Below are 115343 nucleotides of genomic sequence, written 5' to 3' on the forward strand. Positions count from 1 at the left end.
CTACTTGTCCCAGATTGACCCGGTCCGTGTCAATGGCAAAGTGACGCAGGTCATCGGTCTGACCGTGGAGTCGGAAGGCCCTGACGCGAGCGTAGGAGAAGTCTGCTACATATACCCGACCAAGGGGAGCAAGCCGCTGATGGCGGAAGTTGTCGGATTCCGCGACAACAAGGTGCTTCTGATGCCGCTCGGAGAGCTGCAGGCGATAGGTCCGGGGTGTGATGTCGTGGGCACCGGGAAACCGTTGACCGTTCCGGTCGGTTCGGAACTGCTCGGGAAAGTGCTGGACGGATTGGGACAGCCGCTTGACGGCTCCTTCCTCCCGACGCGGATGTCCAGCTATTCGACCACGGCGGTTCCGTCGAACCCGCTGGCCCGGCCGCGGGTACTGGATCCGATCGGCGTCGGCGTACGGGCGATCGACGGTCTGCTGACGATCGGCAATGGTCAGCGCGTCGGCATATTCGCCGGCTCCGGGGTAGGCAAGAGCACCCTCCTCGGCATGATCGCGCGCAATACGGCGGCCGATGTGAACGTGATCGCCCTCATCGGCGAGCGCGGCCGCGAAGTGCTGGAGTTCATTGAGCGCGATCTCGGTCCGGAAGGGCTGGCGCGGTCGGTCGTTGTCGTCGCGACTTCGGATCAGCCGGCGCTGGTCCGCATCAAGGGCGCGCTGATCGCGACCACGATTGCGGAATATTTCCGGGACCGCGGCATGAACGTCATGCTCATGATGGATTCGGTGACCCGGTACGCGATGGCGATGCGGGAAGTCGGCCTGGCTATCGGGGAGCCTCCTGCGACCCGGGGATACACGCCTTCCGTCTTCGCCAGCCTGCCGAAGCTGCTGGAGCGCTCCGGAACAGGACCGTCAGGCTCGATTACGGCCTTCTATACGGTTCTCGTCGATGGAGACGACATGAATGAGCCGATTGCCGATGCCGTACGCGGGATATTGGACGGTCATATCGTCCTGAACCGGAATATCGCGAACAAAGGACATTTTCCCGCGATCGATATTCTTGCCAGTGTGAGCCGGGTGATGAAGGATATCGTGCCCCGCGAACATCAATTGGCGGCAGAGCAGCTGAAGCGGCTTCTCGCCGTGTACCGTGAATCTGAGGACTTGATTAATATCGGCGCGTATCAGCGGGGAAGCAACCCCGCGATAGATGAAGCACTTGAATTTATAGATGACATTCATGCGTTTACGAAGCAGAGAGTCGATGAAAGTGCCCCTTACAACGAGACGATTGAACGATTATTAATGCAATTTCCAGGAGGATGAGTGACCGGTGCGTGGCTTTCAATACGCTTTGCAAAAAGTGCTTGACTTGAAGACCAATGAGAAAAAGCAGGCGGAATGGATATTGTCCGAAGCAGTGGGAGATCTGATGACGAAGGAGAGCCAGCTTCAGCAGTGCACGGCAGATCTCCTGCACGCTCGCGAAGAGCTGCAGCGTCAGGTGGATGCTCGCGCATCCGCATCCAGCCTTCAGGTCTGGCAGCAATATATCGCCTATATGGAATCGCAGGTTGATCTGGCGAACGAGCGGGTCAGCGCCGCGGAAGCCAACGTTCAGAACAAGCAGGGCGAGCTGGCCGTACGGATGACCGACGAAAAAGTGTGGACGAAGGCCAGGGAAAAGGCGGAGGCGCAATTCAACCAGCAAGTGGCTGCGTGGGAACAGAACGAGTTGGACGAACTGGCAACCGTTCGCTACCATATGGCAGCCCGCTAGGAGAAATGTCAGGTGCGGCAGTTCGGTCCCGCCGCTTCAGCAGGAGGGATGAGAGTGGCAGAGATGAATCAGGAATCAGTGGAAAAGGAAAGTGGATATTCGGGCTTTGAACGGTTTTTGTTCTTTGCGACCCCAATATTGTTTACGATCATTTTATTAGCCGTGCTGCTCACGCTGTTCAATGCGAACTGGCGCAATCAGATGATAGCCTTGGCGGAAAATATCCCGATCGTAAATGAATGGATTTCTTCCGATAAGGATAAAGCCGAGGGCAAAGAACCCGGCAAAGCGAAGAAAGAGAACAAAAACATTCAAAAGGAACAGGAAGAGCAGATTGCCGAACTGAAGGCGCTGCTGGCTTCCAAGGACGCTGACCTCCGCAATCTGGCCGATGCGCGCAAGACGCTCGAGGAGCAGGTCGCGAATCTGAATAAGGAAATCAAGGACTTGCGGGCCGAACGGCGCGAAGAACAGGTTACGGAAGAGCAGTACGCGCAGCAGGTGAAGGATCTGGCGAATCTGTACGCCAAGATGATGCCGAGCAAATCGGCTCCGATTCTGGAGAACTTGGCGACAGAGGAGCTCGTGCTTGTGCTGGATGCGATGAAGCAGGAGGACCGGGCGAAGATACTGGAAAAGATGAATCCGAAGGTAGCCGCGGATGCGTCAATACGGCTCAAGGATGTGAAGCCGGCGGATAACCTGGAAGTCCGCGCTCTGCAGGCGCGCCTCAAAAAGAACGAAGCGACGAAGGAAGCGCATAATGGCCTCGATCGGACGCAGCTCAGCCAGACCTTCGCGAGCATGACGCCGAAGAGCGCGGCCAGCATTTTGCTCGAAACAGCGAAAATCAGTCCGGAAAAGGCGCTGAACGTGCTGAATTCGGTCGATGACGCAACTCGCTCCCGCTTGCTGAATGCGATGACAGAGGAGGACAAGCAAGCAACGGCCAAGCTCGTCTCGAAGCTGCTTCCAAGCAAATGATAGACTTCTACGAACGCTTGAAAGGAGGTGAAAAAAATGACAGGAACAATTATGAATATTTCGGCCGGAAGCGCAGCTCCGATGATGGGCGGCGCGCAGGCCAAGGCTGGAGCGGCCGATGGCGGCGCCGGATTTTGGACCGTGCTCTCGCAATGTATGGATACATCGGGCGAGGGAGCGGCATGGCCGGGAGGCTTGGCTTCGCTGTTCAACCTGAGCGAAGGGATGGGCAATATGCCAGCCTTGCCGGAAGAAGCAGCCGAGGTTGCTGAAGCCTTGCTTCAATCGCTGCTCGATTCGTTGCAATCGGCGGATGATGAATTGGAGAGCAATCCGGAGCTGTTCGCCGCGCTGCAGCAATGGGTGATGCAAGCCCAGCAGTGGCTGAACGAACAGCAGCCGTATGCAGAGCATTCTGATGCATCGGCACAGAGCCCGTCCGTCCTGATCGAGCAGCCGTCCACGATTACGATCGCGGTGCGCGATGTGCTCGCGCAACTGGCCGGACTGCTCGAAGGGAAGCAAGCGGATGCTCCGGTGATGACTCCGCTTGCCGGGAACGGACAAGCAGCGGCCGTGGTGTCGGCTGTCGTGCAGAGCCAGACGCAGGCGACGTCCGAACGGCAGGCGCAAGGCGCAGGCTCGGAGCTTCCCCATGCGGCAGCAAGCGCCAAGGGGGAACAGGCACAGCCCGCCGAGGCAATACGATGGATGGCGCGGCTCGCTGACATGCTGAAGCAGGAAGGCGCAGCTAACGCCCCGGCGGCTCCTGCAGCGGCCAATGCGGCACGGGCGGCAGCAGCGGCGCAAGCCCAGTCTGTGCCGCAATCGGAAATCGTGCCAACAGCAGCGGCCGGAGCGAAGCCAGTGTCAGAAACCGTGAGCGGCCCAGATCACGCCCAGCCGGAGCCGCAGCTTGGACAAGTTATGCAGGCAGGCCAATGGGCGCTGCGTCAGGAAGGGCTCAACTCGACGAAGCCGGTGCCCGTCATCTACGCGGACCGCTTCGCGGATGAGATGGCCGGCTTCATGGTGAAGCAGCTGCGATTCAGCCGGATCGGAGGGATGTCGGAAGCGAAGATTTCCCTGTATCCGGAGCATCTGGGACAGGTAGAAGTTCGACTGACGATTCAGAACGGCCAATTGACGGCCCGCTTCTTGACCGAGCATCTGATGGCGAAGGATATGCTGGAACAGCAGATGTCCATGCTTCGCGGCGCACTCCAATCCCAAGGAATTCAAGTGGAGAAGATTGAAGTATCCCAGCAATCGTCGAATGCATTGAATTCTTCCCTGTTCCAGGAGGAACGGAGACAGCAGGATACCCACCGCCAGCAATCGTCGGAACGGGGGGCGAAGCAGGGCAAGCGGCTGACCCTTGATGAGCTTGCCGGGACTTTGGAGGCCGAAGAAGAGTTGCGGACAGCGCAGCTGCTTGGCGGGAATTCCACCTTCAGCGCAAGCGTGTAACTATCGGTAGATAACAATCAGGGAGGTACGGCCAATGGCATCAGATGCAGCAGTCGGCAGAGTCGTCACCTGGCCGAACTACAGCAAGGAGAACGTAGCGCAGGCCAGCAAGAAGGACGGTCAGACGCTAGGGAAAGATGAATTTTTGAAAATTTTGATTACGCAGCTGCAAAATCAGGATCCGATGCAGCCGATGCAGGACCGGGATTTCATCGCGCAGATGGCCCAATTCAGCTCCGTCGAGCAGTTGATGAACATCCAGACCCAGCTCGGAAGCCTGCACCAGGCGCTCGGCATGTCTTCCAGCCTTATCGGCAAAGAGATCACATGGTACAGTACGTCCGAAGATAAGGAATATCAGGTAACGGGTCAGGAAGATACGAATCCGGTACTTAGAACCGGCATCGTCGAGTCGATGATTATCCGCGACGGCGTGTCTTACGCCAAGGTCGGCAAGAATGAAGTCGAGTTGAGCACGATCGCGGAGATTCGCGAACCGGGAGAAACCCCAGACACGGAAGAGCCGGAACAACCAGGACAGCCAGAGGAGCCGGAACAGCCTGGACCGCCTGAGGAAGAGTCTCCTGGCGGAGAAGCGGAAGGCCAGTCATGAACCTCGGAGGTCCAATTGGGCATTTAGGCCCAACCGCACCGATACAGGCCGTCCAGCAGCCAGAACGGCTGAAGCAGGCCCGGCAGAGCGAGAGCAAAGCAAGCTTCCAGCAGCTCTTTCAACAGGAGCTGCAGCGGACGAACGATGTCCGCTTCAGCCATCATGCGAGAACCCGCATGACAGAGCGCGGCATGAACCTGACCCCCGAGCTCGTCGCCAAGATGAATCAGGCGATGAAGCAGGCCGAGGAGAAGGGGGCGCGGCAATCGCTCGTCATCATGAATAACCAGGCCTTCATCGTCAATGTGCCGTCCCGTACCGTCATTACGGCATTGGATGAAGCGACGCGGCAGAATCATGTTTTTACGCAGATCGACAGCGCCATTCTCCTCAATGATTGAGGCATGGCGGGTCTAGAGGCTGGACCGTAAGGGAGCCTTGGCTCATGGAACGACCGAAGTGAGCCCTTTATTTAGAGGATGTACCATTAAGACATTGGAGGTAATACGATGATTCGATCGATGTATTCCGGCGTATCCGGCATGCGCGGATTTCAGACGAAACTGGACGTCATTGGCAATAACATTGCCAACGTCAATACCGTTGGCTTCAAAGGCAGCCGCGTTATGTTCAAGGACATTATGAGCCAGACGATTGAAGGCACGACAGCCCCGAACGATAACAGCGGCGGGGTGAACGCCAAGCAGATCGGACTCGGCGTCTCCCTCGCTTCCATCGATACCGTGCATACGCCGGGAAGCGCGATGACGACGAATCGCCCGCTCGACATGCGCATCGACGGGGACGGCTTCTTCGCTGTCTCGTTAGGCGATGATCAGGAGGTTCCGTTCCTGACGCGCGCAGGCGATTTCCATCTGGATGCGAACCGGAGGCTGGTCACCGCAGACGGCTTGAGCGTACTCGATTCCGGCGGCGGGGTGATCGAGTTGGAAGAGGATATCGTCGCCTTCTCCATCTCGCAGACCGGCGAGATTATTGCGAAGCGGGATGACGGCACGACCGAAGCGACGGATATTCGGCTTGGCGTAATCAAGGTCGTCAACCCGGAAGGCCTCGAGAAAATCGGAGGCAACCTGTACCGCTTGACCCCGAACGCGGTTGAGGAGGGTGAAGCCGAGATCGTCACCGCGAACGATCCGGAGGCGGGCACCGGCGCGATTATCACAGGCCAGCTCGAAATGTCGAACGTCGACCTGACGGGCGAGTTCACGGAGATGATCGTGGCCCAGCGGGGCTTCCAGGCGAACTCGCGTATCATTACGACATCTGATGAAGTATTGCAGGAAGTCGTCAATCTGAAGCGATAATGCGGCAGTAATCCGTTCCAAGCCCTGATGCCGCGCCGGTGAACGGCCGGCATCGGGGTCTGGAATGAAGAGGCAAAGGAGGATTTGGATGATATCCGTCACGCGATTGAACGGTTCTCCCATGTGGGTGAACGCCCTTCTCATCGAGACCGTGGAAGAGACGCCGGACACGTATATAACGTTAACGACGGGGAAGAAGTTCATCGTACTGGAGAAGGGGCCGGAAGTGATAGGGCGGATTGAACAGTATGTTCGCTCCGTCGGTATCATTGCCGGAACGAAAAAGACAGAACCATCGGAGGGACAACCATGAAACGAATGATGCCGTGGATGATCACACTCCTGCTTGCGCTGACCTTGATCGCCCTGGTCGTGATTATGATGATCAATACGAATGGTAAAGGCAACGCGCCTGGAGCACAGCAAGTGCAGACTGTAAGATTATCGGCCGATGAAATCGTGGAGATGACGTCAACGATGACAGACATCAAAACGAATCTGGCGGATCGCAACTATATCGTATTGACCGGCTTCGCGTTCCAAATGGACACCAAGAAGACAAAGGAGCAGTTCGACAAGATCAAAGATGTTCGCATCAAGCCTCTCATTCTCAGAACCTTGGCTGATATGAAACCGGAAGACTTGCAAGGTATGAAGGGTCAGGATCAGCTGTGTGCCAAGTTGCTCGAACTGATTAATAAGCAATTGCCGGAAGGCAAGGTCGTTCAAGTGGACTTGACGGACTTTATACTTTCGCCGATTTGACGGCAGATTGACACACATGTTCAGCTGATTCCTGTAAGGGGGTGAAACGATTGGTAGACGTGCTATCGCAGAACGAGATTGACGCATTGCTCGCGGCGCTGTCCTCGGGGGAAATGGATGCGGAAGAGCTAAAAAAAGAGGAAACACAGCGTAAAATCCGTTCGTACGATTTCAAGCGTGCCGTTCGTTTTTCTAAAGACCACATTCGAAGTTTGACACGCATCCATGAAAATTTCGCCAGATTTTTGACGACATATTTTTCCGCGCAATTGCGTACTTTTGTGCAAATCAATGTCGTCCAGGTCGAGCAGTTGCCGTATGACGAATTCATTCGCTCGATACCGAAAATGACCATATTGAATATTTTTGAAGCCGAGCCGCTCAAAGGCCGGATGGTTCTCGAGGTCAACCCGAACGTTGCTTATGCCATGCTTGACCGCATGCTGGGCGGCGCCGGAGCTGCCCCTTCGAAGATCAACGTCCTGACCGAGATCGAGACGACGGTGATGGAGCGCATTTTCAGCCGGGCGTTCGAGAGCCTGCAGGAGGCGTGGAAGAACGTGCTCGATATCCGGCCGCGGCTGGAAGCACTCGAGACGAATCCTCAATTTATGCAAATTGTCTCCCCGAACGAGACGATTGCGCTCATTTCATTGAGCACCAAGATCGGGGACACGACGGGGATGATCAACTTATGTATCCCTCATGTCGTCATTGAGCCGATAATGCCGAAGCTGTCTGTGCATCATTGGTTCGTATCTGAGAAAAAAACGCGGGAACCGATTGAGATCGAAAAATTGCGCCAACGGGTTAGCAAAGCGAAGCTTCCGATCGCCGTTGAACTTGGCACATCACAGATTTCGGTACAGGAGTTGATGCAGTTATCAATCGGCGATGTCATCGCCTTGAACAAGCCGGTTGACAGCGGTTTGACGATTCGGGTTGGTGACCGCATGAAATATATTGGCACGCCGGGTGTAGTCAAAGATCGCGTAGCGGTACAAATCGAGCAAGTCGTGGAAGAAGGAGTGGAAGAGCATGACGAGTAAAGATTACTTGTCGCAGGAGGAAATTGACGCCCTGTTGAAAAAATCGAGCGGCGATTCGTCTGAAGGCGAAGCGGAATCCCCTTCAATCGATTCCTACTTGGATCCGATCGAAGTCGATGCCCTTGGTGAGATAGGCAATATTACGTTTGGCAGTGCGGCCACCGCGCTATCCACCCTGCTGGGCAAAAAGGTGGACATTACGACGCCCCGCATCACGCTGCTGAAGCGCGAGAATCTGGAGGAGGAGTTCCCGAAGCCGCATGTCGCTGTGCATGTGCAGTATGTCGAAGGCTTCGAAGGGGTCAATTCCCTCGTCATCAAGACATCGGATGCGCAGGTCATCGCGGATTTGATGCTTGGCGGAGACGGCACGAACCTGAGCGGCGAGCTGAATGAAATTCACGTCAGCGCCGTGCAGGAGGCAATGAACCAGATGATGGGCTCGTCCGCGACGTCCATGTCCACGATTTTTAATCGGCTGGTGAACATCTCACCGCCGGGCATCGGGATCTTGAACATGTCGGATGGACAGGGGATTGACACGCTGCCTGACGCGAATGTGCTCGTCAAAGTTTCATTCCGCCTTACGATCGGCGATTTGATTGATTCGACGATAATGCAAATCTTGACGGTGCCGTTTGCGAAGGACATGGTCCGGATTTTGATGGGAACGGCGGAATCGATGTCGACGGGAGCAGAGGCCGCGCCGGAGGCTCCTGCGGCGGAAGAGGCGCCATATGCGCCACCGGCTCAGCCTGCTGCCCAGCAGCAGCCGATGGCAGGGTATGAGCAGCCTCCGATGACGGGATATGAGCAGCAGCCGATGGCGGGGGGACAAGCGCCTCAGCAGCCGTACGGACAGCCGTACGCGCAGCCTCCGTACGGAGCTCAGCCGATGCCGGCAGCTCACCTGGATCCGCAGAGCGGAGCGGCTTCCGCATTCGGCAATGTGCCGAACCGGAACGTCAATGTCCAGCCGGTGCAATTTGCGAATTTTCAACCCGGATCCTATGTGCAACATGATGAATCCAATCTAAATTTATTGTTGGACATCCCGCTCAAAGTCACAGTAGAATTAGGGAGGACACACAAACAGATCAAGGACATTCTAGAGCTCTCTCAAGGTTCCATTATTGAGCTGGACAAGCTGGCTGGCGAACCGGTCGACATTCTGGTCAACAACAAACTCATTGCCAAGGGGGAAGTTGTCGTCATAGACGAGAATTTTGGCGTTCGTGTCACCGATATTATCAACCAGTGGGATCGAATTCAAAAACTACAATAAGATTTAGGGAGGATTCAGAACGATGGCAAACCGTATTTTGATCGTAGACGATGCAGCGTTCATGCGAATGATGATTCGCGACATTTTGACTAAGAATGGATACGATGTCGTGGGAGAAGCATCAGATGGCGCTCAGGCGATCGAAAAGTTCAAAGAACATAAACCAGACCTGATTACGATGGACATCACGATGCCGGAGATGGACGGCATTGCGGCGTTGAAGGAGATTCGCAAGCTGGACCCGAACGCCAAAGTTATCATGTGTTCAGCGATGGGCCAGCAGGCGATGGTTATCGACGCGATTCAGGCAGGGGCGAAGGACTTCATCGTCAAGCCGTTCCAGGCAGACCGCGTTATCGAAGCGATTAAGAAAACAATGGGATAAGCCATGCCTGACAACGGTCAAATTCAAACGCCCGGTGCCGGAGATTACATAGGCAGCTTATTGACCGTGCTGCTGTCGCTCGCAGTCATTATCGTACTTATCGTACTGCTTATTAAATGGTTGAACCGGAAAAACCGCATGTGGCAAATGAATCAAAGCATTCGCACGATCGGCGGCACCGGGCTCGGACCGAACAAGTCCTTGCAGATTATTGAAGTTGGCGATGCCGTCTACATCCTGGGCATCGGAGAGGATATTACCTTGATCGATAAAATATCCGATCCGGGGCAAGCGGCGCGCTTGATGGCGTCATTGGAGCGCGCGCCGTCCAAGCCCGGGACGGCATGGCCAGCCTCTTGGTCTGACCTGAAAAGCCGTGTGCGAAGGGGTTACAAGACTGCGGAGACAGACTCGGGAACGAGAGATACGGACCCGTCTTCCGTGTCTTTTCATGAAGTGTTTCATGCAAAACTTGAACAGATGCCCAAGCGCGCACAACAAGTGGAGCAGTTGTTCAAAGAAGATTCCAATGAAGATCGGTAGATGGATTGATGAATAAAAAATTGCTGCTAGCTGTGACAGCCGTCCTGTTGTTGTCCGGTCTTACCGCTCATTGGGCGTCGGCGTCGTCTGTCATTCCTGACATCGACATCAAGATTGGAGACGGCGGCGGGCAGCCGGGGACATCCTCGTTGTCCTTGCTGCTGCTGATTACCGTGCTCAGCATCGCTCCGGCCATTCTCGTCCTGATGACCTCCTTCACGCGCATCGTCGTCGTGCTGGGCTTCGTCCGGACATCGCTTGGAACGCAGCAGATGCCGCCCAACCAGGTGTTAATCGGACTTGCGCTCTTTCTTACTTTGTTTGTGATGTCCCCAACGATTGGCGAAATCAATCAGGTCGCGCTGCAGCCGTATTTGAAGGGCGAGCTGAACCAGACCCAGGCGTTGGAGCAAGCCTCGATACCTATGAAGAAATTCATGTTCTCGCATACCCGCGAGAAAGATTTGCTCTTATTTATGAAGTACACGAAGACCGAGAAGCCGAACACGTATCAAGACGTGCCGCTCACCGTGCTTGTGCCCGCATATGCTATCAGTGAGCTGAAGACCGCCTTTCAGATGGGATTTATGATATTCATTCCTTTTCTGGTCATTGACATGGTCGTAGCCAGCACGCTGATGGCGATGGGGATGATGATGCTGCCTCCGGTGATGATCTCGCTTCCTTTTAAAATACTTCTGTTCGTGCTCGTAGACGGCTGGTATCTTGTCGTGAAGTCGTTGCTGATGAGTTTCAACACCTAAGCGGGAGCGAATCTGACGAACGGGAGGAAGACAGGAAATGAGTGCTGAGTTTATTATCGGCTTGGCGGGGCAGGCGGTGTTCACCGTATTGAAGGTGGCCGCCCCGATGCTGGCCATCGCACTGATCGTCGGGCTTGCCATTAGTATTTTTCAGGCGACGACGCAGATCCAGGAGCAGACCTTGGCCTTCGTGCCCAAAATTATCGCCGTCATGGTGGCTGTGCTCGTATTCGGCCCCTGGATTTTAACGACATTGGTCGATTTTGCTTTTAGTATTTTAAATAATTTGCACCTTTACATCGGTTAGGCAGTGAAGAGATGGAAATCCTCGTTCAGGCTTTCCCTGTTTTTTTGCTCACGCTATGTCGAATTACGGCATTCTTTGTCACAGTCCCTGTCATATCTTCGCGGGGCGTGCCGAATCATTTTCGTGTCGGACTCGCATTTTTTGTGAGCGTGATCGCCTATTTGCTGTTCGGCCTCGGCAAAACCGTGCCGGCAGACGGCATGTTTATCATTTTCATTATAAGAGAAGTATTAATTGGCCTATTAATCGGATTTTTGGCCCAGCTGTTCTTCACCGCCGTGCAGACGGCCGGGTCGTTCATCGACATCCAGATCGGCTTCGGGATTGCGAATGTCATCGATCCGTTGACAGGCGCCACCTCGCCGGTAATGGGGAACTTCAAGTACATCTTTGTCGTGCTGTTGTTTCTCGGGATGAACGGCCACCATTACTTTATCGACGGAATCATGCGAAGTTTTGAGTGGCTGCCGCTGGATGAGAACACCTTCTTTGAACAGATAGCGAACGGACTCGTCTCCGAATTTTTGGTGCAGTCCTTCGTTCAGGCGTTCATCATCGCGTTCCAGATCTCGGCGCCCCTCATCGTGGCGCTGTTCCTGACCGATGTGGCGCTTGGCTTTCTGGCGCGGTCGGCACCGCAGTTCAATATCTTTGTCGTGGGCATACCGCTCAAATTGATTATCGGATTAGTAATGCTGCTACTGACCGTACCTAGTCTTATTTACGTGCTGCAGCAGTTGTTCTCCTCGCTATTCGAGGCGCTTGACCAGCTGTTACGCATGATGCAGGGGGCGGGATAATGATGACACGTACGCGCCGCGGGCAGACGATACCGTCTGCCGCCCGCGAATATCAATTGAGACACCGTCTGAATCTCCAGCTGTTCTCGCAAGAGAAGACGGAGAAGGCAACCCCGAAAAAGAGGCAGGAGTCCCGCAAGAAGGGGCAGGTTGCCAAGAGCTCGGACTTGTCTGGGGCGTCCATCCTGCTTGCATGCTTCTTCTGCCTGCTTATGTTCGGGAGCTTTTATAAGGAGAGAGTGTTCGATTTATTCGCGGATTCCTTGCAGCACCGGTTGACGATGAATGTCACGATAGGCAATGTGACGGACTATTTCAGCCAGATCTTCCTGAAAGGACTTATCGTGTTAGCCCCCGTGTTTCTTGCGGCATTTCTGATGGGCCTCATCGCGAATTACGCGCAGATCGGATTTTTGTTCACCGGCGAGCCCATGAAAATGAAACTAAGCAAAATCAACCCGATACAAGGGTTCAAACGGATTTTCTCACTTCGTTCCGTTGTGGAGTTTTTGAAATCGATATTGAAGCTGGCAGCGATTGCTGTCATCGTCTACTTGTCTTTGTGGGGGGAGCGGGATCGCATTGTCCAGATGTCGCATGTGCCCCTCAATGACATATTGAGCTATACCGCACAAATTACGCTGTCTCTCGGATTGAAGATCGGCGCCGCCTTGTTCGCGATCGCCATCATGGACTACATGTACCAACGTTATGATCATGAGAAAAGCATGCGCATGTCCAAGCAAGACATTAAGGACGAGTACAAAAAAACAGAGGGTGACCCTCTTATCAAAGGAAAAATCAAAGAACGACAACGCCGCATGGCAATGATGCGGATGATGCAGGAAGTGCCGAAGGCGGACGTTATCATTACGAACCCGACTCACTTCGCCGTCGCGCTGAAGTATGACGGTTCCGAGATGGAAGCCCCGCAAGTGATTGCGAAGGGGCAGGATTACGTTGCTCTGCGCATCAAGCAAATCGCCAAGGAGAACGGCGTACTGACCATGGAAAACAAGCCGCTCGCCCGGGCTTTATTCGAGAGGACGGAGATTGGCGAAGCCATACCAGCCGACTTGTTCCAGGCCGTGGCGGAAGTTCTGGCTTATGTATACAAATTGAAAGGCAAAGTCAATTGAGCTAACAAGTTTGGGGGAAGCAATCCGTGAAAACGCGAGATCTATTCGTCTTGGTCGGCATCATCGGCATCGTGCTCATGATGGTCCTGCCGATACCGTTATGGCTGTTGGACATCCTGCTGGTGATCAATATCTCATTGGCGCTGATGATCCTATTGATTGCCATGAATTCGAAGGAAGCTCTGGAGTTTTCGATTTTTCCGGCAATGCTGCTCATCACGACGTTATTCCGGCTTGCGCTCAACATCTCGACGACCAAGCAGATTTTGGCAAATGGGGAAGCGGGAGATGTCGTCGCCACATTCGGCCAGTGGATAACGCAGGGCAATATCGCCGTCGGTATGGTTGTATTCCTCATTCTCGTCATCGTGCAATTCATTGTCATCACGAAGGGTTCCGAGCGGGTCGCCGAAGTCGCGGCGCGATTCACGCTCGACGCGATGCCCGGGAAGCAGATGGCGATCGATGCGGATCTGAATGCCGGGCTTATCAATGAACAGCAGGCGCGCGAGCGCCGGGAGAAAATCGAGAAAGAAGCCGATTTCTACGGCGCGATGGACGGTGCCAGCAAGTTCGTCAAAGGGGACGCCATCGCCAGCATCATCATCCTGCTCATCAACCTGATCGGCGGCTTCGTCATCGGAATCGCAATGCACGGCATGGCCTTCGACGAAGCGGCATCGACTTATTCGATTCTGTCGATCGGGGACGGTCTCGTCAGCCAGATTCCGGCCTTGCTGATTTCGACCGCGGCCGGTCTCATCGTCACGCGGGCAGCTTCCAAAGGAAATCTGGCCGAGGATATGAGCACGCAGATGCTCGCTTATCCGAAGCTGCTCTACATCGTCGCCGCGACGATTGCAATGCTCGGCTTGCTGACGCCGATCGGCCTGAAGCCAACCGTGCCGTTCGCGGCCGTGCTGGCCATTGCCGGCTACCGGATGCAGAAGACGATGGACGAGCGCCAGGTTCAGGAGGAGCAGCTCGAAGAGGAGCAGCAGATCGAGGAGGTCCGCAGTCCGGAGAGCGTCATCAACCTGCTGCAGGTGGATCCGATCGAGTTCGAATTCGGCTACGGGCTTATTCCGCTCGCCGACGCCCAGCAGGGCGGCGACCTGCTGGACCGCATCATCATGATCCGCAGGCAATGTGCGCTTGAGCTCGGTCTCGTCGTTCCTGTCATCCGGATCCGGGACAATATCCAGCTGAAGCCGAACGAATATGTCATCAAAATTAAAGGCAATGCCGTTGCCCAGGGTGAACTGCTGCTCAATCATTATTTGGCGATGAACCCGGGCTATGAGGATGATTCCGTCTCCGGCATTGAGACGACGGAGCCGGCCTTCGGCCTTCCGGCCCTGTGGGTCGACGAGACGATGAAGGAACGGGCGGAGCTGGCAGGATATACCGTCGTCGATCCGCCGTCCGTCGTCGCAACGCATCTGACCGAGATCATTAAGCGGCATGCGCATGAACTGGTCGGCCGTCAGGAGACGAAGGCGCTCGTGGAGACTGTCAAGGAACAGTATCCGGCGCTGGCCGACGATCTGATACCGAATGTGCTCTCCATCGGGGAAGTGCAGAAGGTGCTGGCGAAGCTGCTGCGTGAAAAGATATCGATTCGCGATTTGGTCACCATCTTCGAGACGCTGGCCGATTACGGGACCTATACGAAGGATCCGGATGTGCTTACGGAGTATGTCCGTCAGGCGCTGGCCCGCCAGATCACCCAGCAGTACGTCACTCCGGGAGAGACGCTGCGCGTCATTACGGTAGGTCCAACACTGGAGAAGAAGATTGCGGAGAGCGTAACGCAGAACGAGCACGGATCTTATCTCGTCATGGATCCAGGCACGACGCAGCAGGTATATCAGCGGATAAGCGATCAGGTGCAGCGTCTCCTGCAATCGGGACATTCGCCGGTCCTGCTCGCGTCCCCGTCCATTCGCATGTACTTGCGGCAGCTGCTGGAGCGCGCCATGCAGGATATTCCGGTACTCTCTTACAATGAGCTTGAGCCTAGCGTAGAAATTCAAAGTGTCGGAGTGGTGAATGTATGAGAGTAAAAAAGTACATTGTGGAGACGATGCCCGAAGCGATGAGCCAAATTCGTCAAGAATTGGGGCAGGATGCGGTTATCATCAGCACGAAGGAAGTTCGTACAGGCGGCTTCCTCGGGATGTTCAGCCGCAAGGCGATCGAGGTGGTCGCGGCTGTGGACGAACAAGCGCAGCCGACCCGGCCGGCAAGCTCCGCAGCAAAGGCGGCGGCTCCCGCCGAACCTCCGGCGCGGGTCTACGTCTCGCCGACGGCGGCGCGCAGCGCCTATGGCGGCGCTCCTGCCGAGCCGCGTCCGCCCGCTCCGCAGGTGAAGGAAGCGGCTCCCGACAACACTGCGCCGCGGCCGCAGCGGCCGGGGGAGCAAGCATCTCCGGCCGGGGGAGCCGAAGAGGGGGCGCGACCGGCTCAGCGGGAGGAGACGGGATTGGCGTCCGCCGCGCCGCTGGCGTTCGCCTCCGAACTTGAGGCGGCCGTGACGCAAGCATCCCGGCGTCCGCTGCTGGACGCGGAATGGCAGATCGAGATGGCCGAGATGAAGCAGATGATGCACAAGGTGATGCAGCGCGTCTACCAGGAGAGCTGGCCGGAACCGTTCAAGGAGATGGAACGGCATCTGCTGCGGCAAGGCGTTGGCAGCGAGCTGGTGAACCGCTTCATCGAGGCGGCTGCAGAGCAATGCCCGCATCCGAAGGACGCGGAGTCTGCGGAAGCGAAGCGGCTCGTTACCGAACAGGTAAGCGAGCAGCTTCTGAATTGGCAGGGGGACGGCATTACGAAGGCTACCCGCATCGTATACTTCGTCGGTCCGACGGGGGTCGGGAAGACGACGACGATTGCCAAGCTGGCCGCGGATCAGATTTTTCACCATGGCCGCAAGGTCGGGTTTATTACCGCAGATACATATCGGATTTCGGCCGTCGAGCAGCTGCGGACGTACGCTTCGATCCTGAACGTCCCGCTAGAGGTCGTTACTTCACCTGGCGATACGGAGCGGGCGCTGAACGCGCTTGAAGCATGCGACCTCATTTTGATGGACACGGCCGGACGCAATTTTCGCAATGACATGTTCGTCAACGAATTGAACACGATGCTCAAGCCGCTTCCGTTCAGCATGACCTTCCTCGTGCTGAGTCTGACGTCGAAGACCGAGGACATGCTGGCCATCTGGGAACGGTTCGAATATCAGCGCATCGACAGTCTCATTCTGACCAAAGCGGATGAGACCGCAACATACGGAACGATATTGAATTTGGCGTCCCGGGTGAAGATTCCCTGCAGCTATTTGACGACAGGGCAGAACGTACCCGATGATATACAGCCTTTTCAAGTGAATGATGCGGTGCGATGGATAATGGGAGATTGACCTCATGATGAATGACCAAGCTCAAGCGCTACGCAGACTTGTCAGCAAGAAGCTTCAGAACGGGCCGCCTGCGCCGGCGGAGCCGGGCCAGCCGCGCTCGGCCCGCATCATTACCGTCACGAGCGGCAAAGGAGGCGTCGGCAAATCGAATGTCACTTTGAACTTCGCCTTGTCGCTGCAGCAGCTTGGCTGCCGCACGCTCGTATTCGACGCCGACATCGGAATGGCGAATATCGATGTGCTGATCGGATCGCCTTCACCCTTTAGTCTGGCCCATGTGCTGCACGGGACGAAGACGCTGCGGGACATTATCCAGATCGGCCCCGGCGGCCTTCACTATGTGCCGGGAGGCTCCGGGCTGCAGGATCTGCTCGATATGCCCGTGGAACAGATCGACAACTTCCTGACCGAGATGGATGCAATGTCGGAGCTGTATGATGTCATTCTGTTCGATACGGGAGCCGGATTGAGCAAAGAGACGCTGCGGTTCATCATGGCGGCAGACGAGACATGGATTGTGACGACACCGGAGCCGACGGCGATCGCGGATGCGTACGCCGTGCTGAAGCTGGTGTCGGGCTTAGGGCATAACTGCCCGCTCCGGCTTATCGTGAACCGTGCATCCGACTGGAAGGAAGGGACGCAGACGGCTTACCGGCTGACCTCGGTCAGCGAGCGATTCCTGAATCGGAGCTTGCCGGTTCTCGGATACATCTATGACGATCCGCATGTGATGCAGGCCGTGAAGAAGCAGGAGCCCTTCACTATCCTCTATCCGCAATGCAGGGCATCAGCGCAGATCAGGGAACTGGCGCGGGTATATACCCAGGGCATCAAGCAGACGGAAGCCGGGGGAGCACCGGGGGGAGTCAAGCAGTTCGTGCGGAAATGGCTGCGCCGCTGGTCGATCTAACTCATGCCGAACAGGCGCATGGTAGCTTCATGCTCGCCAATAACCGGTATGGCAGTTCACATGACTGCAATCCTCAATAGACATACTTTTTTGAACACCCTCGATAAGGGAGCGTGATGGAATGTGACAACCAAGAAAATACTTGTCGTAGACGATTCGGCCTTCATGCGCGCCATTATATCGGATTTGATTTCACGCGAATCGACCTTTGAGGTGGTAGACACAGCCCGGGATGGAGAAGAAGCTGTGCGCAAGGTGAAGGAGCTCCTGCCGGACGCGGTTACGCTGGACGTCGAGATGCCTGTCCAGAATGGCTTGCAGGCCCTTCAGCAAATTATGGCTCAGTCCCCGACGCCGGTCATCATGCTCTCAAGCTCGACCGAAGACGGGCGTTCCGAGACGTTGACGGCTTTGGAATTGGGTGCGATCGATTTTGTGTGCAAGCCGTCTCCAACGGGTGGAGCGGGCACGATCGAAGAAGTGGGACAGATGCTGGTCGACAAGCTTCATGCAGCCATCGCCTCCGCGGAACGCAGACGGCAGATGGAACGGCTGAAGCTTCTAATCGGTTCTGGCGACGAGAGCCCGGACCCTCGCCGGACGGCGAAGCCGGCCGCGGCGCCGCCAGCACAGGATCAGCGCTCAGCGGAGCCGGCGCGGCGCGGGCGCACGAGCGGTACGCCGCCTGCGGCGGACGGCAAGCAGGCGCGGCGAAGAGGGGAATCGCCGCCGCCTCTGCCGTCCGCGGCACCGCCCGCGGCCGCGAGAGGCAGCCGGCCGAAGCCGGTTCTGCCCGCCGAAGAGCCGGGCAGAGCTGTTGGCGGCCCATCCGTTCGCGGCGCGGGCGGCGGTTCCGCCAAGGCGGCAGATCCGGAACGGGCTGTGCGGTTCCGCCATATTGTCGCCATCGGGACCTCTACAGGCGGTCCGCGGGCGCTGAAGACGCTGCTGTCCGCGCTGCCGCATCATCTGCCGGCGCCCGTGCTCATCGTCCAGCATATGCCGCCGAACTTCACCCGTTCGCTGGCAGAACGGCTGGACAGCTACAGCGAGCTGAAGGTGAAGGAAGCCGAGGATGGAGAGGTGCTTATGAGCGGAACGGCTTATATCGCGCCGGGCGGCCTCCATATGACGGCGGTGGCCCGTCCGGACGGCACGTACGCCATTGCCTTGAACCGGACGGACCCCGTATCCGGGCACCGGCCTTCCGTGGATCGGCTGTTCGAGTCACTGCTCCCTTTGCGGCAGCTTAAGCGCCATGCCGTGCTCTTGACCGGAATGGGCAGCGACGGGGCCAAAATGATGCAGCGCCTGGCCGAGGACGGCGCAACCTCGACCTTCGCAGAAAGTGAAGAGAGCTGTGTCGTATTCGGAATGCCGCGCGCAGCGATCGAACTCGGGTGTGTATCCCAGGTCATTCCATTGCAAGACATGGCTGGCGCTATCGTAACGGCTACGTCTGGGTAGCGCGAAGCTGTACATGAGTGTGTGTTCAATAAGGCGGACCTTTTTGAACGACCTCTATATCGGAAAGGGGGGGCGAACATGGATCTGAATCAGTATTTATCCATGTTTATTGACGAAGCGAACGACCATTTGCAAGCACTGAACGAGCATATGCTGGAACTGGAGAACAGTCCTGACGATGTCGGCATCGTCCAAATTATTTTCCGTTCGGCACACACCTTGAAAGGCATGTCGGCAACGATGGGGTTTGAAGATCTCGCGTCGTTGACCCACCAGATGGAAAATGTGCTGGATATGATTCGCAACCATCAACTGAAAATGGACGAGTTCATATTCGACACGCTGTTCCGCAGTCTTGATTCGCTCGAGGCGATGGTGTCGGACATTACGCAAGGCGGCGAAGGAAAAGCAGACGTGACGCAAATACTGGCCGCCTTGAAGTCGATCGAGACGGGAGAATACCGCACCGCAACCTCGCAGGAGAAGGAGGGAGCGGGCGGCGGCGAGGAGGCATCCGGCGAGACGCTGGATGAATTCCAGCGCAGCATCCTGGAGCAATCGCTGGAATCCGGGATGAACGTATATCATCTGCGCGTCCGTCTGCGGGACGACTGCGTATTGAAGGCAGTCCGCGCCTATATGGTCTTCCAGGTGCTCGGCCAGCATGGGGAAGTGGTCAAGTCCACTCCGCCGGCTCAGGATATCGAGCAGGATAAATTCGACTCCGAGTTCACCGTATTTTTCGTCAGTACGACCGAGCAAGCCGAACTGGAACGCGAAATCAACCAGGTATCCGAGCTCGAATCCGTCACTCTCGTCTCGATGAGCGTCGAAGACGTTCGCGAATGGAACCGCAATGTAGAAGGCGTCATGAAGGCGGTTCAGGAGACGGCAGCTGCGGCAGCGGCTCCGGAAGCGGCGCCAACGAGCCCGGCCCCGGCGCAGGCGGCACCGAAGCCGGCAGCGGCCAAATCGCCGGAGGCGCCTCGCGCAGGCGCGGGGAACGGTGCCAAGCCTGTACAGAGCCGGACGATTCGCGTTGATATCGAGCGTCTTGATGTATTGATGAATCTATTGAGCGAGATGCTTATTGACCGGGTGCGGCTGGAACAAATTGCGGGCGAATTGAAGACAACGGAATTGACGGAGACGGTCGAGCATCTGGTCCGGGTCAGCTCCGACTTGCAGAACATTGTCCTGAAGATGCGCATGGTTCCGGTCGATACTGTATTCAGCCGCTTCCCGCGCATGGTGCGCGACTTGGCCAAATCGCTGGATAAGAAGATCGATTTCATCATAACCGGTGCGGAAACCGAGTTGGATCGTACCGTCATTGATGAAATCGGAGATCCGCTCGTCCACCTGCTCCGGAACGCGGTCGACCATGGTGTCGAATCGGTGGCGGAGCGCTTGGAGAAGGGCAAGCCGGAGACGGGAACGGTACATCTTCGCGCCTATCACAGCGGCAACCATGTCTTCATCGAGATCGAGGAGGACGGGCATGGCATTGACCGGGACAAGGTGTTGAACAAAGCGATCAAGAACGGGGTCGTCACCCAGGAGAAGGCCGCTTCGATGAGTGACGAGCAAGTGTATCAGCTGCTGTTCTCCTCGGGCTTCAGCACGGCGGAGAAAATATCGGACGTCTCTGGACGCGGGGTCGGGCTCGATGTCGTCAAGTCCAAGATTACGGCGCTCGGCGGTCATGTCGTCGTCGAATCGCAGTTTGGGCAAGGCACGAAGTTCATCGTCCAGCTTCCGCTTACGCTATCCATCATGTCGGCGATGCTGTTCCGGTTAGGCGATGAGAAATACGCGATTCCGCTGACCTCTATTGTAGAGACCGGTCTCGTTACGAAGGACAAAATCCGGCGCGTCCATGGCGGAATCCGCATGGTCGATTACCGGGACAGCGTCATCCCGCTGCTATCGCTCAGCGCCCTGTTCGATTGCGAAGGGTACTCTGATTTCGACGAAGACGAAGTCGAGATTATCATCATCAGCAAGGGCGATCGGCTCGCTGCGCTCGCCGTCCAGGAATTCATCGGGCAGAGCGAGATTGTGCTTAAGCCGCTCGGCAACTATTTGAAGAACATCCCGGGCATCTCGGGCGCGACCATCCTCGGCGATGGCCAGGTGGCGCTCATTGTCGATACGAATGCGTTATTGAAATAACCGCTACATATCAAGATATGAGGAGGAACGGTCATGGCAGAGGATATGAAAGTCGTGGTCTTTATGTTGGGGACGGAAGAATATGGCGTCGAAGTGGAGAAAGTGAAGACAATTGAACGGATGATGCCGATTACGCGCGTGCCGAAAACATATGATTTCATCAAAGGAGTCATTAATCTGCGCGGGGTCGTCATTCCGGTCATCGAGCTGCGCGGCCGCTTCGGCATGCCGGAGGCGGAAGCGACGGATCAGACGCGGATTATCATCGTGACGCATGGCGATCTGGAAGTCGGCTTCATCGTCGACAATGCGAGCGACGTCATGGACATCAATGAGGAGAACATTGAGCCGGCACCGGAAGTCGTGGGCGGCATTCAAGCGAAATATTTGCGCGGCGTAGCGAAAATCGGAGAAGACCGCCTTCTCATCATGCTGAATCTGGCGGAAGTGCTCAACAAAAGCGAAATTATTAAGCTTGAGCAACTAGAGGCATAGCCCAGTGCATCTGTATGAACGTCTGGGCGCCTTCAAGATGGATGTCCTGAAGGAAGTGGGAAACATCGGCGCCGGCAATGCCGCCACGGCGCTGTCCCGCTTGCTGAACCGCACCATCGATATGAAAGTGCCCCAAGTGCGCCTGATGCCGTTTGACTGCATCGCCGATGAGGTCGGCGGGCCGGAGCAGGTGGTTATCGCGATTTATTTCCGGGTTGAGGGCGATGTGCCCAGTCATCTTTTCTTCATGTTCGATCCGGAGGCGGCCAAGATGCTGCTCTCCTATCTGGCTGCGGTTCCGTTGGAAGGAGGGGAATGGTTCTCGGAGATGGAGTTGTCGGCCTTGGCGGAAATCGGAAATATTTTGGCCGGTTCGTACTTGTCCTCGCTGGCAGACTTCACCCGCATGACGATGTCTCCGACGGTACCGCAGCTAGCGATTGACATGGCGGGAGCAGTGTTGAATTACGGCATACTTCAATACGGGGAAATGGGAGACAGCGCGCTGCTCATCGACACGAAGTTTTTGGAAGGCTGCGATGAAGTGCAGGGCACCTTTTTCCTGATTCCCGATCCGGACTCTTTTTCTAAAATTTTCGCTGCCTTGGGAGTGCCTTTACATGATTGAAGAGTCCACGATAGTTAAAGTAGGTATGGCCGATTTGAATGTATGCCGCTTCGGATCCATACGCACGACCGGGCTAGGTTCCTGTGTCGGATTTACGTTGTACGACCCCGTCGCCAAGATTGCGGGCATGGCTCATATTATGCTTCCCTCCTCGGCCATAGCGCGGGAAGGTACGGTCAATATCGCCAAATATGCCGATACGGCCGTGCCCGAGCTGCTGCGGCTTATGGAAGCCGAAGGGGCCAGGCAGGGGAGACTGCAGGCCAAAATGGCGGGCGGAGCCCAGATGTTCGCTTTTGCTTCCAATAATGAAATGATGCGAATCGGTCCGCGCAATGTGGAAAGTTGCAAGCAGTTGCTGGATCAGCACGGCATTCCGTTGTTGGCGGAGGATACGGGCGGCTCATACGGGCGAACGGTTGAATTGCGCTGTGATGACGGCGTGCTCCATATTCGAAGCGTACAACAGGGAGTTAAGGAAATATGACGATGAGGGGAACGATTCGTTGGAATTTTATAGTCGGAATCGTCGGATTTGTTATCACTTTATTACTTTCTTGGAGCAGCAATCTGTGGACAACCAGTCTGATTCGCGGGGCGCTCGCATTTGCCGCCTGGTTCGCGCTTGGCTTCGCGATCCGCTTCGCGGCGGGCGTGCTGGGCGCGCCTGACGTCCAGGCTGCATTATTGGCGCCGAACGGAGAGGACAAAGGGAATCTGGTCGATATGACGACGCCGGATGAGAGCGATATGCTTCACGAGATGCTGCGCACGATGTCCGATGAGGAGAAGCCAACCGAGCGGGAAGACGATGACGGACAAGCATTTCAACCGTTAAACCCGCCCAAGCTCGTGACCAAAGAACCGCTGCCGGATGCGGGGCAATTGGCACAAGCTGTTCGTCACCTGACACAAAAGTAAGGAGGCTGACTGTCGGTGAGCGTTCAGAAAATCAAACCGTGCTCTCATTATGAGCTTTGGGAACAGTGGAAGGATAATGGGGATGTCGAGGCGAAGAAACAACTTATCGAGATTCACTTGCCCATCGTCGAATTCGTAGCGAACAAGCTCGCCGCCGGGCTGCCCCGCAACGTCAGCAAGGACGACCTATCCAGCCACGGCGTCATGGGCCTGATCGATGCGATCGAGAAGTTCGACTACCAGCGCGGCCTCCAGTTCGAGACATACGCCTCCTGGCGCGTACGGGGAGCTATTCTGGACGGTCTGCGGCAGGGTGATTGGGTGCCGCGTTCGGTGCGGGAGAAGGCGAAGAAAATCGAAGAAGCTTACCAGCAGCTTGAGCAGCGGTATTTGCGGTCCGTCTCGGACAGTGAAATGAGCGAATTTTTGAATGTGAGTGAGCAAGAATTCCAGGGGATGCTGCATGACGTGAACATTATGTCCGTCTGCTCCTTGGAGGACCCGATCCGCGAGGACGAATCCGAGACGCGCCTGTCCTTATTGGTGGATGAAAAGGCGAAAAATCCGGAAAGCAAAGTGAATGAGCACTACTTAAAGGAATCGCTTATTTATGGAATCGAGAAGCTGACTGAGAAAGAGCGGATGGTCATCTCGCTCTTCTATTACGAGGATCTGTCTCTGAGCGAGATCGCCGAAGTGATGTCGCTGTCTCCTTCTCGTATCTCCCAGCTTCATTCCAAAGCGATTTTGCGTCTCCGAACGGCATTGGAAAAGCATAAGAGCATGCTGCTGGAAGCGTAAATGACAACTAGAGGGGCACGAAGGCAAACCGATAAAACCGAAAGGGGGATTTTTCGTGAGTACGGCAGTGGCTTTGGAAGATTATGTAGAAGTTACGATTTCTGAGGACAAGCTATATGGCTATATTCAATTTGCCAAATTCGAGCCCACGTTTCAATGCACTGCGGAACAGTTGGAGACATTGCTGCATAGCAACAATGTACGCTTCGGCATTCAAACGCGGGTACTGCAGGAGATAGCTTCGAATCCGCAAGCCTTTGCGCGCGGCGCAACGATGATTGCTCATGGGAAGGCACCCGTAGACGGTGAAGACGGCTCAGTTCGTCTCCTGGTACGCACGGGCAAGCAGGAACACAAGCCGGTTGAGCAGGAGGACGGAACCGTTGATTTGAAGGAAGTCAAGCAGCTTGATAATGTAAAAAAAGGACAAATGATCGCCCAGCGCATTCCTCCAACGGATGGCATCCCCGGCATCTCCGTAACGGGTGAGCCGATCAAGTCGAAGCGAGGGCGCGACGCGAGATTCAAAATCGGGAAGAACGTCGTCGTCGATCCGGAAGAAAGAGCGATGTATTCCGCGATTGACGGCCTCGTCTCGCTCACCGACCGGGACAAGCTGAACGTCTTCCCGGTCTATGAAGTGAACGGAGATGTCGACTACCGGACAGGGAACATCGACTTTATCGGGACTATCGTCATTCGGGGCAATGTCCTGACCGGCTTCCGCGTCAAAGCGTCAGGAGATATCCGCGTGTACGGCGGCGTGGAAGGGGCACAGATCGAGGCCGACGGCTGCGTCGAGATCAGCGGAGGCATCATTGCAGGGAACAAAGGCTACGTCAGGGCGGGTACTCATGTCAAATGCACCTTCGTCCAAGAAGCGAATGTGTATGCGGCGACCGACGTGATGGTAACACAGAGCATTATGCATGCCACGATACGGGCAGGGAAGCAGGTCATCTGCCAAGGAACCAAAGGACTTATTGTCGGAGGTTTGATTCAAGCGGGAGAAAAGGTGATCGCCCGCACGATCGGCAACTCCATGTCCACCGCGACGACGATCGAGGTGGGCGTGCAGCCGGAGCTGCGGAATGAGCTGATGGAGCTCCGCCACAAATTCAAAACAAGTATGGATAATTTAGAGAAGACGGAGAAAGCGCTTCGCATTTTGGATCAGATGGCGTCTGCAGGCCAGCTCTCGGGCGACAAATTGGCGATGCGGATCAAGCTGACTTCCACCAAGAAGCAAGCCGTGGAGCAGCAATCGGACATGCGGGAGCGCATGTTCGAGATTGAGAAGATGTTGGAAGAAACCGCTTCGGCTTCGGTCGATGTGTTCAATGTGATATATGGCGGGGCCAAAATTGTTATCGGCCGCAATACGCGGTATGTAAAGGATGCGGCGAAGAGGGTCTCCTTCCGGATGCATGACGGCGACATTACGATGTCTTCTTATTTATAAGGGTTAGCGCGGGAGCGTGTAACGCGGCCGCTTCGTCATGCGTTTCGTCTCGGCTTGCTCGTGGCCGCTCATGGCTGGCGTGATGATTGGCGGATGACTAGGGTGATGACTGGCGTGATGGTTGGCGGATGATTAGCGTGATGAGGCGTGGTGACTAATGTGGTGACTAATGTGGTGACTAGCGTGATGAATGACTAGGTGACTGACTAGGTGACTGGCGTGGTGACCAGGGCCGAAATCCTGTCGATCGAGACGCCAATCCTGCATTTGTACAGCAATTTACGCCGATGAAACCGAGTTTCGAAGAAATTGCTGCTATTTTACATCTTTTTTACTCAAATTCTCTAGTTTATAATCGATACGGTGAGAATTACTGCGTTTTTGCAGGAGTCCCGGTGCACAGTCAGTGGGTTCCCCAATAAACTGCAGTTTTGCAGGATTTTTGGGCGACCGAGAGCGGCCTAGAGCGGCGTACGGCAATGTATAGCGCCACGTGGAAGCCAGGTCGGCAACGATAGCGCCACAGGGAAACGAATGGAAGCGGTGCGGCGTCGTATAGCGCCTTATGGAGGCGAATGGCAGCCGTACGGCAACATATAGCGGCATACGGGGACGTATATCACACGCCAGGCAATCCTACGGCAGAGTGTTGCTGCGTACGACAGGGCATTGCTGCGTATGACAGGGGAATGCTGCGTATGACAGGGGAATGCTGCGTACGGCAGGGCATTGCTGCGTACGGCAGCGTATAGCGGCGTCAACCAGAGGGCGTCCCAAGTCGGGGGCTTCGCAATCTTACTGTAAGTGCAAGTTCGTGTTAAGATGTGTTCCACGTCTATAGGGGAAGGCTGGGGTGATGAGATGAATGTGAAGCCGGTAGAGTTGCAAATCGCACTAACCCGAACGCAAGAGGCATCGGCAATTCATCAGCAGCAGCAGCAGCGGCCTGTTACCGAACAGCTGCTCTTGAACGAGCAAGCGGAGAAGATGACGAAAAAGCGGCGCGAGCGCAACGAGCAAGTAGAAACTGCGCAGGAGGCCCGGATCCGGGATGAAGGAAAGCGCGACCAGTCGCGTGCGGACGGCTCCGGCCACGAGCTGGATACGGCAGAGGAGGAGACGGCAGCTCCTCCAGCGGCAGCTCCCGCAGAGCACCCATACAAAGGAAAGCATATTGATTTCACGTGCTGAATCGGTAACGCTGACCGCCTTGTTGCACAAGGTGCCCGCGTTGCCTTTTTTGCCGTGTTGGCGGCCGTGACGGATGCGGGCGAGCAAGTAGCGGAGCGAGTAAAGGAAAGCCTGCATCCGCATAGGGCGCGAACAATCTGAACGCAGCTGAAAAGGAGGTGCCCGCGATGGGGCCTTGGCTCTATGTAGCGCTGCTGGGGGCGGTCCTTGTCGTGCTTGGTCTGCTCAGGCCGAGAACAGGGAACGACAGCACCGAGCTCCAGCGCAATATGGAGGAGACGCTCGAGCATTATATGCGAGAGCTGGAAACGGATAATGAAAAATTAATCAGCATGGTTGAGCGGATGAAAAATGAGGGGCAGATGACGGATGAGGCGTTGAGGAAGCGAATTGACCAGCTTGAGCAAAGATGGAGCCGAAGCGAGGAACGGAATGCGGCTTTGGAAGCGCGGGTGGCGGAGCAGCAGGCGGTCCGCTTGTGGAACACACAAGCTCCCGCGCCGCAGATGGAGGAAGCTGACCAGCCGGTCCCGCAGTATTCGATGCCGGCGGAAGCAGCTCCCCTTCCTCCGGAGGCGGACCCCATCCCCGATGCGGAAGCGGAAGCTCAAGCGGACTCCGAGGCGCCGGAGCCCCCTTCGATCCGCAGCCGGTACCCGGAGCTGTTCGCTTTGGCCGATGATCAGGTGCCGGCGGGCCGGATTGCCGAGCGGCTATCCATGCCGATAGGCGAGGTTCAGCTTATTATCCAGCTTGGAATACAGGAGGGCGGCCGTGTTTAAAGAACGTCGGTTTCTTATCGGACTTGGCGCAGGGGTGATTATCGGCAGCCTGCTGCTCCAGCTGACGCTCATCGGCGAGCGCGCAGCCGAGCCGCTGACAGAGGCGGAACTTCGCAGAGAGGCGGAACGGGCCGGTTATGAGCTAATTCCGCAAGGCGCGATGGCGGACGGAACGCCCGAAGGCGGAGGCGCCGCTCAGCCGCCAACGCCTGCAAGCGGCGGAGCGCCCTCGAAGGAGGAGGGCGCCGAGAAGAAAGCGGCCGGCGGCAGCGGCCAGGCGGCGAAGCCGGGATCATCCGCGGAGAAGAAGCAGGACCCTCCCCCTGCGGAGAAGAAGCAAGCTCCTCCCCTCACGGAGGAGAAGCAGGAGGCGAAGATCAAGGTGGCCTACGGCAGCGGCTCCCGGGATATCGCCAAGCAGTTGGCTGACGCGGGAATCGTCGAGAGCGCGGAGGAGTTCGAACGCTATGTTGCCAAGCAGAAGAAGCAAGGGAAGCTGCGCACCGGCACGTTCCTGTTCCCGGTTCCCTCCACGATGGAGGAAGCGCTTCGCATCCTGACGAGCAAGCCGAATGGCTAGCTTGCCAAAAGTGGTTGCAACCCATGGGTCATTATGGTATATTAATTGACGGTGTTAAGAACACACGCCGATCAATTTCTGCAAGGGTGCTCTGTCTCATTGTAGCAGAGTCTTGAAGGAAGATGACATCGGCGGAGGACAAATAACCATATTGGGAGGTGCAGTGAAGATGGCAGTTATCTCCATGAAGCAGCTGTTGGAAGCTGGGGTACACTTCGGTCACCAGACTCGTCGTTGGAACCCGAAAATGGACAAATATATCTTCACCGAACGTAACGGCATTTACATTATTGACTTGCAAAAGACAGTGAAAAAAGTCGAGGAAGCTTACAATTTCGTAAAATCCCTCGCGGCTGAGAATGGGACAATCCTGTTCGTCGGCACGAAGAAGCAAGCTCAAGATTCCGTCAAGGAAGAAGCAGAGCGCTGCGGAATGTACTACATCAACCAACGCTGGTTGGGCGGTACGCTCACGAACTTCCAGACGATTCAGAAGCGTATCGATCGCCTGAAGCTGCTGGAATCGATGGAGCAGGACGGCACATTCGAAGTGCTGCCTAAGAAAGAAGTTATCTTGCTCCGCAAAGAGCAAGAGCGTCTGGAGAAATTCCTGGGCGGTATCAAAAACATGAAGGGCTTGCCAAGCGCATTGTTCGTCATCGATCCTCGCAAAGAGCGCATCGCAGTGGCGGAAGCTCGCAAATTGGGCATCCCAATCGTAGGTATTGTTGACACGAACTGCGATCCGGACGAAATCGACTACGTTATCCCTGGTAACGACGATGCGATCCGCGCAGTCAAGCTGCTCACTTCGAAAATGGCTGACGCTGTTGTCGAAGCGCATCAAGGCGAAGAAACATCCGCGTAATATAGCGTCTTACATTTGGATGAACAAATAAGGGTGGTTGGCAGGTGGTTCACCTCTCACCGCCCTTTTTTTAAGCTGTACGATAGCTTGAATCCGCCCGGCACCATGCAGGGGCATATCTCATTGATGGAGGGAATTAGACATGGCAGTTAGTGCAGGTGCAGTTAAAGAATTGCGTGAAAAAACAGGCGCAGGTATGCTTGATTGCAAAAAAGCATTGGAGGAAGCAAACGGCGATCTGGAAAAAGCGGCTGAATTGCTTCGCGAGAAGGGCTTGGCGGCAGCAGCGAAAAAAGCGGGCCGCGTAGCTACGGAAGGCGTGGTTGAATCCTACATCCACGCTGGCGGACGTATCGGCGTGTTGGTCGAGATCAACTGCGAGACGGACTTCGTCGCGAAGACGGACCAATTCAAGGACTTCGCTCGCGACATCGCGATGCAAATTGCAGCGGCTTCCCCGAAATTCGTACGCCGCGAAGAAGTGCCTCAAGAAGAGATCGAGAAAGAAAAAGAAATTTTGAAGGCGCAAGCGCTGAACGAAGGCAAGCCTGAAAAAATCGTCGAAAAAATGGTCGAAGGACGCATCAGCAAATATTTCGAAGAGTTCTGCTTGATGGAGCAATCCTTCATCAAGGATCCGGACAAGACAATCGAGACACTGCTTAACGAAAAGATCGCAGCGATCGGCGAGAACATTTCGATCCGTCGCTTCGTTCGTTACGAGCTGGGCGAAGGCTTGGAGAAAAAAGAAGATAACTTTGTTGAAGAAGTAATGGCGCAAGCGAACTTGAAGTAATCCTCGCAACAGGATGCTTCCGTTCATAAGCTGCTAGCAATCAACAGACGCGCTGGAAAAGATGGAACACATAGTGTTCCTTCTTTTTTAGCACGTTGTCAAAAGTGGAGGGTAAACATTGAAAGAACCGGTTTTTAAACGCATCGTGCTAAAAGTAAGCGGGGAATCGCTGGCAGGTCAGGCAGGCTACGGGATCGAATCCGGCGTCATCAATTCCATTGCAGAACAAGTGAAGGAAGTTGTGGATCTTGGCGTTGAGGTTGCCATCGTATGCGGCGGGGGCAATATTTGGCGCGGCATCGCAGGCAGCGAAAAAGGGATTGACCGCGGCACGGCTGACTATATGGGGATGCTTGCCACGGTAATGAACGCACTTGCCTTGCAGGATGCGCTCGAGCAAATCGGCGTGCCGACACGCGTGCAGAGTTCGATTGCCATGCAGCAGATCGCTGAACCTTATATCCGGCGCCGGGCTATCCGCCACTTGGAGAAAGGGCGCGTCGTCATTTTTGCGGCAGGAACCGGGAATCCGTTCTTCTCGACGGATACGACAGCAGCTTTGCGTGCGGCAGAGATTGAAGCCGATGTCATCCTGATGGCTAAGAACAAGGTTGACGGCGTGTACTCTGCCGATCCGTTCAAAGACGAGACTGCGGAGAAATTCGAGCAATTGACTTACATGGAAGTGCTGAACCGCAATCTGGGCGTCATGGACTCGACCGCTTCTTCACTTTGCATGGATAACAACATTCCACTCATTGTGTTTGCGATGACTGAGAACGGCAATATCAAGCGAGTCGTGCTCGGTGAGAAGATTGGAACCATTGTAAAAGGGAGTGTAGACTAGTGCCACAATCGGTAAAGAAACACGCAGAAGAACGTATGGAAAAGGCAATTGCAGCTTTGAAGCGCGATTTGGCTACATTACGTGCCGGACGTGCTTCCGCAGCGCTGCTTGATCGCATTCAAGTCGAATATTACGGGGCGATGACGCCGGTCAATCAATTGGCGAACATCAGCACGCCGGATCCGCGCACGCTGGTGATCCAGCCTTGGGACAAGAGCTCGCTGGGAGAGATCGAGCGCGCGATCATGAAGTCGGATCTCGGCTTGACGCCGGTCAGTGACGGCTCTATCATCCGCCTTGCCATTCCGGCATTGACTCAGGAGCGCCGTGCGGAGCTTGTGAAGCAGACGAAGAAATTCGGCGAAGACGCGAAGGTCGCGATTCGCAACATCCGCCGCGACGCGAACGACGATATCAAGAAGCTGGAAAAAACCGATATTTCGGAAGATGAATCCCGCCGTCATCAGGAAGATATCCAGAAGACGACGGACAAATATATCGCGGAAGTCGATAAAGTATTGGCAGCAAAAGAAAAAGACATTATGGAAGTCTAATGAAGGCGCACCGCAATGTGCGACATCTTTATGCCCCTCCGCACGGTGGGGTTTATTGTCTTTTTCCGGTGCCGGTTCTTATCAACAGGTTGGAGGAGACCGAATGATTAAGCGATTCCAAGCGTGGGTGCAGCGCAGGAAGGATAGACTGGGGCCTGAACTGCTGCCGGACAATATCCCACATCATGTGGCGATCATTATGGACGGCAACGGACGTTGGGCGAAGAACCGCGGATTGCCGCGTGTCGCAGGACACCATACGGGGATGAAAGCGGTGAAACGCGCCACCATCGCTGCCAATGACATCGGAATCAAAATACTGACCCTGTACGCTTTTTCCACAGAGAACTGGGTGCGCCCGAAAGAAGAAGTGGACTTTCTGATGAAGCTTCCCCAAGAGTTTCTCGCCATTGAGCTTGATGAACTGGTAGAGAAGAACGTGCAAGTGCGCATGATGGGCTATCGGGACCGCCTTCCCAATCATACGCTTACGGCGATGGAAGAAGCCGTGGAGAAAACGAAGAATAATACGGGACTCATACTCAATTTTGCGTTGAATTACGGCGGGAAGCGGGAATTGATCGAAGGCTTCCGGGAGATTGCCCGGGACGTGGCTGCGGGCGCGGTAAGGCCGGATGATATCGACGAGGAGTTGATTCATCAGCATCTGTTGTCCAGCAGCTTGCCGGATCCGGATCTGCTGATTCGCACCAGCGGGGAACAGCGGCTCAGCAATTTCATGCTATGGCAGCTGGCCTACAGCGAGCTGTGGTTTACCGATTTGTACTGGCCCGAGTTCACGGAACGGGATTTGAAGGAAGCTGTGCTGGAGTATCAGCGCCGAACCCGGAGATATGGCGGATTACAATAAGTTGGAGGAACAGTCGTTATGAAACAGCGTATCGTTACGGGGCTTGCAGCCGGTATCGTATTCGGGGGACTGTGCGTCATGGGCGGCATGCCGTATGAGCTGCTGCTTCTCGCATTAGCCCTGATTGGCTACTACGAGTTCGCCCGCATGCATCATTCCCGGCCCTTCGATCTCACATCCATCATCGGCTATGCTACGCTGCTTGCGGTGGCTGTGCCTTGGCAGCGCTGGTCCATCTCATGGCCGGTCTCGTTCGAGACGCTTCTATGGTTCAGCATGTTCATCCTGCTATGCATGACAGTATTGACCAAAAACCGGGTGCCGATCGAGAACGCGGCCCAAATGTGGCTTGGGGCTTTCTATATCGGCATCGGATTCAAATATATGATGCTGACCCGCACTTCGATGGAGGAGGGGCTGTTCTGGACACTGCTGCTCTTCGCAGCCATCTGGTCCTCCGATATCGGAGCTTATTTCACGGGACGAGCCCTAGGGAAGCATAAGTTGTGGCCCGCCATCAGTCCGAATAAGACGGTGGAAGGGGCGCTCGGCGGGATCGCGGCATCGGTTATCGTGTCGCTCTTGTTCATACTCGCCCGGCCGGATCTTCTCGATTGGCGCACGGCGCTTGCGATCGGGGCTTTCGCGGCCGTCATCGGGCAGCTTGGCGATCTGATCCAGTCCGCCTACAAGCGAGTGCGCGGGGTGAAGGATTCAGGTACGATTCTGCCCGGACACGGCGGCATCCTGGATCGCTGTGACAGCTGGATCGTCGTCTTCCCGTTCGTTCATCTGATCGGCTTGTTGGCGCTCTAGCAAAAGGACGGGGCAGATGGACAGGCAGTCCGGGCAACGAGCGGGCGAGCACATTAAATTAGATTGTAGATGAGGTGCAGGAATGAAACGGATTGCAGTGCTTGGATCGACGGGATCCATCGGTACACAGACGCTGGACGTTGTCCGCCATCATGCGGACGAGTTCACGGTTGAGGCCTTGGCGGCAGGGCGGAATGCGGATGCCATCGTTCAGCAGGCGAAAGAATTCCGGCCTCGCAAAGTATCCGTTCAAGACCGGGAGACGGCGGAGCGGATCCGCCACGATCTTCCCGCCGGAACGGAGCTCTATTTCGGAGACGAGGGCCTGATCGAAGTCGCGGCTGCCTCGGAAGCCGATACCGTCATTACGGCGGTCGTCGGCAGCGTCGGACTGGAATCGACCCTGGCCGCGATCGCCGAAGGCAAGAGCATCGGCCTGGCGAACAAGGAGACGCTGGTATCCGCCGGACATCTGGTGACCGAGCTCGCTGCGGACAAGGGTGTGAGCATTCTGCCTGTGGACAGCGAGCATTCCGCCATCTTCCAATGCTTGAACGGAGAAACGGCCGCGGATGTGCATTCGATTACGGTAACGGCCTCCGGCGGAAGCTTCCGCAATTATTCGCGGGAGGAGCTGGAGAACGTGACGCTGGCGCAGGCGCTGAATCATCCGAATTGGTCGATGGGAGCGAAGCTGACCGTAGACTCGGCGACGATGGCGAACAAGGGCCTGGAGGTAATCGAGGCCCACTGGCTGTTCGGGATGCCGTATGACCGCATTCACGTCCTGATTCATCCGGAGAGCATCATCCATTCCTTCGTGGAATATGTGGACGGCAGCATCATCGCCCAGTTGGGCGTGCCCGACATGCGGGTTCCGATACAATACGCGCTGACGTATCCCAAGCGTCTGGACAGCCCTGCGGCCCGCCTTAATTTGGCGGAGATCGGCAAGCTTCATTTCCGGGATATGGACTTCGAACGCTTTCCGATGATGCGGTGGGCCTATGATTGCGGCCGTGCCGGCGGAACGGCGACCACCGTGTTCAACGCGGCGAACGAAGTGGCCGTGGCGCGCTTCCGGGAGGGCGAGATCAAGTTCCTCGACATTGAGCGCATCGTGTACGAGACCATTTCCGGACATGAGCGCATCGAGCATCCTTCGCTTGAAGAGATTAAGGAAGCGGATCAGCGGGCACGCGCGGAAGCACGGCAAATTTTACGGCCTTGATGGCATCAGGTGGATTCTCTTGTGCGGGATCGGAGAATAATGATAATCTATAAGAGGTTGTTCAAAACGTCCGTTCTTCGAGTTCGGTGCTGAGAGCCGGTCTTCTTGAACATACGTTATAGGACAAGACCGCGACCCGAAACGTAAAGGAGGATGCATCGCGTGCAGATGGTGCAAATTGTAATATTGACGATACTTGTCTTCTTCATCATCGTGACGATTCACGAGTGGGGACATTTTATCTTTGCAAAACGTGCGGGCATTCTTGTGAGAGAGTTCGCCATCGGGTTTGGTCCGAAAGTGTTCTCCCATACGCGCGGAGAGACCCGTTATACGCTCCGGCTGCTTCCGGTAGGCGGCTTCGTCCGGATGGCGGGGGATGATCCGGAGCTGGTGCAGCTGCAGCCCGGGCAGACGATAGCCGTTCGGCTGAAGGACAATCAAGTCGTGAAGCTGTATTTGGATCAGCTTGATATGCGCAAGCAAGTCGTCCGCGGCGAAGTGAAGGAGATCGATCTGGAGCATGCACTGAAGCTTACGATGGACGTGGAAGGGGAAGAAGTGACCTATGACGTTCATCCGCAAGCGAAAATGATCGTCAAAGGCGAGGACTCGCAAATTGCGCCTTATAATCGACAGTTCGGCAGCAAGACGGTCGGACAGCGCGCGCTCTCGATTTTCGCCGGGCCTCTGATGAACTTCGTGCTGGCGTTTATTCTGTTCGGAGCCTACATACAGATGGTCGGCATGCCGGTCGAGAACCCGTCGTATGTCAAGATCGGCGATGTGAGTCCGAATATGCCTGCGGCGGAAGCGAATTTGCAGAAGGGCGATATTATCGAAAAGGTGAACGATTTCGCCGTCGGCGGCAACCGGGACAAGATGATCGAGATCATCGAGAAATCGGAAGGCAAGCCGGTAGACATGACGATTGTCCGGGGAGATGAACGGTTCACCATCCAGCTAACGCCGGTGAAGGTGGAAGGCCAGGAAGGCGGCAAGGTCGGAATCGTGCCGGTATTCCCGACTCGCACCGCCACAATCGGAGAGACGTTCAAATATGCGGGCACGTCCATGGTCGATACGACACAGCGTATTTTCGAGGGCTTCCGCATGCTCATATTTGGCCAGTTCAGTCTGGATGATCTGGGCGGACCGGTGCGCACGTTCGAAGTCACGGGACAGTTCGCGAAGCAGGGGATTGGCCAGCTCACCCTATGGACCGCCATTCTTAGCCTGTATCTGGGCATATTCAACCTGCTGCCCATTCCGGCATTGGACGGCAGCCGTCTTATCTTTCTCGGTATTGAAGGACTTCGCGGCAAGCCCGTCGATCCGAACCGGGAGAGCATGGTGCACTTCGTCGGCTTCGCCATGCTGATGCTGCTGATGCTGGCGGTGACCTACAACGATATATTGCGATTAGTAAAAGGTTGACTATCGGCACGATCATTGTTCGCAACAACATGGGCGATGGGGTTGTGTCTTCGGGAGGATTTTAACGGTTATGTCGAAACAGAAACAGTTCGTTACGGAAATTACGCCCCAGCAGGAGGATTTTTCCCGTTGGTATATTGACGTTATCAAAAAAGCGGAGCTGATGGACTACTCGCCGGTGCGGGGGTGCATCGTCTTCCGTCCGGACGGTTATGAGATATGGGAGCATATCAAGGACGAGCTGGATCGCCGCTTCAAGGAGACGGGACACCGCAACGCGTACTTCCCGCTCTTCATTCCCGAGAGCTTTTTCCAGAAGGAAAAGGAGCATGTTGAAGGGTTCAACCCGGAGCTGCCATGGGTAACGGAAGCAGGCGGGGAGCAACTGGAAGAGAAGCTCGCGATCCGTCCGACGTCCGAGACGATGATCGGGCATATGTATGCGAAATGGATTCAATCCTATCGGGATCTGCCGGTGCTCATTAACCAATGGGCCAACGTCGTTCGGTGGGAGAAAAGAACGCTCCCGTTTTTGCGTACGAGCGAATTTCTGTGGCAGGAGGGCCATACTGCGCATGAGACCGAGGCGGAAGCACGGGAAGAGACGATGCGCATGCTTACGATCTACCGCGAATTCGTCGAAGATTACTTGGCGATCCCGGTAATCGAAGGCCAGAAGACGCCATCCGAGAAATTCGCCGGCGCGGTGGACACGTTCTCCATCGAAGCGATGATGAAGGACGGGCGCGCTGTTCAGGCCGGAACATCCCACTATTTGGGGACGAACTTCTCCGTCGCGTTCGATATTCAATTCCTGGGGCGGGAGAACGAGCTTGAATATGCACATACGACATCATGGGGCGTAAGCACCCGGCTTATCGGGTCGCTCATTATGGTGCATGGGGACGATCGGGGACTCGTCCTTCCGCCGAAGGTTGCTCCGACCCAAGTTATCATGATCCCAATCGGTCCGGCGAAGCTGCGCGATCAAGTCGTCGGCCGCGCCGACGAGCTGTTCGCAGAGCTGAAGCAGGCCGGCATCCGCGTCCGGATGGACGACCGGAGCGACATCAGCCCGGGCTGGAAGTTCAATGAGTATGAGATGCGCGGAGTTCCGGTCCGGCTTGAGATCGGACCGCGGGATATGGAGAACGGCGTGTGCGTGCTCGTGTCGCGCGTATCCGGCGAGAAGCGGATCGTGGAGCAGAGCAAGCTGGCTGAAGAAGTGAAGCGGATGCTGAACGACGTCCATCAGGAGATGTACGAGCGTGCGCGCCAGTTCCGCGACGACCATTTCTATGCGGTCGACACGATCGACGAGATGAAGGCGCTGATGGAAGAGAAGCGCGGCTTCACGCTCGCCGGCTGGTGCGGCTCGGAAGCATGCGAGAAGCATGTCAAGGACGAGACGGGCGCCACAAGCCGCAATATCCCGTTCGCGGCGCAGGAGAGCAAGAAGACCTGCCTCGTATGCGGAGAAGAGGCGAAGCACACCGTCGTCTTCGCCCGCGCGTATTAAGCAGCGATAGACCCGTTCGCCGCGGCCCTCGTCTTCCGACAGGGACCTGGAGGAACGGCCGTGCCCGGCCGAACGGGCTGCGGGATGCATGACAAGGAAGCTTCCTCCGCGGGAACATCCAACGGAACACCGGACGATGGCTCGAGTGCAGGAAGCTTTTCTTTTTCGAGAGGTAGTTCAAAAAGTCCGCTTTTGATCACGAAGTAACACAGGCAGTTCAAGATTACGAACCGATACAACCGGTTGTCATGGGGGTGGAATAATCGGCATGTCGGATAACAGAATGCGATTTGAGTTGTTAATGAAGCAGGCTGGCGTTCCTGCGGAGCTGGCGGAAGGAAGCTATCATGACGCCAGAATCGAGCGGGTCGAATGCAGCCGTTCCAATCGGGAGTGGACGATCCATATCGGCAAGGCGTCGGTAGCGCCGGCGGAGGCCTATCGTTCCTTTTGTCTCCGCGTGCAGGAGAAGCTGTCCCATATCGCCAAGATCCGAATTATTTTTCATTATGATGAAAATGTAAGCAATGCGGAGGTCGTTGAGGCCTATTGGGGTCTGTTCGTCGAATGGGTCAAGCGGGAAGTCGCATCCGTCAACGGTTGGCTGCATCGCGCCAAGGTCGATGTGGAAGGCGATCTGGTCAAGCTGACGCTGGCTGAAGCGACGACCTTGGAGCTTGCCAAGAAGAAGCAGATCGACAGTTATGCGGTTCAATTCTTCCAGACGTATTTCTCCCGCTCTCTGCGCTTCACGATGCAGAAAGGCAGCTTCGATACGGATGCGTATGAGGCCTTCCAGGCCAAGCTTGTTGAGGAAGAGCGGCAGGTCGTCCAGCAGATGATGGTGGAAGCCGAGCGCGAGGCGGCCGAAGCGGCCGCTCCCGGGGAAGCGCCGGCACGTCTCCATGTCGGCTATGATATCAAGGACGATGCGACGCCGATTATGGATATTCAGGATGAGGAGAAGCGGATCACGATTCAGGGAGCTGTCTTCGGACTGGAAATGAAGGAGCTGCGGAACGGCAGCACGCTGTTCACCTTCAATGTGACGGACTTCACCGATTCGCTCATGATGAAGATGTTCGCGAAGACGAAAGAGGATCTTGCCATGCTTAGCCTCATCGCCAACGGCAAGTGGGTGAAGGCGCGCGGACGCGTGGAGTACGATCGCTTCATGATGGTGCCCGAGCTTGTCATGATTCCGTCGGACTTGAACGAAGTGACGCCGCCTGCGGAGCGGCAGGATCCGGCAGCGGAGAAGCGGGTCGAATTCCATCTCCATTCCACGATGAGCACGATGGATGCGGTGGCGCCGATTGACGCCTACATTAAGCAGGCAGCCAAATGGGGTCATAAAGCGATTGCGGTCACGGATCACGCCAATGTGCAATGCTACCCGGAAGCGGCCAAGGCGGCCAAGAAGCATGGATTGAAAATGATCTACGGCCTGGAAGCGAACGTCATCAACGACGATCTGGAAGTGGTCATGAACGCCGAGCCCCGCAACTTGAAGGAAGCGACCTATGTCGTGTTCGATATCGAGACGACGGGTCTGTCGGTTACGAATACGAAGATGACGGAGATCGCCGGCGTCAAAATGCAGGACGGCCAGGAGATCGAACGCTATGCCACCTTCGTCAACCCGCATGAGCCGATCCCGTACCATATTCAGCAGCTGACGAATATTACGGATGAGATGGTGAAGGATGCTCCCGATATCGATCAGGTGCTGCGCGAGTTCACGGAATTCGTCGGCGATGCGATATTGGTCGCGCATAACGCGAGATTCGATATGGGCTATGTGCAGTACAATCTGAAGAAGCTGGGGATGCCCGAGATGACCAATCCGGTCATCGATACGCTGGAACTGGCCCGGCTGATCCATCCGACGCTGAAGAACCACCGCCTGAATACGCTGGCGGACAAATATAAGGTGTCGCTGGAGAACCATCACCGCGCCATTGACGACACGATTGCGCTCTTCGGGATTTTGAACGGGTTGCTGAAGGACGCTCAGGCCATCTACGGCATTGAGATGCTCGACCGCTTGAATGATTATGTCGGCCAGAATCTGAAGAACGCACGGCCGTTCCACTGCAATATTTACGCGTTGAACGGCGTCGGCAAGAAAAATTTGTATAAGCTCGTATCGATGTCGCATACCGAATATTTCAATCGCGTCGCCTGTATTCCGAAGAGCAAACTTGTGGAGATGCGGGAAGGGCTGCTGCTGATGTCGGGCTGCGAGAAGGGCGAGTTTTTCGAGACGGTGCTCAACAAGTCGATTGAAGAGGCGGAGCAGGTGGCCGAGTTCTATGACGTGCTGGAGATTCAACCGCTGACCATGTATATGCATCTGGTCGACAAAGGACTTGTCGGCTCGAAGCAGCAGATCGAGGAGGCGCTCCGCAAAGTTGTCCAGATTGGGGAAAAGCTGAATAAGCCAGTAGTCGCCACAGGCAACGCGCACTATCTCAATCCAAGAGACAAGCTGTTCCGCGACATTACGATTCACGGTATAACAGGCTTCAGCCCGCTCAAAGATATGCGCAAGCCGGATGCCCATTTCCGCACGACGACGGAAATGCTGCAGGAATTCGAGTTCCTCGGCAAAGAGACGGCCTACGATGTCGTCGTGCGCAATACGAATCAGCTCGCGGATCGGTTCGAGGATCTGGTCCTGTTCCCGGATAAGCTGTTCACCCCGATTATCGAAGGGGCAGACGAAGAGATTCGGACGACCTGCTACCGGACGGCGGAGGAAGTCTACGGCACGCCGCTGCCGGATATCGTTGTTAAGCGGCTGGAAAAGGAACTGGAGCCGATTATCAAGTACGGCTTCTCCGCCAACTACTTGATCTCCGAGCGGCTCGTCAAAAAATCAAATGAAGACGGCTATCTCGTCGGTTCGCGGGGCTCCGTCGGCTCTTCGGTCGTCGCGACCTTCCTCGGCATCTCCGAGGTTAACCCGCTGCCGCCGCATTATATATGCAAAAATTTCGAATGCAAGCACAGTGAATGGATTACGGACGGAAGCGTGCCGAGCGGCTTCGACCTTCCGGACAAGCAATGCCCGCTATGCGGGCAGATGCTGAAGGGCGAGGGCCAGGACATCCCGTTCGAGACGTTCCTCGGCTTCAAGGGGGACAAAGTTCCCGATATCGACTTGAACTTCTCCGGGGAATATCAGCCGAATGCCCATAACTTCACGAAGATCATGTTCGGTGAGAAGAGCGTATTCCGCGCGGGGACGATTGGAACGGTAGCGGAGAAGACGGCGTTCGGCTTCGCCAAAAAATATGAGGAATCGCACGGGAAGTCATGGCGGGGCGCCGAGCTGAACCGGCTGGCGTCCGGCTGCACCGGGGTGAAGCGGAGCACCGGACAGCATCCGGGCGGCATTGTCGTCGTCCCGGATTACATGGAAGTGGAGGATATTACTCCGGTCCAATTTCCGGCGGACGATACGTCGGCCGAATGGAAGACGACGCATTTCGACTATCACGCCTTCGACGCGAATCTGCTCAAGCTTGATATTCTCGGCCACGATGATCCGACGATGATGCGGATGCTCCAGGACCTGACCGGCGTCGATCCGACGACGATTCCGATGAACGACCCGAAGGTGATGAGCTTGTTCAATTCGACGGACGCGTTGGGCGTCCCGCCGGAGCAGATACGCACGCCAGTCGCCACCTACGGGATTCCGGAGATGGGAACGCGTTTCGTCCGGCAGATGCTCGTAGAAGCACAGCCTTCCTCGTTCGCGGATTTGCTGCAAATCTCGGGCTTGTCCCACGGGACAGGCGTATGGCTCGGCAATGCGCAGGAGCTGATCAAGAACGGGGTCTGCACGATCAAGACGGTCATCGGCTGCCGGGACGAGATTATGTTGTTCTTAATCTACAAGGCGGGAATGGATGCCGGCCTCGCCTTCAAAATAACCGAGAGCGTGCGGAAGGGGAAAGGGCTGACTCCGGAATGGATCGAAGAGATGAAGCGGTGCAACGTGCCGCAATGGTATATTGATTCCTGTCTCAAGATCCAGTACATGTTCCCGAAAGCCCACGCTGCAGCGTACGTTATCTCGGCGGTGCGGACCGCGTACTTCAAGCTCTACCACCCGATTGAATTCTATGCGACGTACTTCACGGTGCGTGCGGAAGATTTCGATATCGAGCTGTGCTGCCAGGGTTATGACGCGATCAACCGCAAGATCAGCGAGATCGAAGCGAAGGGATTCCAGGCGACGACGAAGGAGAAGAGTATGGTATCGATTTTGGAGATGGCGCTCGAAATGACCGCCCGCGGCTTCACGTTCAAGCCGATCGATCTGTACCGGTCCGATGCAACCCGCTTCCAGGTGGACGAAGGCGCGCTCATCCCGCCGTTCTCCGCCGTGCAGGGCATCGGGGAGAATGCGGCGCGCAATATCGCGGCTTCCCGCGAGGCGGGAGAATACCTGTCCGTGGAGGACTTCCAGAACCGCTCGAAGGCGACGAAAACGATCGTGGAGCTGCTGAGCCAGATGGGCTGCTTCCGCGGACTGCCGGAGAGCAATCAGCTGTCGTTGTTCTGACCATTCGCTTACAGAACAGACGGGCTCATTCAAGGAAGGCAGAGGATGGGATTGCCCTTGCCATTCCGTATAGGGCTATGATATAATTTTTTTGGTAATCATGTGGATAAATCCGTTGCGCAAAGAGTGGGGAAACCCACTCTTTCATATTTGCGTGCGGATTCTGAAATATACAGCAACTATTTCCAACTGTGCAGGAGGTCCTTGAATTTGAGTTCACCGAACATTAAATCGGTAGTTGAAAGCATGATCACGCCGTATTTGGAGGAGAACGGTTTCGAACTGGTCGACATTGAGTATGTCAAAGAAGGCAGCAGCTGGTTTCTGCGCATCTTTGTCGACAAAGAGGGCGGCATCGATATTGAGGACTGCGGGCGTATCAGCGAGTACGCAAGCCAGAAGCTGGATGAGACTGATCCTATTGAGGATGCTTATTTCTTGGAGGTATCGTCTCCGGGGGCGGAACGCCCGTTGAAAAAGCCGCAGGATGTGGCCAAGTCGGTTGGCAAGCATGTATTTGTCACTACATACGAGCCGATTGGCGGATTGAAGGAGTTCGAGGGAGAACTGGTGTCGTTCGATGGCGAGACGATGGTTGTCCAGGTTGGCGGCAAAGAGCGGGCCATCCCGTATAACAAAGTAGCCAGCGCGCGACTTGCGATTGTCTTTTAACAGTCAGTACCCGTTCAAAGCGTCCGGTATTCAGCACCGGCAAGACTGCTTGAACTTGCATCCTTTTTGAACTGAACAGGAATCAGGCCGTGACCGGTCGAAAGGGGGAGCTAACCAATCATGAGTATGGATTTTATTGAAGCGTTGACCGAAATTGAACGAGAAAAAGGAATTAGCAAGGATGTATTGATTGAAGCGATTGAAGCGGCTCTTATTTCCAGCTACAAGCGCAACTTCAACACCGCGCAAAATGTGCGCGTCGACGTGAACCGGGCGACGGGCGTAATCAAAGTATTTGCCCGCAAGACGGTCGTGGACGAGGTTCTCGACCCTCGTCTCGAAATCTCGCTCCACGCTGCCCGCGAGATGAACCCGAATTACCAGCTGGATGACATTTGCGAGATCGAAGTGACGCCGCGCGATTTCGGCCGGATTGCGGCCCAGACGGCGAAGCAGGTCGTCACGCAGCGCATCCGGGAGGCGGAGCGCGGCCTTATCTATAACGCATTCATCGACAAGGCGGAAGATATCGTGACCGGTATCGTGCAGCGTCAAGATATGCGCAATGTCTTCGTCGACCTGGGCAAGGTGGAAGCGGTTCTGCCGCTGAATGAACTGATGCCGAACGAGAAGTTCAAGCACGGGGATCGGGTGAAGGCATATATTACGAAGGTGGAAAATACGACAAAAGGGCCGCAAATCGTCCTGTCCCGGACACATCCGGGGCTGCTGAAGCGCCTGTTCGAGCTGGAAGTGCCTGAAATCTTCGACGGGGTCGTCGAAATCAAGTCGGTCGCGCGCGAAGCGGGGCAGCGCTCCAAAATCGCGGTCCACTCCCGGAACGAAGAGGTAGATCCGGTTGGGTCCTGCGTCGGACCGAAAGGAATGCGGGTGCAGACGATTGTGAACGAGCTGCGCGGCGAGAAAATCGATATCGTCCGCTGGTCGGATGATGTGAAGGAATATGTCGCCAATGCACTCAGCCCTTCCAAAGTCGTCGATGTCACCGTGTACGAATCCGAGAAGATGGCACGGGTTATCGTGCCGGATTATCAGTTGTCGCTCGCTATCGGCATCAAAGGCCAGAATGCGCGCCTCGCCGCCAAGCTGACCGGATGGAAAATTGATATCAAGAGCGAGTCTCAGGCTGAGCAGGAGCCTGTCCAGGACGAGGGCGGCATAGCGGAAGACACAGACAGCTTCGACAGCTTCGAAGAATAACACCGAAGGCGCGACCATCGCCATATGTTACGGTCGCAGCCTCCACCGGAAGCTCGATCGGATCGTAAGGGGGAATGAGTCATGAGAACAAGGAAGGTTCCGCTGCGCAAATGCGTCGCCTGTCAAGAAATGATGCCGAAAAAAGAATTGATCCGCGTCGTCCGGACGCCGGAAGAAGAAGTCCTCATCGATCTGACCGGCAAAAAATCGGGCCGTGGCGCTTACTTGTGCGGGAAGCTGTCCTGCTTCAAGCTGGCGCATAAATCACGGGCTTTGGACAGAGCGTTGAAGCATCAGGTGCAGCCTGAAATCTATGAGCAGCTTGCGCAAGATTTCATCAAGGTGGAAGATGAATTCAATGCGATGAAGGAAAAGGTGGACGATGATGAGTAAGCTGATGTCTCAGCTCGGCCTTGCTCAACGGGCGGGCAAGCTGGTGACGGGCGACGAGATTGTCCTCAAGGCGATTCGCGGCAGCCAGGCTCAGCTCGTCATCGTAGCGGGGGATGCATCCGAGAACACGAAGAAGAAGTTTCGGGATAAGTGCAAATCGTACAGTATTCCGTTGGCCATCGGATTTGACAGAGACAGACTGGGAGGCAGCATCGGCAAGCCGGAGCGGGTCGTGCTGGCTGTATTGGACGGCGGATTTGCGACCATGATGCGGAACGGACTGAAAACTATGTCGGAGGTGGAGTATATTGAGTAAACAAGAGAAGGACAATAAAGATAAATTGAGAGTTTACGAATATGCCAAATCGCTCAATATGAGCAGCAAGGAAATTATTACGATACTAAAGCGTTTGAACATACCAGTCAACAATCATATGAGCGTAATGGAGAATGATGCCGTGAAGAAGGTCGAACAGTTTTTCCGTGATGTAAAAGCAAATGCGCAAGCCAAACGAGAAGGAGGGCAACCTTCGAAGCCGCAAGCGCAGACGAGTCAAGCGGGAACGAAGCAGACCGAAGCGGCGAAAAAGCCGGAACAGCACAAAGATTCGAACGACAGACCGCAAGGCCAGCGCGGATCGCGCGATGGCCAGCGCCAACCGCAGCGCGGCGATCAGCAGCGTGATGGGAATCGCGGGCAAGCGGGACGCAATTCAGATCGCAATGCGCAGCGTGGCGGAGGCGGTCAACGAGATCAACAGAGACAGGGCGAGAAGCAAACGACAATGAATACGAGACCGAACCAAACCAACAACAGACCGGGCGGACAGGATTCAACACAACGCAAGCCTCAGGGCGGAACGAACAATACGAACCGTGGCGGCGGACCGGGCGGATCAGCGAACAATGCGAACCGCGGCGGCGGCCAAGGCGGCCAAGGTGGCCAAGGTGGCCAAGGACAACGGCAAGGGAAGCCCGGCAATGCGCCAGCTTCCAACCGTTCCAACCCGCCGCGCCGCTTCGAGGATTCCAACGCGAAGGACGGCAAGCGGAACAATAAGCCAGGCAACCGCCGCTTCGATGACAACAACAAGTTCGGCGGTTCCCGGGGCGGACAAGGCCGCGGCCGCAACAAAGGCCGGAACAACAATCAGCAGCAGGAGCGCCGCGAGAAAATCGATAACACACCGAAGAAAATTATCGTTCGCGGTGCGATGACGGTTGGAGAACTGGCGAAGCTGCTTCATAAGGACGCTTCCGAGGTCATCAAGAAGCTGTTGTTCCTCGGAGTCATGGCGACGATCAATCAGGAAGTCGATCTGGACACGATCCAGCTAATTGCCGATGAGTTCAAGGTCGAAGTCGATCTGAAGCTTCCGGCTATCGAGGATCCGTTCGAAGCAGAGGAAGAAATGGACGACGAGGCCGATCTGATGGAGCGTCCGCCGGTCGTTACGATTATGGGTCACGTCGACCACGGGAAGACGACGCTGCTCGATGCTATCCGCAAGACGAACGTTACTAGCGGCGAAGCGGGCGGCATTACCCAGCATATCGGTGCATACCAAGTTGAATTCAATCAGAAGAAGATTACGTTCCTGGATACCCCGGGCCACGAAGCGTTCACGCTCATGCGGGCGCGCGGCGCGCAGGTAACGGACATTACGATTATCGTCGTCGCTGCGGATGACGGCGTTATGCCGCAGACGGTAGAGGCGATCAGCCATGCGAAGGCGGCCAACGTTCCGATCATTGTCGCTGTCAACAAAATTGACAAGCCCGAGGCAAATCCGGATCGGGTGAAGCAAGAATTGACCGAGTATGAGCTCGTACCGGAGGAGTGGGGCGGAGACACGATCTTCGTCAACGTATCTGCGAAGCAGCGCATGGGTCTGGAAGAACTGCTTGAAATGATTCTGCTCGTCTCCGAGGTCAATGAATTCAAGGCAAATCCGGACAAACGCGCCCGCGGCACCGTCATTGAAGCCGAGCTCGACAAAGGACGCGGCCCGGTTGCCCGCATTCTCGTGCAGCACGGCACCTTGCGCGTCGGTGACGCGTTCGTCGCAGGCACATGCTTCGGGCGGGTGCGCGCGATGGTCAATGACAAGGGACGCCGGCTCAAGGAGGCAGGCCCGTCGACGCCGGTTGAGATTACCGGTCTGACGGACGTTCCGCAAGCGGGCGATCCGTTCATGGCGTTCGAGGAAGAGCGCAAAGCCCGCTCCATCGCCGAGAAGCGCGCGACGACGCTTCGGGAAAGCCAGTGGGGGGCGAACTCCCGCGTCACCTTGGACGATCTGTTCAAGCATATTAAAGAAGGCGAGATGAAGGAACTCAACGTCATCATCAAAGCGGACGTTCAGGGATCGGTAGAAGCACTGCGCGGATCGCTCGAGAAGATCGATGTCGAGGGCGTACGCGTGAAGATCATTCATTCCGGCGCCGGGGCAATAACCGAATCGGATATTATTCTCGCGACGGCGTCTAACGCGATTGTTGTCGGCTTCAACGTGCGTCCGGACGCGCAAGCGAAAGCGACGGCCGATCAAGAGAAGGTGGACATCCGCCTGCACCGCGTCATCTATTCCATCGTGGAAGAGATTGAACAGGCGATGAAGGGGATGCTGGATCCGGAGTACAAGGAAGTCGTCATCGGACACGCGGAAGTGCGCCATACGTTCAAGGTCGGCAAGGTCGGAACGATCGCCGGCTGTATGGTCACGCAGGGCAAGATTTCGCGTTCTGCCGATGCTCGCCTGATTCGCGACGGCATCGTCGTGTTCGACGGCAAGATCGACTCCTTGAAGCGCTTCAAGGACGATGCCAAGGAAGTGGCGCAAGGCTACGAGTGCGGAATTATGCTGGAGAAGTTCAATGATATCAAGGAAGGCGACATTATCGAGGCATTCGTCATGGAAGCCGTTGAACGATAATCGTGCGGCCTGACCTTGCCAGCATATGATGAACCAACTAATGAAATGAGGTGTATCCCATGGCAAACTTCCGATCCGGACGGGTTGGCGAACAGATGAAAAAAGAGCTGAGCCAGCTCATCCAATTGGAATTAAAAGATCCTCGAATCGGGTTTGTCACGGTGACGGGCGTCGATGTGACGAATGACCTGTCGCTGGCCAGAGTTTATCTCAGTGTGATGGGGACGGAAGAAGAAAAGGAAGATACGATCAAAGCACTGGAAAAGGCCAGCGGCTTTCTCCGCTCCGAGGTCGGCAAGCGAATCCGTCTGCGCCATACGCCGGAGCTGTCGTTCAAGATTGATGCTTCCATTGAGTACGGCAGCCGGATAGAAAAACTGCTTGGCGATATTCGCGACGATCGCGAGACGACATAAATGCAAATGAAGGACTGAACAGGCAAATCGAGCTTCCGGCTCGATTTGCCTGTCTTCACGGAGGTGCCTATGGCAGAAATGTTATCCGACCGCTACGCCGACGATATCGAGCGCGCATGCGCGTTCCTGCGATCATGCGACGATGTGCTCGTCGTGTCGCATGTGCAGCCGGACGGGGATGCGATCAGTTCTACGCTCGTCATCGGCTGGCTCTTGGACAAATGGAATAAAAAATATCGGCTGGTTAACGAAAATGGCGTGCCGAGCCGGCTGGCTGACTTGCCGATGGCCGAGCAGATCGACAGTTACCAGGATGGGGAAGGCGAGCCGGAGCAGAAATATTCGACCGTCATATGCGTGGATTGCGCTGACTATGCCCGGATCGGCAAGATAGCGAATTGGGTTGCCCCAGATGCCCGCATTTTGAATATCGATCATCATCCAACGAATGACCGCTATGGCGAGGCGGCCCTGATTCGCGACAATGCCGCGGCGACAGCGGAGATTCTATATGATCTTCTGCTGGCAGCGGGCGTCGACTTGGACGAAAAGGTCGGGACGATGCTCTATACCGGGCTGCTGACCGATACAGGCGGCTTCCGCTACAGCAGTACGACTCCGCATGTGATGAGCGTCGCCTCCGAACTGCTGAAGCTGGGGGTTCAAGGGAACGCCATCGCGGATCGGCTGCTGGAAACGATGTCGATGGCGCAGCTGAAGTTGATTCAGCGCGGATTGTCCCGGCTCACCTTTACTCCGGATCAGCGAGTCGGCTGGCTCTTCATCACGCCGGATGATATGCGGGAGACGGGAGCGGTCAATGAAGACCTGGAAGGCCTCGTTAACTATGCCCGCAATGTGGAAGGCGTCGACGTCGGGCTGCTGTTCAAGCAAATTGATGATCAGAACGTCAAGGTGAGCATGCGTTCTTCGGAACGTGTCGATGTCTCCGCGATTGCGAAATCGTTCGGAGGCGGAGGTCATGTTCGGGCTGCCGGATGCAAAGTAAGCGGCATGCTGGATGATATCATTATTCAAGTAGTGGAACGGGTGAAACAAGAATTATGACAGAGCTTCATGGTGTTCTTCCGGTATGGAAGCCGGCAGGTTGGACGTCGCACGATGTGGTGGCCAAAGTCCGCCGGCTCATTCGGGAAAAGCGGATCGGGCATACGGGCACGCTCGACCCTCAAGTCGTGGGTGTCTTGCCGTTATGCGTCGGCAGAGCGACCCGACTGGTCGAATATTTACAGGAAATGCCGAAGGAGTATGAAGCGACGCTGCGGCTTGGCGTGTCGACCGATACGGAGGATATGTCAGGCGAAGTAACGGAACACGCCGATGCATCCCATGTAACCGAAGCGATGGTCAAGGAAGCGCTGCTGTCGTTCATCGGGCCCATCGAACAGGTTCCTCCGATGTACTCCGCGGTCAAGGTGAATGGCAAGCGGCTGTACGAGCTGGCTCGCGAAGGCAAGACCGTAGAGCGCAAGCCGCGTCAAGTGACGATCCATCACATTGAGCTGATCGGAATGACGCTTGGCGGCGCTGAACCGGAGGTGCGGTTCCGCGTTCAATGCTCCAAGGGAACGTACATACGAACCCTGTGCGTCGATGTCGGACGCAAGCTGGGAGTCCCGGCGGCAATGGCGGAATTGATACGGACCCGCTCCGCCAACTTCAGAGAAGAGGATAGCTTCACCTTCGCCCAGATTGAAGAAGCGATGGCGGCCGGAACGCTGGCAGAGCTGCTGATTCCGATGGATCGCGCCGTCTCGCATTTTCCCGAGCTGCGGGTCGCTCCTGCCTTCGCGCCGCATGCGGTTCAGGGCAAGGGCATCCCGGAACGAGGGCTGAGCGTTCCGCCTTTGACGAATTGCATCTATCGGTTGTATGATGAAGAAGGAACTTTTTTCGGCTTGTATCATAAGCCGGACACGGAGCAGGTGCTGCGTCCGATCAAGGTCTTCGTGCCTTAATCGTTCCGCGCAAGGAGGGGAATCCCTTTTTGCGCTGTCCTTTGCCCTGTTTTGTGAAACAGATAACATACCGAAAATGTATGCTTGAACCGGATTTGTGGGAACAACTACCAAGATGGGAACGGCGGTTGTGTGCAACCGGAAATACGAATGCAGGGGCTCTGATTACAAATGGAAAAGATAGTGATACATGCAACAGACGGACATGCGGAATGGACGGCGTCGCGGCAGCCGCAAGTGGTAATCCTGGGTCATTTCGACGGCATACACGCCGGCCATGTGAAGGTGATTGAGCGTGGGCTGAAGTATGGGCGGGAGCATGGCCTGCCTGTCGCTCTGATGACCTTTCACCCCCATCCGAAGGCGGTATTCGGCGATGAACGGTATGCAAGATGCCTGACTCCGCCTAAGGAGAAGGAGCGAGTACTGGCCCAGCTCGGAATCGATCGCTTGTATATCATAGACTTCAATCTGAGCTTCGCCCAGCTGCAGGCCCGCAAGTTCGCGGACTGCCTGTGCAATCTCGGCGTGAAGCATGCCGTGGTCGGCTTCGATAACCGGTTCGGCCATCGCGGGGAAGGCTCGGCTGAGCTGCTGGCCGAATGGGGAGAGGGCTGCTTCACTGTCGATATTGTGTCGGCCCACAACGATGACGATGCGAAGGTGAGCAGCACCCGCATCCGCCAATGCCTTGCCGAAGGCGAGATCACGAAGGCCAATCAATTACTGGCCCGTCCCTATCTGCTGCGCGGGACGGTCATACATGGCGATGCCCGCGGCCGCACGATCGGCTTCCCGACCGCGAACGTGGACCCGGATGAACCGTATGTCATTCCGAGGAACGGCGTCTATGCCGTCAAGGTGAAGGTTGGCGGAATGTGGCATGACGGCGTGATGAACATCGGGTTGAAGCCTACCTTCAAGAGCGGGGAGACGAGACCCTCGATCGAGGCGCACCTGTTCGACTTCGATGCGGACATATACGGGGAAGAAGTGACCATTGCCGTCATGGATTTCCTGAGAGCCGAGCAGAAGTTCGACGGCATCGCGGCGCTTGTCGCCCAGATAACGGCGGACGCCGAGGAAGCCCGGCGACGGCTGGCTTCGATGGAGGGCGCGCCTGCATTGGAGAGCGTGTTCCAGGGGTAGCCATCGGCTGCTGCCGAAAACATCGAGAATCTGCGTTTACTTTTAAATCTGATAGTGATATACTAGTAACGTTGTCGTGAATAAGCGGCAATAGCCTTAGCTTGGTTGCTCGATCTCACCGACGGCAACGAGGCTCTCGGCTGAATTGATAACATATTGGGAGGTGAATAGGATGGCATTGACTCAAGAGCGCAAGCAACAGCTCATTGACATGCATAAGACGCACGAATCGGACACAGGATCTCCGGAAGTGCAGATCGCTATCCTTACTGAGAACATCGTTAATTTGACGGATCACTTGCGGACACATAAGAAAGACCATCATTCCCGCCGCGGATTGTTGAAAATGGTCGGTCAACGCCGTAAGCTTCTTGCTTACTTGAAGAAGAAGGATGTTAAACGTTACAGCGCATTGATCGAGAAGCTCGGACTGCGCCGTTAATAGCAAGGACCTCTTAGCAGCCTGGTTGTTCATCCCGCCTGACAGTGCGGCATGCAGCCGGGTTGCTTTTTAACGATGGGGCGAATTTTGCCCGCTTGCATCGATTCGATGGAGATGATATCAGGCGCAAGGCTGGACGAGCCCCGGCCCGAAGTCTGTTGATACATAATCCTACAATAATGAGTTCATGAACCACATCTAAATGATCTGCCGGAATTTTCGGGCTCATACATTCCCCTTGTTTTTTCAGGCGGGATGCAGGAGATAATGGTAGGTGTAACGAAGATAACTATGCGTAGAACTTAAGGAGGGATCCGATGAACCGCATCGAGATGGAACTTGGCGGAAGACCGCTTGTACTCGAGACGGGACGATTGGCGAAGCAGGCCAACGGCGCCGTCAAGGTTCAATACGGTGACACGGTCGTTCTTTGTACCGTGACCGCTTCGAAGGAACCAAAAGATTTAGACTTTTTTCCGCTAACCGTGAATTATGAAGAGCGTCTGTATTCCGTGGGCAAGATTCCGGGGGGATTCATCAAGCGGGAAGGACGTCCGAGCGAGAAGGCAATCCTGGCGAGCCGTCTTATTGACCGCCCGATTCGCCCGCTGTTCCCGGAAGGCTTCCGCAATGACATTCAGATTGTCGATCTCGTCATGAGCGTTGATCAAGATTGCTCGCCAGAGATGGCGGCCATGATTGGAACGTCAGCTGCGCTGTCGATCTCCGATGTGCCGTTCAACGGTCCTATCGGAGGGGTTGTCGTCGGCCGGATTGACGGTCAATTCATCATTAACCCTACCGTGGAGCAGGAAGAGAAGACCGATATTCACGTCACGGTCGCAGGCACGAAGGATGCGATCATGATGGTCGAAGCCGAAGCGAACGAAGTGCCGGAAGAAGTGATGCTGGAAGCAATCATGTTCGGACACGAAGAGATTCGCAAGATTGTCGATGTGATCGAGCGCTTCACTGAACTCGCCGGAACGGCGAAGATGGAGGTTAAGCTCCATGCCGTTGATACGGACGTTAATGCCGCGGTGCGCGCATTTGCGCAGGAGCGCCTGGTCGAAGCCATCCGCATTCCGGAGAAGCATGCGCGCCAGGATGCGATCGATGCCATCAACCAGGAAGCGGTCGAGCATTTTGAAGCGCAGTATATCGAGTCGCCTGAACGGATGGATGATGTGAAGGAGACGCTGTACGACATTGTCAAGGAAGAAGTGCGCCGCTTGATTACGCATGAGAAAGTGCGCCCGGACGGCCGCAAGGTGGATGAGATCCGCCCGATCGAGTGCGACACGAGCCTGCTGCCGCGCACGCACGGATCAGGCCTGTTCACGCGGGGTCAGACGCAGGCGCTCAGCATTTGTACGTTGGGTGCATTGGGTGATGTGCAGATTCTGGACGGCATCTCGCTGGAAGAATCGAAGCGCTTCATGCATCATTACAACTTCCCGCCTTTCTCCGTAGGGGAAGCTCGTCCATTACGGGCGCCAGGCCGCCGGGAGATTGGACATGGCGCTCTCGGAGAACGCGCGTTGTCCAAGGTCATTCCGCCGGAGTCGGATTTCCCGTACACGATTCGCCTTGTCTCCGAAGTGCTGGAATCGAACGGGTCCACATCCCAGGCGAGCATCTGCGCGAGCACGCTGGCCATGATGGATGCAGGCGTTCCGATCAAGGCGCCGGTAGCCGGTATTGCAATGGGGCTTATTAAGGATGGAGAGCACTTCTCGATTCTGTCCGACATTCAAGGCATGGAAGATCATCTCGGAGATATGGACTTCAAAGTGGCTGGGACCGCCGAAGGGGTTACCGCCATCCAGATGGATATCAAAATCGACGGCATTGACCGCAGCATCTTGACGCAAGCCTTGGCGCAAGCGCGTGAAGGGCGCATGTTCATCCTGGAGAAGATGCTTCAGGTCATCGACAAGCCGCGCGAGACGCTGTCTCCGTATGCGCCTAAGATTTTGATCATGCAGATCAATCCGGACAAAATCCGCGACGTCATCGGCGCAGGCGGCAAGGTGGTTAACAAAATCATCGATGAGACCGGCGTCAAAATCGATATCGAGCAGGATGGACGCATCTTCATTGCATCGCCGAATGAAGAGTCCAATATCCGCGCCCGCGATATGATCGAAGCGATCGTCAAAGAAGTCGTCGTCGGCGAAGTATATACCGGAACGGTGAAGCGCATTGAGAAGTTCGGCGCGTTCGTGGAGATTCTTCCTGGCAAGGAAGGGCTCGTTCATATTTCGCAAATGGCGGCGGAACGTATCGCGAAGGTGGAGGATGTCGCTTCCATCGGCGATAAGATCGAAGTCAAGGTTGTCGAGATTGATCAACAAGGCCGCATCAATCTGTCGCGCCGTGTCTTGCTTGAGCCGGTACAGCCGGAAGGGGCAGCGCCTGCAGACGGAAGCGCGCCGCCGGATCGTCCGCGCAGCGGAGGACGCCCACCGCATGGGGGATCGCGTCCAAGAGGACCGCGCCCGCCACGGCCGCAATCGTAATAAGGAAGAACAGCATAGATACAAGGAAAGAGGCAGACTGGTTTCTGGCTCTTTTTTTGCGTTCATGTTTTTTATTGGTTCGAGCCAGTCCCGTCTTCCGCCGCATAACTATGCCCGATTTGGCATAGAATCAGAAGGACAAACTGTGGAAAGGAATGGACTCAATGCGGCCAGTCACACGAAAATGGATCTTTATCATCGTTGCCTTCATAGGGGCGCTATATATCGGAACGGGAACAGAGGCAGAATCCTTCATTAAAGAGCGCAAAGCGGTGCTCGCCATTAGTGAGGCGTATCACCTGAATGAGGCGGAAGCGCTGGAGAAGCTCCCGTTGAAGGAACGGATTGCGGAGGAGGCCAAAAGCAAATATATCGCACCGATCGACGCGCGAATCGACCGGGTCTGGAAAGCCATCCCGGGGTACAACGGGCTGGAGGTCGATCGGGAGCAAACGTATGAAGCCAATAAAACGAAGCGGGCGGATGCCGGCATTACATGGGTTATGCGAGAAATTCCGCCGCGGGTGACGCTCGAACAATTGGAGCCGCAGCCGATCTATCGCGGCAATCCGAATAAGAAGATGGCCGGGCTGATGATTAATGTCGCATGGGGGAACGAGCACATCGAACCGATGTTGGCGACGCTCAAGGAAGAAAAAGTGAAGGCAACGTTTTTCCTTGATGGAAGCTGGTTGAACAAAAACCCGGACATGGCGAAGCGGATTCAGGAGGAAGGACATGAACTGGAGAATCATGCCTATTCCCATCCGAACATGAGCGAGCTGAGCGCGGGCTTGCAGGCCCAGCAAATCGAGAAAACGAAGCGTCTGCTGGAGACGACTCTCCAGGTGAAAAACAAATGGTTCGCGCCCCCATCCGGCGATTTCAACGCGCTGACGGTTCAGACCGCCCACGCGTACGGATTGAAGACCGTCATGTGGACGGTGGACACCGTCGATTGGAAAAATCCGGAACCTTCCGCCATTATTCGCAAAATCGACGCGAAGGTGGAGCCCGGCTCCCTCATCCTGATGCATCCGACGCCTTCCTCCAAGGCTGCGCTGCCAGGCATCATCCGCACGATTCGCGGCAAAGGCCTATTGCCCGGAACGGTCAGCGAGACGCTGTCCGAGAAGCGGCTCGACGTGGAGTTGGTTGAGCCGCGTTAAGTTTTTTGGTAGGATTAGAGGGGCAACAAGGATTGAACTTCGGATGAGGAGGATTGCCGGTGGAGAAAGTGCAGTTAAGTAACGGTCTGCGGGTCGTTATGGAAAAAATACCAACCTGCCGTTCCGTGTCATTCGGCATTTGGGTGAAGACTGGTTCACGCAATGAGTATGAGACGACCAACGGTATTTCTCATTTTATTGAACACATGATGTTCAAAGGTACGGAGCGGTTCGATGCCAAGGCGATCGCGGATTCGTTCGACGCAATCGGAGGGAATGTGAATGCATTTACTTCGAAGGAATATACGTGCTACTATGCGAAAGTGCTGGATGAGCATCTTCCGATAGCCGTAGATGTGCTGTCGGACATGTTTTTCCGTTCCGCCTTGCAGGCAGAAGAGCTGAGCAAGGAGAAGAACGTCATACTCGAGGAAATCGCCATGTATGAAGACACCCCCGACGATACGGTGCACGATCTCGTCACGCGTGCCGCCTATGGGGGCCATCCGCTCGCGTATCCGATTCTCGGAACGAGGGAACGTCTGGAGCCAATGGGGTCTGCCGACTTGCGCCAATACATGCAGGAGCACTATACGATTGAAAATACGGTGATCGCCGTGGCGGGCAATTTCGATGCCTCCCTATTGGAGCTGCTGGAGAAGCATTTTGGATATTTCCACAATTCCCGACCGTCTAACGAGGTGTCGGCGCCGATATTCGACGGGAGCTCGATCTTCCATCAGAAGAAGACCGAGCAGAATCATATTTGCTTGAGCTTGCCAGGCTGCTCCATGACCGATCCGCGGCTCTATGCCATGATCTTATTGAATAACGTTATCGGAGGCGGCATGAGCTCGCGCCTGTTCCAGGAGATCCGCGAGAAGCGTGGCTTGGCCTATGCGGTCTACTCCTATCATTCCTCGCATGCGGATTGCGGACTGTTCACCCTCTATGCGGGCACGGCGCCGAAGCAGACGCAAGAGGTGCTGGACATTACGCTCGAGGTGCTTGGCAATCTTGCTGCGCACGGTCTGACGCAGGATGAATTGAAGAAGGGCAAGGAGCAGTTGAAAGGAAGCTTGATTCTGGGGCTGGAGAGCACCGGCGCCCGGATGAACCGGTTGGGCAAGAACGAGTTGATGCTTGGCCGGCACTATACATTAGATGAAATTATTGCGCGGATCGATTCGATTACGATGGATGACATTACATATGTTTTATCCCGCATGCTGTCCGAGCCGTTTGCCGCGGCCATGGTTGGAGCGAACGATCGCGCAATTTCGGCTTTCAGGAGGGATTACTTTGTTACAGCAAGTCCATCAAGTTCAAATTAAAAAATTGCCCGGCAACGAAGACATTCCGTTGCCGCAGAAAATGTCCGATCTGGCGGCAGGCTTTGATCTGTATGCGGCGGTACAGGAGCCGCTGACGCTGGCTCCCGGCCACCGCGCCCTGGTGCCGGCCGGATTCGCGATGGCGATGCCGCCATATCTGGAAGCGCAGATTCGTCCACGCAGCGGACTAGCCTTCAAGCATGGCATCACTTGCCTCAATTCGCCGGGAACGATTGACGCGGATTATCGCGGCGAGGTGAAGGTGCTGCTTGTCAATCTCGGACAGCAGCATTTCACGATTGAGCGCAAGGAGCGGATTGCGCAGATGGTGCTCCAGTTCGTGCCGCAGATCGAATTGACCGAAGTGAATGAGCTGTCCGACACCGCTCGCGGCGAAGGCGGCTTCGGCCACACCGGAACGAAATAGGTTGCCAATGCAGTCACTCTTACGAAGTGGCTGCTTTTTTGATCTTTCAGTTCGGGACGAAAGACGAACGGCCGCATGCAGCCGGTCCGTCGCAGGAGAACGGCCAACCGCGTTCCTCCTTCCGGTTGCCGGTGCACCTTTTGTGGGCTCGCGAATAAGATGTTCTATACACTGCGGGGATAAGGAGTGAACGGCAAGCATGTTAACCGGAGTTCAAGTGGTGTTCATCGGCGGCGACGCCCGGCAGCTTGAGATCATTCAGAAGCTATCCGAGCTGGACGCCACCGTTATTCTAGCGGGCTATGAACAGCTCCAAAATCCGTTCCACGGCGTTCAGCGCCAGCCGTTGACACCGGAGTTGCTGAAAAAGGCGGACGCGGTCGTCCTGCCGGCGGTAGGGACGGATGACAAAGGCAAGGTTCATGCCATATTCACGTCGGAAGAGCTGATTCTGTCGGAAGAGCATGTGGCCGCCTTGCCGGAGCATGCCGTACTGTTTACCGGAATGGCGAAGCCATATTTAAGCGAGCTGTGCACGAAATACCGGCTGAAGCTGTTCGAGCTGTTCGACAGGGATGACGTGGCGATATATAATTCGATACCGACCGCCGAGGGCGCCCTCATGATGGCGATTCAGCATACGGACATTACGCTGCATGGTTCCGAGTCGGTCGTGCTCGGCATGGGACGGACCGGATTTACGATGGCGCGGACGCTGCTTGGCGTCGGAGCACGGGTGCGGATTGGGGTAAGGCGGAACGAGCACTTCGCCAGAGCGACGGAGATGGGCTTCAGCCCTTTCTATGTCAGCGATCTGGCGCGCGAAGTGTCGAACATCGACTTGCTTTTTAATACGATTCCGACTATGATAGTCACAGCGCAGGTCATTGCCCAAATACCCCATCGCGCGGTCATTATCGACCTGGCCTCGATGCCCGGAGGCGTCGACTTCCGGTTCGCCGAGAAGCGCGGAATCAAGGCGATGCTGGCCCCGGGATTGCCGGGGATCGTCGCTCCGAAGACCGCGGGACGCATCTTAGCTCAGAGCATCTCACAGCTGCTCCAGGAGTCCATGATGGAACGGGGGGGAATCGGGCAATGAATTACAAGGGAATCACGGTAGGTTATGCGCTGACGGGATCTCACTGCACGTTCGAGGAAGTGATGCCCCAGATTCAGCGGTTCGTCGATGGGGGAGCAAGGGTCATTCCAATCGCTTCGAATACGGTCATGACGACGGACACACGGTTCGGAACATCGCAAGGGTGGCAAATGCAGTTGAAAGAAATAACGGGGAATGATATTATTTCTACAATTGTGGAGGCGGAGCCGCTTGGCCCGTCCAAGCTGCTGGACGTTATGGTTATCGCTCCTTGCACGGGCAATACGACGAGCAAGCTGGCGAACGCGATGACAGACAGCCCGGTCCTGATGGCCGCCAAGGCGCAGATGCGCAATCAACGTCCGCTCGTGCTGGCTATCTCCACGAATGACGGCCTTGGATTGAATGCGGCCAATATCGCCAAGCTGTTAGTGGCGAAGAACATATACTTCGTTCCATTCGGGCAGGACAATCCGGTTCAGAAGCCGAATTCGCTGGTCGCCCGCATGGATCTCGTGCCCGAGACCTGTATTGCGGCGCTGGAGGGCAGACAGCTTCAGCCGCTGCTGGTGGAACGTTAACCAATGAACATAACTTAGTGGATCATCTGCCGAGGGACGCTACCTTGCATCCCTCGACAGATTGATATAGACGATGGCCAGAGGGGAGAAACGACATATGACGAATCAGAAGCGGTACAATGTTGCAGTAGTCGGCGCAACTGGCGCCGTAGGGGAACAGATTATCAAATTGCTGGAACAACGTCAATTTCCCATTGAGACGCTGACATTGCTGTCATCCGCGCGTTCTGCCGGAACGAAGATTGTATTTAATGGTCAGGAGATTACGGTGCAGGAAGCGAAGCCGGAGAGCTTCAAGGGGATAGATATTGCCTTGTTCAGCGCAGGCGGCGACGTGTCGAAGGCGCTTGCTCCGGAAGCGATCAAGCGGGGAACGGTATGCATTGACAACACGAACGCTTACCGCATGGATCCGAATACGCCGCTCGTCGTTCCTGAAGTGAATATAGATAAAGTGGCAGAGAATCAGGGTCTCATTGCCAATCCGAATTGCTCCACGATCCAGATGGTTGTCGCGTTGAAGCCGCTCTATGATCGGTATGGCATCTCCAAAGTCATCGTCTCGACTTATCAAGCGGTATCCGGAGCGGGAAGCCGCGCGATTGACGAGTTGGAACGCCAGACGAAGGAAGCGCTGGAGGGACGGGACGTGAATCCGGATATTCTTCCGGTGGGCTCCTTGCCGGTGAAGCACCAGATTGCCTTTAATGCGATCCCGCAAATCGATAAATTCCAAGATAACGGCTTTACACTCGAAGAAATGAAAATGATTCGGGAAACGAAGAAAATTATGGGGGATGAAGATTTACAGGTTACGGCGACATGCGTGCGCATCCCTGTCGTATATGGTCATTCCGAGTCCGTATATGTCGAATTGAAGGAAGACTTCCAGCTTGATGAAGTCAAAGATCTGCTGGCCAACGCCCCGGGCATTACTTTAGTAGATGATCCGGAAGCTCAACAGTACCCGCTGGCGACCGAATGCGCCGGGAAGCCGGACGTATTTATCGGACGGCTGCGCAGGGACTTGAACGAACCGCGCGCTCTTAATATGTGGATTGTATCCGATAACTTAATGAAAGGCGCTGCATGGAACGCGGTTCAAATTGCTGAACATATTGCGTCGGAGCGGCCATAACGGCAGGCCGCTCCTGCCTTTTTTGTCTATCGGCACGTTATCTGGCAGTCAGTCTTAGTAGTTGGAGGAAACGCTATGCGTATATTAGTACAGAAATTCGGTGGCACTTCTTTGTCTACTGCCGAAGCAAGAGAAAAAGTAGTTCAACATATACGGCGGGAGCTTGATCGAGGCTACCGCCTTGCGGTCGTCGTCTCAGCGATGGGCCGGCGGGGAGAACCCTATGCAACGGATACCCTGCTTGATTGGATGCAGGAGAACGGCAGCGCTCTGCCTCCGCGGGAAAAGGATTTATTACTGTGCTGCGGTGAAATCATCTCGGCAACGACCTTATGCGGCCTGCTCCGCCGCTATGACATCTCGGCGACGGTGATGACGGGGGCTCAGGCCGGATTCCGGACGGATCACCAGTTCGGCAATGCCCGCATATTGGACGTATGTCCCGAACGGGTCATCGAAGGCTGGAACCATGCCGATGTCGTTATCGTTACTGGCTTCCAGGGCCAGACCGATGAAGGCGATATCACGACCCTTGGCCGGGGAGGAAGCGACACGTCCGCTACGGCGCTGGGTGCGGCGCTGCATGCGGAAATTGTCGATATATATACCGATGTGAACGGCATATTGACCGCAGATCCGCGCTTGGTGGAAGATGCGAAGCCGTTATCGGTCGTAAGCTACACAGAGATGTGCAATCTGGCCCATCACGGGGCGAAAGTCATTCACCCGCGGGCCGTCGAGATTGCGATGCAGGCTCAGGTGCCTGTTCGAGTTCGCTCCACCTTCAGCGAAGAAGAGGGAACGCTCGTCACTCATCCGGAAGGCTTCCATGCGGTGGAAACGGCTTTCGTCGATCGGTTCGTGACAGGGATTGCGTACGTGAGCAACGTAACGCAAATCTCGGTGGAAGCCGAAGCGGGCATCTATGATTTGCAGCTCAAAGTCTTCAAGGCGATGGCGCAAAATCATATTAGTGTAGACTTTATTAATGTTACCCCGTCGGGCGCCGTTTATACGGTGTTCGATACCGATGCTCCTAGAGCGCGGGAGGTGCTGGAGGAGATGGGCTTCGCGCCCAAATTCCTGTCCGGCTGCGCCAAAGTGTCAGTCATCGGCGGCGGCATCAACGGTGTGCCGGGAATTATGGCAACGATAGTAGAAGCATTGACGGAGCAGGAGATACAGATACTGCAATCCGCCGATTCGAATACGACGATATGGGTTCTCGTACGGAAGGAAGATATGGTTCGGGCGCTGCGGGCGCTGCATTCCAAGTTCCATCTGGAGCGGTAATACAGGATGCCTTTCAGGCATTGATCTGAAGTTGCAAGAGGAGGAGTCTAACAGTGGAGTTCGGAAGATTGATAACCGCGATGGTGACCCCGTTCGATGCCAACGAACGGATTCATTGGCCTGAAGTGGAACGTCTGATTCATGATTTGATTGAGGTGCAGCGTAACGACAGTCTCGTCATATGCGGAACGACGGGCGAATCCCCGACCTTGACCGATGAGGAGAAGGTGGAGTTGTTCAAGTTCGCGGTGGAAAAAGCTGCCGGGAGGGCTCGGATCATTGCCGGTACAGGCAGCAACAACACGGCCCACTCGATTCATATGACGAAGCTGGCCGAGGAAGCCGGCGTCGACGGCGTTCTATTGGTCGCGCCTTACTATAACAGACCGAATCAGGAAGGGCTGTACCGTCATTTCAAGGCGATTGCCGAATCGACGAAGCTGCCGGTCATCCTGTATAACGTTCCGGGACGTACCGCTGTAAGCCTGTCTGTCGAGACTACGCTTCGCTTGGCGGAGATACCGAATATCGTCGCGACCAAGGAATGCGCTTCACTGGAGCAGATGACCCTGATCGTCGATGGCGCACCTGAAGGGTTCTACGTCTACAGCGGCGACGACACACTCACACTGCCTCTCTTGGCCATGGGGGGCCACGGCATCATTAGCGTAGCGAGCCATCTAGTCGGCGCGGAGATGAAGATGATGATCGAAGCGTATCTGAACGGGAATAACGAGGAGGCGGCCCGATTGCATCGTCGTCTGTATCCGGTCTTCAAGGGACTGTTCCATTGTCCGAATCCGGTCGCCGTGAAGTATGCGCTTCAGCTACGGGGGTATCATACCGGAGGTGTCCGTCTCCCGCTGGTAGAGCCATCCGAGAGCGAAGCAGGATTTATTCGCGAGCTGGTTACATCGCTTGATTGAGTTTCATTGTAACGAAATGAATGAACGGTTTGAAGAGCCGATGCCTTGCGGGGCATCGGTTTTTGTTTTTGGGAGACAATAGGGCTGGATAATCGCTGACTTGTGTTTTTCACTTTTGTTCATGTATAATGAGAATCAAGTGACTGGGTGCGGTATAATTTTGAAATGAAAGATGTTCATTGGTTGACGGCCAACTGAATATAGTAGGAGGTTAAGATCCACTTGTCGAAGAAAAACACCGCTGATAAATTATCTATCTTCGCATTGGGCGGCGTGGGCGAAATCGGGAAAAATATGTACGTCGTCCAATACGGAAACGATATCGTCGTCATCGATGCAGGGTTGAAGTTCCCGGAAGAAGATATGCTCGGAATTGATATTGTCATTCCGGATATTTCATATTTGACCGATAATCGTGACAAAGTAAGAGGAATCCTCATTACGCACGGACACGAAGATCACATCGGTGGTCTTCCTTATGTACTGAGGCATTTGAATGTGCCAGTGTACGGCACTCGTTTGACGCTGGGCTTGATTGAGAGCAAGCTGCGCGAAGCCAATCTGCTGGGCGAGACGAAGCGCGTGCTGATTACGGCAGATTCCGAAGTGCAGCTCGGGTCGATCCGGGCGTCGTTCTTCAAGACGAACCACTCGATACCGGATTCGGTGGGGGTATGTCTGGAGACACCGGAAGGCAATGTCGTCCATACGGGCGATTTCAAGTTCGATCATACGCCGGTTAACGAGCAATATGCCGATCTGCAGCGCATGGCTGAAATCGGCAGCAAGGGCGTGCTTGCCCTGTTGTCTGACAGCACGAATGCAGAGCGTCCAGGCTATACGCCTTCCGAGAGCAGCGTCGGTATTGTGCTGGAGGAAATTTTCCGCAGCGCTCAACAGCGCGTCGTCGTGGCGACGTTCGCTTCCAACATTCACCGGATACAGCAGGTGATTGAGGCAGCCCATGCGACGAACCGGAAGCTAACCGTGGTAGGGCGCAGCATGGTCAATGTCGTGACCATCGCTTCGGAACTCGGATATTTATATATTCCGGACGGTATGCTGATTGAACCGGATGAAGTGAACAAGATGGCGGCTGACCGGGTAGTCATTCTGTCAACCGGCTCCCAGGGCGAGCCGATGTCAGCTCTGACGCGGATGGCGCGTTCCACGCACCGCAAGGTTGATATTTTGCCAGGAGACACGGTTGTCATTGCTGCTACTCCAATTCCGGGCAATGAGAAGTATGTCGGACGAACTATCGATGAGTTATCCCGCTTAGGTGCGCATGTCATCTATAGCGGCATGAGAGCCGGGGTTCACGTATCCGGTCACGGCAGCCAGGAAGAGCTCAAGCTGATGCTCAACCTGATGCGGCCTAAATATTTCATTCCGATTCACGGCGAGTACCGGATGCTAAGACACCACGCTCAGCTTGCGGAGTCGGTCGGAATTGAGCCAGAAAATATTTTCATTACGGACATCGGAGATACCGTCGAGATTCAGAATGGCGCTGCCCGGCGCGGATCGAAGGTGCAATCGGGCTATGTTCTCATTGACGGGCTCGGTGTTGGCGATGTCGGCAATATCGTATTGCGCGATCGCAAATTGTTGTCTCAAGACGGCATTCTGGTCGTCGTTGTCACTTTGAGCAAGCAGGATGGAACGATCCTGTCCGGTCCGGATATCATTTCCCGCGGATTCGTCTATGTCCGTGAATCGGAAGGTCTTCTGGACGAGGCCAATCGCATCGTCACTTCGACGCTGCATAAGCTGATGAACGAGAATGTGAATGAGTGGGCTTCGCTCAAGACCAATGTGAAGGATGCGCTGGGCCGGTTCCTGTATGAGCAGACCCGCCGCCGTCCGATGATACTGCCTATAATTATGGAAGTATAATAAGTATGGGACGAGAATCCCAGTCACCAGTTATTCTCGTTCCGGCTTATTTCAAGGAAAGCTGGCACCCCTGTTTCGGCGGGGGCTGTCAGCTTTTTTGCATGTCCGTGAGAGGATAGGCATAACGCCGGAATGAGTTGCGCAACCTATGACGGCACCCACTAGACCAAATGGAGGGAATACAGATGCCTGATCCGAACATACATCTATATCAGCCGTCGCTTCATCAGAACGAGACGCCGCCTGACGGAACCAACCCATCCGGGGCAAATACCCCGCCCCCTGTCGAGAATATCCAGCAGTTGGGGACCGCTTCCACTCCGTCGCCGGGAGAATCGAATATTTACTGCCTGAATATTATCGGGCAGATTGAAGGACATATCGTGCTGCCGCCTCAAAATAAAACGACGAAATATGAGCATGTCATTCCGCAGTTGGTCGCCGCGGAGCAGAATGCCAAAATCGAAGGCGTTCTGATTATATTGAATACGGTGGGAGGAGACGTGGAAGCGGGGTTGGCGATTGCGGAAATGATCGCATCGATGTCGAAGCCGACCGTCACGCTCGTCTTGGGCGGAGGACATAGCATCGGCGTCCCGATCGCCGTCGCTTCCCAGATGAGTCTGATCGCGGAGACCGCCACGATGACGATTCATCCGATTCGGTTGACCGGGCTTGTCATCGGCGTGCCGCAGACGTTTGAATATTTGGATAAAATGCAGGAGCGAGTCGTAAGGTTCGTAACCTCTCATTCCCGCGTATCCGAGCATAAATTCAAGGAACTGATGTTCACGACGGGAGAACTGACCCGGGATATCGGAACGACGGTCATCGGGCACGATGCGGTACGTTACGGTCTTATCGATGAAGTGGGGGGAGTCGGAGCGGCTCTCCGTCATCTCAATCGTCTGATTGACGAGCGCAAACTCAATAATAAGACGGCGCCTGGCAACGGAGCGACGATGCAACCACCGGTTCAGCCGCCGCCATACGAGGGGGGCCAAGTCTGATGCTCCATTCGATCATTCCAATGGAAGAAATATGGAGAGGCTATGAGAAAGAGCCGCGCTTCTTCGAGATGAAGCGGAACGGGCGGACACTGCTCGTCCAAGCGGTCGATGGCAGAACGGTCCGGATCGAACGGTTGCTGAAGGAGCAAGATATTCAAGATTTCCTAGAACCCGAGTATATGCCGGGCACGATGATTTCTCTCGGATGAGACGGGATCGGGGATACGGAAGATAACAAGCACGCTTCGTGATCGGAGCGTGCTTGTGCCTGTTCTGAAGAGATATTCGCTAAACCAATGGAAGCAGATTCTTTCCTATGCTGCCTCTCTTAATCCCGATAGGAAGAACGGTTGTTCTGTGATATAATGGATCGATGGAGGTGAGCGCATTTGGCACGGAGGAAGAAAAAAAAGGCGTCCTTCAGCAAGAGTCTGAAATATGAAATCTACGGTATTTTGATGATAACCTGTTCTGTCATTGCCCTTGCAGGCGGTGCGGCATTCGGCCGCTCCTTGTCCAAGATCGCGGGCATGCTGTTGGGGAAATGGTACTTTATTATACCGCTTGTGTTCATATATATCGGACTTGCCGTCATGATCAAGCGCCAGTGGCCTTCCGGCTGGAATCCGCGGAAGACGGGATTGCTCTGCATCATGCTGGCTATGACGATGATAAGCACGGTCAACACGGTGGAGCAGCGGATACTACCCGGCGCGGAGGAGGTTCGTGCGGGCATTATTTTTCAAGACATACATAACGCATTGAAGGTTGAATTGCTGCAGTCTCCGGACACGGGCTCAGCGGGTACGATGCTCCAAAAGGATATCAGTGGCGGATATATCGGGGCGGCGCTGTATTGCGTCCTGTTCGTGCTGTTCGGCAGTCTGGGCACCAAGCTCCTTACGATCGTGCTGCTGTTCATCGGCTTCATGCTGGCGACTCAGCTGTCCTATGTCGAATTGGTACGCTTAATACGGACCCAGATTAAAAAATGGGCCGCCATTGTCAACAAGAAGCGCAAAGCGCGGCTCAATGAACGCAAAGTGGCGGAGCGCAAAACCCGAACTGCCGCCAAGGCGAAGCGTTCGCGTGAGCGAATTCCCGATCCGGTGGAAGAAGAGGAAGAGGATGAGGACGGTCCTCCGCGCCGGAAAAAGGTTCCTGTCTTCGTTCAATTGTTCGGCGGCAAGCGCCGGAGCGATATGGAGGACGAAGAATATGCGGAAGATCCGGCCGTATTTACGGCTGGCGCTCCGACCGCGATTCCGCTGCAGCAGGAGACGGAAGAACGGTCCGCTGCCGTTGACGGAGCGGAGGAAGCAGCACCGTTGTTCCGCGATTTCACCGCTCAGCAGACATCCGATGCGGCCGGCTGGGAGGACGAGGCTGATGAAGATGGCATTCATGAGACCGAGCCTGTCACTCCGCAGGGCGGCGTTCAGGCGGGCGGAGAGGAGGGGGCTGCCACCGATTCTGAATCGGCGGATGCCGGCCACGGAGCATTGCATGGGGATGAATCGGATTCGGCCGAAGCACCGCCTGTGCCGGTCAAGAAGCCGCCGAAGCCATACCGGCTTCCTTCCTTCTCGCTGCTTGCCAAGCAGCAGAGCGCAGGCAAGGGTGGCGAGCATTCTGACTTCATGCAGACGGCACGCAAGCTGGAAGCGACGCTGGAGAGCTTCGGGGTGCGCGCCAAAGTACTGGAAGTGGTGCGGGGACCAGCGGTTACACGCTACGAGATTCAGCCGGATATCGGGGTCAAGGTAAGCCGGATCGTCAGCTTGTCCGACGATATCGCCCTTGCCCTGGCGGCTAAGGATATCCGTATGGAAGCACCGATTCCGGGGAAATCGGCCATCGGCATCGAAGTGCCGAATAATGAAGTGTCGGTCGTAACGATGCGGGAAGTGATGGAGACGCCAACCTTTACCGAAGCGCCTTCCCGCTTGTCCATCGCCTTCGGCCGTGATATTTCCGGGATGCCGATCGTCGGCAATCTCGCCCGGATGCCCCATTTGCTCGTCGCGGGCGCAACCGGCTCAGGGAAGTCGGTCTGCATTAACGGCATTATTACGAGCATTTTGTACAAAGCGAAGCCGGATGAAGTCAAATTCCTCATGGTCGACCCGAAGATGGTCGAGCTGAATGTGTATAACGGCATCCCGCACTTGCTTGCTCCGGTGGTCACCGATCCGAAGCGGGCGTCGCTTGCCCTTAAAAAAATCGTTGTCGAGATGGAAAAGCGCTATGAGCTGTTCTCCAAATCCGGTACGCGCAATATTGAAGGCTACAACAAGCTGATGGCCGAGCAGCCGGATATGCTGCTGCCGTACATCGTCGTCATCGTGGACGAGCTGGCCGATCTGATGATGGTCGCCGCCAACGATGTAGAGGATGCGATCTGCCGACTCGCCCAGATGGCGCGGGCCGCCGGGATCCATCTCATCATCGCGACCCAGCGGCCATCGGTCGATGTCATCACCGGGCTTATCAAGGCGAACATTCCTTCCCGGATTGCCTTCGGCGTGTCATCGCAGGTCGATTCGCGAACGATTCTCGATTCGGCCGGCGCGGAGAAGCTGCTCGGACGGGGAGATATGCTCTTCTTGCCGGTAGGCGCTTCGAAGCCGGTTCGGGTCCAGGGCGCCTTCCTGTCCGATCAGGAGGTAGAGGCGATCGTCACGTATGTGAGCAGCCAGGGAGAAGCGGAGTACAATGAAGAGCTTGTTCCCGAGCTGGATGAGAATGGGTCGGCTTCGGACGAGCCGGTCGATGAATTGTATGACCAGGCGCTCCGGATTGTGCTGGAAGCTCAGCAAGCATCGGCCTCGCTGCTGCAGCGGCGGATGCGCATTGGTTATAATCGCGCAAGCCGGTTGATCGATTATATGCATATGCAGGGAATTATCGGGCCGCATGAAGGAAGCCGCCCGCGCGAAGTGCTCATGACGCTGGAGCAATTTGAACAGAGCAAGCTGTCCTCTTAAGACGGATGGCAACCGATAAGCATTGATGAAAAGACGCTGCGGCGTCTTTTTTTTGCAGTCAGCGGAAATCGAATAGAAGGCCTTGCCTCAACAGATGGGATACTGGTCACTCGCGGCACCGAAGAAGTGGCAAGGTGAATAGAAAATGCTTGGGTTTCTCATAATAAAGTTGCCAATCCTGTCAAATTCACAAGAGAGAGGTAGACGTTAGGCCATGAGAAAACACATGATTTGGATTACGATGTGTATGGTATTCGTCCTGTTCGGCGCTTACCAGTACAAGCATATGACGGAAAACGCGCCCACCTTCAGCGGCGCGGCGCTAACGTACGGTTTTCAGGGAAAAGACGTCACGGAGCTGCAGGGCCGCCTTAAATTCCTCGGCTTCTATTACGGCAATGTTGACGGCATCTTCGGCAGTAAGACCATGGATTCGGTGAAATGGTTCCAATCGGAGTTCGGAATAACGGTGGACGGCATTGTCGGACCGAAAACGAGAGACAAGCTCGTCAAGGCGACGAAGAATTGGAAGCCGGAGACGGCCCCGAGCGGAGGCAAGCCAAGCAATGTTAGCGGCTCCAATGCGATGGGATTGTCAGCGAACGATCTGAAGATAATGGCCAATGCGGTCTTCGGTGAAGCCCGGGGCGAGCCGTATGAAGGCCAGGTGGCGGTAGCCGCGGTTATTTTGAATCGGGTCAAATCCCCTAGCTTCCCGAATACCGTATCCGGCGTCATCTTCCAACCGGGAGCCTTCACCGCCGTAGCCGACGGACAGATCTGGCTTGAGCCGAATGAGCGGGCGCGTCAGGCGGTGCAGGATGCTATCAACGGCTGGGATCCTTCCGGAGGGTGCTTGTACTACTTCAATCCGGTGACCGCGACTTCCAAATGGATCTGGACACGGCCGCAGGTGAAGACGATTGGAAAACATATCTTCTGTATGTAATCCATGACGAAGAAGCAATGGTCTAGTGGGCCGATTGCTTCTTTTGTTCAAATATAGCAAGTACGGGATCCCATCTATACTTGGCTTGTTGTTCACCCAGAAACGCTTTCCGTCCTCGGAGGGGACGAAGGCGTTTCTGCTTGTCTCGCCGCTGGCGGCCATTTATTTTGGGACATGCTCATGCAAAACAGGTATACATCGGGAACGTATCGAATATAACATGCATGACATCAGCCGTGCATCGTACACGGAAGAAAAGGGGTAAGTACATGGAGAAGCAACCGACGTTCGAACGAGGAACGGTCAATGGGATTCGCCTTCACGTCATGCCGACGAAGCGGTTCAAGACCTATGCGATCGCCGTCTACATGGGCGCTCCGCTGCAGGAAGACACCGTGACTCCACTGGCGCTGACACCATTCGTGCTGCGGCGGGGGACGGAAGCGTTCCCGGAGACGATCCGGTTCCGCGAGAGACTGGATGAACTGTATGGAGCCGGGTTCGGCTTCGATATTTATAAGCGTGGCGATTATCAAATTGTGCAGTTCCGAATGGATGTCATTAACGACGATTTTGTGCAATCTGCCGATTCCTTGCTGGAGAAGGCTTTCGAATTTTTGGGAGGATGTATCACGGCACCGGTGACCCAAGAAGGCGTCTTTCGTTCTAAATATGTGAAGGAAGAAAAAGAAACGCTGATGCAGCGGATTGAAGCGATCGTGAATGACAAAATCCGTTATGCCGCGGAGCGCTGCATCGAAGAAATGTGCAAGGAGGAGCCGTACCGTCTTCATGCGCTTGGCAGCCGCCGCGAACTGGAGGGGATCGATGCCGCTTCGCTGTACCGCAACTATCGGCAATGGCTGGAGCACTCGGCTATCGATGTGTATGTGATCGGCGATACGAGTCTGAAGGAGGTCGAACGGCTCGTAAAGGAATCATTCCGGCTCAACCGCTCGGGCGAGACGCCTTATGCCCGTTCGATCCCGGTGCCGCGCACGGGAGAACCGAATACGGTCGTCGAGCGGCTGGAAGTAACTCAGGGCAAGCTCAATTTTGGTCTCCGTTCCACGATAACCTACGCCGACGACGCCTATCCCGCAGCTCTGCTGTTCAACGGCGTGCTTGGCGGATACCCGCATTCGAAGCTGTTTATTCATGTCAGGGAAAAGAACAGTCTCGCTTACTATGCATCGTCGCGGCTGGATGGCCATAAAGGGATTTGCGCCATTCAATCGGGCATTGAATTCCAGAATTACGAAAAAGCAAAGCAGATCATTTTGGAGCAGATCGAAGCGATGAAGGCAGGACGCATCGATGCGAAGGAGCTGCAGCAGACGAAGGCAATGATTGCCAATCAGCTGCGGGAGATCGGGGATTCGGCCTTTGAAATGATCGGGTTCGATTTCAACCGCGTGCTCTCCGGCAAGGAGCGAACGACATCGCAATTGATCGCCGCCACAGAGCAGATGGAGGCGTCAGCCATCCAAGCCGCCGCCGAGACGTTTCATGTCGACACGATTTATTTCTTGCGCAACCGGGAGGAGGTATAAGGCATGGAACAACGCCGCTATTCCCAACTACAGGAAACGCTCTATTACGAGCGAATGGACAATGGGCTGGATGTCTACGTGCTGCCGAAGCCCGGCTTCCAGAAAACGTACGCGTCCTTTTCCACCAAGTACGGCTCGATTGACAATCACTTCCGGGTAGAAGGGCAGGATGCCGTCAAGGTCCCCGACGGGATTGCTCATTTCCTGGAGCATAAAATGTTCGAAGAGCCGGAAGGCGACATCTTCGCCACCTTCGCGGAGCAGGGAGCTTCGGCGAATGCGTTCACGACATTCGATCGAACCGTCTATTTATTCTCTTCCACCAGCAATATCGAGAAAAATGTGGAAACGCTTGTCGATTTTGTGCAGCGTCCTTATTTTACGGATGAAAATGTGGAGAAGGAAAAGGGAATTATCGCCCAGGAAATCAATATGTACCGCGATAATCCAACCTGGCGCGTCTACTTCGGGCTCATCGAAGCGATGTATCAGGTCCATCCCGTTCATATCGATATCGCCGGCACGGTAGAATCGATCGGCACGATTACGAAGGATACGCTGTATACATGCTACCATACGTTCTACCACCCGACTAATATGCTGCTCTTTATCGTCGGGGGCGTCGATCCGGAGCGAATGATGGCCTTAATCCGCGAGAACCAGGCCCGCAAATCATTCGAGCCGCAGGGCAAAATCGAACGTATCTTTGACAGCGAACCCGAGACGGTGCGCGAAGCCCGCAAAGTATCGAAGCTGCCGGTCTCGCTGCCGCGCTGCTACTTCGGATGCAAGGAGCCTAAGCCGGGTCTGAACGGTCGTGCCCTGCTGGAATATGAAGTCGCGACACGGATCATGATGGATCTGCTGCTCGGCTCCAGCTCGGCCTTGAACCAGATATTATACGAGGAAGGGCTGACGACGGATTCGTTCGGGAGCGAGTTCAACTGCAGCCCGGATTACGCCTTCTCGATAATGGGAGGAGAGACGAAGGATCCGGATCGTCTGGTGGAGCGGGTACAGGAGCTGGTGGACGATACGAAGAAAACGGGATTTGAGCCGGCTTCCTTCGAGCGTATCCGCAGCAAAGCGATCGGCGCCTACTTGCGAATGCTGAATTCGCCAGAGACCATTGCGAATGAATTCACGAAGTTTAAGTTCCGGGATGCGGATTTATTTGATATACTTTCCGTATATGAATCGCTGACACTGGAACAGATTCACCAACGGCTGCAGGATCATTTCGATTGGAACCGTCTGGCGATCTCGATCGTCGAGAAGCCGGATTGATGCATGAATACACTTCGAAAGGCGTTGCTCTTCGAAGGTGAAAGAGGAAGGCGTGCCTGGCAGGCGCGCCTTCTGTTCTGATTGCCGGTCGGCGGGAACAAAGGAGTGCATGACAGATGAAAGCATTGGCAGACACCTCGGTACTCGTTACCGGAGCAAGCCGCGGCATAGGCGCCGCGATTGCGCACAGGTTCGCCTCCGTCGGAATGAAGGTTATCATCCATTACTTGAACTCGCATGAAGCCGCCAACGAAGTCGCGAGAACCTGTCTTGCATACGGCGGAGAGGCCATTACGATTCGCGCCGATCTTCGTTCGGCCGAACAGATCGACCGCATGAAATCTAAGCTGGACGAGTTGGGCTTTACGCCCGACATTTTGGTGAACAATGCGGGAACCGCCTATTACGGTCTGTTCACCGATGTGACGGAGGAGGAATGGGACGATTGCATGAACATCAATCTGAAGGGAATGTTCCTCAGCACCCAGCGCTTCGCTCCGCATATGATCTCGCAAAAGTACGGCCGCATTATTAACGTCTCCTCGGTATGGGGAATTACGGGCGCTTCGTGTGAAGTGATGTATTCAACGGCCAAAGGAGGCGTCAATGCCTTCACGAAATCATTGGCCAAGGAGCTGGCTCCGTCCGGCGTCACCGTGAATGCGGTCGCTCCAGGGGCTGTGGATACCGATATGATGAAGCATTTGGATACGTCGGAACGGAGCGCTCTGGAGGAAGATATTCCTGCAGGCCGATTAGGGACGCCGGACGAAATTGCCTCGCTGGTCTATTTCCTGGCATTGCCGGAATCCAGTTACATTACCGGACAAGTCATCAGCCCGAACGGGGGCTGGCAGACGTAACCCCTCTGCAGCCAGCTTGCTCCATGCATAATTCATGCTCTGGAGGACCATATTACGACTGTTGACGCATTATTTTAATTAGCCACAAGGAGGCGTTCTCATGTCATCTGTAATGAAAAATTTCGACACGTGGAAAAAGTTTCTCGGCGAGCGCGTCAAGCAGGCGAAAGGACTGGGAATGACCGAAGAGACCATCTCTAACCTAGCCTATGAAATCGGTTCGTTCCTGGAGGAGAAGGTCGACCCTCAAAACCAGGAAAACCGGGCGCTGAAGGAATTGTGGGAAGTCGGCACCGAGCAGGACCGTAAGGTGCTGGCGAGCTTGATGGTCAAATTGGCGGAACGCCATAGTTAAAAAGCACTGATGGATAAAGGAAGGAAGTTCTGTGAAGAGCTTTCTTTCTTTTCATCTCAAAAAAATATGATCGGGAACACATGTCATATAAGCTGACAATCTGCTATAATGGATATGTCCGCCAAGCGGTAATTTGTGACCGCTTTTTCTTATTTGTTCGGTGAAGCCAGGTGGAATTTGCGTGCCGAGTATTGTAGAATGAAAACGGCGGAACTGTAACCGCGGACGAGGTGCGTCATGGAGTACAAACAGTGGTATATGGAATATAAAATACATAAAAACCGCCCGGGATTGCTCGGAGATATCGCGTCTTTGCTCGGCATGCTGGAGGTCAACATTTTGACAATTAACGGGGTCGAGGATAAGACCAGAGGCATGCTTCTTCAGACCGATGACGACGAGAAAATCGAAGTGATGGGCAAGATGTTGAGAAAGGTAGACAACATCACGGTGTCTGCGCTCCGGCAGCCTCGGCTGGTAGATATTTTGGCCGTGCGCCATGGCCGCTATATCGAGCGGGATTCGGACGATCGGAAGACGTTCCGCTTTACCCGGGACGAACTTGGCTTGCTCGTTGACTTCCTTGGCGAAATATTCAAGCGCGACGGCCATCAGGTGATCGGCGTGCGCGGCATGCCGCGGGTCGGCAAGACGGAGTCCATCATTGCCGGAAGCGTCTGCTCCATGAAGCGCTGGTCCTTCGTCTCTTCGACGCTTCTGCGCCAGACGGTGCGGAGCCAGATGTCCGAGGACGAGATGAATGTCAACAATATCTTCATTATAGATGGCATCGTGAGCACTATTCGGTCCAATGAACGCCATGCGGCCTTGCTGCAGGAAATACTCGGTATGCCGTCGACGAAGGTCATTGAGCATCCGGATATATTTGTGAAGGAAACCCGTTACGATTATGATTTCTTTGATTATATCATTGAACTGCGGAATAGCCCCGATGAAGAGATTACATATGAATCTTTTACGGCGAATTATTATGATTTTTAAATAGGAAGAAAGCACCAACCGGAGAGATTTTGTGCAGGAGGTGAAAATGTGTCGGAATTGGGGCAGTTGTTGAAAAAGGCCAGGCTTGAGAAGGGCCTCACGCTGGATGACGTTCAAGAAGCGACCAAAATCCGCAAACGTTATCTGGAAGCGATAGAAGAGGGGGATTACAAAGTGCTGCCGGGCTCGTTCTACGTACGCGCATTCATTAAGACGTACGCAGAGACGGTGGGCTTGAATCCGGATGAGCTCCTGCAATTTTATCGCAATGATATTCCCGCTCCGGAAGTGGAGACGACGGTAGAGCCAATGATTCGGAAGAAGCGCCGTGCGATTCATTCGGACAAGTTCGGGCGTTGGGCAACGACGATACTGATGTGGTCGTTTTTGGCCTTGATCATTGTGATTGTTTATTTTTATGTGGTGAACAATAAGACACCGGACAATCAGACATCTGACAATTCGGGTATTATAAGCGACACCACGGGGGAGAAGACACCGGGCGCCGGCGCGCAGACTCCACCCCCGGGCAGCGGCAATGGGACCAAGGAGCCGGAAACGACGGTGCCGCCGGTTGAACCGGAGAAGGAACCTATCGTTGCCCGCACATCCGCGAACGGATATGAATATGCCGTCGCCTCGCCGGAAGGCGGCAAGGTAGAAGCCGAGATTGCCGCTTCAGGAAGAAGCTGGATCTCGGTGCGGGAAGGCAGCGGCCAAGGCAAGGTATTGTTCGAGGACACCGTTGATGCGGATTTCAAGCAGACTTTCGAAATCCCTGAAGCGGGATTGTATTTCCGATCCGGGAGAACGGATAATACGTCCATTACCGTGATGGGCCACACGCTGGATGACGGTAATTCCGCCAATAACCCTGCCAACGTCATCGTCAAGGTGGTCTCCTATGAAGAAGCGGAGAAGCTGGCGGCAGAGGGCGGCGGCGCTTCCGGAGGCCAATAAATAGCGACAGGTTTGAACAGAAGCCCATTCCAAGAGAGGGACGATCGGACTGCATGCTCTATCGCATAATCGCACCTGAACGGGAGAGAATAATGTTGCGGTGTACGTTGAATCTCTCCGGAAGTGAGGTGTCGAACATGGCAGTAAGTTGGATCGTCACAGGCTTGGGCGTCATCGTTAGCTTGTTGGGCTATTACTTGACTCCGAGCGCATGGGGTTACGGAATTTTGGGATTTGGGCTGGCACATATTGTGCTTGGCGTACTGGATATGTTCCGCGCGCCTTCACGCAGCCGTTACTAAATGCCGTTAGCGGCACAGGCATTCCTTCATGCTGAGCAGCGGAGGAGTGCCTTTGTGCTGTACATATTGAAGAAGAGGTTGTTCATGCACTTTATGGAAAGGGAGAGATGAACATGGCCGAGTACTCATTTGATATTGTATCGAAGATGGATATGCAGGAACTGAATAATGCCGTTCAGCAAGCGATGAAGGAGATCGGGGGGCGGTATGATTTCAAAGGAAGCAAAAGCGATATTTCGCTCGACAAAAATGAGATGGTCGTCCTGTCCGATGACGAATATAAACTGAAGAGCGTGCTCGATATTTTGCAATCGAAAATGATCAAACGGGGCTTGTCTCCTAAAAACATGCAATATGGAAAACTCGAGCCGGCATCGGGCGGTACGGTTCGTCAACGTATCCAGCTGAAGCAAGGCATCGAGCAAGATATTGCCAAAAAAATCAACATCTTGATTCGGGACTCCAAGCTAAAGGTCAAAAGTCAAATTCAAGGCGATCAGCTTCGGGTCACCGGAAAAAACAAAGACGATCTGCAGGCCGTTATGAATCTGCTGAGAGAGGCCGATATTCCATTGGATTTGCAGTTTACGAATTACCGTTAGCCCAAAAAAGGCCGGTTTTAGCTTCGTGATCAAAATCGGACCTTGGTAAAGCCCATCATCCCTGTCTGTAGGAGAGAGATGCTGGGCTTCTCCTGTTTTTTTGACGAGGAATGAACCGTGTATTATACTGATGAGATAGAAAAGGCGTTTAAATATCGTTACTTATTGCTAGAATAAATATAGATGGATAGGTTATGAGGGCAGGTACATCTATAGTCGTTCTTGAACCGTTACACGCATTCATTGCTTATTTTAAGAGCCTTTTTATACGGCCTTTATTATTGCTGCTGCAGATAGGTTGGGGGATGTATACATGACAGAACAAATCAAAATCGTAACGCTGGGCTGCGACAAAAACTTGGTGGATTCCGAGATTATGTCCGGAATTATGGATCAGTACGGGCATGAATTGGTAGAACACGCGGAGGATGCAACCGTCATTATTGTCAATACTTGCGGGTTCATCGATGCAGCGAAGGAAGAATCGGTCAATACGATTTTGGAACTGGCAGACTTGAAGGAGACCGCCCGCTTGAAGGCGCTCATCGTCTCCGGATGTCTGACGCAGCGATACAAGGAACAATTGTTGGAGGAAATGCCGGAGATCGACGGCATCGTCGGCACGGGGGACTTCCACAAAATTAACGATATCGTCGCCGAAGCGCTCCAAGGCAGGAAGCCGGTCCGCGTTGGCAACCCGGTGTTCAACTATGAACAGATCTTGCCGCGCAAAGTTGCGACGCCGCGCTACACCGCTTATGTCAAAATTGCGGAGGGCTGCGATAACAATTGCACCTTCTGCAGCATTCCGATTATGCGGGGCAAATTCCGCAGCCGCTCGATGGAATCGATTCTGGCCGAGGTGAAGCAGCTTGCGGAGCAAGGCGTCAAGGAGATCAGCTTGATCGCTCAGGACTCTACCAATTATGGCGTCGATCTGTATGATGGCTTCAAGCTGCCGGAGCTAATGAACAAAGTCAGCGAAGTGTCCGGCGTTGAGTGGGTTCGTCTTCATTATGCGTATCCGGGATTTTTCACGGAAGAGCTAATCGACATGCTCGCCTCGAATCCGAAGATCTGTAAATATGTCGATATGCCGCTGCAGCATAGCGAAGACACGATTCTCAAGCGGATGCGCCGGCCGGGCCGCCAGCGCGATTCCCGCGAGCTGGTTCGCAAAATCCGGGCGCAGATTCCGGAAGTGGCCCTCCGCACCTCGATTATCGTTGGTTTTCCGGGCGAGACGGATGAAGATTTCGAAAATTTGGCTTCCTTCGTGCGTGAGATGAAGTTCGATCGTCTCGGCGTCTTCACTTATTCGCCGGAAGAAGACACGGCGGCGACGCGGCTCCCGGATCATGTGCCGGACGAAGTGAAGGAATGGCGCGCGAATACACTGATGGAGATTCAGCGCGAAGTATCGAAGAACGTGAACGAGCGTCATATCGGCCGCACCCTGGATGTGCTGGTTGAGCGTTATGACGGCCGCAACGACGTATATATCGGACGTTCGCAGTATGATGCGCCGGAGATTGACGGTGAAGTGTTCATCTCGAACTGCAAATTAAGCATCGGGGAGATCGCCAAAGTCAAAATCACGCACGCACTCGAATTTGATTTGGCCGGGGAGGGTGTCTTGTGAATCTGGCGAACAAGATCACGTTAACTCGAATATTTCTTGTGCCGATCATGATGTTCTTCTTGCTGGTAAACTTTGATTATTTGCCGCCGATTCAGATAGAAGACTTCTATATTACGTACAACCAGATTATCGCGGCCCTTATCTTCATTATCGCGGCCAGCACCGATGGCGTGGACGGGTATATCGCCCGCAAGCGCAAAATGGTGACGAACCTGGGCAAGCTGCTTGATCCGCTGGCAGACAAGTTGCTGGTGGCCGCCGTGCTCATCTCGCTGGTCGAGATGGGCAAATGCGACGCATTGATCGCCATCGTCATCATTAGCCGCGAGTTCGCCGTCACGGGGCTTCGTCAGGTAGCTCTGCTGGAAGGAACGGTCATGGCCGCGAGCAAGTGGGGAAAATGGAAGACAGCCACCCAAATTACCGCGATCGTCGCGATGCTGCTGAACAACTTTCCGTTTGTGCTGGTGGGCATTCCGTTCGACCTGATCTCTACCTGGATCGCTGCCATTATTACGATCTATTCAGGTATTGATTATTTTGTCAAAAATAAAAGTGTGCTTCATTTCTCGTAGCCTGTCTGCAGGACAATAGGCGCTTTTTCCCGTCTGGATCAGTGTGGAAAAAGGCCTATTTTTTCTTGGATGGAGTACGGTATGATTCCAAATGCACTTATGCTGAACAGAAAAGGGATGATGTAGGATGAACACGGAAATCATTGCTGTAGGCACGGAGTTGTTGCTCGGCGAAATCGTAAACACAAATGCGCAGTTTATTTCGCAGCAATTGGCGCTGCTTGGCATTGATGTTTATTTTCAGACGGTTGTCGGAGATAATCCGCACCGGCTTCGCCATGTGCTGGAGACAGCGAGGACCCGCTCGCGGCTCATTATTTTGACAGGCGGCCTCGGGCCGACCATGGATGATATTACGAAGGATATCGTGGCCGAGTTGCTGGGACGAGGGACCTTCCTGGACGAAGCTGCAGTGGCGAAGATGGAGCACATGTTCTCCCGCCGGGGAACGCCGATGGTGGAGAGCAACAAGCGCCAGGCGATGGTTATCGAGGGCGCGACGATTTTGCCGAACGAGACGGGACTTGCGCTCGGCAACGCGCTGCTGGCCGACGGCACCGGCTTCATCCTGCTGCCGGGACCGCCGCGCGAGATGAAACCGATGTTCGAGCAGGAAGTCATCCCATGGCTGCATGGCAGCGGACTGGTGGATGAATCGGTGCTGCATACGCGGAAGCTCAAGTTCGCGGGAATCGGCGAGTCAAAGCTGGAGGATATGCTACGCGACCTGATTGAGGCGCAGGAGCATACGACGATCGCCACCTATGCGAAGGAAGGCGAAGTGCTGGTCCGTCTCGCGACGAAGACGGCGGATGAACGGCAAGCGGAGCAGCGCCTGGCTGAGACGGAGTCGGCAATTATGAGCCGTATCGGAGAGCATCTGTTCACGGCGGAGGATATCTCCTTGCCGGAGGCGCTGCTTCAACTGATGAGCGAACGGAAGCTTACGCTGTCGGCCGCCGAGAGCTGCACCGGCGGATTATTCGCCGAGATGATTACGTCCGTGCCGGGAAGCTCGGATGTGTTCCAGGGAGGCGCCGTCACGTACTCGAATGAGATGAAGGAGCGAATCCTTGGCGTCCCGCACGAGCTTCTTGAAGGAGAGCAAGCGCCTGGAGCCGTCAGCGCCGAGGCGGCGAAGGCGATGGCCGAAGGAATGCAGGACATCGCGGATACTGACTTCTCGATCGCGATTACGGGTGTCGCGGGACCAGGCCATTCCGAACGGAAGCCGGTCGGCCTCGTCTATATCGCCGTCGCCGAGAAGGGGAGAGATACACAGGTCGAGGAGCTTCGCTTGGCAGGAGACCGTTCGACGATTCGGCTGAGAACCGTGAATGCGGTCATGTACCGGCTGTGGACCCGTGTGCGGCAGCATGGATAAGCTTGACTGCTTTGGCTGAAGCCGCTACAATTGAGTTGACGGAAGAACCGTGGCAAGCGCTAGTCGCTTTTGCTGCGGTTTTTTTGCGTATAGAGAGGAGGAGGGCACTGAATATTGTTCCTTTTATGGAATTTTAAGATAAATACTGCTGCGAAAAAACGAATGTATGTTCGAAAAAAAGCTTGGCAAACGGATTGAAAGACGGTATGATAGAAGTATCAAATGGAACAAAGGAAGTGAGTATGTGTCAGATCGCCGCGCTGCACTAGAAATGGCATTGCGCCAAATCGAGAAACAATTCGGTAAAGGTTCGATCATGAAACTTGGCGAGTCCAACCATATGCAGGTTGAGATTGTGCCGAGCGGATCGTTGGCACTTGATATAGCTCTTGGAATCGGCGGATTGCCAAGAGGACGGATTATTGAAGTATATGGACCGGAATCTTCCGGTAAGACGACGGTTGCGCTTCACGCGATTGCTGAAGCGCAGAAGGTTGGCGGACAAGCTGCGTTCATCGATGCGGAGCACGCGCTCGATCCTGCATACGCGAGCAAGCTTGGCGTCAACATCGACGAGCTGCTTCTGTCCCAGCCGGATACAGGGGAGCAGGCGCTCGAGATTGCCGAGGCGCTCGTGCGCAGCGGCGCGGTAGACATTATCGTTATCGACTCCGTCGCGGCTCTCGTGCCGAAGGCGGAGATTGAAGGCGAGATGGGAGATTCCCACGTCGGTCTGCAAGCCCGGCTCATGTCCCAGGCGCTTCGCAAATTGTCCGGGGCGATCAGCAAGTCCAAGACGATCGCGATCTTCATTAACCAGTTGCGCGAGAAGGTCGGCGTCATGTTCGGCAACCCGGAGACGACGCCAGGCGGCCGCGCATTGAAGTTCTACTCGACGATCCGGCTGGATGTCCGGCGGGTCGAGACGATCAAGCAGGGCAACGACATGATCGGGAACCGGACACGCATCAAGGTCGTGAAGAACAAGGTCGCGCCTCCATTCAAGCAGGCAGACATCGATATTATGTACGGCGAAGGGATTTCCCGGGAAGGAAGCATCGTAGATATCGGCACGGAGATGGATATTATCCAGAAGAGCGGGGCCTGGTATTCGTACGAAGGCGAGCGTCTGGGTCAAGGCCGTGAGAATGCGAAGCAATTCCTGAAGGAGAATGGGGAGCTGGCTCTGACGATCGAGAACAAGGTTCGTGAAGCAAGCAATTTGTCGACGGTGGTCCGGAACCATTCCGAGCATGATGCTGAAGAGGCTGAGGACGCTCTTGAGCTGAAGCTGGAATCGTAAGTCTGTTTCTGGAACAAGCGCCTTCCTGTGGGGGCGCTTGTTTTGTCATGTCAATGGACATAGGCTGAGGGGGAACGCGAATTCATGCGCGGATACGGCGAAGGCAACGACGAATGGCTTCGTCAGACGATGGCGCGCAAACAGGAGGAGCAGACGGATGAGCAAGGAGGAACGCATCGTTACGATCATGCGGGTGGAGCAGGATCGAACCCAGCGGGGACGCTATGTCTTGCATTTCGACAGCGGCGAGTCGCTCAACGTGCATGAGGATGTCATGATCAAGTACCGCCTTCTAAAAGGAGCGGACATCGCTATCGATGCGATTGACGATATATTGCGGGCCGATGAGGGGAACAAGGCCTACGTGCAGGCGCTGCGCCATCTGCAGCGCAAGCCGAGAACGAGGATGGAGATGATCCGCCATCTGAGTCAGAAAGGCTATGAAGAAGGGATTGTGCGGGAGGCCGTCTCGCGTCTGGAAGACGAGCACCTGGTGGACGATCGGGCGTACGCCGAGCAGTGGGCCTACGAACGGACGGCGATGCATGCGAAGGGACGCCGCTTCATTGAGCAGGAGCTGAAGCAGAAGGGTGTGCAGGAGCATCATATTGCTGCCGCCCTAACCTCCATCGACCCGGAGGAGGAGCGGGACGGGGCGCAGCGCGCTGCCGCTAAGAAATGGCGTCAGTCGCAGGGCGAGCCGCATATGCGGAAGCAAAAAGTGATTGCCTTCTTGCTCCGGCGCGGCTATCCGATGGACCTGGCCCGCCGCGCTGCCGAGGAGGCGGCGCAGGAAGCCGATGCGGAGGAAGACGTCTAGGCCGAGCCTAGGGTCAAAGAAATCGCACTTCGCCGTCATTTGCTTGACAATATCTTTTCATGAATAATAAAATGAACATGTATCTTTATTATCGCGAAATCAGTTTCCACTTCCAGAAATTGATTTCTACATGATTCATTTCGCCAATATCATGATTTCCGATTGGCCGCTTTCGGGCGGCGCACGCCATCGCGCGTGCACTTCGCCGGCGCTCATGCGTCGGTCCATGATCTGAACCTGAATTTTGTAATGAAACACGTGAACAACTGAACAAATGAAACCTGTCCCAAGCAGTGCTTGGAGCAACCAACGGGGAGGTGAGGCAATGGAGATGAACATTTGGCTCGCGCTCGCTCTCGTTGTGGCCGCATTGATCTTGGGGTTTGGAATCGGGTACCTGATTCGCAAATCGCTTGCTGAAGCGAAGATAACGAGTGCCGAGCATGCCGCAGAGCAGATTATGGACAGCGCGCGCAAGGAAGCGGAGGCACTGAAGAAGGAAACGGTGCTCGAAGCAAAGGACGACATCCATAAACTGCGCACCGAAGCGGAGAAAGACATTCGCGAGCGCCGAAATGAAGTTCAACGTCTGGAAAGACGCGTTGTACAAAAAGAAGAGTCATTGGATAAAAAGCTGGAGTCGCTGGAGCGCAAAGAAGAACAAGTCGCTTCTAAAGAAAAGCGCATCGAAGAGACCCAGCAGCAGGTTGAACGGACGCTGCAGCAGCAAGTTACGGAGTTGGAACGGATCTCGAATCTGACGATGGAAGATGCGCGGAGCATCATCCTCTCCAATGTGGAGCAGGAGGTGCGGCACGAGACTGCGCAGATGATCAAGGATATCGAGCAGCAGGCACGCGAGGAGGCGGACAAGCGCTCGCGCGAGATTATTACGCTTGCTATCCAGCGCTGCGCCGCTGATCACGTAGCAGAGACGACGGTCTCTGTCGTGGCATTGCCGAACGAAGAGATGAAGGGCCGGATTATCGGCCGCGAAGGCCGGAATATCCGTGCGCTTGAGACACTGACAGGAATCGATCTGATTATCGACGATACACCGGAAGCGGTGATTCTGTCCGGATTTGATCCAATACGGCGGGAGATCGCGCGGACGGCATTGGAGAAGTTGGTCGCCGATGGGCGTATCCACCCGGCTCGAATCGAGGAAATGGTGGAGAAGTCCCGCAAGGAAGTCGACGAGCGGATCCGCGAATACGGAGAGCAAGCGACTTTCGAGGTCGGAGTGCATGGCTTGCATCCGGATCTGATCAAGATTCTGGGACGTCTGAAGTTCCGTACGAGCTACGGTCAGAATGTGCTCAAGCATTCCATGGAAGTGGCATATCTCACCGGCTTAATGGCGGGAGAGCTGGGCGAAGATGTAACCTTGGCACGTCGTGCCGGGCTGTTGCATGATATCGGAAAAGCGCTGGATCACGAGGTGGAAGGATCCCACGTCGAGATTGGCGTAGAGTTGGCGAAAAAGTATAAAGAACACCCTGTAGTCATTAACAGCATCGCATCCCATCACGGGGATTGCGAAGCGACATCGGTTATCGCAATGCTGGTGGCAGCGGCGGATGCGCTGTCTGCAGCCAGACCGGGAGCGCGTCGTGAGACGCTCGAAACCTATATCAAGCGGCTGGAGAAGCTGGAAGACATTTCCGAGTCGTTCGAAGGGGTGGAGAAATCGTACGCCATCCAGGCTGGACGCGAAGTTCGCGTCATGGTCCAGCCGGATAAGATTGACGATGCGGAAGCGTACCGACTCGCTCGGGAGATTACGAAGAAAATCGAGAGCGAGCTGGACTATCCAGGTCATATCAAGGTAACGGTAATCCGCGAGACCCGTGCGGTAGAATATGCGAAATAAGCAAAAGATATAGCGTAAGTGCGAGAAGTGGCCTCCTGGGCCACTTCTCCTGATTTAAGGAGGACCCAATCATGAAAGTCTTGTTTATCGGCGATATTGTGGGCAACACGGGGCGCAAGGCTGTGAAGCAGCTGCTGCCGGAGCTGAAGCAGAAGTATAACCCGCATATCATTATCGCCAATGCGGAAAACGCCGCCGGCGGGCGGGGCGTTACGGCCGCGATCGTGAAGGAATTCCTCGACTTGGGCGTTCATGGCTTTACGATGGGGAACCATACGTGGGACAACAAAGATATTTTCGAGTGGATTGACGAAGAGACGCGGATGGTGCGTCCCGCTAACTTTCCGGAAGGAACGCCAGGCAGGGGGCATACCGTCATCAAAGCCAACGGCAAGGAGCTTGTTATTGTCAATTTGCAGGGACGGACGTTCCTCCCGGCCATTGATTGCCCCTTCCAAAAGGCAGACGACATTTTGCGTGGGCTCGGCAAAAAGCCGCGCGCCATACTGGTCGATTTCCACGCCGAAGCGACATCGGAGAAAATTGCGATGGGCTGGCATCTCGACGGCCGCGCTTCGCTGGTCGTAGGCACGCATACGCATGTCCAGACGAATGATGACACGATACTCCATAACGGCACGGCCTATTTGACCGATGTTGGCATGGTCGGTTCCCGGGAAGGCGTGCTTGGTATGGAGCGGGAAGCGGTGCTGCGCAAGTTCAGAACGCAGCTTCCGGTAAGGTTCGTCGTCGATGAAGGCAAATGGCAGTTCCACGCGTTGGTCGTTGAGATAGACGAAGCGACCGGCAAAGCGACCAAGCTGGATAAAATCCGCATTCGCGAAGGCGAGTGGATGATGAGCTAGAGAGCGGGTGGAACGCGGTACAGACAGGCTAACCGTCACGAGATGGATTCCCCGCCGCACGGCTACGGCATGAACAGGCACGGATTATCCCGACGGCTGAACGGCTTTTGGCATGGATAGGAACGGGCAGTCCGGCTGCCGCACCGCTTTGGCGTGAACAGGAACGGCTCAGTCCGGCTGCCGCACCGCTACGGCAAGAACAGGAACGGATTAGCTGCCGCCGGGGACCTCTTTTGCACAGGATGGAAGATGACAGGAATTTTTGGCTCGCTTGTGAATAGATTGTAATAGTGGAGTCAACCATCATTCCCGAGGAGGTACCTTCCATGGAAGTATTAAAGGTGTCAGCTAAATCCAACCCGAATTCTGTCGCGGGCGCATTGGCCGGGGTGCTGCGTGAACGTGGAGCGGCTGAACTGCAAGCGATCGGAGCGGGCGCATTGAATCAGGCGATTAAAGCAGTTGCGATTGCACGAGGATTCGTCGCACCAAGCGGGGTTGATCTGATTTGCATTCCTGCGTTCACCGATATTGTCATTGACGGCGAAGACCGTACGGCAATTAAATTAATTGTCGAGCCCAGATAAAAAACGCATACATGGAAATGACCGGGGAACCTTACTCTGCCTGTTTACGACGTAAGCAGGTTTTTTGCTTTCCATGATGGGACACGCTACGGAGAAAGGATGAAGCCAAATGAACGCTCGTATTATCGATTTTCATTGCGATGTGCTGTACAAGATGCTGTATCATGGCACAGGCCGCTTCGAAAGAGAAGCGGATTTTGACGTCACGCTCCCGCGCTTGAAGCAAGGGAGAGTCGGCATGCAAGTGTTCGCGGTGTTCCTGGAGGACTCCGCACTGGCCGGACCGCCAAAGTTTGCGCAGGTGCTGCGAAGCATAGATCTGCTGCGGGAGCGCATCAACACGCTTCCTGGCATGCGTCTCATTCGCTGGCGGGAAGATCTGGAGCGCTGGCAGCAGCAGCCGGACCAGATCGGATCGCTGCTGTCGCTGGAAGGCGTAGACGCGCTGGAAGGAGATTTGGTGAATCTCCGCACGGCTTACGAGCTGGGAGTCCGCTTCATCGGACTGACCTGGAACTATGCGAACTGGGCGGTGGACGGAACGTTGGAGGAGCGCAAAGCCGGCTTTACTGCGCTGGGCCGCAGCCTAATCCGAGAATGCGATCGGCTGGGGCTCATCATCGACGTGTCGCATTTGAACCGTATGGCATTTTGGGAGCTGCTCGAGCTCACGGAGCGGCCGATTTTCGCCTCTCACTCCAATGCGGCGGCCGTACTCGATCATCCGCGCAATCTGACGGACCAGCAGATCCGGGCCATTATCGCGCGCGACGGAAGAATCGGCGTTACGTTCGTGCCGCATTTCATCCATGAAGGGGACAAGGCTTCCATTGATCATTTGCTTCGCCATATTGAGCATATCGCTGCATTGGGCGGCGAGCGGCATCTGATGTTCGGATCGGACTTCGACGGCATCGACAAGAAGGTAGAGCGATTGGAGCATGCGGGACAGTATACGAACTTATTAAATGAACTGCATAAAAGATACAGTCCGGATTTCGTAGAGCGGATCTCTTCTGTCAATGCATTATCGTTTCTTGCGACCCATCTTCCTGAGCGCGAACAATAACATGGATATTCATCTCGGTCGGGTATCATATCCATCGAATCTCGCTATCGGGGGAGAGGCAGAAATCGCTTGCTTTTTCAAGTACCCGGACATAGAATGAGAGTGACTCAACTATTTTCTAATATTTTACTTGTTATATTTTTTTGAAACTATTTATATCGCGGCAGTGAATATGGATGCGAGTCACTTTGCAAAAGGAGTGGGCGAGCTTGATTAGTCAATTATCTTGGAAAATCGGGGGTCAACAAGGAGAGGGTGTAGAAAGTACGGATCGTATTTTCTCAACGGCATTGAATCGTCTCGGCTATTATCTATACGGTTATCGTCACTTTTCTTCCCGAATCAAGGGTGGACATACGAATAATAAAATACGCATCAGCACAGCGCCAATCCGTGCAATATCGGACGACCTGGACATTCTTGTCGCCTTCGATCAAGAGACAATCGATCTGAACGCGCAAGAATTGCGGCCGGGAGGCGTTATCGTAGCCGATGCGAAATTCGCGCCAGTCGTGCCGGAAGGAATCGATGCACGGCTATTTGCTGTTCCATTCACCGCCATCGCGGACGAACTGGGCGCATCACTGATGAAAAATATGGTTGCTTCCGGCGCATCATGGGCTTTGCTCGGATTGCCGCTGGACGTGTTCAATAAGGCACTGGAAGAGGAATTCGGGCGCAAAGGGCCGGCAGTCGTAGAGAAGAACATCGAGGCATCGCGCCGCGGGGCGGAATTCATCCTGGAGCAGGCTGGCGGCCCGCTGACCGAGTTCCAGCTTGAACCGGCGGACGGGAAGCAGAAGCTCTTCATGATCGGCAACGATGCGATTGGATTGGGCGCGATCGCCGCAGGATGCCGCTTAATGGCGGCCTATCCGATTACGCCGGCATCGGAGATTATGGAATACTTAATCAAGCGGCTGCCGAAGTTCGGCGGAACGGTCATTCAGACCGAGGATGAGATTGCCGCGGTCACGATGGCCATCGGGGCCAACTACGGCGGAGTTCGGGCAATGACCGCGTCCGCGGGTCCGGGGTTGTCGCTGAAGGCGGAAGCGATCGGGCTGGCGGGAATGACGGAGACGCCGGTCGTCATCGTCAATACACAACGCGGGGGTCCGAGCACCGGCCTGCCGACGAAGCAGGAGCAGAGCGACCTGAATGCGATGATATACGGCACCCATGGCGAGATTCCGAAAATCGTCATGGCACCGAGTTCTATCGAAGAGTGCTTTTACGATACAATCGAGGCATTTAACCTCGCTGAAAAATACCAATGTCCGGTCATCGTCATGACCGATCTGCAGCTATCGCTGGGCAAGCAGTCGTGCGAGCTGCTTGATTACGGCCGCATCGTCATCGATCGCGGCAAGTTGACATCTGAGCTGCCGCCGCTAGAGCCTCATGGCCAATTCAAGCGTTATGAATGGACGGAGGACGGCATCTCCCCGCGCGTCATCCCTGGGGAGAAGGGCGGACTGCATCATGTGACCGGCGTAGAGCACAATGAGGTCGGGCGCCCATCCGAGAGTGCAGTCAACCGGAAGATGATGATGGATAAGCGGATGCGGAAGATCAAGGGCCTGCAGATTACGAACGCGATTCATGCCGATACACCGCATGAAGAACCGGAGCTGCTCTTCGTAGGCATGGGTTCTATCGGCGGAACGATAGACGAAGCACGCCGCCGACTGGAAGCAGAAGGAATTAAGACGAACCATGTCACCGTACGGCAGATCCACCCGTTCCCGGCGGAGCTGTTCAAGCCCCATGCAGAACGGGCCCGTCAAGTGGTTGTCATCGAGAACAACGCTACCGGACAATTGGCGGATCAGATTCAACTGCATGTCGGCTGCGCAGAGAAGCTGCGTCGTGTTAACAAATACGATGGCACTCCGTTCCTGCCGTCCGAATTGTATAATCATAGCAAGGAGCTGGTCTAAGAATGGCTACGTTTAAAGAATTCCGCAACAATGTGAAGCCGAATTGGTGCCCGGGCTGCGGTGATTTCTCCATACAGGCAGCCATTCAGCGCGCGGCAGCCAATGTCGGACTCGAGCCGGAGCAGTTGGCGGTCGTATCCGGCATTGGATGTTCGGGCAGAATCTCCGGTTACATTAACGCATACGGCTTCCACGGTATTCATGGACGCGCGCTGCCGATTGCGCAGGGGCTGAAGCTGGCGAACCGGGATCTGACCGTTATCGCCTCCGGGGGAGACGGCGACGGCTTCGCGATCGGGATGGGGCATACGGTCCACGCCATTCGCCGGAACGTCAATATTACGTACATCGTGATGGACAACCAGATTTACGGCTTGACGAAGGGACAGACCTCTCCGCGCAGCGCCGTCGGATTCAAGACGAAGAGCACGCCAGAGGGGGCGATCGAGTCGACCTTGTCGCCGTTGGAGATTGCACTTGCGTCAGGAGCAACATTCGTTGCACAGTCGTTCTCAAGCGATCTGAAGCAGCTGACCGCGCTAATCGAAGCCGGCATACAGCATGAAGGCTTCTCGCTCATCAACGTATTCAGCCCGTGCGTTACATTCAACAAGATCAACACGTACGACTGGTTCAAGGAGCACATCATCAATCTCGACACCATCGAGAACTATGACCCGTCGAACCGCGTGATGGCGATGACGAAGCTAATGGAGACCGGGGGCATGATAACCGGACTGATCTATCAGGATACGGCCCGCCGCTCCTACGAGAATCTCGTCCCTGGCTTCCGGGAAGAACCGCTCGCCCATCAAAATTTGCAGATAACGCCGGAACAATTTGACCAATTGGTATCGGAATTCAAATAACCAACGCCACTAAGGCATGCGTCGTGAGGCGCGTGCCTTATTTTTATTTCCCTCATTGCCCCATGCAAATAAAAATAGACCTCCGTCTTCCCTCTTATGACTTGATATCCCCATGACGCAGGGAGTTGCGATTAAAGTGACGGCGCACTAAATGTTCAGTACCGTGGTCGTGAAGGAACTGCAATCCTCTGTCTGCGCACTTATGTTCGATATCCCCATGAATCAGGAAATCACCACAAAAGTGTCATCAGACCTAATGCCCCGGATCACGGTTGTGAAGGTGCTCCAAAATCCTCCGTCTGTACTCTTGTGTCCATTATCCCCATGGAGCAGGAACTCCCTGATAAGAAGGGATAATGAGCAAAGGTCAGGTGTACGCCTGACGGGCTGCGATAATGAGCAAAAGGCCGGTTATACGCCAGACGGGATGGATAGTGAGCAAGGCCGGTATACGCCTGACGGATTGGGATATTGAGTAAAGGCTAGGTGTAAGCCTGACAGAATGGGATAATGAGCAAAAGGCGGGGGTAGAGCTTATGGGACGGGATAATAAGCAAAAGGCGGGGTGTACAACTGACGGGATGGGAGATTGGTCAAAAGGTCAAATGTATGGATTTTTGGCTCAATAGGGGCAGTGTCTATGCATCGGGCAGGCATAGGGAATTAGGTGTGTTCGCCGGAAGTTAGTCGGTATGTATGACTCGGGCTGCTGGAGTTTCAAGAAGGGGGAAAGGCGGTCAGGCGGAAATGTCGACTTTTTGCCCGGGCGGGAGTATAATATGGAGTGGTACAAGGTAGAGAGATCACAACAACGTGAGGTGGATGAGAAATGAAAACCGTACCCGTCGGCGTGTCAGGACGCCATATTCATTTAACACAGCAAGATATCGAGACTTTGTTCGGAGAGGGCTATCAACTGACTGAGTTCAAGCCGCTGTCCCAGCCGGGGCAATTCGCGGCCAATGAGACCGTCGAGGTTATCGGCCCGAAAGGCTCGTTCAAGAAAGTCCGCATTTTAGGCCCTGCGCGCCCGGCTTCTCAATTGGAAGTGTCGCGCACGGACGCATTTACGCTCGGAGTCAACCCGCCAGTTCGGGAATCGGGCAATATCGAAGGCACACCAGGCATTCAAATTAAAGGGCCTGCAGGCGAAGTAGAACTGCAGCAAGGGGTTATTGTGGCGGCTCGCCATATCCATTTCCATACTTTGGATGCCGAGAAATGGGGCATTCAAGACAAAGCAAAGCTTCGGGTTCGCGTAGGCGGAGATCGTGGCGTTATCTTTGAAAATGTGATTGCGCGCGTCCATGACAATTTCGCATTGGACATGCATATTGATACGGATGAAGCGAATGCAGCCGGCGTGAAGAACGGGGACACGGCTGAAATCGTTGATTAATAGAAGCGGGAACGTCGAATGCAGCTGCTCGGTAGGGCGGCTGCATTTTTGCTGTGTCCTTTTCGGATGCCGATGGCCTTGGGCGTAAGGTCATTCATCTATATGTGAACATCGGCAGAAGTTTTTCTTAGCTTGGCTCCGCACGCGGAATAATGCTATAATTTGTTGTAATGCTTTTTTTGGAATAGGCATCAATCATTCACCTTAAATCTATGACATTACGATATGAAGGAGTGACCGACATCATGAGCAAAAAGTCGAAGGATTACTCCAAATATTTTGATTTCTCGAACGCAAAAGTGATTTCGGAGGATGAACACAGTAAGCGCATTCGTCTCAATGGTCGCGAAATCAACATTATTTCGGAGCCTAATCATCGAGCAGAGAAGCAGCGGGGGAAGCAGGACATCATCGTCCATTATGAAGAGGCGGTTCCTGCAGAGCTGCAGCAGTTGGGTACAGGCAAGCATTATCTGATCTACACGTTCGGATGCCAGATGAACGAGCATGACTCCGAGACGATGAGCGGGCTGCTCGAACAGATGGGGTACCGGAAGACGGATGATCGCCAGATGGCGGACATCATTCTGTTAAATACATGTGCGATCCGGGAAAATGCCGAGGATAAGGTCTTCGGCGAGCTCGGCCATCTGAAGACGCTCAAGCTCGAGCGGCCGGGTCTGCTGCTTGGGGTGTGCGGCTGCATGTCTCAAGAAGAAACTGTCGTCAACCGGATTATGCAGAAGCATCCGTTCGTCGATCTTGTCTTCGGCACGCATAATATTCACCGTCTGCCTTATCTGGTCCGCGATGCCTTATTTAACAAAGAGATGGTCATTGAAGTATGGTCGAAGGAAGGCGACATCATTGAGAACCTGCCGAAGAAGCGAGAGGGGATGCGCGCCTGGGTGAACATCATGTATGGCTGCGACAAGTTCTGTACCTACTGTATCGTGCCTTATACGCGAGGCAAGGAGCGGAGCCGCCTTCCGGAGGATGTCATCGCGGAAGTGCGTGAGCTGGGGCGGCAAGGCTTCAAAGAGATTACTCTGCTCGGGCAAAATGTCAACGCCTACGGCAAAGACTTCACGGACCGGAAATATACGTTCGGCGATCTGATGGATGATATCCATAAAATCGATATCCCTCGCATTCGCTTCACGACCTCTCATCCGCGCGATTTCGATGATCGGCTCGTAGAAGTGCTGGCGAAGCGCGGCAATCTGGTGGAGCATATCCATCTGCCGGTGCAATCGGGCAGCAGCGAGGTATTGAAAAAGATGAGCCGGAAGTATGATCGCGCCCGCTTCCTCGAGCTGGCCGGCAAGATAAAGCAAGCGATCCCGGATGTCGTGCTGACGACGGACATTATCGTCGGGTTCCCGGGCGAGACTGACGAGCAGTTCGAGGAGACGATGACCTTGGTTAAGGAGGTCGGGTTCGATTCCGCCTTCACCTTCATCTACTCGCCGCGCGAGGGCACTCCTGCGGCTCAGATGGAAGATAGTGTTCCATTCGAGGTGAAGAAAGCGCGGCTCCACCGTTTGAACGAGCTGATGACGGATTTGAGCCGCAAGAGTAACGAGAAGCTGATCGGCATGACCGTCGAGGTGTTGGTGGAAGGCGTGAGCAAAAACAACGCCAACATTTTATCCGGCCGCACGCGCACGAACAAGCTGGTTCATTTTCCAGGTTCGGAAGAGCTGATCGGGCGCTTCGTTCACGTGCGCATCGACGATGCCCTGTCCTACTACATTAAGGGTGAAATGGTGACGGAGCAGGTGCAAATCAGCTCCTAGCCGGCGTGAGCTTTTGGCATGATCCGGCCCGCAGGCCTGACGCGGCATGATGCGGAAGCCCTGCAGCTTCTTTTGCAACAATACGATAATCCAGATGGGAGAGGTTCGCATTGACGCAACATTCACATGATTCTTCGTCCAAAGCTTCACCATGCAGCAGCATGCCTTCCTTCAATACTCGCGATCTGCTTGTGCGGGACGATATTATGGCGAAGGCGAAGCAACTCGCCGAGATGATTTGCACGACAGAGGAAGTCAGTCAATACCAGAAGGCGGAGAAGCTCGTCCAGAAGCATGATCGGGTACAGGAGCTTATCTCGGCCATGAAGAAGAAGCAAAAGGAAATTGTTGCCTTCGAGTCGTTCCAGAATCAGGCGATGGTGGAGAAGATCGAGAAGGAACTCGACGAGCTGCAGCAGGAGCTCGACAATATCCCGCTCGTTGTGGAATTCCAGCAAAGCCAGACCGATGTGAACTACTTGCTGCAACTCGTCATGTCCGTAATTCGGGATACAGTGGCTGAGAAGATTGATGTCGAGGCGGCAACCCCAGAAGATCCCGACTCGTGCAGCGACTAAGCAGAGCCCGAAGCGATACGATAGATACAGCTGAAGCAGGCTTCCATCCCTAATTTTCTCATGGGAAGGAAGCCTGTTCGTTTATGATCGAGAGAGGGCTTTTAGGAGAGCAGCTTGCGGAATTCTGCGGTAAGCAGCGGGACGATCTCGAACAGATCGCCGACGATGCCGTAATCCGCCACCTCGAAAATCGGGGCCCCGGGATCGGTATTAATCGCGACGATGACGCGCGATTGATTCATGCCGGCCAGATGCTGAATTGATCCGCTGATGCCGCAAGCAAAATAAACCTCCGGCGTGACAACTTTGCCGGTCTGTCCGATCTGCAGCGCATAATCGCAATATCCGGCGTCGCAGGCACCGCGGGTGGCGCCGACCGCACCGTTCAGGACGAGGGCGAGCTGCTGCAGCGGCTTGAAGCCGTCTGCGCTCTTGACGCCGCGGCCGCCGGAGACGATGATTTTCGCCTCCGTCAGATCGATGGAGCCGCTCATTTTCGTCACGACACCCCGTACGATGGACCGCAGCGTAGGCGGAGGCTCAGGAAGGAAGCGGCGTTCTGGCACGGTCATGGCCCCCGGAAGAAGCGCTCCCGATTGCCCGACGGGAGGGAAATTGTTCGGCCGAATGGTGAGAACCCAGCACTTCGCGGCTTGGGTGAACCGTTTCGTCTCGAACGCCTTACCGGCATAAATCGGCCTCTGGAAGCCAAAACCGCCCTGATACTCTTCGATAGAAGTAATGTCGGAGATTTGACTGGACTGCAAATGGGAGGCCAGCATCGGTGCCATTTCCCGGCCCATCGCTGTATGTCCGAGCAGGACGATATCCGGCTCCTCCTGATCGACAAAGGTGCGGGCGGCGGCAAAATACGTTTCTGCCTCATAATATTGATATCGATCATTGTCCGCCACAACGATCATGTGGATGCCAGGAAGAGACAACGCGTCTACGGCCTCCCCGATGGCATGCCCTATTACCAGCACGATGACGCGATCCTCAACTTTCGCCATTTGCGCGACAGCACCAAGCGCTTCCCATGTCACCTGTCTCACGTGATTGCCACGCATTTCCGCGATAACGGCATATGTGCGTCCCATGCGGACTCACTCCTTTCATTTCTTCCATTCCATGGAGACTTCATTGGACTCCTTTTTTCCTATAGTGTGGAGGTTGCTATCCATCATATGGCTCGGACGTGAAAGTTATTTGCAGTTTTTCGGCAGGCGAAGGAAGTCAGTTATTTCATTTCCAGTGGTCAACATAGGTGCGGCATTGCATTTTTTGAACCCGAAAGTCATATTCATCAAGCAGGAGATACACGAACGATATTCGGGATTTAGCGTTCATTCTCGGGGGGGCAATCGGTACGTGAAGGGGGAGAATATGCTAATTTATGTTAAATAGTTTGTTTTCCTACTGTTGTCGGCCCTGGAATGCGTTCTTCGTCCAAGTGAGCCGGGCTCGCGTCGCCTATGTTGGCCTGTTTGAGCAAGGGAGGAAAAGGCATTTTCATGGGAAAGACAGGTAGGGATATACCGGCAGGAGCGAACGATACACCGTCGTTTAGGCCGGGCGTCGCGCAAGATATGACTTCCGCAAGAAGAAGGAGAGGGTGTCATGCATGTCATAGAGAACGGCGAACGCCCCTGGCTTCGCCATTATCCTGAAGAAGTGGCACCGACTGCCGATTATCCGAAGCATAATGTGGCGCAATTCATGATTCAAGCGGCCGTTCAGTATCCGAACCGGACAGCCGTTCATTTTATGGGGGCGAACCTGACGTATCAGCAGCTGCTGGATGCAGCCTATCGCTTCGCGAACGGCCTGCACGCCCTCGGCATCAAATCCGGGGATCGAGTGGCGCTGATGCTCCCGAACTGCCCGCACATGGTCATCGCCTACTACGGGTCCCTGCTGGCCGGCGCCGTGGTCGTCATGACCAATCCGCTCTATATGGAGGGAGAACTGGTCCATCAGCTTAATGATGCCGGGGCGAAGGTTATCGTCACCCTCGATATGCTGCTGCCGCGTGTCATGAAGGTCAAGCGGAGCACCCCGCTGGCGTACATGATTTGCGGATCGCTGCGCGAATACTTGCCGTTCCCGCTGCGGCTCTTGTATCCGCTCAAGGCAAGGAAGGATGGTCATTCGCTTCATATCCCGAACCAGCCGGGCCTATTCCGCTTCAAATCATGGCTGAATAGCAATGCGCCCCAGCCGGTGCTCTGTCCCGTCGACGCGGAGATTGACATCGCAATGCTGCAATATACGGGCGGCACGACAGGCACGGCCAAAGGCGTCATGCTGACGCATTACAATCTCGTCGTCAACACGATTCAGACCGCAAATTGGTGCTACAAGGCGCGCAAGGGAGAGGAGAGCTTCCTGGCGGTACTGCCTTGCTTCCATGTGTTCGGGTTGACCGTGCTGCTCAACCAGGCGATGTATCTAGCCGGGGAGCTTGTCCTGCTGCCCCGATTCGATACGCTGCAGGTGTTGACCACGATACAGAAGAAGAAAATAACGGTTTTTCCCGGCGCGCCCACGATGTATATTGCCATCAACCACCATAAAGAGGTGCAGCGCTTCGACCTGTCCACCGTCCGGGTGTGCGTAAGCGGATCGGCGGCTTTGCCGCTGGAGGTACAGGAACGGTTCGAGGCCTTGACAGGCGGACGCTTGATCGAAGGCTACGGATTGACGGAAGCTTCGCCGGTGACGCATGCGAATCCGATCTGGGGGCTGCGTAAGACCGGGACGATCGGAATTCCGTTCCCGGATACGGACGCGAAGGTAGTCCACCCCGAGACGTTCGAGCCGCTTCCTCCCGGCGAGATTGGAGAGCTGGCGGTGAAGGGGCCGCAGGTAATGAAGGGCTACTGGAACCGGCCAGAGGATACGGCAGCCGTCCTGAAGGATGGATGGCTTTTGACCGGAGACATGGCTAAGATAGATGAAGACGGTTATTTCACGATCGTCGATCGGAAAAAAGATATGATTAACGCCAGCGGCTTCAAAGTATATCCGCGCGACGTCGAGGAAGTGTTGTTCGAGCATCCCGCCGTGAAAGAGGCTGTCGTCATCGGGGTGCCCGATCCGTACCGCGGGGAGACCGTGAAGGCGTTCATCGTCCGGGCGGAAGGGGCCGGGACGACGGCAGAGGAGCTGGAAGCGTGGTGCCGGGAGCGGCTTGCCGCCTACAAAGTTCCGCGGCTGTATGAGTTCCGCGCGGAGCTGCCGAAGACGATGGTCGGCAAAGTGCTGCGGCGCCGGCTGGCGGAAGACGAGAGGCAGCGGCAGGCCGGACAGACGGAACCGCCGGGATCCGGCCAGCGCGAATAGCGCGGCGTTCGGCAGGCGGGCCGGTTCACGGGGGGAGCCGGCCGCCGGCCCGTTCGGCGTACGCGGCCGGGCGGCGCTACCCGCATGATGGGGCTACATGCTGCATATGACAGGGCCGATTGCCGCATGATAGAGCCGCATGCTGCATGTCATGCTGCATATGAAAAGGCCGATTGCCGCATGTGCAGGGTACGGCTGGCGCAGGATGGCAGGACGATTGTTAAGCGAGAGGAGCAAGGCCGATAGGCGGAACGGGCGGGGCCGCGATGCGGCGCTGGGGGAAGCTGGAGGAACGGGCCAAGGCGACATTCTGGGGCTATCTGGGCTGCGAGCTGGTCAGCGTCGGGGAACGGGAGACGATCGTGCGGCTGCAGGCGGGAGCGCCATTTGAACATGATGGGAATCGTCAACGGCGGGGTGCTGGCCTCGCTTTTGGATAATACGATGGGCATTGCCGCCGCGGCGAACCGGCCTGATGATCAGATCGTCACGAGCAATTTTAACGTTCATTTCGTCCATCCGATGCGGGCAGGCCTGCTGGAAGTCCGGGCTCACGTTGTTCATTCCACCAACCGGATGATGACGGTATATGGGAGCGTAACCGGCGAAGCTGGCCGATTAGGAACGATTGGAACGGGTTCCTTCCGGGTCAATGGGGAATTGATGAGTTGAACATTTGACATCAATTTGTCATAATGACGTTAAGCTTATCATTACCCTTACTGGGCTGGAGAGGAGACGATTCGCGATGAAAGCGTTAGTCGTCATTGATTACACGCATGATTTTGTCATCGGCCGGCTTCCGTGCGGACAGCCGGCTATTGATATTGAACGCCGGATTGCGGAGCTGACCGAGCAATTCGCCGCCCGCGGCGAATTCGTGGCTATGGCCGTGGACGTTCACGACGAGCAGGACCCGTATCATCCGGAGACAGCGCTGTTCCCGCCGCATAATATCCGCGGGACGGAGGGCCGTGAGCTGTACGGCGCGCTGCGGGAGGTGCATGAACGCCATGCCTCTGCGATTTACTGGATGGACAAAACCCGGTACAGCTCCTTTTGCGGCACTGATCTCGACATGCGGCTGCGGGCGCGCGGGGTGAAGGAAGTCCACCTGGTTGGGGTTTGCACGGATATTTGCGTGCTGCATACGGCGATTGATGCGTATAATCTCGGTTATCGCATCGTCGTGCATGAGGATGCGGTCGCTTCATTCAATGCCGACGCGCATCGCTGGGCGCTGGAGCATGTCCGCAATACGCTGGGCGCTCAAGTCGTCAGCGGTTATTGAGGGAGCAGCGGCTTCGGCCGAGGTAAGGCAAAGGACGTCAGAAAGAAGGATGAATAAATGAATGCATCAATGGCATTGCATACCGACAAATATCAGATCAATATGATGTATGCGCATTGGAAGCATGGCACGCATAATCAGAAAACGGTGTTCGAAGCGTTTTTCCGCAAGCTGCCCTTCCATAACGGGTACGCCGTGTTTGCCGGCCTGGAGCGGATTATCGAGTATATGGAGCAGCTCCGCTTCACTGAGGAGGATATCGCGTATTTGCGCGAGCAGGAGGAAGAGTACGAGGAGGCGTTTCTGCAGGAGCTGAGCAACTTCCGCTTCACCGGCCACATCGATGCGGCGCGGGAAGGGACGCTCGTGTTCGCGAATGAACCGCTTATTCGTGTGGAAGGACGCATCTTCGAGACACAGCTGATTGAGACGGCACTACTTAATTTCATGAATTTCCAGACATTAATCGCGACGAAGGCGTCCCGGATCAAGTATGTGGCAGGCAATGACATTTTGATGGAATTCGGAACGAGACGGGCGCAGGAAGCGGATGCTGCCCTCTGGGGAGCGCGGGCCGCATACTTGGCGGGCTTCCATGCGACCTCCAACATGCTGGCAGGACGCCGCTTTGGGATTCCGACGAAGGGAACGCATGCGCATGCCTGGGTGCAGAGCTTCGAGAACGAGCAGGAGGCGTTCCAGGCATTCGCCGAGGCGCTTCCGAATCAAGTGACGCTGTTGGTAGACACCTATGATACGCTGCACAGCGGCATTCCGAACGCGATCGAGATCGGCAAGGAACTGGCGAACCGGGGCAAGAAGCTGCAGGCGATCCGCCTTGACAGCGGCGATTTGGCGTATCTGTCCATCGAAGCCCGCCGGATGCTGGATGAGGCCGGCTTGAACGAGGTTCAGATCGTCGCTTCCAACGATTTGGACGAGTACACGATCTCGGATCTGAAGCTGCAGGGCGCACGCATAGATATGTGGGGCGTCGGCACGCAGCTGATTACCGCCGCGGATCAGCCGTCTCTCGGCGGAGTGTACAAGCTGGTATCCCGCGAGGTCGAAGGAGTGATGCAGCCGACGATCAAAATCTCGGCCAATCCGGAAAAAGTGACGACGCCGGGCAAGAAGGACGTCTACCGCATCATCCATAAGAAAAAGAAAAAAGCAATCGCTGATTACATCTGCCTCACGGAAGAGGATGATATCGAGCGCCGCGCCAAAATTAAGCTGTTCGATCCGATTCATCCGTATCTGCATAAATATGTCGAGCATTACGATGCCGAGAAGCTGCTTCAACCGATATATCGGGACGGGAAGCTCGTGTATGAGCGCCCGCCGCTGGACGAAATTCGGCAATATCATTGCGAGCAGCTGCAGCTGTTCTGGCCGGAATACTTGCGCAAGACGAATCCGGAACGCTATCATGTCGACATCAGCACGAAGGCATGGCAGCTGAAGCATGATATGATCGAATCCTACGTGCAGGAGCAGGAGCAGCGGACACGCATTTTGCGGGAGAACGGGGACGACGGCGCCAACGGTCATTAATGTCTTACAGGAGGACGAAGCGGCAATAATAAGCCGATCGGAGCCTTAGCCGGACTCCTTGTATCATGAACGATTGCGGTACGCCTTGCAGTAGCCGCTTGCCGGATTGCGGTATGCTTTGTATGGCTTGCCAAATTCGGTTCGATTGGCCAATAAGGTGATGAAATTCACATGTAAAGACGGACGGCGAGTTACGGATGTCATGAATGGCATGAGAACCGATAGCGTGACAATCCTATAATTTTCGATAGCGTAACAATGTATCAGACTAGATTAACGTAACAACTTTGTGATAATCGATAGGGGAAAAGGTTTGGAGCATCGATAGCACAATGTCATGCAGCCAACAGAGGAACAAATCAGCGGACGGGATGTTCGATAGATGAGACGAGATAGTGCAGACAGCCGAACTTCTCTGGTCCGGACCGGGGAGAGAGGACGATGAGTGTGAAGGATCTGGGGCAAGGCCGCTGCAGCGAGCAGTTCACCCCGCCGCACGGATTTACGGGCGGCGTCGAGGGGCCGGCCTGCGATAAGGAAGGCAATCTGTATGCCGTAAATTACGAGCGGGAGGGCACGATCGGGAAGGTCACCCCGGAAGGGGTCAGCAGCGTCTTTGTGGAGCTCCCGGAAGGAAGCATTGCGAACGGGATCCGGTTCAATCGGGCCGGCGACATGTTCATGGCCGATTATACGCGGCACCGCATTTACCGCTATTCCTGGCATGAGCGGCGGCTGGACGTGCTGGCGGAGGAGCCGGCCATGAATCAGCCGAATGACATCGCGATCTCGTCGCGCGATGTTCTGTTCGCGAGCGATCCGAACTGGGCAGACGAGACCGGGCAGCTGTGGCGGATCAATCCAGACGGGAAGACGACGCGGCTTGAAGCGGGAATGGGGACGACGAACGGAATCGAGGTCAGTCCCGATGATCGTCTGCTGTATGTGAACGAGTCCGTGCAGCGCCGGATCTGGGTCTATGATCTGTCGGAGGACGGGAATGTCTCGAATAAGCGCTTATTCCATGAGTTCCCGGATTACGGTCTGGACGGCATGCGCTGCGATGTCGAGGGCTATCTGTACGTAACCCGGTTCGGCAAAGGAACCGTAGCCATCTTCTCACCGGCAGGGGGCCTGATCGAAGAGGTTCAACTGTTGGGCAAGGAGTGCACGAACCTGACATTCGGCGGCGAGGACGGGCGGACCGTCTATGTCACGATCAAGGACAGGGGCAATGTCGAACGCTTCGTTGCCGATCGTCCGGGCCGCTGCCGCAGGCTGTTCGGGCTTGTCTAGCAGCATCCGGCGCGGAGGCAACTCCGCCCCGTACCGTTGTACCGTTGAACCGTGCCTGGAGAACAGGCGGAAGATACGAATGTCTGCCAATCCATCATAAATGAGAAAGAGGCGCCACGGGTTGTGGCGCCTCTTTCAGACTGTCGACAGTCTGAAGGGCGGGGTCTGGGAAGGCAGGGCAGGTTAGGTTAGGGCAAGCTGGTCCACATGAAATTGCTGCACAGGAGCAGCATTTTTAGCCTCAAGAGGCTAAATTGCGAGAAAATCCTGCAAAATTACATCATTTCCCTATTTTGAACGCTATCTATGCCTTGCCGCGGAGTAATTGCTGTCTTTTTGCAGCAATCCTATTTTCGCATACTCGTGCCAATGAAATTGCTGCATTCTTGCAGTATTGGTGGAGCTGATGACTAGATGACGAATGACACCGTACACCGTATATAAGGCAGGTGCTGGAAGTCGATTATTTCTCGGGAAAGCGCAAATTACTCCAGCGTTCCCCATCTGCTGACCGGTATCGACGGGCTGGGGCAGGCGGAAGCGGTGAACCGGATCAGATGATGCCGGTTCATTCTCCCGCCATGGGGGGACGCAGCAGCGCTCTCGCAATGCCTCACAATGGGATTAATGGAACGCGGGCACGGCTGCACGCTGCACGGCTTCCGTTAATCTCAGCCTGCCGCCCGCCTTAGAGCGGACGAAGGGCAATCTGCTCGGTCCGCTTCAGCCCTTCCATCATATCGAGCCATGCCTGGGGCTTATTCGGCAGGACGGCGTAATACCACTGCAGGAACCCGGCCACGAGCGAGGCCGGAACGGAACTCATCCCGTCTTGCATCGGCATGAAGCAGAGGTCGAGCCCGCTGACAGCTTCCCCGTCATTCGACCAGGACGGATGAACGTAAGGGAAGTCGAGGCGCTCGTAGCCGAGATGGGACAGCACCTCGCGCCGGACGACCGGGTCCATCGGACGGATGCCGCCGAAGGAGAAGTCGCCGACCCGGTAGGGGTCGTAGATTTCGGCGAACATGCCGATGAGCGGCTTGCCTGCCGCTTCCGCCACGCTCAGCACATCCCGCTCGCGCTGCTTATAGAGGAAGCGGCCAATGCCGAGCCCCGGCTCGCCGATGATGGTGAAATCGGTCATCGCCACCTGGAGCGCTTCAACATAGCGGTATTCGGTCGCGCCGACGACGCGGCCGTCAAGCACGGCGACAAATACGCGGATATCGGGATCCTCCAGCGGCTCCCGCCACAGATCGAATTCCAGCACCTCTTCCTTCGGAAAAATTCGGCCCATCAAAGCATGCATATGGGCGAACAACGGATCTTCGATTGATTGGATACGGACATAGCGAAGCTGTGTCATGCAATTCAACACCTTTCCTCATTATCTCTCTGTATAGCAACTCATCACGAATGCGGGTTCACCAAGGCTGGCTGCCATCACAGGAAAGGATTGCGCCATTCCATCAGCAGACCGTAATTGGCCGACTGCTCATCTTCCAAATAATCGGGCACGACCGCAACAGGCGTGCGGCCGCAGCGGAGCAAAAAGCTGACGACCGGATCATGCCGACGGCCTTCCATGACCTCCTGCACATATTGCTCGGCCGTCATCTCATTCGCGACGGCGCCGTAGCCGGGCATGCGGGCTCCGCCCAGAAGGCGGTCCAGCCCGAGGTGGACGACCGTCGCGTACATCGCCTGCATCATCCATTGCCCGATTCCATACTTCCGGTATTCGGGGCGGACGCACAGATCGACGACATACAAGGTTCGCCCCGCCGGATCGTGGTGGCGGATATATCCGTTGTCCGTTGCCGCTTCCCAGGGAAGATGCTCGGCTTCGGCAGCAGGCGGAAGCACGAGGGCGGTCATCGAACCGACGACCTGCCCGTCCATCTCGGCGCAGAGCGCCCCCGCCGGAAAGCGGGACACATGCTCCCCGATCTGCTCGGGGTTCCACCACAGCTCTTCGGGGAAGGGCGGCGGGAACGAGGCGCGTTGAATGTCTATGAGCGCTTCCATATCGGATAGACGGTAATTGCGGATAGTCAGCCGCTTCGGCTTGCCTTTATGCAGCACATACATGGATTGGCGGAGCATCGTCGCTGCCCCCTTTTACCAATCCGGATAGAGATCCGTGCGGCGATCGCGCCAGGTCGTCACAGATCCGCGTTCTCTCACTTGCTGCAGCAAGGACAGATCCAGATCCGCGGTCACGATCATATCGTTATTAATCTCTCCTTCGACGAGAATGCCGCGCGGCGGGAACGGAATGTCGTTCGGGGCGATAACGGCCGCCTGGCCCAAATTAGCCCGCATGAAATCAACGGTCGGCAAGGAGCCGACGGTCCCGGTCGCGACGACGTAGACCTGATTCTCGATCGCCCGGGCATGGCAGCAGTAGCGGACCCGGTAGAAGCCTTGCCGGTCATCGGTGCACGACGGGCAGAAGATGACATCGGCCCCTTGGGCGCGCACCATGCGGACGATCTCGGGAAATTCAATATCATAGCAGGTAAGAATGGCGATGGTTCCCTTCTCCGTATGGAATACGCGCACTCCGTCCCCGGCGGCCATATTCCATTCCGTGACTTCGGTTGGCGTAATATGGAGCTTCGCCTGCTCTTCGACGGTGCCGTCGGGGCGGAACAGATGAGCCATATTGTACAGCTTGCCTTCCCGCTCGATGACGTGGGTGCCCCCGATCAGATACATGCCGTATTGCTTGGCCAAGCGGGTGAACAGCTCAAGATAGGCTTCGGTATAGCCGGGAAGCTCGTCGATCGTGAGCGCCTCGCGCTCATCGGTTCCAATCGACATGAGCTGGGTCGTGATGAATTCGGGAAAGAGCAGAAACTCCACCTCGAATTCCGCTGCTGTCCGGATATAGTGTTCTACCTGTCTCGCGAACGCATCGAAGGTTGGGATCGTATGCAGATGGTACTGGACGGCAGATACGCGCATTTTCATAGGAACACCTCCAACTTGGGAAAATTAAAGATCTCTCTCATTATGACCAGAACGGCTGTGGAGAGCAACTATTTCTTGCGGCCGGGCGTCTTGAGCCTGCTATCGTGGGCCGGAGCGGGATATAAGGATGACTGCAGAGCCGATCTCGTTCCACGAAAAAAAGGAGGAGGCGGCCGCCATCGCGAAGCTATAGTGACGATCATTTCAACAGGCGGAAGGGGACTTTTCATTCATGACATCACTAGACGGACATCATGAAGGGCAGCAGGCGCTGCCTTATCCCGGCAGTATTACGGATGTGCCGGGCATTCGGATCGGCCATGCGCAGGACGAGGCCGCACTGACAGGCTGCACGGCCATCATGGCGGAGGAGGGCGCGATATGCGGCGTCGATGTCCGGGGCTCCGCTCCCGGCACGCGCGAGACCGAGCTGCTTCAGCCTACCGCGATGGTTCCGCATGTTCATGCGATCTGCCTGAGCGGGGGCAGCGCGTTCGGACTGGAAGCCGCTCACGGCGTCATGCGGTATTTGCAGGAGCGCGGCATCGGGCTGGATGTCGGGGTAGGGAGGGTCCCTATCGTGCCGGGGGCGATACTGTTCGATCTCGCCATCGGCCGGCCCGATGTGACGCCGACGGCCGCCATGGGCTATGCCGCAGCGGCGTCTGCCTCCTCGTCTCCTCCGGCGCAAGGCAACGCGGGCGCTGGCATGGGAGCGACCGTCGGCAAGTATGCGGGGCCGGAACGGTCCATGAAGGGCGGCTTCGGCACCGCTTCCGTGAAGCTGCCGAGCGGGCTCGTCATCGGAGCGGCGGTCGCGGTGAACGCGGTGGGCGAGATCCGGCATCCGGGCCATCGCGGGACGGCGGCGGGAGCGCGAGGGGACGAGCCGGGCAGCTTCCTCGCGCCGCTTCGTTATCTGTCCGGGTTGGACAAGCCTTTCGCCGGAATGAAGCCAGGCACCAATACGACGATTGCGCTTGTCGCCTGCAACGCCAATCTGACGAAGACGGAGATGAACAAGGTGGCGGAGATGGCGCATAACGGGCTCGCGAGAACAATCTTCCCGGTCCACACCATGTTCGACGGCGATACGGTGTTCGCCATGACGACCGGGGGCGTGGACGCCTCGGCCGATCTGGCCGGGATGTGGGCCGCGGAGACGCTGGCCTACGCGATTATCAATGCGGTTACGGCTGCCGAATCCGCGGGAGGGGTTCCGGCGGCGCGCGATTGGACGGCACAGCCGCCCCAATAAAGCGCCAAAGCGCGCCGGACAGGATGCCGGCGCGCTCAGGCTCAGGACGGGAAGATGGATGCGATTGCTTCCTTCAACACGGAAGCGGAGTGATGGAGCTTCTGCTTCTCCTCCTCGGAGAGATGAAGCTCGTATATATCGCGGATGCCCTGGCGGTTGACGACCGCCGGAACGCCGAGATAGACATCCTCCAGCCCATATTCTCCGCTCAGCAGCGTCGAGACCGAGAGCACGGAATTCTCGTTCTTCAGGATGGCCTTCGTGAGGCGGGCCAACCCCATGGCGATGCCGTAGTAGGTGGCGCCTTTGCGCTCGATGATGTGGTAGGCCGCGTCGCGGACATTGATGAAGATGCGGTTCAACTCCTCATCGGTCGGCTGGCCATGCGTCTTGCGGTAATCGGCCAGCGGCTGGCCGCCGATGCTGACGTTGCTCCATACCGGAAGCTCCGTGTCGCCATGCTCGCCCATAATATAAGCGTGGACGTTGCGCGGGTCGACCTCCAGGCGCTCGCCGAGCAGATAGCGCAGCCGGGCGGTGTCCAGAATCGTGCCGGACCCGATCACGCGGTTCGCCGGCAGGCCGGAATATTTCCAGGTCGCATACGTAAGCACATCGACCGGATTCGTCGCGACAAGGAACAGGCCATTGAAGCCGCTCTCCATGACCTGCTGCACGATCGATTGGAAGATTCTCGCGTTTTTACCGATCAGATCGAGTCTTGTCTCTCCGGGAGCCTGATTGGCCCCTGCGGTGATGACGACCAGGTCTGCGTCCTTGCAGTCGCTGTAATCGCCGGCCCAAATGCGCATATTGGACGCAAACGGCAGCCCATGATTCAAATCCATGGCGTCTCCTTCGGCCTTCGGCCGGTTGGCGTCGATGATAACCAGCTCGGCGGCCAGCCCTTGGTTGAACAGGGCAAAGGCGTAGCTCGAACCGACGAAGCCGGATCCGATAAGCGCTACGCGTGTAACTTTCGTGAATTCACTCATGCTGATGGTGCCTCCTTATGTACGTGTGTACGTATGTAAATTCAAGCATATACAGGGCCGCGTGCAACGTATCGGCAGTCATGCTGATACTTTAAATTGTAAACAATTTGCGGGTAACAATTCAAATTCAAATGAAAATCATGAAAAATAGGTATTGCATAGGGTAGGGGGGTATGCTATGATGAGTCCAAGAGGTGGTGATAAGATGAGTTCCCGGGAAGACGCGCTTATCAGCAACGATGAATCAGTCAACGGCATAGAGGCGGGGGCTGGCGAGACGGCCTGCCATCGCCCTGAGGCAACTGGCGAACGGAAGAGCCATCATTCGGCCGAGATGAAGAAGAAGCTGATTCACCGTCTGAACCGCATCGAAGGGCAAGTGCGCGGCGTCAAGTCGATGATCGATAAGGATACGTATTGCGATGAGGTGCTGCATCAGATCGCGTCGATCCAATCGGCGTTATATTCCGTTGGACGGCTCCTGCTCGAAGGCCATATGAAGAGCTGCGTTATTGAACGGCTTCAAGATGGCGATGATGAAGTCATTGATGAGCTGCTCGTTACGATACACAAATTATTGAAATAGCAGGGCGTGTTCACAAAGGTCGGACCTTTTGCACAACCTCTAATCCATCCTGAGGAGGAATTAACAATGACTGAAGTAACTTGGAAGGTAGAAGGCATGACATGCGGACACTGCAAGCAGGCGGTCGAGAAGGCGGTTCAGGAGGCCGGCGGCGAGGCGCAGGTCGATCTCGGCTCCAAGCAGGTGAAGATTATGTACGAAGCGGCGAAGGTTCAGCCGGAGAAGATTCGGGAAGCGATCGAGGATCAAGGCTACGACGTCGTTTCTTAAGCGGCGGAAGCGGATGTGGCCGCTAGCATCCATCCATTATAGAGGAACTCCTTGCGGGGAGTTTTCTTTTTCGCTTGGAATATAGGGTGCAGGGGTATACTGAATAAAAGGAGTGACACAGAATGGCATCCAAGCAGCAGACCGTCAAAATCGAAGGCATGACCTGCGCTGCTTGCGCGACCCGGATCGAAAAGGGATTGAGCCGGATGGACGGCGTCGTGAAGGCGAACGTGAATTTGGCGGCAGAGCAAGCGACGGTGGAATATGACGAAGGACAGCTCTCGCTTCAGCAGGTCACGGATAAGATTGAGAAGCTGGGCTACAAGGTTCCGGCGGAGACGCTTGATGTGGACATCGAAGGGATGACGTGTGCGGCGTGCGCGACCCGGATTGAGAAAGGGTTGAAGCGTCTGCCGGGGGTCGACTCCGCCAATGTCAATCTGGCCGCCGAATCGGCCCGCATTACCTTTACCGGCTTGCGTCCGGAAGATATATTGCAGAAGATCGAACAGCTCGGCTATAAGGGCAAGGTGAAGACGGGGGAAGCGGGAGCGGAGGGGGCGCCGAACCGGACCGCGTTGCGGCTGCGCAACTCGTTCATCATCTCCGCTATCTTGTCGGTGCCGCTGCTCTGGTCGATGGTAGGACACTTCTCGTTCACCTCGTGGATCTGGGTGCCGGAATGGTTCATGAATCCATGGGTGCAGATGATATTGGCCGCGCCCGTTCAGTTCATTATCGGCGCCCGCTTCTACAGCGGGGCGTACAAGGCGCTGCGCAACGGCAGCGCAAATATGGACGTGCTCGTCGCGCTCGGAACGTCAGCCGCCTATTTCTATAGCGTCTATCTCGTATGGGAATGGATACGGGGGGGAACCCATCATCCGGATATGTACTTCGAGACGAGTGCGGTGCTGATTACCCTTATCCTGCTCGGGAAATGGTTCGAAGCGGCGGCCAAGGGCCGTTCTTCGCAAGCGATACGCGCCTTGATCGGCCTGCGGGCGAAGACGGCCACCGTCATCCGCGACGGCATCGAGCAGGAAGTGCCGGTGGATGATGTGCAGGTCGGCGACCGCGTCATCGTGCGGCCCGGTTCGAAGATACCGGTCGACGGCATCGTGCTTGACGGCACATCGACGATCGACGAATCGATGCTGACCGGCGAGAGCGTTCCGGTCGAGAAGGAGCCGGGCGACCGCGTGTACGGCGCGACGGTGAACGCGCAGGGCGCCTTCACGATGGAGGCGACGCAGGTCGGCGCCGAGACCGCGCTGGCGCAAATTATCCGCATCGTCGAGGAAGCGCAAGGCTCGAAAGCCCCGATACAGCGCATTGCCGACAAAATATCCGGCGTCTTCGTGCCGATCGTCGTCGGTATCGCCGTTGTCGTCTTCGGTCTGTGGTACTTCGCGATTGCGCCCGGCAACTTCGGGGAAGCGCTGGAGAAGCTGATCGCCGTGCTCGTGATCGCCTGCCCTTGTGCGCTCGGCCTGGCTACACCGACCTCGATTATGGCGGGGACGGGGCGTGCCGCGGAATACGGCATTCTGTTCCGCGGGGGCGAGCAGTTGGAAGGAGCGTACCGGGTGCAGACCGTCGTGCTTGACAAGACGGGCACCGTAACCGAAGGCGAGCCTTCCCTGACTGACTTCATCGCGAATGTTCCGGAACGCGAGCAAGAGCTGGCGCTCTTGGTGGCTGCCGCCGAGCGGCGATCGGAGCATCCGCTCGCCCAGGCGATCGTGAAGGGCCTCGACGCCAAGGGCTTGCGGGCGCTTACGCCGGAATCGTTCCAGGCGGAGCCCGGCTTCGGCATTATAGCCCGGGTTGATGGGCATGATATCGTTATCGGCACGCGGAACCTGCTGCGGAAGCAGGGCATTGATGCAGAGGAAGCCGAAGCGGAGCTGCAGCGGCTGGAGATCGAGGGCAAGACGGCGATGCTTGTCGCGGTTGACGGGCGCTGGGAAGGCATCGTGGCCGTAGCGGATCAGGTGAAGGCATCCTCGAAGGCAGCGATCAGCCGCCTGCACGGCATGGGCATCCGCGTCGTCATGATGACGGGTGACAATGAGCGAACGGCGCGAGCCATCGCCGGCCAGGTCGGGCTGGACGACGTGTTCGCCGAGGTCCTTCCCGAACAGAAGGCGCAGCATGTCCGCGAGCTGCAGCAGAACGGCACCGTCGTCGCGATGGTGGGCGACGGCATCAATGATGCGCCGGCGCTCGCGGCGGCGGATATCGGGTTCGCGATCGGAACCGGAACGGACGTGGCGATGGAGACGGCCGGCGTCACGCTGATGCGCGGAGACTTGAACGGCATCGCCGACGCGATGGAGATGAGCCGGCGGACGATGCGGAACATCAAGCAGAATCTGTTCTGGGCGCTCGTCTACAACAGTCTGGGCATCCCGGTGGCGGCAGCCGGCCTGCTGGCTCCTTGGCTTGCGGGCGCGGCGATGGCCTTCAGCTCCGTATCGGTCGTGCTCAATGCGCTGCGGCTGCAGCGTGTCAAATTGTAACCGGAAAGTCAAGGTTTTCAAGGCCGTGCCCGCATGGTATGATCGGATTACGGTCATAAGGTTAAGGGGGAACGAGCATGCACTTACGGGTGACAGCGGAAGCGAGTCAACGCTTTCAATCAGATTGGGGCTATACAGCAGGGGATACCGTGCGCATCTTCGTCCGATATAGCGGATTCAGTGCATCCGGGCCCTATTCCTTCGGCATAATGAAGGATCAGCCGCAGCATCCGGCGGTGTCGGAGACGGTAGACGGAATTACCTTTTTCATGGAGGAAAACGATCTGTGGTTCCTGGACAACCGCGAGCTGGTGCTGGATGCGAATGGCGAGGACATCGTCATCGTCCATGACGGTATGGCGATCTGACGGACGCGTTACAGGAGAGACTGTCCTCCGTCGCGATGATGGATAAGAATAGAAGCATTGCAGATGGAAGCAAGACTGCCGGGATCATTCCTGGCAGTCTTTTTTCGTTGTCCGCCCCTGCTATCATCTGTGGCCTGACGAAAGCAATCTCGTCCTGATTTTTCTGTACCGGTTGACAAGGATACGCTATGTCCCGTGAAATGAAATGAGGCAAAAAGAACTTGTCATTCCGCGCGCTTGCGTATATAATCATTCTCAATCGGACGAACGCCTCTGCTGAGGCACAGTCCGGATCAACAACATAGGGGAACAGGTGCTTTGCGTAACGGCAAAGCTTAATAGGGAAGCCGGTTCGAAGCCGGCGCGGTCCCGCCACTGTGACAGACGAGGCGCGGCTTATGAAGCCACTGGTCGATTGACCGGGAAGGCTGCCGCCACCGATGACGCTGAAGCCAGGAGACCTGCCTGTTCTGACAGCACTGTTTGTACCTACGGGAGATAGGGAAGTGTTCGTAGACTGGATAGCTCGGTTCGCATGCATGTGCACGGTCGGGTCTTATTCAATGCTCCGTTACGGACGTTTACGGGACATCTCTGTGCCTAGGGCTGGGATGTCCTTTTTTGCGTATGGTGATAGCGGCTCTATGCGTTCAGGGCGGGAAGCAGCCTGTCCCGAAGGAGCATGAAGACCCGCGGCAGGGTGTATTGCGATTTAATTCCTTGTTAACGGATAAGAATTATTGAATTTATTTTCCCTGTACTCCCGCTAGGAAGTTCCGATAAGGAGAGGAGACGCGACATGGCAAAAGGGCAAGTGATGACGAGTGTATCCGGGTATCCGCGCATCGGATACGACCGGGAATGGAAGAAGGCGTTGGAGCAGTATTGGGCAGGCAAGCTGACGTTAAGCGAGCTGGAGGCGGAGATGGAGCGGATCGAGCTGCTTCGCCTGGCGAAGCTGAAGGAGGAAGGCATCGATTTCATTCCTGTCAATGATTTCTCCTGGTATGATCATGTTCTCGATATGACGGCCATGTTCGGGCTGATCCCGGAACGGTTCGGCTACGAGGGCGGTCCGATTACCGCGGATCTGATGTTCGCGCTCGCGCGCGGCACGGAGACGGCGGTCGCCTGCGAGATGACCAAATGGTTCAATACAAACTACCACTATATCGTTCCGGAATGGGAAGGGAAGCCACCGGTGCTGACCGAGAATCGGCCGCTAGCCTCGTACCGGAGAGCGAAGGAGAAGCTGGGCATCGAAGGGAAGCCGGTGCTGGTCGGCCCGTACACCTATGTCCGCTTCATCAAGGGCATCCCGCAAGGCGAACGCCGGCAGGTGCTTGATCAGTTCGCTGATGTGTACGGCCGGATCTTGCATGAACTGGAGGCGGAAGGGGTCTCCTGCGTGCAGCTCGATGAGCCGGCCTTCGTGAAGCCGATGACGGCGGACGATTGGCAGGCGGCTCAAGCCGTATACGAGCGGCTTCGCCTAGCGGCGCCGGGCTTGACCATCTGGGTGCAGACGTATTTCGATTCGGTCTCGGGACTCGATTCGTTCCTGCAGCTCCCGGTGGATGTCTACGGCCTCGACTTCGTCCACGGGGAGGAGCGGAACGAAGCGGCGCTTCGCCAGACCGGCATTCCGTCCGGGAAGCGCGTCGCCTTCGGCATCATTGACGGGCGCAATATTTGGCGGGCCGACTTGCTTGCGGCGGCAACCTGGCTGGAGTCGATCGAGCCGATCGTGCCGCGGTCGCACTGGATCGTGCAGCCGTCCTGCAGTCTGCTGCATGTGCCGCTGACGGCGGAGCGGGAGGAAGCGCTGCCGGGGTATGTCCGCGGAGCGCTTGCATTCGCGGACGAGAAGGTGGCCGAGACGGTGCGGCTGGCCGCCCATCTGTCCGAGCCGACGGCGGAGAGCGCGGCACTGCTGGAAGCGAGCGCGGCTGACGTTCTCGCCTGGCGCGAGGAGCCGGCGCGGAAGCGTCCGCATGTCGTCGAGGCGGTAGAGCGCCTGATCCGGGATGCGGAGGCCGATGGCGGCCGCCGCGCGCCGTATGAGCAGCGGCGCGCAGCGCAGCGCCGCCGTTGGCCGGAGCTGCCGCTGTTGCCGACGACGACAATCGGCAGTCTTCCGCAGACGGCGGAGATTCGCAAGGCGCGGCTCCGCTTCCGTAAGGGCGAATGGAGCGCCGGGGCGTATGAGTCCTTCCTGCGCCAGGAAATCGAGCGTTGGGTGCGGATTCAGGAAGAGATCGGCATCGATGTGCTCGTGCACGGTGAATTCGAGCGTACGGACATGGTCGAATATTTCGGGGAGAAGCTGGACGGCTTCGTCTTTACGAAGTTCGGGTGGGTGCAGTCATATGGCTCCCGCTGCGTCAAGCCGCCGATTCTGTACGGCGATGTGGCTTTCCGCGAAGCGATGACCGTAGCGGAGACGGCGTATGCCCAATCATTGACGAAGCGGCCTGTGAAGGGAATGCTGACCGGACCGGTCACGATTCTCAATTGGTCCTTCGTGCGCGACGATGTTCCGCGCGAGCAGTGCGCTTATCAGCTTGCTTACGCGCTGCGCCAGGAGATTCAGGAGCTGGAGCAGGCGGGAATCGGCATGATCCAGGTCGATGAGCCGGCCGTGAAGGAAGGGATGCCCCTGAAGGCCGAGGATGCGGCGCGTTACCGGGAATGGGCGGTGCTCGCGTTCCTGCTGGCGACGAATGGGGCCGTGCCGGAGACGCAGATTCATACGCATATGTGCTACTGCGATTTCTCCGATATGGTGGAGACGATTCGCCGCATGGATGCGGATGTCATCTCGCTGGAGACAGCGCGCAGCGGCGGAGACATGGTTGATACGCTAAGGAAGGAGCGGTATGAGCTCGGCATCGGCTTGGGCGTCTATGATATTCACAGTCCGCGCGTCCCATCCGTAGGGGAGATCGAGCGCTTCATCGAGACCGCGCTGACGGTGCTGCCGGCCGAGTCGTTCTGGATTAACCCGGATTGCGGGCTTAAGACGCGCAATGAGCCAGAGACCGTAGCCGCGCTCAAGCATATGGTGGAAGCGACGGTGTCGGTGCGCCAAGCCCGTTCCGCGGCAGCGAAGCGGTAAGCCGGCGTGACGCGAGCGCGGGCGAGGCAGGCTCGGCTTACGGTGCCATGAAGCCGCGATGAGGATAGCCTAGCCTTGCCCGCATGGCTGCATCTCTCGCCATCGCGCCTCCCGTCATTGTGCTTCCCGTCACCGCGCTTCCGCCTTCGCGGATGCGCGGCGGCTGGGCGGCCTGCTGCCTACAGGAGCGACTCCGCTCCGTCAATGATGTTCTGGGCGCCGGTAATGTGGCTGGAGGCATCCGATACGAGGAACGCCACCAGATCGGCGACCTGCTCGGGCTTGCTGGGCCCATGTTCAAGCGGCTGGCAGCCTTGGGGATACTCGACCGGGATCGTGATGCGGTCTACGGACGGTCTTCGGTCCGTATTTTCAATGATATGGGTCTCGATGGCCCCGGGGCAGATGACATTCACGCGAATCCGATAGCGGGCCAGTTCTAGCGCCGCCATTTTGGCGAAGGCGATGTGGCCCGCTTTGGATGTGCTGTAGGCGCTCATTCCAAATCCGGAAAACTTGCGGCTTCCTTGATCGCGCTCTCGACGCGGGAAGCATCCTTCAGGTCGACATCGTACGTGATCGCCCGCCCTGGATAGAGGGCGTTCATCTGCTGTTCCGCCTCATAGGTCCGATCATCCTTCCGCTCGAGCAACGCGACGGTCATGCCCGCTTTCGCTTTTGCTACCTATTACCTCTGTAAATAGGTCCGAAAACAGAGGAAAGCAAAGGCATTCCATGTTATAATGGAACTGTAAGCGAATACATTATACTTGTTTCCTGAACACGATACAGGAACGGGAGAAAGGTGGGTTCGATGATGCGGTGGTTCAAGCGACGCAAGCCTTCTGCCCCCCGGCAAGAAGCGGTTCATGTTACGTTGGACGAGGTGAAGCGGGCGGTGCTCCAGTATGAGCAGGATATGCAGGAGCAAATACCCCGGACCACGCTGCTCCGTCCCGACCAAAGCATTGATTTGTCCCGATTGAAGCGTTACCTCGGCGGAATTTCGGATCAGCGCTTTTATATGTCCCGTATGACTTATGAGATTTTTGAGGAACAAGACATGCATATTCCGCTGTCCCTTGACGTTGTACAGGCGGCAGTTGACGATTATTTGGACCATCACGATGATTTGCCGGTCATTCCGGGAACCCGGAACCGCCAAGTTCATTACGACAAGCTGATCGAACGGCATTATTTAAAAGAGAAGCCGTCGATTCCGCTCTATTTGACGACAGAGCAGTTCATGCTGACCCATGAGCCCGACTGGACGGGGCGGCTGCACTAACCTGTGCGCAAGGCAGCAGCGCGAAGATAACAGGCACCGCGTCGCCTGCTGCCGTGGATATAGGCACGATGGGGATGCACAAGACCGGAGTTCCCGCAACGGGAGCTTCGGTTTTTTCATGGAGAAATGGCGGCTTGTTACATGATTCGGTCAGGCCGGATGGATTCGAACGAATGGAGTGAAAATGGATGCGGACCGCGGAAATGATGGGAACGGACCGAGGAGTATTCTAAATCTTTATGCAAGGCCAAGGCGACCCGTTGTGCATTCCGCATTTATATTGCGAATTTGATGAGCAGGGCTATTATTTCGAAGACCGGTTCGTGGATGAGTTTCGCGTTGTTATCATCAACTTAAAAGAGGCGGGCAATTCGTGTAAAATAAGAAAAGCCTCTGTTCATGGAGCTGGTTAAGGAATTTAGAAATCTATAGGGGGAACCCAAATGAGCATACTGAGCTGGATTGCCGAGCGCAAAATCGAAGCGGCGGTAGAAGAAGGCGTCTTTGACGACCTGCAGGGCAAGGGCAAGCCGTTGAAGCTGCAGGATCTGTCGCATGTACCGGAGCATCTGCGAGCGGGTTATTTGCTGTTGGATCATGCGGGTCTGCTGCCGGAGCGGCAAAAGCTGCGCCAGGAGATTGTCCGGCTGGAGCAGTTGCTCTCGGCCTGCACGGATGCGGAGGCCCGCGACGGCCTCCGCCGGCGTCTGACGGAGCGCCAGGTGCGGCTGGCCAAGATGTCGGAAGATCGCGGCTGGGCAGCGAATGAAGCATATTACCGGTATGAGAGCCGCATCCGGGACAAGCTGTCAGGCTCGGGCACGGAGAAGTGTTAGGGGGAAGGCGGCTTTCCCCGGCTCGAATGGCGCCAGGGGCGCGTAGGGAGCGTATGGAATGCCGCCTGCCTAGACACGCTATGGACATGATTGCGTGAAGCAAGGGAAGGATGACGCGGTATGATAGCAGCACATTGGAACGAATTGGAGCGGGAGCTGCCGCAGTGGCTGGAGGAGAGCCGCCGGATGGCGGCAGCCGGCAAAGTGGCTACCTATATTCCGGGTCTCGCTGAGGCAAGACCGGATGCGCTTGGCATCTCGCTGTGCGGGATACGGGGAGAACGAGTGAAGGCGGGCGAGACGGAGGAGCCGTTCACGATGCAGAGCGTGTCGAAGGTGTTTTCGCTGCTGCTCGCGCTCTTGGATAGCGGCGAGGCTGGGGTCTTCGCGAAGGTGGGCAAGGAGCCGACAGGCGATGATTTCAATTCGATTTTGAAGCTGGAACTGGTCGATCCCGGGAAGCCGTTCAACCCGTTCATCAATGCGGGAGCGATCGCGATCGCCTCATTGATCGAAGGCCGGACACCGGAGGAGAAGTCGGAGCGGTTGCTGGAATTTGTCCGGATGCTCGCGGATGATCCCAGCATCACCTGGAACAAGCGAATCTACGAGAGCGAACGGGAGACCGCTTACCGGAACCGTTCGCTGGCTTATTATTTGAAGGACAACGGCATTTTGGAAGGGGACGTGGAAGCGACGCTCGACGTCTATTTCCGGCAATGCGCCATCGAGGTCCGGACATGCCAGCTGGCGCGGATGGCGCTCGTGCTGGCGAACCGGGGTTGCGATCCGGCTACGGGACATTGTTATATTCCGAGAAAATATGTTCAGATCGCGACTTCGTTCATGACGACATGCGGGATGTACAACGCGTCGGGCGAATTCGCGCTTGAAGCCGGGATTCCGGCGAAGAGCGGCGTGTCCGGGGGCATCATGGCGCTCATTCCGGGCCAGCTGGGTATCGGCGTCTATGGCCCGGCGCTCAATGAGAAGGGGAATAGCGTGGCTGGCGTACATATGCTGGCGATGCTGTCCGAACGATTTGAATGGAGTATCTTCTAGACTTGTTCATGGCCTTAGGCGGCGGCGGTTGCGCCGTTCGGCCAAATCGTTCCGCACCAGCCAGCCTCCTCCCGCATAGGCTGATGTATTCCAGTCAATGTAAGGAGTGTCCGCCATGGCGCCTTATGTGCCCGGACCCCGTGATCCATCCGCGTCCGGGAGCGTGGCAGCGAGCGGAACATCTTCAATCCCCAGGCCCGATCCCTATCCAGCGGTGAAGCCGGATAAGTTCGTCGCCTCCGCATCGACATCGAAGCATCTGTCGCGGCAAGCGCTCAAGCTGCTGTCGGCCATTGAGGGGGATCGGAGTCTGGCCGCCTCGGTTATGGATGCTGCCCAGCGCGGCCATAACCAGGAGGTGATGCGGCTGCTTCGCTCAACGGGGATCTCGGTCCCGATCGCGGTCAAAGTGACGCCGGCAGGCATTCGGATCGCGCTGCGGCCCGATACGGATCCGAACGATTGCTGCGAACTGGATGTGAAGATGCGGTGGAGCGGACCGGAGTGACGCATGATGCGCCCCGGTGTTCCGCATGCCGGCACGTTGTCATATGCGCAGAAGCGCCGGGTCCCTCAACAGGGAGCCGGCGCTTCGTTATGCGCTAGAGTGATTACGATTACTCCGGGAACCGTTCCCGAATGACGGTCTGTTCCAGCGGGAAGCGCCCGGGCGGATGGGCAGGCGCAGCCGCTTGCCCGATCGTGACGAGCATGACCGGGACATACCGCTCCGGAATGCGGAACGTCTTGATGAGTTCGTCCCGGCGGAAGCCGCCGATCGGACATGTGGCGTACCCTGCAGCAGTTGCTGCGAGCATAAGCTGCATGGCGGCCAGGGAACCATTACGGATCGCTTCCTCCA

Annotated in this window: 110 protein-coding genes, 1 pseudogene and 1 riboswitch (2 of these 112 cut by a window edge); of the genes and pseudogenes, 103 read left to right on the forward strand and 8 right to left on the reverse strand. The window is 55.8% G+C overall.

Features of this window, described 5'->3' with window-relative positions:
* From fliI to FLT43_RS27845, 87 genes are all read left to right on the forward strand, one after another.
* Positions 1-1288 carry the 3' portion of a flagellar protein export ATPase FliI gene (gene fliI / locus FLT43_RS27415; protein ID WP_087441443.1) on the forward strand. It extends 41 nt beyond the left edge of the window, so the window shows 1288 of its 1329 coding nt (coding positions 42-1329); its start codon lies beyond the left edge, outside the window; it ends in the stop codon at positions 1286-1288.
* Between the two features lie 7 nt (positions 1289-1295).
* Complete coding sequence (fliJ, locus tag FLT43_RS27420; protein WP_087441442.1) at positions 1296-1742, forward strand: flagellar export protein FliJ; 447 nt, start codon at positions 1296-1298, stop codon at positions 1740-1742.
* Positions 1743-1790: 48 nt separating this feature from the next.
* Positions 1791-2726: a MotE family protein gene (locus FLT43_RS27425; RefSeq protein ID WP_244951385.1), complete on the forward strand. Its 936-nt coding sequence runs from the start codon at positions 1791-1793 to the stop codon at positions 2724-2726.
* Between the two features lie 36 nt (positions 2727-2762).
* The gene (locus FLT43_RS27430) at positions 2763-4196 is read left to right on the forward strand and encodes a flagellar hook-length control protein FliK (RefSeq protein WP_087441440.1); all 1434 of its coding nucleotides are present in this window, start codon (positions 2763-2765) and stop codon (positions 4194-4196) included.
* A 34-nt stretch (positions 4197-4230) separates the two neighbouring features.
* Positions 4231-4809: a flagellar hook capping FlgD N-terminal domain-containing protein gene (locus tag FLT43_RS27435; protein ID WP_087441439.1), complete on the forward strand. Its 579-nt coding sequence runs from the start codon at positions 4231-4233 to the stop codon at positions 4807-4809.
* A complete protein-coding gene (locus tag FLT43_RS27440; RefSeq protein ID WP_087441438.1) occupies positions 4806-5210 on the forward strand; it encodes a TIGR02530 family flagellar biosynthesis protein in 405 nt (134 codons plus the stop codon). Before FLT43_RS27435 ends, FLT43_RS27440 begins: the two co-directional genes overlap by 4 nt.
* Positions 5211-5318: 108 nt before the next feature.
* Complete coding sequence (gene flgG, locus FLT43_RS27445) at positions 5319-6137, forward strand: flagellar basal body rod protein FlgG (protein ID WP_087441437.1); 819 nt, start codon at positions 5319-5321, stop codon at positions 6135-6137.
* 88 nt (positions 6138-6225) lie between these two features.
* Positions 6226-6450, forward strand: coding sequence for a flagellar FlbD family protein (locus FLT43_RS27450; RefSeq protein WP_087441436.1), 225 nt, complete (start codon positions 6226-6228; stop codon positions 6448-6450).
* Positions 6447-6902: a flagellar basal body-associated FliL family protein gene (locus FLT43_RS27455; RefSeq protein WP_087441435.1), complete on the forward strand. Its 456-nt coding sequence runs from the start codon at positions 6447-6449 to the stop codon at positions 6900-6902. The genes FLT43_RS27450 and FLT43_RS27455 overlap by 4 nt, the downstream gene beginning before the upstream one ends.
* Before the next feature lie 50 nt (positions 6903-6952).
* Positions 6953-7951 (forward strand): flagellar motor switch protein FliM, encoded by a 999-nt coding sequence (gene fliM / locus FLT43_RS27460; RefSeq protein WP_087441434.1) that lies wholly within the window; start codon positions 6953-6955, stop codon positions 7949-7951.
* Positions 7941-9236 carry a flagellar motor switch phosphatase FliY gene (gene fliY, locus FLT43_RS27465; RefSeq protein WP_087441433.1) on the forward strand — a complete coding sequence of 432 codons (1296 nt, stop codon included), beginning with the start codon at positions 7941-7943 and terminating at the stop codon, positions 9234-9236. The genes fliM and fliY overlap by 11 nt, the downstream gene beginning before the upstream one ends.
* 22 nt (positions 9237-9258) lie before the next feature.
* Positions 9259-9621, forward strand: a complete 363-nt coding sequence (locus FLT43_RS27470; protein ID WP_087441432.1) for a response regulator — start codon at positions 9259-9261, stop codon at positions 9619-9621.
* 3 nt (positions 9622-9624) lie between these two features.
* Positions 9625-10164: a flagellar biosynthetic protein FliO gene (locus FLT43_RS27475; RefSeq protein ID WP_087441431.1), complete on the forward strand. Its 540-nt coding sequence runs from the start codon at positions 9625-9627 to the stop codon at positions 10162-10164.
* Between the two features lie 8 nt (positions 10165-10172).
* A complete protein-coding gene (fliP, locus tag FLT43_RS27480) occupies positions 10173-10928 on the forward strand; it encodes a flagellar type III secretion system pore protein FliP (protein WP_087441430.1) in 756 nt (251 codons plus the stop codon).
* 37 nt (positions 10929-10965) lie between these two features.
* Complete coding sequence (gene fliQ / locus FLT43_RS27485) at positions 10966-11235, forward strand: flagellar biosynthesis protein FliQ (RefSeq protein WP_087441429.1); 270 nt, start codon at positions 10966-10968, stop codon at positions 11233-11235.
* 11 nt (positions 11236-11246) lie between these two features.
* Positions 11247-12035, forward strand: coding sequence for a flagellar biosynthetic protein FliR (gene fliR / locus FLT43_RS27490; RefSeq protein ID WP_087441428.1), 789 nt, complete (start codon positions 11247-11249; stop codon positions 12033-12035).
* Between the two features lie 2 nt (positions 12036-12037).
* Positions 12038-13174, forward strand: coding sequence for a flagellar biosynthesis protein FlhB (gene flhB / locus FLT43_RS27495; protein ID WP_087441474.1), 1137 nt, complete (start codon positions 12038-12040; stop codon positions 13172-13174).
* Between the two features lie 26 nt (positions 13175-13200).
* Positions 13201-15234 carry a flagellar biosynthesis protein FlhA gene (gene flhA / locus FLT43_RS27500; RefSeq protein ID WP_087441427.1) on the forward strand — a complete coding sequence of 678 codons (2034 nt, stop codon included), beginning with the start codon at positions 13201-13203 and terminating at the stop codon, positions 15232-15234.
* On the forward strand, positions 15231-16598 hold the full coding sequence (flhF, locus tag FLT43_RS27505) for a flagellar biosynthesis GTPase FlhF (RefSeq protein ID WP_087441426.1): 1368 nt from the start codon (positions 15231-15233) through the stop codon (positions 16596-16598). The genes flhA and flhF overlap by 4 nt, the downstream gene beginning before the upstream one ends.
* A 4-nt stretch (positions 16599-16602) precedes the next feature.
* Positions 16603-17511 (forward strand): MinD/ParA family protein, encoded by a 909-nt coding sequence (locus tag FLT43_RS27510; RefSeq protein WP_087441425.1) that lies wholly within the window; start codon positions 16603-16605, stop codon positions 17509-17511.
* 123 nt (positions 17512-17634) lie between these two features.
* Positions 17635-18978, forward strand: coding sequence for a protein-glutamate methylesterase/protein-glutamine glutaminase (locus FLT43_RS27515; protein ID WP_087441424.1), 1344 nt, complete (start codon positions 17635-17637; stop codon positions 18976-18978).
* Positions 18979-19056: 78 nt separating this feature from the next.
* Positions 19057-21153, forward strand: a complete 2097-nt coding sequence (locus tag FLT43_RS27520) for a chemotaxis protein CheA (protein ID WP_087441423.1) — start codon at positions 19057-19059, stop codon at positions 21151-21153.
* A 33-nt stretch (positions 21154-21186) separates the two neighbouring features.
* Positions 21187-21648, forward strand: a complete 462-nt coding sequence (locus FLT43_RS27525; RefSeq protein WP_087441422.1) for a chemotaxis protein CheW — start codon at positions 21187-21189, stop codon at positions 21646-21648.
* A gap of 37 nt (positions 21649-21685) precedes the next feature.
* A complete protein-coding gene (locus FLT43_RS27530; protein ID WP_087441473.1) occupies positions 21686-22276 on the forward strand; it encodes a chemotaxis protein CheC in 591 nt (196 codons plus the stop codon).
* Positions 22269-22763: a chemotaxis protein CheD gene (locus FLT43_RS27535; RefSeq protein WP_087441421.1), complete on the forward strand. Its 495-nt coding sequence runs from the start codon at positions 22269-22271 to the stop codon at positions 22761-22763. Before FLT43_RS27530 ends, FLT43_RS27535 begins: the two co-directional genes overlap by 8 nt.
* On the forward strand, positions 22760-23197 hold the full coding sequence (locus FLT43_RS27540; protein ID WP_087441420.1) for a hypothetical protein: 438 nt from the start codon (positions 22760-22762) through the stop codon (positions 23195-23197). Before FLT43_RS27535 ends, FLT43_RS27540 begins: the two co-directional genes overlap by 4 nt.
* Positions 23198-23212: 15 nt before the next feature.
* A complete protein-coding gene (locus FLT43_RS27545; RefSeq protein WP_087441419.1) occupies positions 23213-23998 on the forward strand; it encodes a FliA/WhiG family RNA polymerase sigma factor in 786 nt (261 codons plus the stop codon).
* A 55-nt stretch (positions 23999-24053) separates the two neighbouring features.
* Positions 24054-25460 (forward strand): flagellar assembly protein A, encoded by a 1407-nt coding sequence (locus FLT43_RS27550; protein WP_087441418.1) that lies wholly within the window; start codon positions 24054-24056, stop codon positions 25458-25460.
* A 914-nt stretch (positions 25461-26374) separates the two neighbouring features.
* Positions 26375-26515: a hypothetical protein gene (locus FLT43_RS30950; protein WP_422730819.1), complete on the forward strand. Its 141-nt coding sequence runs from the start codon at positions 26375-26377 to the stop codon at positions 26513-26515.
* 303 nt (positions 26516-26818) lie between these two features.
* Positions 26819-27433 carry a hypothetical protein gene (locus tag FLT43_RS27560; RefSeq protein ID WP_087441416.1) on the forward strand — a complete coding sequence of 205 codons (615 nt, stop codon included), beginning with the start codon at positions 26819-26821 and terminating at the stop codon, positions 27431-27433.
* Positions 27426-28013, forward strand: coding sequence for an endolytic transglycosylase MltG (locus FLT43_RS27565; protein WP_087441415.1), 588 nt, complete (start codon positions 27426-27428; stop codon positions 28011-28013). The genes FLT43_RS27560 and FLT43_RS27565 overlap by 8 nt, the downstream gene beginning before the upstream one ends.
* A gap of 169 nt (positions 28014-28182) precedes the next feature.
* Positions 28183-28881: a 30S ribosomal protein S2 gene (gene rpsB / locus FLT43_RS27570; protein WP_087441414.1), complete on the forward strand. Its 699-nt coding sequence runs from the start codon at positions 28183-28185 to the stop codon at positions 28879-28881.
* Between the two features lie 142 nt (positions 28882-29023).
* Positions 29024-29677, forward strand: coding sequence for a translation elongation factor Ts (gene tsf / locus FLT43_RS27575; protein WP_087441413.1), 654 nt, complete (start codon positions 29024-29026; stop codon positions 29675-29677).
* A 118-nt stretch (positions 29678-29795) separates the two neighbouring features.
* A complete protein-coding gene (pyrH, locus tag FLT43_RS27580) occupies positions 29796-30524 on the forward strand; it encodes a UMP kinase (RefSeq protein WP_087441412.1) in 729 nt (242 codons plus the stop codon).
* The gene (frr, locus tag FLT43_RS27585; RefSeq protein WP_087441411.1) at positions 30524-31078 is read left to right on the forward strand and encodes a ribosome recycling factor; all 555 of its coding nucleotides are present in this window, start codon (positions 30524-30526) and stop codon (positions 31076-31078) included. Before pyrH ends, frr begins: the two co-directional genes overlap by 1 nt.
* A 103-nt stretch (positions 31079-31181) precedes the next feature.
* The gene (locus FLT43_RS27590; RefSeq protein ID WP_087441410.1) at positions 31182-31949 is read left to right on the forward strand and encodes an undecaprenyl pyrophosphate synthase; all 768 of its coding nucleotides are present in this window, start codon (positions 31182-31184) and stop codon (positions 31947-31949) included.
* An 18-nt stretch (positions 31950-31967) separates the two neighbouring features.
* Complete coding sequence (locus FLT43_RS27595) at positions 31968-32765, forward strand: phosphatidate cytidylyltransferase (RefSeq protein WP_087441409.1); 798 nt, start codon at positions 31968-31970, stop codon at positions 32763-32765.
* 82 nt (positions 32766-32847) lie between these two features.
* Positions 32848-33996: a 1-deoxy-D-xylulose-5-phosphate reductoisomerase gene (locus FLT43_RS27600; RefSeq protein ID WP_087441408.1), complete on the forward strand. Its 1149-nt coding sequence runs from the start codon at positions 32848-32850 to the stop codon at positions 33994-33996.
* Between the two features lie 162 nt (positions 33997-34158).
* Positions 34159-35433: an RIP metalloprotease RseP gene (gene rseP, locus FLT43_RS27605; RefSeq protein ID WP_087441407.1), complete on the forward strand. Its 1275-nt coding sequence runs from the start codon at positions 34159-34161 to the stop codon at positions 35431-35433.
* A gap of 70 nt (positions 35434-35503) precedes the next feature.
* Positions 35504-36952 carry a proline--tRNA ligase gene (gene proS, locus FLT43_RS27610; protein WP_087441406.1) on the forward strand — a complete coding sequence of 483 codons (1449 nt, stop codon included), beginning with the start codon at positions 35504-35506 and terminating at the stop codon, positions 36950-36952.
* A gap of 268 nt (positions 36953-37220) precedes the next feature.
* Positions 37221-41531, forward strand: coding sequence for a PolC-type DNA polymerase III (locus FLT43_RS27615; protein WP_373994920.1), 4311 nt, complete (start codon positions 37221-37223; stop codon positions 41529-41531).
* A 210-nt stretch (positions 41532-41741) separates the two neighbouring features.
* Positions 41742-42203, forward strand: coding sequence for a ribosome maturation factor RimP (gene rimP, locus FLT43_RS27620; protein ID WP_087441404.1), 462 nt, complete (start codon positions 41742-41744; stop codon positions 42201-42203).
* Between the two features lie 120 nt (positions 42204-42323).
* Positions 42324-43424, forward strand: a complete 1101-nt coding sequence (nusA, locus tag FLT43_RS27625; protein WP_087441403.1) for a transcription termination factor NusA — start codon at positions 42324-42326, stop codon at positions 43422-43424.
* Positions 43425-43505: 81 nt separating this feature from the next.
* Positions 43506-43817, forward strand: a complete 312-nt coding sequence (gene rnpM / locus FLT43_RS27630) for an RNase P modulator RnpM (protein WP_087441402.1) — start codon at positions 43506-43508, stop codon at positions 43815-43817.
* The gene (locus FLT43_RS27635) at positions 43810-44133 is read left to right on the forward strand and encodes a L7Ae/L30e/S12e/Gadd45 family ribosomal protein (protein WP_115057789.1); all 324 of its coding nucleotides are present in this window, start codon (positions 43810-43812) and stop codon (positions 44131-44133) included. The genes rnpM and FLT43_RS27635 overlap by 8 nt, the downstream gene beginning before the upstream one ends.
* Positions 44126-46753, forward strand: coding sequence for a translation initiation factor IF-2 (gene infB / locus FLT43_RS27640; protein ID WP_087441400.1), 2628 nt, complete (start codon positions 44126-44128; stop codon positions 46751-46753). The genes FLT43_RS27635 and infB overlap by 8 nt, the downstream gene beginning before the upstream one ends.
* A 59-nt stretch (positions 46754-46812) precedes the next feature.
* The gene (gene rbfA / locus FLT43_RS27645; protein ID WP_087441399.1) at positions 46813-47169 is read left to right on the forward strand and encodes a 30S ribosome-binding factor RbfA; all 357 of its coding nucleotides are present in this window, start codon (positions 46813-46815) and stop codon (positions 47167-47169) included.
* Between the two features lie 69 nt (positions 47170-47238).
* A complete protein-coding gene (locus FLT43_RS27650) occupies positions 47239-48237 on the forward strand; it encodes a DHH family phosphoesterase (RefSeq protein WP_087441398.1) in 999 nt (332 codons plus the stop codon).
* The gene (gene truB, locus FLT43_RS27655) at positions 48234-49148 is read left to right on the forward strand and encodes a tRNA pseudouridine(55) synthase TruB (protein WP_087441397.1); all 915 of its coding nucleotides are present in this window, start codon (positions 48234-48236) and stop codon (positions 49146-49148) included. The genes FLT43_RS27650 and truB overlap by 4 nt, the downstream gene beginning before the upstream one ends.
* 171 nt (positions 49149-49319) lie before the next feature.
* On the forward strand, positions 49320-50297 hold the full coding sequence (locus FLT43_RS27660; protein WP_087441396.1) for a bifunctional riboflavin kinase/FAD synthetase: 978 nt from the start codon (positions 49320-49322) through the stop codon (positions 50295-50297).
* Between the two features lie 172 nt (positions 50298-50469).
* Positions 50470-50739: a 30S ribosomal protein S15 gene (rpsO, locus tag FLT43_RS27665; RefSeq protein WP_087441395.1), complete on the forward strand. Its 270-nt coding sequence runs from the start codon at positions 50470-50472 to the stop codon at positions 50737-50739.
* A 317-nt stretch (positions 50740-51056) separates the two neighbouring features.
* A complete protein-coding gene (pnp, locus tag FLT43_RS27670) occupies positions 51057-53261 on the forward strand; it encodes a polyribonucleotide nucleotidyltransferase (protein ID WP_087441394.1) in 2205 nt (734 codons plus the stop codon).
* A 155-nt stretch (positions 53262-53416) separates the two neighbouring features.
* Positions 53417-54430, forward strand: a complete 1014-nt coding sequence (locus FLT43_RS27675; RefSeq protein ID WP_087441393.1) for a polysaccharide deacetylase family protein — start codon at positions 53417-53419, stop codon at positions 54428-54430.
* 59 nt (positions 54431-54489) lie between these two features.
* Complete coding sequence (locus FLT43_RS27680; protein ID WP_087441392.1) at positions 54490-55764, forward strand: M16 family metallopeptidase; 1275 nt, start codon at positions 54490-54492, stop codon at positions 55762-55764.
* On the forward strand, positions 55733-56191 hold the full coding sequence (dut, locus tag FLT43_RS27685) for a dUTP diphosphatase (RefSeq protein ID WP_087441391.1): 459 nt from the start codon (positions 55733-55735) through the stop codon (positions 56189-56191). Before FLT43_RS27680 ends, dut begins: the two co-directional genes overlap by 32 nt.
* A 199-nt stretch (positions 56192-56390) precedes the next feature.
* The gene (gene dpsA / locus FLT43_RS27690; protein ID WP_087441390.1) at positions 56391-57293 is read left to right on the forward strand and encodes a dipicolinate synthase subunit DpsA; all 903 of its coding nucleotides are present in this window, start codon (positions 56391-56393) and stop codon (positions 57291-57293) included.
* Positions 57290-57874 carry a dipicolinate synthase subunit B gene (locus FLT43_RS27695; protein ID WP_087441389.1) on the forward strand — a complete coding sequence of 195 codons (585 nt, stop codon included), beginning with the start codon at positions 57290-57292 and terminating at the stop codon, positions 57872-57874. The genes dpsA and FLT43_RS27695 overlap by 4 nt, the downstream gene beginning before the upstream one ends.
* 97 nt (positions 57875-57971) lie before the next feature.
* A complete protein-coding gene (locus tag FLT43_RS27700; protein ID WP_087441388.1) occupies positions 57972-59012 on the forward strand; it encodes an aspartate-semialdehyde dehydrogenase in 1041 nt (346 codons plus the stop codon).
* Positions 59013-59087: 75 nt separating this feature from the next.
* Positions 59088-60305: an aspartate kinase gene (gene dapG, locus FLT43_RS27705; protein ID WP_087441387.1), complete on the forward strand. Its 1218-nt coding sequence runs from the start codon at positions 59088-59090 to the stop codon at positions 60303-60305.
* Between the two features lie 53 nt (positions 60306-60358).
* A complete protein-coding gene (gene dapA, locus FLT43_RS27710; RefSeq protein ID WP_087441386.1) occupies positions 60359-61231 on the forward strand; it encodes a 4-hydroxy-tetrahydrodipicolinate synthase in 873 nt (290 codons plus the stop codon).
* Between the two features lie 222 nt (positions 61232-61453).
* Positions 61454-63130 (forward strand): ribonuclease J, encoded by a 1677-nt coding sequence (locus FLT43_RS27715; RefSeq protein WP_087441385.1) that lies wholly within the window; start codon positions 61454-61456, stop codon positions 63128-63130.
* 185 nt (positions 63131-63315) lie between these two features.
* Positions 63316-64140 carry a ClpP family protease gene (locus tag FLT43_RS27720; protein WP_087441384.1) on the forward strand — a complete coding sequence of 275 codons (825 nt, stop codon included), beginning with the start codon at positions 63316-63318 and terminating at the stop codon, positions 64138-64140.
* Positions 64140-64349 carry a YlzJ-like family protein gene (locus FLT43_RS27725; protein ID WP_087441383.1) on the forward strand — a complete coding sequence of 70 codons (210 nt, stop codon included), beginning with the start codon at positions 64140-64142 and terminating at the stop codon, positions 64347-64349. The genes FLT43_RS27720 and FLT43_RS27725 overlap by 1 nt, the downstream gene beginning before the upstream one ends.
* Before the next feature lie 180 nt (positions 64350-64529).
* Positions 64530-67127 (forward strand): FtsK/SpoIIIE family DNA translocase, encoded by a 2598-nt coding sequence (locus FLT43_RS27730; protein WP_087441382.1) that lies wholly within the window; start codon positions 64530-64532, stop codon positions 67125-67127.
* 214 nt (positions 67128-67341) lie between these two features.
* A complete protein-coding gene (gene sleB / locus FLT43_RS27735) occupies positions 67342-68076 on the forward strand; it encodes a spore cortex-lytic enzyme (protein ID WP_164776107.1) in 735 nt (244 codons plus the stop codon).
* A gap of 269 nt (positions 68077-68345) precedes the next feature.
* Entirely contained in the window at positions 68346-69629 is a 1284-nt protein-coding gene (gene yfmF, locus FLT43_RS27740; protein ID WP_087441379.1) for an EF-P 5-aminopentanol modification-associated protein YfmF, read from the forward strand.
* Between the two features lie 3 nt (positions 69630-69632).
* Positions 69633-70916: an EF-P 5-aminopentanol modification-associated protein YfmH gene (yfmH, locus tag FLT43_RS27745; protein WP_087441378.1), complete on the forward strand. Its 1284-nt coding sequence runs from the start codon at positions 69633-69635 to the stop codon at positions 70914-70916.
* A gap of 116 nt (positions 70917-71032) precedes the next feature.
* Positions 71033-71779, forward strand: coding sequence for an elongation factor P 5-aminopentanone reductase (ymfI, locus tag FLT43_RS27750; protein WP_087441377.1), 747 nt, complete (start codon positions 71033-71035; stop codon positions 71777-71779).
* 100 nt (positions 71780-71879) lie between these two features.
* Entirely contained in the window at positions 71880-72134 is a 255-nt protein-coding gene (locus FLT43_RS27755; protein ID WP_087441376.1) for a DUF3243 domain-containing protein, read from the forward strand.
* A gap of 237 nt (positions 72135-72371) precedes the next feature.
* Entirely contained in the window at positions 72372-73136 is a 765-nt protein-coding gene (locus tag FLT43_RS27760; protein WP_087441375.1) for a DUF3388 domain-containing protein, read from the forward strand.
* 48 nt (positions 73137-73184) lie between these two features.
* Positions 73185-74096, forward strand: a complete 912-nt coding sequence (locus FLT43_RS27765; protein ID WP_087441374.1) for a helix-turn-helix domain-containing protein — start codon at positions 73185-73187, stop codon at positions 74094-74096.
* Positions 74097-74233: 137 nt separating this feature from the next.
* Positions 74234-74398: a hypothetical protein gene (locus tag FLT43_RS27770; RefSeq protein WP_006678365.1), complete on the forward strand. Its 165-nt coding sequence runs from the start codon at positions 74234-74236 to the stop codon at positions 74396-74398.
* 113 nt (positions 74399-74511) lie between these two features.
* Entirely contained in the window at positions 74512-75000 is a 489-nt protein-coding gene (locus tag FLT43_RS27775) for a YajQ family cyclic di-GMP-binding protein (RefSeq protein ID WP_087441373.1), read from the forward strand.
* Positions 75001-75313: 313 nt separating this feature from the next.
* Positions 75314-76642 carry a 30S ribosomal protein S12 methylthiotransferase RimO gene (gene rimO, locus FLT43_RS27780; protein WP_087441372.1) on the forward strand — a complete coding sequence of 443 codons (1329 nt, stop codon included), beginning with the start codon at positions 75314-75316 and terminating at the stop codon, positions 76640-76642.
* Positions 76639-77217, forward strand: coding sequence for a CDP-diacylglycerol--glycerol-3-phosphate 3-phosphatidyltransferase (gene pgsA, locus FLT43_RS27785; RefSeq protein ID WP_087441371.1), 579 nt, complete (start codon positions 76639-76641; stop codon positions 77215-77217). Before rimO ends, pgsA begins: the two co-directional genes overlap by 4 nt.
* Positions 77218-77344: 127 nt before the next feature.
* A complete protein-coding gene (locus FLT43_RS27790) occupies positions 77345-78601 on the forward strand; it encodes a competence/damage-inducible protein A (protein WP_087441370.1) in 1257 nt (418 codons plus the stop codon).
* A gap of 244 nt (positions 78602-78845) precedes the next feature.
* Complete coding sequence (gene recA / locus FLT43_RS27795; protein WP_087441369.1) at positions 78846-79904, forward strand: recombinase RecA; 1059 nt, start codon at positions 78846-78848, stop codon at positions 79902-79904.
* Positions 79905-80061: 157 nt separating this feature from the next.
* Positions 80062-80724, forward strand: a complete 663-nt coding sequence (locus FLT43_RS27800; RefSeq protein WP_087441368.1) for a regulatory protein RecX — start codon at positions 80062-80064, stop codon at positions 80722-80724.
* A gap of 325 nt (positions 80725-81049) precedes the next feature.
* Positions 81050-82597: a ribonuclease Y gene (rny, locus tag FLT43_RS27805; protein WP_006678358.1), complete on the forward strand. Its 1548-nt coding sequence runs from the start codon at positions 81050-81052 to the stop codon at positions 82595-82597.
* Between the two features lie 71 nt (positions 82598-82668).
* Positions 82669-83463, forward strand: a complete 795-nt coding sequence (locus FLT43_RS27810) for a TIGR00282 family metallophosphoesterase (protein WP_087441367.1) — start codon at positions 82669-82671, stop codon at positions 83461-83463.
* Positions 83464-83789: 326 nt separating this feature from the next.
* Positions 83790-84050, forward strand: coding sequence for a stage V sporulation protein S (locus FLT43_RS27815; protein WP_006286829.1), 261 nt, complete (start codon positions 83790-83792; stop codon positions 84048-84050).
* Positions 84051-84159: 109 nt separating this feature from the next.
* The gene (locus FLT43_RS27820; RefSeq protein WP_087441366.1) at positions 84160-85119 is read left to right on the forward strand and encodes a dipeptidase; all 960 of its coding nucleotides are present in this window, start codon (positions 84160-84162) and stop codon (positions 85117-85119) included.
* Between the two features lie 209 nt (positions 85120-85328).
* A complete protein-coding gene (locus FLT43_RS27825; protein ID WP_087441365.1) occupies positions 85329-87062 on the forward strand; it encodes a 2-oxoacid:acceptor oxidoreductase subunit alpha in 1734 nt (577 codons plus the stop codon).
* A gap of 2 nt (positions 87063-87064) precedes the next feature.
* On the forward strand, positions 87065-87931 hold the full coding sequence (locus FLT43_RS27830; RefSeq protein WP_087441364.1) for a 2-oxoacid:ferredoxin oxidoreductase subunit beta: 867 nt from the start codon (positions 87065-87067) through the stop codon (positions 87929-87931).
* An 829-nt stretch (positions 87932-88760) separates the two neighbouring features.
* Positions 88761-89330, forward strand: a complete 570-nt coding sequence (locus FLT43_RS27835) for a phosphate propanoyltransferase (RefSeq protein ID WP_087441362.1) — start codon at positions 88761-88763, stop codon at positions 89328-89330.
* Positions 89331-89575: 245 nt separating this feature from the next.
* Positions 89576-91129: a tRNA (N6-isopentenyl adenosine(37)-C2)-methylthiotransferase MiaB gene (gene miaB, locus FLT43_RS27840; protein WP_087441361.1), complete on the forward strand. Its 1554-nt coding sequence runs from the start codon at positions 89576-89578 to the stop codon at positions 91127-91129.
* 161 nt (positions 91130-91290) lie between these two features.
* Positions 91291-91707, forward strand: coding sequence for a YlbF/YmcA family competence regulator (locus FLT43_RS27845; protein ID WP_087441360.1), 417 nt, complete (start codon positions 91291-91293; stop codon positions 91705-91707).
* A gap of 101 nt (positions 91708-91808) precedes the next feature.
* On the opposite strand, the gene FLT43_RS27850 is transcribed toward FLT43_RS27845, so the two are convergent.
* The gene (locus FLT43_RS27850; protein ID WP_087441359.1) at positions 91809-92807 is read right to left on the reverse strand and encodes an electron transfer flavoprotein subunit alpha/FixB family protein; all 999 of its coding nucleotides are present in this window, start codon (positions 92805-92807) and stop codon (positions 91809-91811) included.
* A gap of 520 nt (positions 92808-93327) precedes the next feature.
* Here FLT43_RS27850 and FLT43_RS27855 point away from each other — a divergent pair.
* From FLT43_RS27855 to FLT43_RS27875, 6 genes are all read left to right on the forward strand, one after another.
* Entirely contained in the window at positions 93328-95052 is a 1725-nt protein-coding gene (locus FLT43_RS27855) for a long-chain-fatty-acid--CoA ligase (protein ID WP_087441357.1), read from the forward strand.
* Between the two features lie 266 nt (positions 95053-95318).
* Complete coding sequence (locus FLT43_RS30355) at positions 95319-95492, forward strand: hypothetical protein (protein WP_244194101.1); 174 nt, start codon at positions 95319-95321, stop codon at positions 95490-95492.
* The gene (locus FLT43_RS27860) at positions 95446-95724 is read left to right on the forward strand and encodes a PaaI family thioesterase (protein WP_244194100.1); all 279 of its coding nucleotides are present in this window, start codon (positions 95446-95448) and stop codon (positions 95722-95724) included. The genes FLT43_RS30355 and FLT43_RS27860 overlap by 47 nt, the downstream gene beginning before the upstream one ends.
* A gap of 76 nt (positions 95725-95800) precedes the next feature.
* Positions 95801-96343, forward strand: coding sequence for a cysteine hydrolase family protein (locus tag FLT43_RS27865; RefSeq protein WP_087441356.1), 543 nt, complete (start codon positions 95801-95803; stop codon positions 96341-96343).
* Between the two features lie 57 nt (positions 96344-96400).
* Positions 96401-97900, forward strand: coding sequence for a nicotinate phosphoribosyltransferase (locus tag FLT43_RS27870; protein ID WP_087441355.1), 1500 nt, complete (start codon positions 96401-96403; stop codon positions 97898-97900).
* Positions 97901-98341: 441 nt separating this feature from the next.
* Positions 98342-99196 (forward strand): SMP-30/gluconolactonase/LRE family protein, encoded by an 855-nt coding sequence (locus tag FLT43_RS27875; RefSeq protein ID WP_087441354.1) that lies wholly within the window; start codon positions 98342-98344, stop codon positions 99194-99196.
* Positions 99197-99884: 688 nt separating this feature from the next.
* Here FLT43_RS27875 and FLT43_RS27880 read toward each other — a convergent pair.
* The 3 genes from FLT43_RS27880 to FLT43_RS27890 all read right to left on the reverse strand — a co-directional run bounded on the left by FLT43_RS27880 (position 99885) and on the right by FLT43_RS27890 (position 102175).
* Entirely contained in the window at positions 99885-100565 is a 681-nt protein-coding gene (locus FLT43_RS27880) for a GNAT family acetyltransferase (protein WP_087441353.1), read from the reverse strand.
* Between the two features lie 77 nt (positions 100566-100642).
* A complete protein-coding gene (locus FLT43_RS27885) occupies positions 100643-101305 on the reverse strand; it encodes a GNAT family N-acetyltransferase (RefSeq protein ID WP_087441352.1) in 663 nt (220 codons plus the stop codon).
* A 15-nt stretch (positions 101306-101320) separates the two neighbouring features.
* Positions 101321-102175: a carbon-nitrogen hydrolase family protein gene (locus tag FLT43_RS27890; RefSeq protein WP_087441351.1), complete on the reverse strand. Its 855-nt coding sequence runs from the start codon at positions 102173-102175 to the stop codon at positions 101321-101323.
* Positions 102176-102407: 232 nt separating this feature from the next.
* On the opposite strand from FLT43_RS27890, the gene FLT43_RS27895 reads away from it, so the two are divergent.
* Positions 102408-103433, forward strand: coding sequence for a P1 family peptidase (locus FLT43_RS27895; protein WP_087441350.1), 1026 nt, complete (start codon positions 102408-102410; stop codon positions 103431-103433).
* Between the two features lie 41 nt (positions 103434-103474).
* Here FLT43_RS27895 and FLT43_RS27900 read toward each other — a convergent pair whose 3' ends face one another.
* On the reverse strand, positions 103475-104428 hold the full coding sequence (locus FLT43_RS27900; protein ID WP_087441349.1) for an L-lactate dehydrogenase: 954 nt from the start codon (positions 104426-104428) through the stop codon (positions 103475-103477).
* A 205-nt stretch (positions 104429-104633) separates the two neighbouring features.
* Between FLT43_RS27900 and FLT43_RS27905 the strand changes: the two genes are divergently transcribed.
* The 5 genes from FLT43_RS27905 to metE all read left to right on the forward strand — a co-directional run bounded on the left by FLT43_RS27905 (position 104634) and on the right by metE (position 111295).
* A complete protein-coding gene (locus FLT43_RS27905) occupies positions 104634-105014 on the forward strand; it encodes a metal-sensitive transcriptional regulator (RefSeq protein WP_087441348.1) in 381 nt (126 codons plus the stop codon).
* A 66-nt stretch (positions 105015-105080) separates the two neighbouring features.
* Positions 105081-105284 (forward strand): cation transporter, encoded by a 204-nt coding sequence (locus FLT43_RS27910; protein WP_087441347.1) that lies wholly within the window; start codon positions 105081-105083, stop codon positions 105282-105284.
* Between the two features lie 122 nt (positions 105285-105406).
* A complete protein-coding gene (locus tag FLT43_RS27915; protein ID WP_087441346.1) occupies positions 105407-107809 on the forward strand; it encodes a heavy metal translocating P-type ATPase in 2403 nt (800 codons plus the stop codon).
* A 77-nt stretch (positions 107810-107886) separates the two neighbouring features.
* Positions 107887-108177, forward strand: a complete 291-nt coding sequence (locus FLT43_RS27920) for a HesB/YadR/YfhF family protein (protein ID WP_087441345.1) — start codon at positions 107887-107889, stop codon at positions 108175-108177.
* Between the two features lie 294 nt (positions 108178-108471).
* A riboswitch (cobalamin riboswitch) is annotated at positions 108472-108660 on the forward strand.
* Positions 108661-108976: 316 nt separating this feature from the next.
* Entirely contained in the window at positions 108977-111295 is a 2319-nt protein-coding gene (gene metE, locus FLT43_RS27925) for a 5-methyltetrahydropteroyltriglutamate--homocysteine S-methyltransferase (protein ID WP_087441344.1), read from the forward strand.
* A gap of 179 nt (positions 111296-111474) precedes the next feature.
* Here the strand turns inward: metE and FLT43_RS27930 are convergent.
* Both FLT43_RS27930 and FLT43_RS30955 read right to left on the reverse strand, forming a co-directional pair.
* A pseudogene (locus tag FLT43_RS27930) lies at positions 111475-111822 on the reverse strand (SDR family oxidoreductase); the annotation flags it as partial.
* Positions 111792-111959, reverse strand: coding sequence for a hypothetical protein (locus tag FLT43_RS30955; protein WP_164776110.1), 168 nt, complete (start codon positions 111957-111959; stop codon positions 111792-111794). The pseudogene FLT43_RS27930 and the gene FLT43_RS30955, both read right to left, overlap by 31 nt.
* A gap of 150 nt (positions 111960-112109) precedes the next feature.
* Here FLT43_RS30955 and FLT43_RS27935 point away from each other — a divergent pair, with 150 nt between their 5' ends.
* From FLT43_RS27935 to FLT43_RS27950, 4 genes are all read left to right on the forward strand, one after another.
* Complete coding sequence (locus tag FLT43_RS27935; RefSeq protein WP_373994921.1) at positions 112110-112583, forward strand: DUF3939 domain-containing protein; 474 nt, start codon at positions 112110-112112, stop codon at positions 112581-112583.
* Positions 112584-113026: 443 nt separating this feature from the next.
* Complete coding sequence (locus tag FLT43_RS27940; RefSeq protein WP_087441342.1) at positions 113027-113419, forward strand: DnaJ family domain-containing protein; 393 nt, start codon at positions 113027-113029, stop codon at positions 113417-113419.
* A gap of 120 nt (positions 113420-113539) precedes the next feature.
* Positions 113540-114481, forward strand: coding sequence for a glutaminase A (gene glsA / locus FLT43_RS27945; protein WP_087441341.1), 942 nt, complete (start codon positions 113540-113542; stop codon positions 114479-114481).
* Between the two features lie 115 nt (positions 114482-114596).
* Positions 114597-114989, forward strand: a complete 393-nt coding sequence (locus FLT43_RS27950) for a YuzC family spore coat inner layer protein (protein WP_087441340.1) — start codon at positions 114597-114599, stop codon at positions 114987-114989.
* Between the two features lie 109 nt (positions 114990-115098).
* Here the strand turns inward: FLT43_RS27950 and FLT43_RS27955 are convergent, their stop codons facing one another.
* Positions 115099-115343, reverse strand: the 3' portion of a protein-coding gene (locus FLT43_RS27955) for a nitroreductase family protein (protein WP_087441339.1). 397 nt of this gene lie beyond the right edge of the window; the window shows 245 of its 642 coding nt (coding positions 398-642); its start codon lies beyond the right edge, outside the window; its stop codon occupies positions 115099-115101.

This window comes from Paenibacillus thiaminolyticus (genome assembly GCF_007066085.1).
Lineage (GTDB): Bacteria > Bacillota > Bacilli > Paenibacillales > Paenibacillaceae > Paenibacillus_B > Paenibacillus_B thiaminolyticus.

Coding starts and splice junctions, on each gene's coding strand:
- FLT43_RS27425 (WP_244951385.1), top strand. CDS start 1,791: ATGAGAGTGGCAGAGATGAATCAGGAATCAGTGGAAAAGGAAAGTGGA.
- FLT43_RS27430 (WP_087441440.1), top strand. CDS start 2,763: ATGACAGGAACAATTATGAATATTTCGGCCGGAAGCGCAGCTCCGATG.
- FLT43_RS27435 (WP_087441439.1), top strand. CDS start 4,231: ATGGCATCAGATGCAGCAGTCGGCAGAGTCGTCACCTGGCCGAACTAC.
- FLT43_RS27440 (WP_087441438.1), top strand. CDS start 4,806: ATGAACCTCGGAGGTCCAATTGGGCATTTAGGCCCAACCGCACCGATA.
- flgG (WP_087441437.1), top strand. CDS start 5,319: ATGATTCGATCGATGTATTCCGGCGTATCCGGCATGCGCGGATTTCAG.
- FLT43_RS27450 (WP_087441436.1), top strand. CDS start 6,226: ATGATATCCGTCACGCGATTGAACGGTTCTCCCATGTGGGTGAACGCC.
- FLT43_RS27455 (WP_087441435.1), top strand. CDS start 6,447: ATGAAACGAATGATGCCGTGGATGATCACACTCCTGCTTGCGCTGACC.
- fliY (WP_087441433.1), top strand. CDS start 7,941: ATGACGAGTAAAGATTACTTGTCGCAGGAGGAAATTGACGCCCTGTTG.
- FLT43_RS27470 (WP_087441432.1), top strand. CDS start 9,259: ATGGCAAACCGTATTTTGATCGTAGACGATGCAGCGTTCATGCGAATG.
- FLT43_RS27475 (WP_087441431.1), top strand. CDS start 9,625: ATGCCTGACAACGGTCAAATTCAAACGCCCGGTGCCGGAGATTACATA.
- fliP (WP_087441430.1), top strand. CDS start 10,173: ATGAATAAAAAATTGCTGCTAGCTGTGACAGCCGTCCTGTTGTTGTCC.
- fliQ (WP_087441429.1), top strand. CDS start 10,966: ATGAGTGCTGAGTTTATTATCGGCTTGGCGGGGCAGGCGGTGTTCACC.
- fliR (WP_087441428.1), top strand. CDS start 11,247: ATGGAAATCCTCGTTCAGGCTTTCCCTGTTTTTTTGCTCACGCTATGT.
- flhB (WP_087441474.1), top strand. CDS start 12,038: ATGACACGTACGCGCCGCGGGCAGACGATACCGTCTGCCGCCCGCGAA.
- flhF (WP_087441426.1), top strand. CDS start 15,231: ATGAGAGTAAAAAAGTACATTGTGGAGACGATGCCCGAAGCGATGAGC.
- FLT43_RS27510 (WP_087441425.1), top strand. CDS start 16,603: ATGATGAATGACCAAGCTCAAGCGCTACGCAGACTTGTCAGCAAGAAG.
- FLT43_RS27520 (WP_087441423.1), top strand. CDS start 19,057: ATGGATCTGAATCAGTATTTATCCATGTTTATTGACGAAGCGAACGAC.
- FLT43_RS27525 (WP_087441422.1), top strand. CDS start 21,187: ATGGCAGAGGATATGAAAGTCGTGGTCTTTATGTTGGGGACGGAAGAA.
- FLT43_RS27530 (WP_087441473.1), top strand. CDS start 21,686: ATGGATGTCCTGAAGGAAGTGGGAAACATCGGCGCCGGCAATGCCGCC.
- FLT43_RS27535 (WP_087441421.1), top strand. CDS start 22,269: ATGATTGAAGAGTCCACGATAGTTAAAGTAGGTATGGCCGATTTGAAT.
- FLT43_RS27540 (WP_087441420.1), top strand. CDS start 22,760: ATGACGATGAGGGGAACGATTCGTTGGAATTTTATAGTCGGAATCGTC.
- FLT43_RS27560 (WP_087441416.1), top strand. CDS start 26,819: ATGGGGCCTTGGCTCTATGTAGCGCTGCTGGGGGCGGTCCTTGTCGTG.
- rpsB (WP_087441414.1), top strand. CDS start 28,183: ATGGCAGTTATCTCCATGAAGCAGCTGTTGGAAGCTGGGGTACACTTC.
- tsf (WP_087441413.1), top strand. CDS start 29,024: ATGGCAGTTAGTGCAGGTGCAGTTAAAGAATTGCGTGAAAAAACAGGC.
- FLT43_RS27590 (WP_087441410.1), top strand. CDS start 31,182: ATGATTAAGCGATTCCAAGCGTGGGTGCAGCGCAGGAAGGATAGACTG.
- FLT43_RS27595 (WP_087441409.1), top strand. CDS start 31,968: ATGAAACAGCGTATCGTTACGGGGCTTGCAGCCGGTATCGTATTCGGG.
- FLT43_RS27600 (WP_087441408.1), top strand. CDS start 32,848: ATGAAACGGATTGCAGTGCTTGGATCGACGGGATCCATCGGTACACAG.
- proS (WP_087441406.1), top strand. CDS start 35,504: ATGTCGAAACAGAAACAGTTCGTTACGGAAATTACGCCCCAGCAGGAG.
- FLT43_RS27615 (WP_373994920.1), top strand. CDS start 37,221: ATGTCGGATAACAGAATGCGATTTGAGTTGTTAATGAAGCAGGCTGGC.
- nusA (WP_087441403.1), top strand. CDS start 42,324: ATGAGTATGGATTTTATTGAAGCGTTGACCGAAATTGAACGAGAAAAA.
- rnpM (WP_087441402.1), top strand. CDS start 43,506: ATGAGAACAAGGAAGGTTCCGCTGCGCAAATGCGTCGCCTGTCAAGAA.
- FLT43_RS27635 (WP_115057789.1), top strand. CDS start 43,810: ATGAGTAAGCTGATGTCTCAGCTCGGCCTTGCTCAACGGGCGGGCAAG.
- rbfA (WP_087441399.1), top strand. CDS start 46,813: ATGGCAAACTTCCGATCCGGACGGGTTGGCGAACAGATGAAAAAAGAG.
- FLT43_RS27650 (WP_087441398.1), top strand. CDS start 47,239: ATGGCAGAAATGTTATCCGACCGCTACGCCGACGATATCGAGCGCGCA.
- truB (WP_087441397.1), top strand. CDS start 48,234: ATGACAGAGCTTCATGGTGTTCTTCCGGTATGGAAGCCGGCAGGTTGG.
- FLT43_RS27660 (WP_087441396.1), top strand. CDS start 49,320: ATGGAAAAGATAGTGATACATGCAACAGACGGACATGCGGAATGGACG.
- rpsO (WP_087441395.1), top strand. CDS start 50,470: ATGGCATTGACTCAAGAGCGCAAGCAACAGCTCATTGACATGCATAAG.
- pnp (WP_087441394.1), top strand. CDS start 51,057: ATGAACCGCATCGAGATGGAACTTGGCGGAAGACCGCTTGTACTCGAG.
- FLT43_RS27675 (WP_087441393.1), top strand. CDS start 53,417: ATGGACTCAATGCGGCCAGTCACACGAAAATGGATCTTTATCATCGTT.
- dpsA (WP_087441390.1), top strand. CDS start 56,391: ATGTTAACCGGAGTTCAAGTGGTGTTCATCGGCGGCGACGCCCGGCAG.
- FLT43_RS27695 (WP_087441389.1), top strand. CDS start 57,290: ATGAATTACAAGGGAATCACGGTAGGTTATGCGCTGACGGGATCTCAC.
- FLT43_RS27700 (WP_087441388.1), top strand. CDS start 57,972: ATGACGAATCAGAAGCGGTACAATGTTGCAGTAGTCGGCGCAACTGGC.
- dapG (WP_087441387.1), top strand. CDS start 59,088: ATGCGTATATTAGTACAGAAATTCGGTGGCACTTCTTTGTCTACTGCC.
- FLT43_RS27720 (WP_087441384.1), top strand. CDS start 63,316: ATGCCTGATCCGAACATACATCTATATCAGCCGTCGCTTCATCAGAAC.
- FLT43_RS27725 (WP_087441383.1), top strand. CDS start 64,140: ATGCTCCATTCGATCATTCCAATGGAAGAAATATGGAGAGGCTATGAG.
- sleB (WP_164776107.1), top strand. CDS start 67,342: ATGAGAAAACACATGATTTGGATTACGATGTGTATGGTATTCGTCCTG.
- yfmF (WP_087441379.1), top strand. CDS start 68,346: ATGGAGAAGCAACCGACGTTCGAACGAGGAACGGTCAATGGGATTCGC.
- yfmH (WP_087441378.1), top strand. CDS start 69,633: ATGGAACAACGCCGCTATTCCCAACTACAGGAAACGCTCTATTACGAG.
- ymfI (WP_087441377.1), top strand. CDS start 71,033: ATGAAAGCATTGGCAGACACCTCGGTACTCGTTACCGGAGCAAGCCGC.
- FLT43_RS27755 (WP_087441376.1), top strand. CDS start 71,880: ATGTCATCTGTAATGAAAAATTTCGACACGTGGAAAAAGTTTCTCGGC.
- FLT43_RS27760 (WP_087441375.1), top strand. CDS start 72,372: ATGGAGTACAAACAGTGGTATATGGAATATAAAATACATAAAAACCGC.
- FLT43_RS27770 (WP_006678365.1), top strand. CDS start 74,234: ATGGCAGTAAGTTGGATCGTCACAGGCTTGGGCGTCATCGTTAGCTTG.
- FLT43_RS27775 (WP_087441373.1), top strand. CDS start 74,512: ATGGCCGAGTACTCATTTGATATTGTATCGAAGATGGATATGCAGGAA.
- rimO (WP_087441372.1), top strand. CDS start 75,314: ATGACAGAACAAATCAAAATCGTAACGCTGGGCTGCGACAAAAACTTG.
- FLT43_RS27790 (WP_087441370.1), top strand. CDS start 77,345: ATGAACACGGAAATCATTGCTGTAGGCACGGAGTTGTTGCTCGGCGAA.
- FLT43_RS27800 (WP_087441368.1), top strand. CDS start 80,062: ATGAGCAAGGAGGAACGCATCGTTACGATCATGCGGGTGGAGCAGGAT.
- rny (WP_006678358.1), top strand. CDS start 81,050: ATGGAGATGAACATTTGGCTCGCGCTCGCTCTCGTTGTGGCCGCATTG.
- FLT43_RS27810 (WP_087441367.1), top strand. CDS start 82,669: ATGAAAGTCTTGTTTATCGGCGATATTGTGGGCAACACGGGGCGCAAG.
- FLT43_RS27815 (WP_006286829.1), top strand. CDS start 83,790: ATGGAAGTATTAAAGGTGTCAGCTAAATCCAACCCGAATTCTGTCGCG.
- FLT43_RS27820 (WP_087441366.1), top strand. CDS start 84,160: ATGAACGCTCGTATTATCGATTTTCATTGCGATGTGCTGTACAAGATG.
- FLT43_RS27830 (WP_087441364.1), top strand. CDS start 87,065: ATGGCTACGTTTAAAGAATTCCGCAACAATGTGAAGCCGAATTGGTGC.
- FLT43_RS27835 (WP_087441362.1), top strand. CDS start 88,761: ATGAAAACCGTACCCGTCGGCGTGTCAGGACGCCATATTCATTTAACA.
- miaB (WP_087441361.1), top strand. CDS start 89,576: ATGAGCAAAAAGTCGAAGGATTACTCCAAATATTTTGATTTCTCGAAC.
- FLT43_RS27845 (WP_087441360.1), top strand. CDS start 91,291: ATGCCTTCCTTCAATACTCGCGATCTGCTTGTGCGGGACGATATTATG.
- FLT43_RS27850 (WP_087441359.1), bottom strand. CDS start 92,807: ATGGGACGCACATATGCCGTTATCGCGGAAATGCGTGGCAATCACGTG.
- FLT43_RS27855 (WP_087441357.1), top strand. CDS start 93,328: ATGCATGTCATAGAGAACGGCGAACGCCCCTGGCTTCGCCATTATCCT.
- FLT43_RS30355 (WP_244194101.1), top strand. CDS start 95,319: ATGCGGCGCTGGGGGAAGCTGGAGGAACGGGCCAAGGCGACATTCTGG.
- FLT43_RS27860 (WP_244194100.1), top strand. CDS start 95,446: ATGATGGGAATCGTCAACGGCGGGGTGCTGGCCTCGCTTTTGGATAAT.
- FLT43_RS27865 (WP_087441356.1), top strand. CDS start 95,801: ATGAAAGCGTTAGTCGTCATTGATTACACGCATGATTTTGTCATCGGC.
- FLT43_RS27870 (WP_087441355.1), top strand. CDS start 96,401: ATGAATGCATCAATGGCATTGCATACCGACAAATATCAGATCAATATG.
- FLT43_RS27875 (WP_087441354.1), top strand. CDS start 98,342: ATGAGTGTGAAGGATCTGGGGCAAGGCCGCTGCAGCGAGCAGTTCACC.
- FLT43_RS27880 (WP_087441353.1), bottom strand. CDS start 100,565: ATGACACAGCTTCGCTATGTCCGTATCCAATCAATCGAAGATCCGTTG.
- FLT43_RS27885 (WP_087441352.1), bottom strand. CDS start 101,305: ATGCTCCGCCAATCCATGTATGTGCTGCATAAAGGCAAGCCGAAGCGG.
- FLT43_RS27890 (WP_087441351.1), bottom strand. CDS start 102,175: ATGAAAATGCGCGTATCTGCCGTCCAGTACCATCTGCATACGATCCCA.
- FLT43_RS27895 (WP_087441350.1), top strand. CDS start 102,408: ATGACATCACTAGACGGACATCATGAAGGGCAGCAGGCGCTGCCTTAT.
- FLT43_RS27900 (WP_087441349.1), bottom strand. CDS start 104,428: ATGAGTGAATTCACGAAAGTTACACGCGTAGCGCTTATCGGATCCGGC.
- FLT43_RS27905 (WP_087441348.1), top strand. CDS start 104,634: ATGAGTTCCCGGGAAGACGCGCTTATCAGCAACGATGAATCAGTCAAC.
- FLT43_RS27910 (WP_087441347.1), top strand. CDS start 105,081: ATGACTGAAGTAACTTGGAAGGTAGAAGGCATGACATGCGGACACTGC.
- FLT43_RS27915 (WP_087441346.1), top strand. CDS start 105,407: ATGGCATCCAAGCAGCAGACCGTCAAAATCGAAGGCATGACCTGCGCT.
- FLT43_RS27920 (WP_087441345.1), top strand. CDS start 107,887: ATGCACTTACGGGTGACAGCGGAAGCGAGTCAACGCTTTCAATCAGAT.
- metE (WP_087441344.1), top strand. CDS start 108,977: ATGGCAAAAGGGCAAGTGATGACGAGTGTATCCGGGTATCCGCGCATC.
- FLT43_RS30955 (WP_164776110.1), bottom strand. CDS start 111,959: ATGACCGTCGCGTTGCTCGAGCGGAAGGATGATCGGACCTATGAGGCG.
- FLT43_RS27935 (WP_373994921.1), top strand. CDS start 112,110: ATGATGCGGTGGTTCAAGCGACGCAAGCCTTCTGCCCCCCGGCAAGAA.
- FLT43_RS27940 (WP_087441342.1), top strand. CDS start 113,027: ATGAGCATACTGAGCTGGATTGCCGAGCGCAAAATCGAAGCGGCGGTA.
- glsA (WP_087441341.1), top strand. CDS start 113,540: ATGATAGCAGCACATTGGAACGAATTGGAGCGGGAGCTGCCGCAGTGG.
- FLT43_RS27950 (WP_087441340.1), top strand. CDS start 114,597: ATGGCGCCTTATGTGCCCGGACCCCGTGATCCATCCGCGTCCGGGAGC.